Origin of the sequence: Reyranella sp., assembly GCF_965279625.1 — a bacterium.
In the GTDB taxonomy this organism is placed as follows: Bacteria; Pseudomonadota; Alphaproteobacteria; order Reyranellales; family Reyranellaceae; genus Reyranella.
Genome location: NZ_OZ257251.1, coordinates 2298851 through 2410300 on the forward strand (window position 1 = coordinate 2298851; position 111450 = coordinate 2410300).

107 protein-coding genes (2 of these 107 only partly in view) are annotated in these 111450 nt (G+C 66.8%); 48 read left to right on the top strand and 59 right to left on the bottom strand.

Going from position 1 to position 111450, the window contains the following annotated elements; all coding sequences use genetic code 11:
- Positions 1–148 carry the beginning of a LysR substrate-binding domain-containing protein gene (locus ACQY78_RS11225; RefSeq protein ID WP_428685605.1) on the bottom strand. 764 nt of this gene lie to the left of the window's left edge, so the window shows 148 of its 912 coding nt (coding positions 1–148); it begins with the start codon at positions 146–148; its stop codon lies beyond the left edge, outside the window.
- Between the two features lie 117 nt (positions 149–265).
- On the opposite strand from ACQY78_RS11225, the gene psrA reads away from it, so the two are divergent.
- The 6 genes from psrA to ACQY78_RS11255 all read left to right on the top strand — a co-directional run bounded on the left by psrA (position 266) and on the right by ACQY78_RS11255 (position 6795).
- On the top strand, positions 266–1378 hold the full coding sequence (gene psrA / locus ACQY78_RS11230) for an iron-containing alcohol dehydrogenase PsrA (protein WP_428685607.1): 1113 nt from the start codon (positions 266–268) through the stop codon (positions 1376–1378).
- Positions 1379–1414: 36 nt separating this feature from the next.
- A complete protein-coding gene (gene phnD, locus ACQY78_RS11235) occupies positions 1415–2305 on the top strand; it encodes a phosphonate ABC transporter substrate-binding protein (RefSeq protein ID WP_428685609.1) in 891 nt (296 codons plus the stop codon).
- Positions 2306–2333: 28 nt separating this feature from the next.
- Positions 2334–3161, top strand: coding sequence for a phosphonate ABC transporter ATP-binding protein (gene phnC, locus ACQY78_RS11240; protein WP_428685611.1), 828 nt, complete (start codon positions 2334–2336; stop codon positions 3159–3161).
- 2 nt (positions 3162–3163) lie between these two features.
- Positions 3164–3958 (top strand): phosphonate ABC transporter, permease protein PhnE, encoded by a 795-nt coding sequence (phnE, locus tag ACQY78_RS11245; protein WP_428685613.1) that lies wholly within the window; start codon positions 3164–3166, stop codon positions 3956–3958.
- Positions 3959–4046: 88 nt separating this feature from the next.
- Positions 4047–5639 (top strand): ABC transporter substrate-binding protein, encoded by a 1593-nt coding sequence (locus tag ACQY78_RS11250; protein WP_428685615.1) that lies wholly within the window; start codon positions 4047–4049, stop codon positions 5637–5639.
- 151 nt (positions 5640–5790) lie between these two features.
- The gene (locus ACQY78_RS11255) at positions 5791–6795 is read left to right on the top strand and encodes a Bug family tripartite tricarboxylate transporter substrate binding protein (protein WP_428685617.1); all 1005 of its coding nucleotides are present in this window, start codon (positions 5791–5793) and stop codon (positions 6793–6795) included.
- A gap of 128 nt (positions 6796–6923) precedes the next feature.
- Here ACQY78_RS11255 and ACQY78_RS11260 read toward each other — a convergent pair whose 3' ends face one another.
- A complete protein-coding gene (locus ACQY78_RS11260; protein ID WP_428685619.1) occupies positions 6924–7658 on the bottom strand; it encodes a DUF1194 domain-containing protein in 735 nt (244 codons plus the stop codon).
- Positions 7659–7908: 250 nt separating this feature from the next.
- Between ACQY78_RS11260 and ACQY78_RS11265 the strand changes: the two genes are divergently transcribed.
- The 5 genes from ACQY78_RS11265 (at position 7909) to ACQY78_RS11285 (ending at position 14983) form a co-directional block, all read left to right on the top strand.
- A complete protein-coding gene (locus tag ACQY78_RS11265; RefSeq protein WP_428685621.1) occupies positions 7909–8679 on the top strand; it encodes a ferredoxin--NADP reductase in 771 nt (256 codons plus the stop codon).
- A gap of 103 nt (positions 8680–8782) precedes the next feature.
- Positions 8783–9922, top strand: a complete 1140-nt coding sequence (locus ACQY78_RS11270) for a CaiB/BaiF CoA transferase family protein (RefSeq protein ID WP_428685623.1) — start codon at positions 8783–8785, stop codon at positions 9920–9922.
- A 35-nt stretch (positions 9923–9957) separates the two neighbouring features.
- Positions 9958–12030, top strand: coding sequence for a hydantoinase/oxoprolinase family protein (locus tag ACQY78_RS11275; protein WP_428685625.1), 2073 nt, complete (start codon positions 9958–9960; stop codon positions 12028–12030).
- A gap of 147 nt (positions 12031–12177) precedes the next feature.
- On the top strand, positions 12178–13905 hold the full coding sequence (locus ACQY78_RS11280; protein WP_428685627.1) for a hydantoinase B/oxoprolinase family protein: 1728 nt from the start codon (positions 12178–12180) through the stop codon (positions 13903–13905).
- 115 nt (positions 13906–14020) lie between these two features.
- A complete protein-coding gene (locus ACQY78_RS11285; protein ID WP_428685629.1) occupies positions 14021–14983 on the top strand; it encodes a Bug family tripartite tricarboxylate transporter substrate binding protein in 963 nt (320 codons plus the stop codon).
- Between the two features lie 23 nt (positions 14984–15006).
- On the opposite strand, the gene ACQY78_RS11290 is transcribed toward ACQY78_RS11285, so the two are convergent.
- Complete coding sequence (locus ACQY78_RS11290) at positions 15007–15717, bottom strand: retropepsin-like aspartic protease family protein (protein WP_428685631.1); 711 nt, start codon at positions 15715–15717, stop codon at positions 15007–15009.
- Positions 15718–15976: 259 nt separating this feature from the next.
- Here ACQY78_RS11290 and ACQY78_RS11295 point away from each other — a divergent pair, with 259 nt between their 5' ends.
- Positions 15977–16339, top strand: coding sequence for a hypothetical protein (locus ACQY78_RS11295; protein ID WP_428685633.1), 363 nt, complete (start codon positions 15977–15979; stop codon positions 16337–16339).
- Positions 16340–16376: 37 nt separating this feature from the next.
- Here ACQY78_RS11295 and panE read toward each other — a convergent pair whose 3' ends face one another.
- Complete coding sequence (gene panE, locus ACQY78_RS11300) at positions 16377–17309, bottom strand: 2-dehydropantoate 2-reductase (protein ID WP_428685635.1); 933 nt, start codon at positions 17307–17309, stop codon at positions 16377–16379.
- Positions 17310–17416: 107 nt separating this feature from the next.
- Positions 17417–17881: a carboxymuconolactone decarboxylase family protein gene (locus ACQY78_RS11305; RefSeq protein ID WP_428685637.1), complete on the bottom strand. Its 465-nt coding sequence runs from the start codon at positions 17879–17881 to the stop codon at positions 17417–17419.
- A gap of 136 nt (positions 17882–18017) precedes the next feature.
- Between ACQY78_RS11305 and alsS the strand changes: the two genes are divergently transcribed.
- Positions 18018–19676 (top strand): acetolactate synthase AlsS, encoded by a 1659-nt coding sequence (alsS, locus tag ACQY78_RS11310; protein ID WP_428685639.1) that lies wholly within the window; start codon positions 18018–18020, stop codon positions 19674–19676.
- A 25-nt stretch (positions 19677–19701) separates the two neighbouring features.
- Here the strand turns inward: alsS and ACQY78_RS11315 are convergent, their stop codons facing one another.
- Genes ACQY78_RS11315 through ACQY78_RS11330 form a run of 4 tightly spaced genes read right to left on the bottom strand, consistent with a single transcriptional unit; the run spans position 19702 to position 23791 of the window.
- Entirely contained in the window at positions 19702–20211 is a 510-nt protein-coding gene (locus tag ACQY78_RS11315) for a DUF1772 domain-containing protein (protein ID WP_428685641.1), read from the bottom strand.
- Between the two features lie 39 nt (positions 20212–20250).
- On the bottom strand, positions 20251–21429 hold the full coding sequence (locus ACQY78_RS11320; protein ID WP_428685643.1) for a 3-hydroxybenzoate 6-monooxygenase: 1179 nt from the start codon (positions 21427–21429) through the stop codon (positions 20251–20253).
- Positions 21416–22630 carry a CoA transferase gene (locus tag ACQY78_RS11325; protein ID WP_428685645.1) on the bottom strand — a complete coding sequence of 405 codons (1215 nt, stop codon included), beginning with the start codon at positions 22628–22630 and terminating at the stop codon, positions 21416–21418. The genes ACQY78_RS11320 and ACQY78_RS11325 overlap by 14 nt, the downstream gene beginning before the upstream one ends.
- A gap of 39 nt (positions 22631–22669) precedes the next feature.
- A complete protein-coding gene (locus ACQY78_RS11330) occupies positions 22670–23791 on the bottom strand; it encodes an NADH:flavin oxidoreductase/NADH oxidase (RefSeq protein ID WP_428685647.1) in 1122 nt (373 codons plus the stop codon).
- Between the two features lie 78 nt (positions 23792–23869).
- Here ACQY78_RS11330 and ACQY78_RS11335 point away from each other — a divergent pair, with 78 nt between their 5' ends.
- Positions 23870–25576, top strand: coding sequence for an N-acyl-D-amino-acid deacylase family protein (locus ACQY78_RS11335; protein ID WP_428685649.1), 1707 nt, complete (start codon positions 23870–23872; stop codon positions 25574–25576).
- A gap of 182 nt (positions 25577–25758) precedes the next feature.
- On the opposite strand, the gene urtE is transcribed toward ACQY78_RS11335, so the two are convergent.
- From urtE to ACQY78_RS11400, 13 genes are all read right to left on the bottom strand, one after another.
- A complete protein-coding gene (urtE, locus tag ACQY78_RS11340; protein ID WP_425069927.1) occupies positions 25759–26454 on the bottom strand; it encodes an urea ABC transporter ATP-binding subunit UrtE in 696 nt (231 codons plus the stop codon).
- A gap of 2 nt (positions 26455–26456) precedes the next feature.
- Positions 26457–27227: an urea ABC transporter ATP-binding protein UrtD gene (gene urtD, locus ACQY78_RS11345; RefSeq protein WP_428685651.1), complete on the bottom strand. Its 771-nt coding sequence runs from the start codon at positions 27225–27227 to the stop codon at positions 26457–26459.
- Positions 27224–28342: an urea ABC transporter permease subunit UrtC gene (urtC, locus tag ACQY78_RS11350; protein WP_428685653.1), complete on the bottom strand. Its 1119-nt coding sequence runs from the start codon at positions 28340–28342 to the stop codon at positions 27224–27226. Before urtC ends, urtD begins: the two co-directional genes overlap by 4 nt.
- Positions 28342–29955: an urea ABC transporter permease subunit UrtB gene (gene urtB, locus ACQY78_RS11355; RefSeq protein ID WP_428685655.1), complete on the bottom strand. Its 1614-nt coding sequence runs from the start codon at positions 29953–29955 to the stop codon at positions 28342–28344. The genes urtC and urtB overlap by 1 nt, the downstream gene beginning before the upstream one ends.
- Before the next feature lie 78 nt (positions 29956–30033).
- On the bottom strand, positions 30034–31320 hold the full coding sequence (gene urtA, locus ACQY78_RS11360; RefSeq protein ID WP_428686359.1) for an urea ABC transporter substrate-binding protein: 1287 nt from the start codon (positions 31318–31320) through the stop codon (positions 30034–30036).
- 111 nt (positions 31321–31431) lie between these two features.
- Positions 31432–32004, bottom strand: coding sequence for a HupE/UreJ family protein (locus ACQY78_RS11365; RefSeq protein WP_428685657.1), 573 nt, complete (start codon positions 32002–32004; stop codon positions 31432–31434).
- Positions 32005–32020: 16 nt separating this feature from the next.
- Entirely contained in the window at positions 32021–32644 is a 624-nt protein-coding gene (gene ureG / locus ACQY78_RS11370; RefSeq protein WP_425067633.1) for an urease accessory protein UreG, read from the bottom strand.
- On the bottom strand, positions 32641–33057 hold the full coding sequence (locus ACQY78_RS11375) for a DUF3995 domain-containing protein (protein WP_428685660.1): 417 nt from the start codon (positions 33055–33057) through the stop codon (positions 32641–32643). Before ACQY78_RS11375 ends, ureG begins: the two co-directional genes overlap by 4 nt.
- Positions 33058–33065: 8 nt before the next feature.
- Positions 33066–33749: an urease accessory protein UreF gene (locus ACQY78_RS11380; protein ID WP_428685662.1), complete on the bottom strand. Its 684-nt coding sequence runs from the start codon at positions 33747–33749 to the stop codon at positions 33066–33068.
- On the bottom strand, positions 33742–34230 hold the full coding sequence (locus ACQY78_RS11385) for an urease accessory protein UreE (protein WP_428685664.1): 489 nt from the start codon (positions 34228–34230) through the stop codon (positions 33742–33744). Before ACQY78_RS11385 ends, ACQY78_RS11380 begins: the two co-directional genes overlap by 8 nt.
- Before the next feature lie 122 nt (positions 34231–34352).
- On the bottom strand, positions 34353–36398 hold the full coding sequence (gene ureC / locus ACQY78_RS11390) for an urease subunit alpha (RefSeq protein ID WP_428685666.1): 2046 nt from the start codon (positions 36396–36398) through the stop codon (positions 34353–34355).
- A gap of 11 nt (positions 36399–36409) precedes the next feature.
- Positions 36410–36712, bottom strand: a complete 303-nt coding sequence (locus ACQY78_RS11395; protein WP_428685668.1) for an urease subunit gamma — start codon at positions 36710–36712, stop codon at positions 36410–36412.
- A 52-nt stretch (positions 36713–36764) separates the two neighbouring features.
- Entirely contained in the window at positions 36765–37583 is an 819-nt protein-coding gene (locus ACQY78_RS11400) for an urease accessory protein UreD (protein WP_428685670.1), read from the bottom strand.
- Between the two features lie 30 nt (positions 37584–37613).
- Here ACQY78_RS11400 and greB point away from each other — a divergent pair, with 30 nt between their 5' ends.
- Positions 37614–38165 (top strand): transcription elongation factor GreB, encoded by a 552-nt coding sequence (gene greB / locus ACQY78_RS11405; protein ID WP_425067640.1) that lies wholly within the window; start codon positions 37614–37616, stop codon positions 38163–38165.
- Positions 38166–38335: 170 nt separating this feature from the next.
- On the opposite strand, the gene ACQY78_RS11410 is transcribed toward greB, so the two are convergent.
- From ACQY78_RS11410 to pehA, 5 genes are all read right to left on the bottom strand, one after another.
- A complete protein-coding gene (locus ACQY78_RS11410) occupies positions 38336–39919 on the bottom strand; it encodes an ABC transporter substrate-binding protein (protein WP_428685672.1) in 1584 nt (527 codons plus the stop codon).
- Between the two features lie 76 nt (positions 39920–39995).
- Entirely contained in the window at positions 39996–41297 is a 1302-nt protein-coding gene (gene pcaB, locus ACQY78_RS11415; RefSeq protein ID WP_428685674.1) for a 3-carboxy-cis,cis-muconate cycloisomerase, read from the bottom strand.
- A gap of 4 nt (positions 41298–41301) precedes the next feature.
- On the bottom strand, positions 41302–41865 hold the full coding sequence (gene pcaG, locus ACQY78_RS11420; RefSeq protein ID WP_428685676.1) for a protocatechuate 3,4-dioxygenase subunit alpha: 564 nt from the start codon (positions 41863–41865) through the stop codon (positions 41302–41304).
- A complete protein-coding gene (gene pcaH / locus ACQY78_RS11425) occupies positions 41862–42563 on the bottom strand; it encodes a protocatechuate 3,4-dioxygenase subunit beta (protein ID WP_428685678.1) in 702 nt (233 codons plus the stop codon). Before pcaH ends, pcaG begins: the two co-directional genes overlap by 4 nt.
- Positions 42564–42584: 21 nt before the next feature.
- On the bottom strand, positions 42585–44117 hold the full coding sequence (gene pehA / locus ACQY78_RS11430) for a phosphoric/sulfuric ester hydrolase PehA (RefSeq protein ID WP_428685680.1): 1533 nt from the start codon (positions 44115–44117) through the stop codon (positions 42585–42587).
- A 71-nt stretch (positions 44118–44188) separates the two neighbouring features.
- On the opposite strand from pehA, the gene ACQY78_RS11435 reads away from it, so the two are divergent.
- Positions 44189–45220, top strand: a complete 1032-nt coding sequence (locus ACQY78_RS11435; protein WP_428685682.1) for a C-terminal binding protein — start codon at positions 44189–44191, stop codon at positions 45218–45220.
- Positions 45221–45243: 23 nt separating this feature from the next.
- On the opposite strand, the gene ACQY78_RS11440 is transcribed toward ACQY78_RS11435, so the two are convergent.
- From ACQY78_RS11440 to ACQY78_RS11460, 5 genes are all read right to left on the bottom strand, one after another.
- Entirely contained in the window at positions 45244–45426 is a 183-nt protein-coding gene (locus ACQY78_RS11440) for a hypothetical protein (RefSeq protein ID WP_428685684.1), read from the bottom strand.
- 31 nt (positions 45427–45457) lie between these two features.
- Positions 45458–46438: an NAD(P)-dependent oxidoreductase gene (locus ACQY78_RS11445; RefSeq protein ID WP_428685686.1), complete on the bottom strand. Its 981-nt coding sequence runs from the start codon at positions 46436–46438 to the stop codon at positions 45458–45460.
- Between the two features lie 201 nt (positions 46439–46639).
- Positions 46640–47038, bottom strand: coding sequence for an oxalurate catabolism protein HpxZ (hpxZ, locus tag ACQY78_RS11450; RefSeq protein ID WP_428685688.1), 399 nt, complete (start codon positions 47036–47038; stop codon positions 46640–46642).
- Between the two features lie 9 nt (positions 47039–47047).
- Positions 47048–48430, bottom strand: coding sequence for an AtzE family amidohydrolase (locus tag ACQY78_RS11455; protein ID WP_428685690.1), 1383 nt, complete (start codon positions 48428–48430; stop codon positions 47048–47050).
- Positions 48427–48615, bottom strand: a complete 189-nt coding sequence (locus ACQY78_RS11460) for an AtzG-like protein (protein ID WP_428685692.1) — start codon at positions 48613–48615, stop codon at positions 48427–48429. The genes ACQY78_RS11455 and ACQY78_RS11460 overlap by 4 nt, the downstream gene beginning before the upstream one ends.
- A gap of 45 nt (positions 48616–48660) precedes the next feature.
- Here ACQY78_RS11460 and ACQY78_RS11465 point away from each other — a divergent pair, with 45 nt between their 5' ends.
- The 3 genes from ACQY78_RS11465 to ACQY78_RS11475 all read left to right on the top strand — a co-directional run bounded on the left by ACQY78_RS11465 (position 48661) and on the right by ACQY78_RS11475 (position 51480).
- Positions 48661–48873 carry a hypothetical protein gene (locus ACQY78_RS11465; RefSeq protein WP_428685694.1) on the top strand — a complete coding sequence of 71 codons (213 nt, stop codon included), beginning with the start codon at positions 48661–48663 and terminating at the stop codon, positions 48871–48873.
- Positions 48874–48882: 9 nt separating this feature from the next.
- Positions 48883–50658 (top strand): allophanate hydrolase, encoded by a 1776-nt coding sequence (atzF, locus tag ACQY78_RS11470; protein ID WP_428685696.1) that lies wholly within the window; start codon positions 48883–48885, stop codon positions 50656–50658.
- A gap of 69 nt (positions 50659–50727) precedes the next feature.
- Complete coding sequence (locus ACQY78_RS11475) at positions 50728–51480, top strand: SDR family oxidoreductase (RefSeq protein WP_428685698.1); 753 nt, start codon at positions 50728–50730, stop codon at positions 51478–51480.
- Positions 51481–51573: 93 nt separating this feature from the next.
- Here the strand turns inward: ACQY78_RS11475 and ACQY78_RS11480 are convergent, their stop codons facing one another.
- Complete coding sequence (locus tag ACQY78_RS11480; RefSeq protein ID WP_428685700.1) at positions 51574–52668, bottom strand: alpha-hydroxy acid oxidase; 1095 nt, start codon at positions 52666–52668, stop codon at positions 51574–51576.
- A 185-nt stretch (positions 52669–52853) separates the two neighbouring features.
- Between ACQY78_RS11480 and ACQY78_RS11485 the strand changes: the two genes are divergently transcribed.
- On the top strand, positions 52854–54758 hold the full coding sequence (locus ACQY78_RS11485; protein WP_428685702.1) for an ABC transporter substrate-binding protein: 1905 nt from the start codon (positions 52854–52856) through the stop codon (positions 54756–54758).
- A gap of 230 nt (positions 54759–54988) precedes the next feature.
- Here the strand turns inward: ACQY78_RS11485 and ACQY78_RS11490 are convergent, their stop codons facing one another.
- Positions 54989–58357 (bottom strand): carboxyl transferase domain-containing protein, encoded by a 3369-nt coding sequence (locus ACQY78_RS11490; RefSeq protein ID WP_428685704.1) that lies wholly within the window; start codon positions 58355–58357, stop codon positions 54989–54991.
- Positions 58358–58382: 25 nt separating this feature from the next.
- Here ACQY78_RS11490 and ACQY78_RS11495 point away from each other — a divergent pair, with 25 nt between their 5' ends.
- The gene (locus tag ACQY78_RS11495) at positions 58383–58841 is read left to right on the top strand and encodes a flavodoxin family protein (RefSeq protein ID WP_428685706.1); all 459 of its coding nucleotides are present in this window, start codon (positions 58383–58385) and stop codon (positions 58839–58841) included.
- A 15-nt stretch (positions 58842–58856) separates the two neighbouring features.
- On the opposite strand, the gene ACQY78_RS11500 is transcribed toward ACQY78_RS11495, so the two are convergent.
- Entirely contained in the window at positions 58857–59660 is an 804-nt protein-coding gene (locus tag ACQY78_RS11500) for an SDR family NAD(P)-dependent oxidoreductase (protein WP_428685708.1), read from the bottom strand.
- Between the two features lie 101 nt (positions 59661–59761).
- Here ACQY78_RS11500 and ACQY78_RS11505 point away from each other — a divergent pair, with 101 nt between their 5' ends.
- Genes ACQY78_RS11505 through ACQY78_RS11515 form a run of 3 tightly spaced genes read left to right on the top strand, consistent with a single transcriptional unit; the run spans position 59762 to position 62711 of the window.
- Complete coding sequence (locus ACQY78_RS11505) at positions 59762–60232, top strand: tripartite tricarboxylate transporter TctB family protein (RefSeq protein WP_428685710.1); 471 nt, start codon at positions 59762–59764, stop codon at positions 60230–60232.
- Positions 60232–61731, top strand: a complete 1500-nt coding sequence (locus ACQY78_RS11510) for a tripartite tricarboxylate transporter permease (RefSeq protein ID WP_428685712.1) — start codon at positions 60232–60234, stop codon at positions 61729–61731. Before ACQY78_RS11505 ends, ACQY78_RS11510 begins: the two co-directional genes overlap by 1 nt.
- Before the next feature lie 14 nt (positions 61732–61745).
- Positions 61746–62711, top strand: coding sequence for a tripartite tricarboxylate transporter substrate binding protein (locus ACQY78_RS11515; RefSeq protein ID WP_428685714.1), 966 nt, complete (start codon positions 61746–61748; stop codon positions 62709–62711).
- A 163-nt stretch (positions 62712–62874) separates the two neighbouring features.
- Here the strand turns inward: ACQY78_RS11515 and ACQY78_RS11520 are convergent, their stop codons facing one another.
- Both ACQY78_RS11520 and ACQY78_RS11525 read right to left on the bottom strand, forming a co-directional pair.
- Complete coding sequence (locus ACQY78_RS11520) at positions 62875–64098, bottom strand: acyl-CoA dehydrogenase family protein (RefSeq protein ID WP_428685716.1); 1224 nt, start codon at positions 64096–64098, stop codon at positions 62875–62877.
- Between the two features lie 9 nt (positions 64099–64107).
- The gene (locus ACQY78_RS11525) at positions 64108–65232 is read right to left on the bottom strand and encodes an acyl-CoA dehydrogenase family protein (protein ID WP_422030934.1); all 1125 of its coding nucleotides are present in this window, start codon (positions 65230–65232) and stop codon (positions 64108–64110) included.
- 87 nt (positions 65233–65319) lie between these two features.
- Here ACQY78_RS11525 and ACQY78_RS11530 point away from each other — a divergent pair, with 87 nt between their 5' ends.
- Together ACQY78_RS11530 and ACQY78_RS11535 are read left to right on the top strand one after the other, a co-directional pair.
- Positions 65320–65664 (top strand): DOPA 4,5-dioxygenase family protein, encoded by a 345-nt coding sequence (locus tag ACQY78_RS11530; protein WP_422030936.1) that lies wholly within the window; start codon positions 65320–65322, stop codon positions 65662–65664.
- 4 nt (positions 65665–65668) lie between these two features.
- Positions 65669–66151: a CinA family protein gene (locus tag ACQY78_RS11535; protein ID WP_428685719.1), complete on the top strand. Its 483-nt coding sequence runs from the start codon at positions 65669–65671 to the stop codon at positions 66149–66151.
- A gap of 2 nt (positions 66152–66153) precedes the next feature.
- On the opposite strand, the gene ACQY78_RS11540 is transcribed toward ACQY78_RS11535, so the two are convergent.
- The 3 genes from ACQY78_RS11540 to ACQY78_RS11550 all read right to left on the bottom strand — a co-directional run bounded on the left by ACQY78_RS11540 (position 66154) and on the right by ACQY78_RS11550 (position 68267).
- Entirely contained in the window at positions 66154–66552 is a 399-nt protein-coding gene (locus ACQY78_RS11540) for a DUF423 domain-containing protein (protein WP_428685721.1), read from the bottom strand.
- 4 nt (positions 66553–66556) lie between these two features.
- Positions 66557–67363, bottom strand: a complete 807-nt coding sequence (locus ACQY78_RS11545) for an SDR family NAD(P)-dependent oxidoreductase (RefSeq protein ID WP_428685723.1) — start codon at positions 67361–67363, stop codon at positions 66557–66559.
- A gap of 130 nt (positions 67364–67493) precedes the next feature.
- Positions 67494–68267, bottom strand: coding sequence for an enoyl-CoA hydratase/isomerase family protein (locus tag ACQY78_RS11550; protein WP_428685725.1), 774 nt, complete (start codon positions 68265–68267; stop codon positions 67494–67496).
- 86 nt (positions 68268–68353) lie between these two features.
- Here ACQY78_RS11550 and ACQY78_RS11555 point away from each other — a divergent pair, with 86 nt between their 5' ends.
- A complete protein-coding gene (locus tag ACQY78_RS11555; protein WP_428685727.1) occupies positions 68354–69283 on the top strand; it encodes a 3-hydroxyacyl-CoA dehydrogenase family protein in 930 nt (309 codons plus the stop codon).
- Here the strand turns inward: ACQY78_RS11555 and ACQY78_RS11560 are convergent, their stop codons facing one another.
- The gene (locus tag ACQY78_RS11560; RefSeq protein ID WP_428685729.1) at positions 69284–71134 is read right to left on the bottom strand and encodes a DEAD/DEAH box helicase; all 1851 of its coding nucleotides are present in this window, start codon (positions 71132–71134) and stop codon (positions 69284–69286) included.
- Between the two features lie 293 nt (positions 71135–71427).
- Here ACQY78_RS11560 and ACQY78_RS11565 point away from each other — a divergent pair, with 293 nt between their 5' ends.
- Together ACQY78_RS11565 and ACQY78_RS11570 are read left to right on the top strand one after the other, a co-directional pair.
- A complete protein-coding gene (locus ACQY78_RS11565) occupies positions 71428–72405 on the top strand; it encodes a Bug family tripartite tricarboxylate transporter substrate binding protein (protein WP_428685731.1) in 978 nt (325 codons plus the stop codon).
- Between the two features lie 34 nt (positions 72406–72439).
- Complete coding sequence (locus tag ACQY78_RS11570) at positions 72440–73333, top strand: DMT family transporter (RefSeq protein WP_428685733.1); 894 nt, start codon at positions 72440–72442, stop codon at positions 73331–73333.
- Positions 73334–73479: 146 nt separating this feature from the next.
- Here the strand turns inward: ACQY78_RS11570 and ACQY78_RS11575 are convergent, their stop codons facing one another.
- A complete protein-coding gene (locus ACQY78_RS11575) occupies positions 73480–73863 on the bottom strand; it encodes a lysozyme inhibitor LprI family protein (protein WP_428685735.1) in 384 nt (127 codons plus the stop codon).
- Positions 73860–74648 (bottom strand): SDR family NAD(P)-dependent oxidoreductase, encoded by a 789-nt coding sequence (locus ACQY78_RS11580; protein WP_428685737.1) that lies wholly within the window; start codon positions 74646–74648, stop codon positions 73860–73862. The genes ACQY78_RS11575 and ACQY78_RS11580 overlap by 4 nt, the downstream gene beginning before the upstream one ends.
- 56 nt (positions 74649–74704) lie before the next feature.
- Between ACQY78_RS11580 and ACQY78_RS11585 the strand changes: the two genes are divergently transcribed.
- Both ACQY78_RS11585 and ACQY78_RS11590 read left to right on the top strand, forming a co-directional pair.
- On the top strand, positions 74705–75196 hold the full coding sequence (locus ACQY78_RS11585) for a GFA family protein (protein ID WP_428685739.1): 492 nt from the start codon (positions 74705–74707) through the stop codon (positions 75194–75196).
- A gap of 39 nt (positions 75197–75235) precedes the next feature.
- Complete coding sequence (locus tag ACQY78_RS11590; RefSeq protein ID WP_428685741.1) at positions 75236–76198, top strand: Bug family tripartite tricarboxylate transporter substrate binding protein; 963 nt, start codon at positions 75236–75238, stop codon at positions 76196–76198.
- A gap of 32 nt (positions 76199–76230) precedes the next feature.
- On the opposite strand, the gene ACQY78_RS11595 is transcribed toward ACQY78_RS11590, so the two are convergent.
- A complete protein-coding gene (locus ACQY78_RS11595; protein WP_428685743.1) occupies positions 76231–77223 on the bottom strand; it encodes a Bug family tripartite tricarboxylate transporter substrate binding protein in 993 nt (330 codons plus the stop codon).
- 105 nt (positions 77224–77328) lie between these two features.
- On the opposite strand from ACQY78_RS11595, the gene ACQY78_RS11600 reads away from it, so the two are divergent.
- The gene (locus tag ACQY78_RS11600; protein ID WP_428685745.1) at positions 77329–78192 is read left to right on the top strand and encodes an isocitrate lyase/PEP mutase family protein; all 864 of its coding nucleotides are present in this window, start codon (positions 77329–77331) and stop codon (positions 78190–78192) included.
- An 85-nt stretch (positions 78193–78277) separates the two neighbouring features.
- On the opposite strand, the gene ACQY78_RS11605 is transcribed toward ACQY78_RS11600, so the two are convergent.
- Both ACQY78_RS11605 and ACQY78_RS11610 read right to left on the bottom strand, forming a co-directional pair.
- The gene (locus tag ACQY78_RS11605) at positions 78278–78817 is read right to left on the bottom strand and encodes a hypothetical protein (protein ID WP_428685747.1); all 540 of its coding nucleotides are present in this window, start codon (positions 78815–78817) and stop codon (positions 78278–78280) included.
- A gap of 14 nt (positions 78818–78831) precedes the next feature.
- Positions 78832–79857: an alpha/beta hydrolase gene (locus ACQY78_RS11610; protein WP_428685749.1), complete on the bottom strand. Its 1026-nt coding sequence runs from the start codon at positions 79855–79857 to the stop codon at positions 78832–78834.
- Between the two features lie 17 nt (positions 79858–79874).
- Between ACQY78_RS11610 and ACQY78_RS11615 the strand changes: the two genes are divergently transcribed.
- Entirely contained in the window at positions 79875–80687 is an 813-nt protein-coding gene (locus tag ACQY78_RS11615) for an enoyl-CoA hydratase-related protein (protein ID WP_428685751.1), read from the top strand.
- Here ACQY78_RS11615 and ACQY78_RS11620 read toward each other — a convergent pair.
- The 4 genes from ACQY78_RS11620 to ACQY78_RS11635 are packed head-to-tail and all read right to left on the bottom strand — an operon-like array spanning position 80684 to position 83509.
- Positions 80684–81742 (bottom strand): aminoglycoside phosphotransferase, encoded by a 1059-nt coding sequence (locus ACQY78_RS11620; protein WP_428685753.1) that lies wholly within the window; start codon positions 81740–81742, stop codon positions 80684–80686. The two genes, ACQY78_RS11615 and ACQY78_RS11620, sit on opposite strands and share 4 nt — an antisense overlap.
- 14 nt (positions 81743–81756) lie before the next feature.
- Entirely contained in the window at positions 81757–82560 is an 804-nt protein-coding gene (locus ACQY78_RS11625; protein ID WP_428685754.1) for a crotonase/enoyl-CoA hydratase family protein, read from the bottom strand.
- Positions 82557–82757, bottom strand: a complete 201-nt coding sequence (locus ACQY78_RS11630; RefSeq protein ID WP_428685756.1) for a hypothetical protein — start codon at positions 82755–82757, stop codon at positions 82557–82559. Before ACQY78_RS11630 ends, ACQY78_RS11625 begins: the two co-directional genes overlap by 4 nt.
- The gene (locus tag ACQY78_RS11635) at positions 82754–83509 is read right to left on the bottom strand and encodes a TSUP family transporter (RefSeq protein WP_428685758.1); all 756 of its coding nucleotides are present in this window, start codon (positions 83507–83509) and stop codon (positions 82754–82756) included. The genes ACQY78_RS11630 and ACQY78_RS11635 overlap by 4 nt, the downstream gene beginning before the upstream one ends.
- Positions 83510–83567: 58 nt before the next feature.
- Here ACQY78_RS11635 and ACQY78_RS11640 point away from each other — a divergent pair, with 58 nt between their 5' ends.
- The 3 genes from ACQY78_RS11640 to ACQY78_RS11650 all read left to right on the top strand — a co-directional run bounded on the left by ACQY78_RS11640 (position 83568) and on the right by ACQY78_RS11650 (position 86422).
- Entirely contained in the window at positions 83568–85001 is a 1434-nt protein-coding gene (locus tag ACQY78_RS11640) for an amidase (RefSeq protein WP_428685760.1), read from the top strand.
- 90 nt (positions 85002–85091) lie between these two features.
- Positions 85092–86057: a Bug family tripartite tricarboxylate transporter substrate binding protein gene (locus tag ACQY78_RS11645; protein ID WP_428685762.1), complete on the top strand. Its 966-nt coding sequence runs from the start codon at positions 85092–85094 to the stop codon at positions 86055–86057.
- 2 nt (positions 86058–86059) lie between these two features.
- Complete coding sequence (locus ACQY78_RS11650) at positions 86060–86422, top strand: DMT family protein (RefSeq protein ID WP_428685764.1); 363 nt, start codon at positions 86060–86062, stop codon at positions 86420–86422.
- 11 nt (positions 86423–86433) lie between these two features.
- Here ACQY78_RS11650 and ACQY78_RS11655 read toward each other — a convergent pair whose 3' ends face one another.
- The 3 genes from ACQY78_RS11655 to ACQY78_RS11665 are packed head-to-tail and all read right to left on the bottom strand — an operon-like array spanning position 86434 to position 89923.
- The gene (locus ACQY78_RS11655; RefSeq protein WP_428685766.1) at positions 86434–87732 is read right to left on the bottom strand and encodes a PepSY-associated TM helix domain-containing protein; all 1299 of its coding nucleotides are present in this window, start codon (positions 87730–87732) and stop codon (positions 86434–86436) included.
- Positions 87733–87737: 5 nt separating this feature from the next.
- Complete coding sequence (gene feoB, locus ACQY78_RS11660; RefSeq protein ID WP_428686361.1) at positions 87738–89588, bottom strand: ferrous iron transport protein B; 1851 nt, start codon at positions 89586–89588, stop codon at positions 87738–87740.
- Between the two features lie 56 nt (positions 89589–89644).
- Positions 89645–89923 (bottom strand): FeoA family protein, encoded by a 279-nt coding sequence (locus ACQY78_RS11665; RefSeq protein WP_425067688.1) that lies wholly within the window; start codon positions 89921–89923, stop codon positions 89645–89647.
- A 56-nt stretch (positions 89924–89979) separates the two neighbouring features.
- Between ACQY78_RS11665 and ACQY78_RS11670 the strand changes: the two genes are divergently transcribed.
- From ACQY78_RS11670 to ACQY78_RS11690, 5 genes are read left to right on the top strand one after another with little or no spacing between them, the layout of a single operon-like run.
- The gene (locus ACQY78_RS11670; RefSeq protein WP_428685769.1) at positions 89980–90696 is read left to right on the top strand and encodes an alpha/beta hydrolase; all 717 of its coding nucleotides are present in this window, start codon (positions 89980–89982) and stop codon (positions 90694–90696) included.
- Entirely contained in the window at positions 90693–92069 is a 1377-nt protein-coding gene (locus tag ACQY78_RS11675; protein WP_428685771.1) for a CoA transferase, read from the top strand. Before ACQY78_RS11670 ends, ACQY78_RS11675 begins: the two co-directional genes overlap by 4 nt.
- A 12-nt stretch (positions 92070–92081) precedes the next feature.
- Complete coding sequence (locus ACQY78_RS11680) at positions 92082–92921, top strand: DUF3883 domain-containing protein (protein ID WP_428685773.1); 840 nt, start codon at positions 92082–92084, stop codon at positions 92919–92921.
- 10 nt (positions 92922–92931) lie between these two features.
- Positions 92932–93546, top strand: coding sequence for a pyridoxamine 5'-phosphate oxidase family protein (locus tag ACQY78_RS11685; RefSeq protein ID WP_428685775.1), 615 nt, complete (start codon positions 92932–92934; stop codon positions 93544–93546).
- Positions 93513–94043, top strand: coding sequence for a GNAT family N-acetyltransferase (locus ACQY78_RS11690; RefSeq protein WP_428685777.1), 531 nt, complete (start codon positions 93513–93515; stop codon positions 94041–94043). The genes ACQY78_RS11685 and ACQY78_RS11690 overlap by 34 nt, the downstream gene beginning before the upstream one ends.
- Before the next feature lie 4 nt (positions 94044–94047).
- On the opposite strand, the gene ACQY78_RS11695 is transcribed toward ACQY78_RS11690, so the two are convergent.
- From ACQY78_RS11695 to otsB, 3 genes are read right to left on the bottom strand one after another with little or no spacing between them, the layout of a single operon-like run.
- Positions 94048–95427: an alpha,alpha-trehalose-phosphate synthase (UDP-forming) gene (locus ACQY78_RS11695; RefSeq protein ID WP_428685779.1), complete on the bottom strand. Its 1380-nt coding sequence runs from the start codon at positions 95425–95427 to the stop codon at positions 94048–94050.
- Positions 95412–97211, bottom strand: coding sequence for a glycoside hydrolase family 15 protein (locus ACQY78_RS11700; protein ID WP_428685781.1), 1800 nt, complete (start codon positions 97209–97211; stop codon positions 95412–95414). Before ACQY78_RS11700 ends, ACQY78_RS11695 begins: the two co-directional genes overlap by 16 nt.
- Complete coding sequence (otsB, locus tag ACQY78_RS11705) at positions 97208–97966, bottom strand: trehalose-phosphatase (RefSeq protein ID WP_428685783.1); 759 nt, start codon at positions 97964–97966, stop codon at positions 97208–97210. The genes ACQY78_RS11700 and otsB overlap by 4 nt, the downstream gene beginning before the upstream one ends.
- A 306-nt stretch (positions 97967–98272) precedes the next feature.
- Here otsB and ACQY78_RS11710 point away from each other — a divergent pair, with 306 nt between their 5' ends.
- The 5 genes from ACQY78_RS11710 to ACQY78_RS11730 all read left to right on the top strand — a co-directional run bounded on the left by ACQY78_RS11710 (position 98273) and on the right by ACQY78_RS11730 (position 104557).
- On the top strand, positions 98273–98461 hold the full coding sequence (locus ACQY78_RS11710; RefSeq protein WP_428685785.1) for a CsbD family protein: 189 nt from the start codon (positions 98273–98275) through the stop codon (positions 98459–98461).
- Positions 98462–98580: 119 nt separating this feature from the next.
- Positions 98581–99729 carry an aminotransferase class V-fold PLP-dependent enzyme gene (locus ACQY78_RS11715; RefSeq protein WP_428685787.1) on the top strand — a complete coding sequence of 383 codons (1149 nt, stop codon included), beginning with the start codon at positions 98581–98583 and terminating at the stop codon, positions 99727–99729.
- A 102-nt stretch (positions 99730–99831) separates the two neighbouring features.
- Positions 99832–100809 (top strand): Bug family tripartite tricarboxylate transporter substrate binding protein, encoded by a 978-nt coding sequence (locus tag ACQY78_RS11720; protein WP_428685789.1) that lies wholly within the window; start codon positions 99832–99834, stop codon positions 100807–100809.
- Positions 100806–102875, top strand: a complete 2070-nt coding sequence (locus ACQY78_RS11725; protein WP_428685791.1) for a hydantoinase/oxoprolinase family protein — start codon at positions 100806–100808, stop codon at positions 102873–102875. The genes ACQY78_RS11720 and ACQY78_RS11725 overlap by 4 nt, the downstream gene beginning before the upstream one ends.
- Positions 102872–104557: a hydantoinase B/oxoprolinase family protein gene (locus ACQY78_RS11730; RefSeq protein WP_428685793.1), complete on the top strand. Its 1686-nt coding sequence runs from the start codon at positions 102872–102874 to the stop codon at positions 104555–104557. The genes ACQY78_RS11725 and ACQY78_RS11730 overlap by 4 nt, the downstream gene beginning before the upstream one ends.
- Positions 104558–104685: 128 nt before the next feature.
- Here ACQY78_RS11730 and ACQY78_RS11735 read toward each other — a convergent pair whose 3' ends face one another.
- Positions 104686–106551: a dihydroxy-acid dehydratase gene (locus tag ACQY78_RS11735; RefSeq protein WP_428685795.1), complete on the bottom strand. Its 1866-nt coding sequence runs from the start codon at positions 106549–106551 to the stop codon at positions 104686–104688.
- Between the two features lie 273 nt (positions 106552–106824).
- Positions 106825–107151, bottom strand: a complete 327-nt coding sequence (locus ACQY78_RS11740) for a hypothetical protein (RefSeq protein ID WP_428685797.1) — start codon at positions 107149–107151, stop codon at positions 106825–106827.
- A 428-nt stretch (positions 107152–107579) separates the two neighbouring features.
- Between ACQY78_RS11740 and ACQY78_RS11745 the strand changes: the two genes are divergently transcribed.
- Both ACQY78_RS11745 and ACQY78_RS11750 read left to right on the top strand, forming a co-directional pair.
- Positions 107580–108524: an SMP-30/gluconolactonase/LRE family protein gene (locus tag ACQY78_RS11745; RefSeq protein ID WP_428685799.1), complete on the top strand. Its 945-nt coding sequence runs from the start codon at positions 107580–107582 to the stop codon at positions 108522–108524.
- Positions 108525–108526: 2 nt separating this feature from the next.
- Positions 108527–109744 carry an MFS transporter gene (locus ACQY78_RS11750; protein ID WP_428685801.1) on the top strand — a complete coding sequence of 406 codons (1218 nt, stop codon included), beginning with the start codon at positions 108527–108529 and terminating at the stop codon, positions 109742–109744.
- Here ACQY78_RS11750 and ACQY78_RS11755 read toward each other — a convergent pair.
- Positions 109741–111450: the 3' portion of an HWE histidine kinase domain-containing protein gene (locus ACQY78_RS11755; protein WP_428685803.1), read on the bottom strand. 825 nt of this gene lie beyond the right edge of the window; only the last 1710 of its 2535 coding nucleotides appear in the window; its start codon lies beyond the right edge, outside the window — the gene reads right to left on this strand; it ends in the stop codon at positions 109741–109743. The two genes, ACQY78_RS11750 and ACQY78_RS11755, sit on opposite strands and share 4 nt — an antisense overlap.

Genomic DNA, 111450 nt, shown 5'->3' on the forward strand with positions numbered 1-111450 from the left:
GCACGAACAGTTCGACGCCGAATTCCTGCTCCAGCGACTTCACCTGCGTGGTGATGGTGGGCTGGCTCACGCCCAGCTCGCGCGCGGCAGCCGTGAAGCTCAACCGCTGCGCAACCGCGTGGAAGGAGCGGAGCTGCGTATGCCTCATATTGATTTTCTCAATGCCAATTCAAGAATGTTTGAATTGGTTAAATGTGAGAGCCGGCCGGAAGATTGTCAAAAGGACGACAAGTCCAAGCCAATGAGCCAGGGGAGTAACGCGCGGATGTGGCGCTACCGGAATCCGGTCGACGTGAAGTTCGGCGCCGGCGTCTTCGAGACGCTGGGCAAGGTGCTGGCGGGCCGGCCCTATTGCCTCGTGACCTACGACGACGCCAATGGCGGCGGTGTCTTCGCCGATCTCGCCCGTCGGGTCGTCGCCCAGGCCGGCGCGCCGGCGGTGACTGTGAGCAACATCGGCCCCAACCCCGATTTCGTGGGACTCACCCAGTCCTGCCGCACCTATGCGACGGCCCCACGGCCCGTCGAGGCCATCGTGGCGCTGGGCGGCGGCTCGGTGATGGATGCCGCCAAGGTCCTGGCGGCGGCATCGGGAGACTTCGAGACGGTGCGGCGCCACCTTGTGAGCGGCAATGACGGCGAGGCGCTGGGCTGCACGCCGATCATCGCCATTCCCACGACGGCGGGCACCGGCAGCGAGGTCACTTCCTGGGCCACCGTGTGGGACACCGGTGCGATGAAGAAGTACTCGCTGGCGCGCGAGACGCTCTATCCCGAGGTGGCGCTGGTGGACCCGCTGCTGACGCTCGGCCTGCCGCGCGCCATCACGATCAGCACCGGCCTCGATGCGCTCAGCCACGCGCTGGAGAGCATCTGGAACGTCAATGCCAACCCGGTGTCGGGTTCGCTCGCCGAGGTCGCCGCACGCGAGGTGATCGAGGCCTTGCCATTGCTGGCCGACGATCTGCGCAACGAGGCGCTGCGCACGCGGCTGGCGCGCGCCAGCCTGTTCGCCGGTCTCGCCTTCTCCAACACGCGCACCGCGCTCGCCCATTCGCTGTCCTATCACCTCACCCTACACCACGGCGTCCCGCACGGCATCGCCTGCTCGTTCAGCCTGCCCATGGTGATGCGCGCCGTCGCGGGCTGTGACGCCGCCTGCGATGCCTCGCTGCGGCGCATCTTCGGCAACGACCTGCTGGCGGGTGCCGCACGTCTCGAAACCTTCCTCAAGAACCTCGGCATCTCGCCCGACGCCACCGCACACGGGATCGCCGCCCGCGACTGGGCGCGCCTCGTCGACGACGCTCTGGCAGGCGACCGCGGACGCAACTTCATCGGACGCCGGGAGGCGCTGCTGGCCGAAATGGCCGCTTAGTCAGTCAAAGAAAAGAAAACCACGGAGGAAACAAAAATGACCAGGATGACGCGTCGCGATTTCGGGCTTTTGACCGCCGGCTCGCTGCTGGCCGGCGGGACACTCGGCACCTGGGGCGCGGCTCACGCCCAGGCCCAGCAGGTGCTCAAGGTCGGACTGATCCCCTCCGAGGATTCGCGGGCGATGCTGGCCCAAAGCAAGGATATCCTCGACGCGGTCGAGAAGAATTCCGGGATGAAGGTCCAGGGCTTCGTCGCCACCGACTATAACGGCGTCATCGAGGCGCTGCGCGCCAAGCACCTCGACATCGCCTATCTCGGGCCGTTTTCCTACGTGCTGGCCACCACCGTGACGCCGGTCGAGGCCTTCGCCATCGCCGAGACCGCCAAGGCCGGCCGCACCTACTATCACTCCAAGATCATCGCCCTGAAGTCGAGCGGCATCAAAACCCTCGACGATCTCAAGGGCAAGAACTTCGCCTTCGTCGATCCCGCCTCGACCTCGGGCTATGCCTTCCCACTGGCGGGCCTGCTCAAGGCCGGCATTGAGCCCAAGCGCGACTTCAAGACCGTGCTGTTCACCGGCGCGCATGACGCCAATGCGTTGGCCGTCGCCAACGGCAAGGTCGATGCCGCGACCATCGCCGACCGCATCCTCGATGCCGCCATTGCCAAGGGCCACATCAAGGCCGACCAGATCCAGGTCGTGTGGGAATCGCCGCCGATCCCGGAATCGCCGATGGTGTGGCGCAAGGACCTGTCGCCCGAGACGAAGGCCAAGGTGAAGGCCGCCTTCCTGTCGATCAAGGACCTCAACTGGTCCGACCAGGGCAAGCTGAACGGCTTCAAGGAAACCAACGACCAGGCCTACGACATCGTTCGCGAGACAGCCAAGCTCGCGAACATCGATCTCAAGAAGCAGAAGTAGCCCAGGCCCACACCAGGGAGATCGAGCGATGATCGAAATCCGCGGCCTCGCCAAGTCCTATGGCGACCACCAGGCGCTGCACGATGTCAGCCTCTCGATCCGGCCCGGCGAGTTCGTCGTCGTGCTGGGACCGTCGGGCGCCGGCAAATCGACCTTGCTGCGCTGTATCAACCGGCTGATCGAGCCGACCGCCGGCGACATCGTGGTCGACGGCACGCCGCTGTCGTCCAACCGCCGCGACCTGCGCCTGCTCCGGCGCAACGTCGCCATGATCTTCCAGCAGCACAATCTGGTGAAGCGCCTCAGCGTGCTGAAAAACGTGCTGGTCGGCCGCATGGCCGACCTCTCGCCGATCCTCAGCAGCCTGCAGCTTTTCCCCGAGGCCGATGTGAAGATTGCTCTGCATTGTCTCGAGCAGGTCGCGATGTCCCACAAGGCCCGCAATCGCGCCGATGCGCTGTCGGGTGGCGAGCAGCAGCGGGTCGGCATCGCCCGCGCGCTGGCGCAGCAGCCCAAGTTCATGCTGGCCGACGAACCGGTGGCGAGCCTCGATCCCAAGACCTCGCGCACCGTGCTGAATTACCTGAAGAAGAGCTGCAAGGAATCCAACATTGCGGTCCTCTGCAATCTCCACCAGATCGACTATGCGCTGGAGTTCGCCGAGAGGGTCGTCGGCCTCTCGGCCGGACGCGTTGTCTATGACGGTGCGCCGGCCGGTGTGAGCGGCGACGTCATCCGCAGCATCTATCCCGGCCTCGACGATCCCAACGTGCTCGATGCCGCCCAGCGTCTCACCGAGCGCCGCCGTGCCGCGGCGGAGGCGGAAACCGCTCTCGCTCTCGAAGGGAGGGCCTGAAAGTGTCCCTGCAATTCGTCGTCAACAAGCCGCGCGGTCCGCTCGGCTGGTGGATCATGGTCCCGATCCTGGGTGTCACCGTCGCTACCCTCTGGTGGTCGGCCGTCGGTACCCGTCTCAGCATAGGCGGCTTCATCGACGGGCTGCCGTGGATCGGCGACTTCATCGGCCGCATGCTGCCGCCCAACTTCGCCTTCATGCAGAAGCTGGTGCAGCCCGCCATCGAGACCGTGCAGATCGCGCTGTGGGGTACCCTGCTCGGCATCGTGCTGGCCCTGCCGGTCTGCTTCTTCGCCGCGCGAAATCTCTCGCCCTATGCCTGGGTGTTCCACGGGCTGCGTCAGGTGTTGAACGTGATGCGCGGCATCAACGAGATCATCCTGGCGCTGATCTTCGTTGCCGCCGTGGGCCTCGGCCCCTTCGCCGGCGTGCTCGCCATAGCGCTGCACGGCGCCGGCATGCTGGGCAAGTTCTTCGCCGAGGCGATCGAAGAGATCGACGAGGGTCCGCTCGATGCCTTGCGCGCGGCCGGCGCAGGCACCCTGCAGCGCATCGTGTTCGGCGTGTTGCCACAAGTCCTGCCGGCCTGGATCGGCGTTGTGCTCTATCGCTTCGAGACCAACATCCGCGTCTCGACGGTGCTGGGCATGGTGGGCGCGGGCGGCATCGGTTTCGAGCTGATCAGTTCGATGAAGCTGTTCGCCTACGAGGATACGGCGTCCTGCGTCATCGTCATCCTGATCCTCGTACTCGCCGCCGACCTGATGTCGTCGAAACTGCGTGCCATGATCCGATAGAACAAATCCGCCAGCCGGACGGGCGCCCTCGACGCCGGACCTCCATCACGCCATCCTCTCTGCAATTGGGTTTGGGAGGACTAAGTTCATGCGTTTATCGGTCGGATTTCTCGGTGTCGTGGCGGCGCTCGGCCTGTCGGCCGCGCCTGCGCTCGCGCAGAAGAGCGGCGGCACCCTCAAGATGTATATCGCGGACAATCCGCCCAGCACCTCGATCCACGAGGAAGCGACGACCTCCACCGTCGTGCCCTTCATGGGGCTCTACAACAACCTCGTCGTCTTTGATCAGCAGATCCCGCAGAACAGCCTGGAGTCGATCCGTCCGGATCTGGCCGAAAGCTGGGCGTGGAGCGAGGACGGCAAGAAGCTGACCTTCAAGCTGGTGGGCAATGCCAAGTGGCATGACGGCAAGCCCTTCACATCCGCCGACGTGAAGTGCACCTGGGACATGCTGACGGGCAAAAGCGAGACCCAGAAGCTGCGCAAGAATCCGCGCATTTCCTGGTACTGGAACCTCCAGGAAGTCACGACCAACGGCGACCGCGAGGTGACCTTCCATCTCGGCCAGCCGCAGCCTTCGCTGCTGATCCTGCTCGCCTCGGGCTACAGCCCCGTCTATTCCTGCCACGTGCCGACGGCGCAGATGCGCACCAAGCCGATCGGCACCGGTCCCTTCAAGCTCGGCGAATTCAAGCAGAAGGAAATCGTGAAGCTCGTCCGCAATCCGGACTACTTCAAGAAGGGCAAGCCCTATCTCGACGGCATCGAGATGCCGATCGTGCCGGCGCGGGGCACCGCCATGCTGGGCTTCGTCTCCGGCCGCTACGACCTGACGTCGCCCTACGCCGTCACCATCCCGCTGCTCAAGGACATCAAGGCGCAGGCCTCCAACGCCGTCTGCGAGGTCGCGCCGATGAACAACAGCACCAACCTGATCGTCAACAGCGAAGCGCCGCCGTTCAACAATGCCGACATCCGTCGCGCCATGCTGCTCACCATCGACCGCAAGGCGTTCATCGAGATCCTCGCCCAGGGCGCCGGAGAAGCTGGCGGCGTCATGGAGCCGGCGCCCGGCGGCGTCTGGGGAATGCCGAAGGAGATGTTCGACACGGTGAAGGGCTACGGGCCCGACGTCGCCAAGAACCGCGTCGAAGCGCAGGCCCTGATGAAGAAGGCGGGCTACGGCCCCGACAACAGGCTGAAGCTCAAGGTCTCGACCCGCAATCACCTGCTCTATCGCGACCCGGCGGTGATCCTGATCGACCAGCTCAAGGAGATCTACATCGACGGCGAACTCGACCTCGTCGACACCGCCCTGTGGTTCAACAAGGTCGCGCGCAAGGACTACTCGGTCGGCCTCAACACGACCGGCAACGGCGTCGACGATCCGGACCAGACCTACTTCGAGCACTATGCTTGCAAGTCGGAGCGCAACTATGTCGGCTACTGCAATCCCGAGATCGAGAAGCTGTTCCCGATCCAGTCGGCCGAGCGCGACATCGAAAAGCGCAAGAAGCTCGTCTGGGAAATCGACAAGCAGATCCTCGAGGAAGGCTTCCGCCCGATCATCATGTGGAACGCCTCGGGAACCTGCTGGCATCCCCACGTGAAGGGCTACCGTCCGATGGTGAACAGCCTCTACAACGGCTCGCGCTTCGAGGATGTCTGGCTCGACAAGTAGCCGACGGAGCGAAAGCTGCAACACTGCCGAAAGCCGCGCCCCGTTGCGCGGCTTTCGCGCGATGGGGCCTGACAGTGCCGCGGCCTTGAGAGTACTGTCGAGACTAACAGAGCGAGCAACGCCGCCCCATAGAATCCCGGGAGGGACATACATGAAATCATCATCACGCCAGGTTCTGACGCGTCGGCACGCCCTGACGGGCACGCTGCTCCTCGGCTCGACAATGCTCGCAACGGGCAAGGCGATGGCGGCAGAGTGGCCCGAGCGGCCGATCCGCATGATCATTCCGTTCGCGGCGGGCGCCGGCGCCGACATCGTCGGCCGCACCTTCGGTGAGGAACTGGCGAAGGCGCTGGGCCAACCGGTCGTCATCGACAACAAGGGCGGCGCCGGCGGACTTCTCGGCACCGCCGAGGGCGCGCGGGCGCCGGCCGACGGCTACACGCTGCTGCTCACCTCGCAGGGCGCGACGGTCTTCAACATGGGTCTCTACAAATCGCCGGGGTACGATCCGCTGAAGGATCTCATTCCGATCTCGACGACCGGCATCCTCACCAACGTCATGGTCGTCTCGACCGCCAACCCGGCCAACACCGTCGCCGACGTGATCGCGCAGGCGCGTGCCAAGCCGGGGGAACTCACCTACGGGTCGAGCGGCGTCGGGAGCAGCCTGCACATGTCGGGCGTAATCACCGAACAGCGCACCGGCGTGAAGCTTCAGCACGTGCCCTATCGCGGCGCGCCGGCCGCCGTCCTCGCGGTGGTGAACGGCGAAGTGACGATGGGCTTCTTCAACGCACCGACCGTGGTGGGCCAGATCAAGGCCGGCAAGCTGAAGGCGCTGGCCGTGACCACCAAGGACCGTTCAAAGATCCTGCCCGACGTGCCGACCATGATGGAGGCGGGCCTGCCCGACTTCGTGGTCGCGACCTGGCTGGGCTTCGCGGTGCCGACCGGCACGCCCGCGCCGATCGTTTCACGCCTCAATGCCGAGATCGGCCGCATCGCCCAGATGCCGCAGGTGAAGGAGAAGCTTCTGGTCCAGGGCTTCGAGGTGCTGCCGCCCGACACGCCGGCTCAAGCCCGCAAGCTGATCGAAGACGATCAGGCGCTGTGGCTTCCGATCATCAAGCAGTCGGGCGCGACGGCGGAGTAGAGAGGCCGACAACGGCCCACTACTTGTCATCCTGAGCGCAGCGAAGGATCTAACGTCGGCTGTGGAGTACTTTGTTTGCTCCGCTAGGTCCTTCGCTGCGCTCAGGACGACAGTGAGGCTGGCCTGAGCTAGTCAGTAGCCGCCAACTTCGTGCGCGGGGAGCCGGCGATCTCCTGGATAAGCTTCTTCGTCATCGACCGGCCGAAGTCTCCGTGGCTCTCGGCCACGATCGTGAAGGCGCCGGGGCCGCCGATGACATTGTCCTGAAAGTACTTCTCCAGACCGCCCGGCGGATTGGTGTGCTCGGGGCGGAACGCCTCCTCGATCGGCGTCAGGATCACCAGCGCGTTGATCGTGACGTTCTTCGCCACGGCATCGTCGCGCGCATCGGTGACCAGGCGACCGGCGATGTTGTTGCCGTCACCCGACACGTCGATCACCCGGCGATCCGAGACGAAGGGCGCCCGCTCGAACTGTCCCACCGCGAAGTCGATGGCGGCGCTGATCGAGGTGCTGCCGGCAAAGGAGCGCGGCGTCTCGATCAGCTTGTCGCCGAAAGTGCGCGCCGAGGCGCCGTCACCGATCACCATCCAGTCGATCACGACGTTCTGCATATTGGCGGATGCCCATTCGACGAAGCAGACCGCAATGCGCCGGTTGGGGCCCGACGTGATGGCCCGCACCACGTCGGGATGGGTGATGGCGGCGGCGGCGCCTTCGCGCTGAAGCCTGAACTTGGGATCGGTCACGCTGCGCGACACGTCGGCGGCCAGCACCAGCAGCATGTCGACGGGCTCCGCCGCCCGTACCGACGGGGCGAGGAGCAGCAGTACGGTACCCAGCAGCGCAACAATCCGCTTCATCGCACGCGACCCTCGCTCACCCGGTTCGTCCGAGTATAGGACGGCCCCGCCCATCCGCGAGCCGATCCGGCGGCTTTCGACAAGAGGCCCCCGATAGCGGCGGGGCCTGCAGAAAATCCTTCCGCCAATCGTCAAAGATACGCGACATTCTGCTATTGCGAATTATTTGCGACTCTGGCTATTCATGCTGCACCGCACTATATTCCGTCTCTGCCGGTGACAGGCCGGACCGTTGCGTAGGAGCGTTTGCGTGAGCGCGTTGAGAAACGAGACCGTTTTGTCGGTGCATCACTGGACCGACGAGTTGTTCAGCTTCCGGACCACCCGCGACAAGGGGTTCCGCTTCGCCAGCGGCCAGTTCACCATGATCGGCCTCAAGGTCGAGGGTAAGCCGGTGCTGCGGGCCTACTCCATCGCCAGCCCCCATTACGTGGACGAGCTGGAGTTCTTCTCGATCAAGGTGCCCGACGGCAAGCTGACCTCGCACCTCAAGAACCTGATGCCGGGCGATCCCGTGCTGGTCGGCGCCAAGGCCGTCGGCACCCTGTTGCTCGACAGCCTGACCCCTGGCCGCAATCTCTACCTGCTGGGCACCGGCACCGGCCTCGCCCCCTTCCTTTCGATCGTGCGCGATCCGGAAGTCTACGAGCGTTTCGAGAAGGTCATCCTGGTCCATGGCTGCCGCCATGTCCGCGACCTCGCCTACCGCTCGGCCCTGGCCGACGAACTGCCGGCCGACGAGATCCTGGGCGACCTGGTCCGCGACAAGCTGGTCTACTACCCGACCGTGACCCGCGAGCCCTTCAAGTATCGCGGCCGCATCTCGCACCTGATCGAGAACGGCACCCTGGCGAAGGACGTCGGCCTGCCGCCGATGTCGCGCGAGAACGACCGCTTCATGCTCTGTGGCAGCATGCAGATGCTGGCCGACATCCGCGACCTCCTCGAAGGCATGGGCCTTACCGAGGGCAGCACCACCACCCCGGGCGAGTTCGTCGTCGAAAAGGCCTTCGTCGAGTAGAAGGTTCCGCTTCGCGAGCCTCTTCAAGTAGCGTGCGACGGTCGCCGGCGGCTAGGATGTCGGCGACACACGCAGGCCATCAGGCTCGGGAAGAGGATTGCAAGTGACACTACCGCTCGAGGGAGTTCGCGTCATCGAGGTGGGCCAGGCGCTGGCCGGTCCGCTGGCCGGGGTGATCCTGGCCGACATGGGCGCCGACGTGATCAAGATCGAGAAGCCCGATGGGGGCGACGATGCCCGCATCTGGGGCCCTCCGTTCGGCCCCGACGGCAAGACCTCGCTCTACTTCTACTCGCAGAACCGCAACAAGCGCTCGGTCGTGCTCGACCTCAAGCTCGCCGAAGACGTCGACAAGCTGCACAAGCTTTGCGAGACGGCCGACATCCTGATCCAGAACCTGCGGCCCGGCGTGGTCGACGAGGTCGGCATCGGCCCCGAGACGATGCTCGCGCGCCATCCGCGCCTGATCTACTGCTCGATCTGGGCGTTCGGCTATCAGGGACCGCTGCGCATGAAGCCGGCCTTCGATCCGCTGCTGCAGGCCTATGGCGGCATGATGAGCGTGACCGGCCGGCCGGAGGATCCGCCGACCTTCTGCGGCGCCTCGATCAACGACAAGGCGACCGGCATGTTCTGCACCATTGGTGCGCTGGCGGCACTTCGGCTGCGCGACAAGACCGGCAAGGGCTGCCTGGTCGACACCTCGCTCTTCGACTCGGCGGTGCATTGGGTCGAGGGCCAGGTGAACGGCTACATCGCCAACGGCACCGTTTCCCAGCGGCACGGCACCGGCAGTCCGGTAATCGTGCCCTACCAGACCTTCGACACGGCCGACCATCCGATCTGCCTGGCGCCCGGCAACGACCGGCTGTGGGCGCGCTGCGCCAAGGTGCTGGGCCGTGACGAATGGGCGACCGACCCGAAGTTCGCCAAGAGCGCGCAACGGGTCGCCCACAAAGCCGAGCTGCTGCCCATGATCGCCGAGGCGTTGAAGGCCAGGCCGCGCGCCGAATGGCTGGAAGCCATGGAGAAGGCCGGCGTTCCCTGCGCCGCCGTTAACGATATCGGCGAGCTGGCGCGCACCGAGCAGATGGAAGCATCGAAGCTCATCCAGCAACTGCCCGGCGGACCAAAGGTGGTCGGCCTGCCGATCTCGTTCGATCATGTGCGGCCGCATTCGCCGCGCTCGGCGCCAACCTTGGGCGAGCATACCGACGAAGTGCTGGGAAGCCTGTCCAAGTGACCGGCGCCGCCCCGTCTTCCGCCCCAGCTTCCGGAATGGGCCTCGTCGCCCCCTGGCGCATCGGCGTCGACGTGGGCGGCACCTTCACCGACATGGTGCTGCGCGACGCCGCCGGCGCCGTGCGCATCTTCAAGTCGCCCTCGGTTCCGGCCGATCCCAGCGAAGGCGTGCTGGGCGTGCTGCGGCTTGCGGCCAAGCAACTCGATATCACGCTGACCGCACTCCTGCGCGACTGCGCGCTGTTCGTGCACGGCTCGACGGTGGCGACCAACACGATCCTGGAGAAGAAGGGCGCCAAGGTCGGCATGCTGACGACCGAGGGCTTCCGCGATTCGCTGGAGATCCGTCGCGGCATCCGCGAGAATCAGTGGGACCATCGTGCGCCCTTCCCGCAGGTTCTGGTGCCGCGCTACCTGCGGCTCCCGGTGCGCGGCCGCATCGCCGCCGACGGCACCGAGCTGGCGCCGCTGAAGCCTGAAGACGTCGACGCCGCGGCCAGGATCTTCGCGGAAGAAGGCGTCGAGTCGGTCGCGGTATGCCTGTTCAACTCCTTCCTCGATGGCGCGCACGAACGCGCCGTCGGTGGCCAGCTCGCCAAGAGCTGGAACGGCAAATGGGTCTCGCTGTCGAGCGAGGTCATGCCGACCATGGGTGAATACGAGCGCGGCTCGACCGCCGTCGTGAATGCCTATGTGGCGCCCAAGGTGACGAGCTACCTGCGCGCCCTCGACGAACAATTGCGCCAGTTCGGCCTTCCGCGATCGCTGCTGCTGCTGCAGAGCAATGGCGGCGCGGTCTCGGTCGACCAGGTGGCGGCGCGGCCGGTGATGCTGGTTCTCTCCGGCCCCGCGGCCGGTGTCGGCGCGCTCAAGGGATGCGCGGCGCCGGGCGAGAAAGCCAACCTGATCTCGATGGAGATCGGCGGCACGAGCTGCGATGTGATGGTGATGGCGAGCGGCGACGTGCCGGTCACCGACGAACTCACCATCGACGGCTACCATCTCACGACGCCGTCGGTTGAGATCCATACGGTCGGCGCCGGCGGCGGCACGATCGCCTGGGTCGACGATGCGGGCCTTCTTCACGCCGGGCCACAGGGCGCCGGCGCCCGACCCGGCCCCGCAGCCTATGGGCTGGGCGGCGAGAACCCGACCGTTACCGACGCGCAGCTTGTGCTGGGCCGGCTGCGTCCTGGCCCGCTGGCGGGCGGCGCCGTCACGCTCGACGCGGAGCTTGCCCGCAAGGCCATCGAGACCAAGCTCGCCAAACCGCTCGGCCTCTCGGTCGAAGAGGCGGCGGCCGGCGTCATCCGCCTGCTGGAGCAGAACCTGCTGCATGCGGTCGAACGGCTCAGCATCGAGCGTGGCCACAATCCCGCGACCTTCACCCTGGTCGCCGCGGGCGGTGCCGGGCCGATGCACGGCACCGCCGTCGCCCGCGCCCTGGGCAGCCGCCGCGCCCTGCTGCCGCGCGCCGCCGGGGCGTTCTGCGCCATGGGCATGCTGCAGTCCGACGTGCGGCAGGACTACCTGCAGGTCTTCTTGGCCGATCTCGACAAGGTCGAGACAGCCGCGCTGGAGGCAGGCTTTGCCCAGCTCGAAGCGCGCGCGCGCGAGGCGCTGGCGCGGGATGGTTTCGGCGAAGGCGAGGTCGCGATCGAGCGTCAGCTCGACCTGCGCTACGACGGCCAGCAATGGCCGGTGCGCGCGCCGCTTTCTGCATCCGGCTTCGATGCCGCCGCGGCGCGCCAGGCCTTCGAGACCGAGCACCAGCGCCTGTTCGGCCATATCCAGCCGGGCGGCCGCATCGACATCACCGCGCTGAGAGTCGTGGCCCGAGGCCGCCTCGACTGGACACCACCCGCGGCGCGCTCAGCCCAGACCGACACGCCCAAGCCGCGCGAGACCCGCAAGGTCTGGATCGATCCGGCGACCGGCTGGCTCGACGTACCGATCTACGACGGCGCCGACCTGCGCCCCGGCTGTCGCCTCGACGGCCCGCTGCTGGTCGAGGAGCGCACGACGACGGCGTTCGTCGGTCCCCGCGACGTGCTCGAAGTCGACGAGCGCGACGATTTCCTCGTGCATGTCGGCGCCAATGCCACGTAGCTCTCACCCACACCACCTCATCCTGAGGAGCACGCGGCAGGCGTGCGTCTCGAAGGATGGGCAACAGGCAAGGTGCTCGTGCCGACCCTTCGAGACGGCCGCTGCGCGGCCTCCTCAGGGTGAGGCAAGCGACTGGAGGATCAGCCGATGAACCTCGATCCCGTCACGCTCGCGCTGGTGCAGAACCGGCTCGACCATATCTCGCACCAGATGGGCTGGGTGATGACGCGCACCGCGCGCTCGCCGATCTTCAGCCAGAGCCACGATTTCTCCTGCTTCATCGCCGACGCGCGCGGCACCCTGATCAGCCAGGCCGACGGCATCCCGATCCATACCGGTGGTGGCGGTTTCGCCGTGCGCGCCATCCTGCGCGACTTCAGGGACGCCATCGCGCCCGAAGACGTCTTCCTGCTGAACGATCCCTATACGGCCGGCGGCAACCACCTGCCCGACTGGGTGATCACGCGGCCTGTGTTCGTCGGGGCCAAGCTGGTGGCCTTCGCCTGCAACCGCGCCCACCAGGCCGATATCGGCGGCGGGGCGGCCGGCACCTACAATTCGGCGGCGACCGAGATCTTCCACGAAGGCATCCGCCTGCCGGTGCTGAAGCTGATCGAAGCGGGCAAGGTGCGTGACGACCTGTGGCGCCTCTTGATGCTGAACACGCGCCTGCCCGACGCACTCGATGGCGACCTGCGCGCCATGATCGGCTCGACCCGCATCGGCGCGGAGCGGCTGGCGCTGCTGGTCGAGGAGCTCGGCGTCGATCGCGCCGACGAGTTCTTCGAAGGCGTGCTCGATCATGCCGACCGGCGCTTCCAGACCTGCATCGACCGTCTCGCGCAAGGCGTATGGAAGGGCGAGGAGCCGGTCGACAACGACTGCTTCGAGCCAATCGACGCGAGGATCGCCGTCGCGATCACGGTGAAGGACCGCAAGCTGGTCGTGGATTTCGCCGGCACCTCGCCGCAGGTGCGCGGCTTCAAGAACAGCTCGATCGCCAACTCGACCTCGGCGGTCTTCATGTCGCTGGCCTCGTTCTTCGAGCCTGACCTGCCGAAGAACGAAGGCGCCTTCCGCAGCGTCGAGATCCGGCTGCCCGAAGGCACGCTGGTGAACGCGCGCATGCCGGCCCCGATGACCATGAACACGGTGTTCGTGGCACACGAGATCATCCACGCGATGTGGAAGGCGTTGGCGCAGGCACTGCCCGAGCGCGCCTCAGCCGGCTGGTCCAAGGCCGTTCATGCCGTCACGGCAGGCCTCCGCGAGGATGGCGGGCGCTACGTCATGTACCAGTGGGCCGGCGCCCCGGCCGGCGGCGGAGTCGAGGGCCGCGACGGCTTCCACCTGATCGGCCACCTCATCACCCTGGGCGGGCTCACCCTGCCCAACCTCGAGACCTATGAGCAGCTCTATCCCGCCCGTTTCCGCCGACAGGAGCTGCGCTGCGACACCGCGGGTGCCGGCCGCTTCCGCGGCGGCGCCGGCTGCGACTACGAGGTCGAGATCTTCACCCCGGCCGACTATGCCTTTCGCGGCGAGGGCGCCGGTGCCCCCTCGAGCTTCGGCGTCGCGGGCGGCCGGGCCGGCGCCGGAGGCGAGGTCGTTCTCACCCTGGCCGACGGTGAACGAATCCAGGCACCGAAATACGGCGTCGAACGCCATGGACCCGGCGCCTATCGCGCGCTGTCGCCGGGCGGCGGCGGCTATGGCGATCCTCGGACGCGCGATCCGGAGCGTGTGCTGCGCGACGTGCGCGACGGGATCGTGAGCGTCGAAAGTGCCGAAAAGGACTATGCCGTCGCGATCGCCGCGAACGGCAGCAGCGTGGATGCCCTGCGCACGGCGGAGTTGCGCAAGCCCCTGCCCTGAAACCGCCATCTGCCGTTCGGCTGGCGGTCGGAGGGATTGCGCCCGCCTTGCCGCAGCGCGAACTCCCGACTTAGTTTCCACCCCGAAAATGAAAACAATCAGGGAAGGACTTCAGATGATCCAGCGCCGTACGTTCGTGGCCGGCACTGCCGCCGCCCTCACCCTGCCGTCGATCGCCTTCGGTCAAAGCGGGCAGCTCCGGCTCGTCGTGCCGTATGGGCCCGGTGGCTCGACGGACACGGCCGGCCGCGTCCTGGCCGAGCGCATGTCGGCTGACACCGGCAAGACGATCGTGGTCGAGAACCGGCCCGGCGGCGGCACGATGATCGGCATGGTGAACGTCGCCAAGAGCAAGCCGGACGGCACCAGCCTCATGATCCTGACGACCACAGCGGCGCTGCAGCCGGCCTTCGACATTCCCATGCCGATCGACCCGCAGAAGGACCTCGCGATGGTGGCGCAGCTCGCCGACATTCCCTGCGTGCTGGCGGTCAACGCGAACAACCCGGCCAAGACCTTCGCCGAGTTCATCGAATGGGTGAAGGCGCAGCCTGGCCCCGTCCACTATTCGACGTCGAGCTCGGGCGGCCTGCCGCATCTCTGGGGCGAGGTGATCGCCACGCGCACCAACGGCAAGCTCCAGCACATCCCGTACAAGGCCGCCGCCGAGGCGTTGCGCGACGCAGTCGCCGGCCACGTGCCGGCCTTCGTCGACGTGACCACGCCGGTCGACGCGCAGATCCGCGCCGGCACGATGCGCGGCCTGATCTGCGGCGCCAAGAGCCGCGTCGCCAACATCCCGGACGTGCCGGTGGCCAGCGAACTCGGTGCGCCGGAACTCGAGGCCGCCGTCTATTTCGGCGTGGCGACGACGGCAGGCACGCCGCCGGAGATCATCCAGCAGCTCAACGCGGCCGTGAATGCCGCGCTGAAGGTCGAGGCGGTGCGCGAGAGACTGATGTCCCTCGGCTTCATCCCGACCGGCGGCACGCCCGAAGCCTATGCCAAGCGCCTGGCCGACGAGACCGTGCGCTGGCGCAAGGTGATCAAGGACGCGAATATCCCGGCGCCGACCTGAGCGACGGGCTCGTCAGGACCATCCTAGAACGAGCCGGTGAACTCGAACTCGATCGAGTTCCTCACATTGTCGATCTTCCAGGAGCTGAGGCGGCGCAGGAAGCTCTGCCCCAGCAACGCCCGGCTGCGCGCCGGACTGACGGACGCCATGACGTTCTCCATCGTACGCTCGCCGATCCTGATCGTGCGGAGACGCACGATGCGCTGCTGAAGGCCGCTGCCGTCGGCCAGGGTGAAGCGCCGCTGGCCCAGCGAATCGGCCTCGGTGAGCGTGCCGTTGCGCTTCATCTCCTCGGCGAGCTCCTCCGGGATCTGGACGTTGGCCGCGCCGGAATCGACGATGAAATAGGCCGTCGAGGTACCGTTCACCGTCGCCGGCAGAACGAACACGCCCCCCATTCTCTGGAACCGCTCGGTCGCGCGCGCCAGCGCCGCATCCTTGAGGGCCTTGGCGCTGGGCTGGCCGGCCACCGGATCGCCGCCGCACGGCGTCCAGCCCGGAGGCGCCCCTTCGACAGGCCCGTAGCAATAGTTCGAGGCCGACAGCAGCTTCGAATAGGTATCGCGCTGCTCGCAGGCGGCGATCGCTTCGAGCGCGGGTGTGGCCGGCGCGCGGCAGGCCGCATTGCTCTTCTGCCATTGCGCGACGAACTGCGCCGCCTCCTGCGCCTGAGGTGCTCCAGCTTCGAAGAGGAGCGTCGCGGCGAGCGTCGCCAGGAAGAGCGTCTGTCTCATCGTTTCCGTCCGATCACTATTGCAGCCGGTTGGACACTCCCGCGCGCAACCTGTACGAAGTCTATACCATCGCCCACCAAACGGTTGGCCTGCGATGGCTGAGAGATGTGTGTGCTCCCGCCCCTACCGAGGCGACGCGCATCTGGGCCGGCCCGAGTTGCCGCCCCCGTTCATGAGTTTCCTCGTTCTGTCGATCGCCGGCTGCGCAATTCTGCGCGCGCCGGCTGGCGGGGGCTGCATGGCCCCGGAAGGATTTCCCATGGAAATGCCAAAGAACATCTCGACCCTGATCTGGAGCGCCGTCGGTGGCGCCGTCCTCTCAATGGCCGTGGGCTTCACCTGGGGCGGTTGGGTCACGGGTGGAACGGCGCGCAAGGATTCCGCAGCGGCGGCCCATGATGCCGTCGTCGTCGCCCTGGCGCCGATCTGCGTCGATCGCTTCAAGCGCCAGGACGACGCCGCGACGAAGATCACCGAACTGGGCAAGGCCAGCACCTGGGACCGCGGCAACGTGATCGCCAAGAGCGGCTTCGCCACGATGCCCGGCGCCAAAGATGCCGATTCCGACGTAGCCCGCGCCTGCGCCGAGATCCTGGCCAACCCGGCGACGCCCAAGACCTGAACGAAGTAGACGCCGGTCTCACCGGCCGGCGTCGCTCCTACGGCTTGCTCTGCGTGCGCGCCCGACGCGCCTCGTAGGCCTTGAGATGGGCGTAGGCGAGCCGCAGCACGGGGAAACCGTCCGCCGTACCGCTGCGCTTCAGCAGGTCGCCCAACATGTGATCCGCTTCGATCGGCCGGCCGCCTTCGACGTCGCGCAGCATCGATGCAGTGAACGGCGAACCCGCGGTCGTGAGCATGGTCCGGCCGCGCTGCACGGAAGCCGGCCTTGGCGCGAAGCCCTGTGACGCGGCGATCGACGAGATCTCGTCGAACAGGGCCAGCGTGCGATCGGCCGCTCCCGCCGCCACGATGTCCCCCACCGCGGCGCGCATCAGGCAGGTGATGCCCGCGGCCGTGGAGATGAACACCCACTTCTCCCACATCTCCTGAAGGATGGTCTCGCTCCCGCCGCCTTGGACCTGGGCGGCGGCGAAGGCTTCCGCGATCGCATCGATGCGCGCGGTCCGCGAACCGGAGCGCTCGCCGAAGGAGATCGTGCCGCCATCGTTCAGGTGCAGCACACGGCCCTCGGGATCGAGCACCAGCGAGATCGCGCACTGACCGCCCAGGACGGCATGCTCGCCGAAGCGCGTCACCAGCGAATCGAGATGGCTCATGCCGTTCAGCAACGGGAGGATCGCCGAGTCCGGCCCGACGGCCGGCGCAAACGAATCAATCGCATTGTCGAGATCGAAGGCCTTGCAGCTCAACAGGATGAGGTCGTAAGGCCCGGCCAACCTGTCGGCCGTAACCGTTGGCGGCGCCGGAAGGTCGAGATCGCCCAGCTTGCTCTTCACCACCAGGCCGGTCCTGGCGAGCTGCGCCGCCCGGCCCGGCCGCACCAGAAAAGTGACGTCGCGCCCCGCCGCCAGCAGCCGCGCGCCGAAATAGCCGCCGATCGCGCCGGCACCGACCACCAGAATACGCATGTCCAGATCCCTCAGGCTTCGATGCACCTGACCTTAGTGAAGGCGGGATCCGGCTTCGCGCGACAATTCCTTGGAACGCCCGAAGAATTCCTGCCGTGAGGCCTGATCTACTTGCGTCGCGCCTTCTTCAGGGTCTTGCGCGGCTTCTTGCTCGTTTCGGCGTCGAGTTCGTCGAACGCTTCCTTCATGGTCATCAACGCATTGGTGGCTGCCGGAAAGCCGCAATAGGCGATCATCTGGGTGATGATCTCGGTCACTTCGGCACGCGAGGCGCCGCAACGTAAGGCCGCCTTCACGTGCAGCTTCAGCTCGACCAGGGAGAAGCCCTGTACCGTAAGCGCCGCGACGGTGCAGAGTTCGCGCGTCTTGAGATCGATGACATCGCGCGTGTAGAGCTCGCCGAACGGGAAGGTGACATTCACCCAGGCGAATTCCGGCGCCAGCGCCTTGATGTTGCGGATATAGGAATCCGCCATTGGTCCGAGCTGCTTGCGGATCTCATGCATACCCCGTTGATATTCCGCCGAGCGCTCGTCGTGCGGATTCGCCACGCTCTTCTTCGTTCGTGCCATGGTGGACCTCGCTTTCCGCCGAGACCCTAGCCGCACTCTCCTGTGTGGAGAAGCTTCAATGCCGTCGCTACCGCAGCCACGACAGGCCCTCCGCGCTCGGGCATAGTCATCCCGACTTGAGTCTGGGAGATGTCGAATGAGCGACCCGAAGAACGGCGCACACCTGCTGGTACGCAACCTCGAAGCCCAGGGCGTGGAGTACATATTCGGCATTCCCGGCGCCAAGATCGACCCGGTCTTCGATGCGCTTGCCGATTCGAAGATCAAGCTGGTCGTCTGCCGGCACGAGCAGAACGCGACCTTCATTGCGGGTGGCCTGGGCCGGCTGACCGGCAAGGCCGGCGTGGTGCTCGTGACGTCTGGCCCCGGCGTCTCAAACCTGGCAACCGGCCTGGCCACCGCCAATACCGAGGGCGACCCGGTCGTGGCACTGGGCGGCGCCGTACCGATCGCCGACCGGCTGAAGCAGGCGCACCAGAGCATGGACACGGTGGCATTGCTGCGCCCCATCACCAAGTATGCCGCCGAGATCGATTCGCCGTCGGCGATCTCCGAAGCGACCGCCGCCGCCTTCCGCGCCGCCGAATCGGGCCGTCCGGGTACAGCCTTTCTCGGCCTGCCCAAGGACGTCATGAAGGCGCCCGCTCCCGGCGTTGTACTCACCCCCGCGACCATCCCGGCGCTCGGCGCGGCCAACACGGAAGCGATCGCCGCCGCCGCCGCCATGATCGACGCGGCGGAACGGCCGGTGATGCTGCTCGGCATGCTGGCGAGCCAGGGGCCCGTCTCCCTGGCGGTGCGTGCGCTGCTCTCACGCACGCGGCTGGCCGTCGCCGGCACCTACCAGGCCGCGGGCGTGGTCCCGCGCGACCGGCTCGACTGTTTCGGCGGAAGGGTCGGGCTGTTCCACAACCAGCCGGCCGACCGACTGCTCGACGAGGCGGACGTCGTCATCACCGTGGGTTTCGATCCGGTGGAATACGACCCGGCGCTCTGGAACGCCGGACGCAAGCGCAAGCTGATCCACATCGACTTCATCCCGGCGGACTACGACCAGTACTACCGCCCCGACATCGAACTGATGGGCGACAGTGCCGCCACCCTGCGTGCCCTGTCGGCGCTGTTGCAGCCGAAGGATCGCCCGACGCAGACGGCGCTGCTGGCGGAGATCCAGCGCGAGCGCGCCACCGTGGCTGCCGAGGCCGCCAAGCGCTCCGGCGCCCCGGTCCATCCGCTGCGGCTGGTGCATGAGCTGCAGAAGCTGATCGACGAGGACGTGACGCTCTGCTCCGACATGGGCTCCTTCCATATCTGGATGGCGCGGCACCTCATCAGCCACCGGCCGCGGCAGATCATGATCAGCAACGGCCAGCAGACCTTGGGCGTCGCCCTCCCATGGGGCATCGCCGCCTGCCTGGCGGAGCCCGGCCGCAAGGTGATCTCCATCTCCGGCGATGGCGGCTTCCTGTTCTCCGCGGTCGAACTCGAGACGGCGGTCCGCCTCAAGTGCAACTTCGTGCACGTCGTCTGGATCGACGGCAGCTACAACATGGTCGGCATCCAGCAGGTCGCGGCCTACGGCCGCGATTCAGGCGTGCATTTCGGCCCCGTGGACCTGGTGAAGTTCGCCGAGGCGATGGGCGCGCAGGGCCTGATGATCAAGGACGCCGACGATGTCGGCCCGACGCTCCGGAAGGCGATGGCGATGGATGGCCCGGTCCTGGTCGGCGTGCACGTCGACTATCGCGACAATCCGAGCCTGATGGCCGCGATGCACGAGGACGTCATCATCTGACGTCCTCTTCGCTCACGGTCCGCGATCAGCGCAGGCCGTAGGACCGGCGGCCGGCCGACGTCAGGTCGAGCGCCCAGGCACCGAGCAGGCAGAGGAACGCCAGGATCGCGCCAAGCGTGCGGACGTGGTTCCACAGCGCCCACGGCACGGAGAAGTCCTTCCAGTAGCTCGCGGCGTTGGCGTCGGCACCCGCCACGGTGGCCAGCGTCTCGTTCAGCGGCACATTGACCTGCAAGGTGACACCGATCACCGCGGCGGCATGGATCAGCGCGGCGAGGCCGGCAAGTCGCGCCGCGCTGCGATGGCCGGCCGAGCGAGCGCCCAGCGCCGCCAGCAGCGGCAGGATCAGAGCGCCGAAGAAGACGATGGCGAAGATCGGGCCGCGCACGGTGGTGTTCATGCCGTGCATGGCGTTGACGGCCGAGGCGGCGCCGCCGAGATCGAGGCCCGGCATGATGATGGTCGAGAAGGAATAGAAGATGCCCGCGCTCAGCGCGGTGCACAGCAAGGCGAGGACGAAGAAGACGTGGCGCATCCCTGAAACTCCGCTGACCCACCCTACGAAGCTGCAGCCCTAGCCGAGGCCGTTGCCGCCGTAAAGCCACTCGAGCGTATCGAGCCACTGGTCCTGGGTCCGCGCGCCCATGATGGCGTTGCGCAAGGCCGCATGCGGGCCGGCCGGATGATAGACGTGATCGCCCATCTCGCGGGACATGAGCTGTGTTCTTGCCGTGCGCAGGACACGACGGTCACGATAGGTGACGAGACCGGTCTCGATGGAATCGCCGCTGGACAGCGAATCGGCGAGGCACACGGCATCCTCCATCGCCATGCAGCCTCCCTGTGACATGTACTGCAGCATGGGGTGTGCAGCGTCGCCCAGCAGAGCCACCCGCCCGTCGACCCAGCGGTCGACCGGGTCACGGTCACAGAGAACCCACATGTGCCAGTTCTGGCCACGACGTATGATGTTCTGCGCCCGTTCGCAGACATGCAAGAAGCCCTCGCGCACCTCTTCCGTGTCTACCGGCTTGCCGGCGACCGGCTCGGGGGCATGGTTGTGATAGGTCACGACCAGATTGAACAGCTTCCAGCCCGACAGCGGATAGTGGACGATGTGGCACTTCGGGCCCGCCCACAGGGTGGCGGCGTTCCAGCGCAGGTCCTCGGGCATCTGATCGGTCGGAATCACCGAGCGGTAGGTCGTGTGTCCCGACACGCGCGGCGGACCGTCATTGGTCACCTGCGCACGCACGTTCGACCACAGCCCATCCGCACCGATCAGGGCAAGGCCCTCGACCGTCTCGCCGTTGCGGAGCCGGGCGACGACCGAGGTGCCATCCTGAACGTATCCGGCGACCTCGGCGCTGGTGCGAAGCTCGATCAGCGGATGATCCTGGCAGCCTTTCAGCAGCACGCCATGAAGATCACCGCGATGGACGACGGCATAGGGATTGCCAAAACGTGCGCGGAACCTGTCGCCGAGATCGATATGGCAGATCTCGCCGTCGGCCAGCGCATCCATCAGCCGCAGCTGGTCGATATAGACCGCCATGCTGCGTGCGGCTTCGCCGACCCCGAGCCGATCGAAACAGTGGAAGGCGTTGGGGCCGAGTTGGATGCCGGCGCCGATCTCCCCGAGGCGGCTCGCTTTCTCGAGCACCTGCGAGGCGATGCCCTTCTGGGCGAGCGCCAGCGCCGCCGCCAGTCCGCCGATGCCGCCGCCGGCGATGAGAATCCTATCGGGGGCCACCGATGACCTTGTCGTCATGCAAACGGGCGATCTCGTGCCCGGGCAGGCCGAGGATACCGGAAAGGATCTCGTCCGTATGCTGGCCGAGGACGGGCGCCGGCTGCGGCGGCTGCCGCGGCACGGCGCCGAACTGCATCGGCGAGGCGGCGACGGGATAGCGGCCGATGCCGGGCTGTTCGAGGATGGTGAACATCGGATTGTCGAGCACGTTCGCTCTGTCGGCGGCCAGCTCGCGGAACGTCTGGTAGGGCGCCCAGAGGGCGCCGGCCTTCTTCAAAGCCGCCGAGACGTCCGCCGCATCGTGGGCAGCGACCCACGGCTCGATCACGGCAATGAGCTGCTGGCGGGCGTCCCAGCGGCCGGCATCGCTCTTGAGATCGACGCCGGTCTCGACCTCGATCTTCCGGAAGGCGTCCGTGAATCCACCGGCCGCCGCCAATGCGTCGACGTGGCGGTCCGAGAAGATGCAGATCATCACGAAGCGGCCATCCTTCGTGCGGAAGTCGCGGCCGAAGGTGCCGAAGATCTCGTTGCCGAAGCGCGGCCGGTCGACGTCGTTCACGACCGCTTCGCCGAGATAGCCCAGCGCCGAAGTGGTCGCGAGCGCCATGTCCTGCAGCGGCAGCACGATCTTCTGCCCCTGCCCCGTCATGCGGCGATGGCGTTCGGCGGCCAGAAGCGAGAGGGCGCCGGCATAGGCGGCGGCCAGATCCCACGGCGGGCAGACCGCGTTCACCGGTCCTTCATGGCCGACCGGGCCGGTGACCATGGGGAAGCCGGTAATGGCGTTCACCGTGTAGTCGACATGGGCTGAACCGTCGCGCGCGCCGATGATGTTGAGCGCGATCAGGTCGGTGCGCTTCTTCGCCAGCTCCTCGTAGGCGAGCCAGCCGCGCGCCGGCATGTTGGTGGTGAAGATGCCCGCACCCTCGCCCGGCGCGGTGATCAGCGCCGTCAGCAGCTCGCGCCCTTTGGGATTGCGCAGATCGACGGCGATCGAACGTTTGCCCTTGTTGAGACCGGCCCAGTAGATCGAGCGGCCATCTTGCGTGACTGGCCAGCGCTCATTGTCGAGACCGCCCTTGATGTCGTCGAAGCGGATCACGTCGGCGCCCATCTGGGCGAGCGTCATGCCGCCCAGCGGCGCAGCGATGAATGCCGAGCCTTCGACGATGCGGAGGCCCGCGAGAATGCCTGTCATGTACGTTTCCCGTGTCTTGGTTCGTTGTCGCGCGCGTCGCTATTTGCGCCCGAGCGTGTGCTCGCGCTTCTCCAGCCACCAGCCGTATTCCGGCGTCCACAGCTCGAAGTCGGGATCGCAGCCCAGCGCCTGCGCGGCGTGCAACGCCCAGAACGGCTCGTAGAGCGCCTGGCGGCCGATCGCGATCAGGTCGGCGTCGCCCGACTGCAGGATCGCCTCGGCCTGCGGCCCGTCGAGGATCAGGCCGACAGCCATCGTGGCGATGCCCGCCTGCTTCTTCACGGCCGAAGCGAACGGCACCTGGAAACCAAGGCCGCGCTTCACACCGGCCGCGGTCGCGGCACCGGCGATACCGCCGGAGGAGCAGTCGATCACGTCGACGCCGATCGCCTTCAGCTCCTGGGCGAAGGCCACCGTGTCATCGACGTCCCAGCCGCCGCCGCCATCGACGGCAGAGACGCGCACGAACAGCGGCTTGTTCTCCGGCCACGCCTCACGCACGGCGCGCGCCACGTCGAGCGGGAAGCGCATGCGGCCGGCGCGGTCGCCACCATACTGATCGTTGCGTGTGTTGCTGATCGGCGAGAGGAACTGCGCCAGCAGGTAGCCATGCGCACCATGCACCTCGAGCACGTCGTAGCCCGCTGCATCGGCCCGCTTCGCCGCGGCCGCGAACTTCTGCACCAGCTCCTCGATCTCGGCAACCGACAGGGCTCGCGGCTTCAGCCACCCTTCGGCCGCCGCAAGATCGGTCGGGCCGACCACTTCCCATTTCTGCCAGCCGGCGCCTTCGGGTCCGAACTGGCCGCGCTTGTCGAAGGTACGCGGCGTCGAGCCCTTGCGACCCGAGTGGGTGATCTGGGTCGCCGACAGCACGCCCTCGCCGCGGATGAAATCGGTCAGTCGCTTGTGGCTCGCGATCTGGCCGTCGTCCCACAGGCCGAGATCGCCCTGCGTGACGCGGCCTCTCGGTTCAACGGCGCAATTCTCGGTAAAGACGGTGCCGAACTTGCCCAGCGCGAACTTGCCGAGATGGACGAGGTGGAAATCGTTCACCAGCCCGTCCGTCGCGCGGAACTGGACCATGGGGGAAACGACGCAGCGATTGGGTGCGGTGACGCCGCGCATCTTGAGCGGCGTGAAGAGAAGCGGTTTCTGCAAAGGTCGGTCCCCCGGACGGGATGGCTTACGGAAAGCCCAACATAGACCGGGGCGACCCTCAGGGCCTATCCTCCCCCCATGTTTGACCTCGTCATCCGAAACGGAACCGTGATCGACGGCTCGGGCGCCCCGCGCCGAATCGCCGATGTTGCAGTGCAAGGTGATCGCGTCGCCGCCGTCGGTCCCAAGCTGGGACAGGGCAAGCGCGAGATCGACGCCGACGGGCTGATCGTTGCCCCAGGCTTCGTCGACATCCACACCCACTACGATGGACAGGCGACCTGGGACCCGTTCGTCACGCCGTCCTCCTGGCATGGCGTCACGACGACGGTGTTCGGCAATTGCGGCGTCGGCTTCGCGCCGGTGCGGCCCGGCGCCTCGGGTTACCTCATCAACCTGATGGAAGGCGTCGAGGACATTCCCGGCACCGTCCTCAGCGAGGGCGTGAAGTTCAACTGGGAATCCTTTCCCGATTATCTCGATGCGCTGGCCTCGATGGATCGCGCGGTCGACGTGGCCGCACAGCTGCCGCATGGCGCGCTGCGCTTCTACGTGATGGGCGATCGCGGTGCCGAGCATGCCGAGGTGCCGACCGAACGCGAGATCGAGGAGATGGCCCGTCTCACCGAGGAAGCGCTGCACGCCGGCGCCATGGGCTTCACCACCTCGCGCACCACCAAGCACAAGGCCCGTGACGGCCGCTTCACGCCCACGCTCAGCGCCCGCGAGGCCGAGTTGCTGGGCATTGCCCAGGGCATGAAGCGCGCCGGCCGTGGCGTGCTGCAGGTCAATTCCGACTTCGGGCCGGGCGAGTTCGAAGCGCTGGACGCGGCCGCGAAGCTGGCCGGCCGTCCGCTCTCCTGCCTGCTGGTACAGGTCGACGCGCAGCCCAAGCTTTGGCGCGAGACACTCGACCAGATCAACGCCGTGCGCCGCAGCGGCCGCATGGCCAACGCGCAGGTGGGCTCAAGGCCGATCGGCGTCATCATGGGCCTCGAGACGACGGCGCATCCGTTCGCGGGTCATCGCGCCTGGCTCGACATGCGCAAACTGTCGCCCGAGGAGCGCTACCAGCGCCTCGCCACCGACGCCGACCTGCGCATGGCGCTCACCGAGACGCAGCAGGAGCCCAACCCGCGCGCCTTCATGGCCGAGGCCTTCGACCGGATGTTCCCGATCGGCGAGCGGCCCGACTACGAACCCGACACCAAGGATTCGATCGCGTCCATCGCGCAGCGCACGGGACGCACGCCGCAGGCGGTGGCACTCGAGGAGATGATGTCACGCGGCGGCAAGGGTCTCCTGATGCTGCCCTTCGAGAACTATGCCTATGGCAGCCTCGACGTGGTGCACGAGATGATCACCGACCCCGCATCGGTGCTGGGCATCGCCGACGGCGGTGCCCATGTCGGCGTGATCTGCGACGCCTCCTCGCCGACCTCGCTGCTGACCCTGTGGGGCCGCGACCGCACCCGAGGACCGAAGCTCGACCTCGAATTCCTGATCGCCAAGCAGACGCGTGGCACGGCCGAGGCCTATGGGCTGATGGACCGCGGGCTGCTGGCGCCGGGCCACAAGGCCGACATCAACGTGATCGACTTCGACGCCCTGACCCTGAAGCGCCCCGAGGTTGCCTACGACCTGCCGACTGGCGGCCGCCGCCTGATCCAGCGCGCCTCGGGCTACCGGCACACGTTCAATGCCGGCGTCGAAACGCTGCAGAACGACGATTTGACCGGCGAACGCCCCGGCCGGCTGGTGCGCGGTGCGCAGACGGCGCGATAGCGCGAAGTGATTTAAAAGCTGACCGGTAAACGGGATGACAATTAGCCCCTCATGTCATCCTGAACGAAGCGAAGGATCTCACGCCAGCACGGGAGTCCTTTGGTCGACGCGCAAGGTCCTTCGCTTCGCTCAGGACGACAATTAATGATATCTGCCTTTTAAGCGCCGCCTTGGCCGGCGACTTACACCGTCATGTGCTTGCGCACGGCCTCGACATCGAACGTCTCGCGGGTGCCCGAGAGAACGACTTCGCCGCGGTCCATGACCGCGAAGTCGTCGGCGAGTTCATGGGCGAAATCGAGATATTGCTCGACCAGCACGATCGCCATGTCGCCGCGCTGGCGCAGGTAGACGATGGCGCGGCCGATATCCTTGATGACCGAGGGCTGGATGCCTTCGGTCGGCTCGTCGAGCAGCAGCAGCTTGGGCCGCATGGTGAGCGCGCGGCCGATCGCCAGCTGCTGCTGCTGGCCGCCCGAGAGATCGCCGCCGCGGCGCTTCAGCATCGACTGCAGCACCGGGAAGAGCTCGAACACCTCGTCCGGCACCTTCTTGTGCTCGCGGCCGACCGGCGCGAATCCGGTCTCGAGATTCTCCTTCACCGTCAGCAGCGGGAAGATCTCGCGGCCCTGCGGCACCAGCGCCACGCCGCGGCGGGCGCGTTCGTAGGGCGGCAGTTTCGAGACTTCCTGGCCATCGACCTGGATGGTTCCCGAAGCAATCGACTGCATGCCGGAGATCGCACGCAGCAGGCTGGTCTTGCCGACGCCGTTGCGCCCGAGCAGGCAGGTGACGCGACCGATCGTGGCCGTCAGCGACACGCCGCGCAGCGCCTGGGCAGCGCCGTAGTAGAGATTGACGTTCTGGGCTGAAAGCATCGTCATCGTCCGAGATACACTTCGACAACACGCGGGTCGGCGCTCACCTGGTCGAGCGAACCCTCGGCCAGGGTCGAGCCCTCGTGCAGCACGGTCACCTTGACGCCGAGAGCGCGCACGAAGCTCATGTCGTGCTCGACCACGACGACCGAATGCGATTTGTTGACCTCGCGCAGCACCTGCGCGGTGGTCTCGGTCTCGACGTCGGTCATGCCGGCGACCGGCTCGTCGACCAGCATCAGCTTGGGATTCTGCGCCAGCAGCATGCCGATCTCGAGCCACTGCTTCTGGCCGTGGCTGAGCCGGGCGCCCAGCATGTGCTGCTGCGGTCCCATGCGGATGATCGACAGGATCTCCTCCAGCCGGTCGTTCTCGGCCTTGCTGGGCGCCGCCATGAGCAACTGGTACCAGCCCCGCATGCCGGCCAGCGCCAGCAGGAGATTGTCGCGCACCGTGTGGTTGTCGAACACGGTGGGCTTCTGGAATTTGCGGCCGATGCCGAGTGTGGCGATGCTGGCCTCGTCGAGCTTGGTGAGGTCGGCCCTGCCGTCGAACACCACCTCGCCCGAGTCGGGCCGGGTCTTGCCGGTGATCACGTCCATCATGGTGGTCTTGCCGGCGCCATTGGGCCCGATGATCGCCCGCATCTCACCGGGCTCGATCAGGAGGGAGAGATTGTTCAGCGCCTTGAAGCCGTCGAACGAGACGCTGACGCCGCTGAGATAGAGAAGCGCCGACGTGGAGCGCGCGTGAGTGATGCCGGGGGCCTTCATGCCGCAGCCCTCGCCTGTCGCTCGCGCGATCGATTCCTGAACTGGTTCCACAGGCCGACGACGCCCTTGGGCAGCAGCAGCGTCACGACGATGAACAGGGCGCCGAGCGCGAACAGCCAGACCTCCGGCAGCGCGCCGGTGAGCCAGGTCTTGCCGAAATTCACGATGAAGGCGCCGATCACCGGCCCGATCAGCGTGCCCCGCCCACCGACCGCGACCCACAGCACCGCCTCGATCGAATTGCCGGGCGAGAACTCACCGGGATTGATGATGCCGACCTGCGGCACGTAGAGCGCGCCCGCGATGCCGGCCATTGCCGCCGACAGCACGAAGACGAACAGCTTGTAGCGCTCGACCCGGTAGCCCAGGAACCGCATCCGACTCTCGGCGTCGCGTACCGCGGTCAGGGCCTTGCCGAAGCGCGAGCCGACAACGGCCGCCGAGATCACCAGGAAGATCGCCAGCGCGAGGGCCGAGACAAAGCACAGCACGGCGCGCGTCGTGTCGGACTGGACCGAATAGCCGAGGATGTCCTTGAAGTCGGTCAGGCCGTTGTTGCCGCCCAGCCCCATGTCGTTGCGGAAGAAGGCCAGCAGCAGGGCGAAGGTCATCGCCTGGGTGATGATGGACAGATAGACGCCGGTGACGCGGCTGCGGAAGGCGAACCAGCCGAGCCCCAGCGCGAGCAGGCTCGGCACCAGCACGATCATCGGTGCAGCAAACCAGAAGCTGTCGAAGCCGTGCCAGAACCAGGGCAGTTCCTTGTAGTTCAGGAACACCATGAAGTCCGGCAGGAGGGGATTGCCGTACACGCCGCGCGTGCCGATCTGGCGCATCAGGTACATGCCCATGCAGTAGCCGCCGAGCGCGAAGAAGGCGGCATGGCCGAGCGTGAGGATGCCGCAGAAGCCCCAGACGAGATCGACGGCCAGCGCCAGCGAGGCGTAGCAGAGATACTTGCCGACGAGCTGTACCGCCCAGGACGGCATGCGAAAGGCACTGTCGACCGGCAGCAGCAGGTTCGACAGCGGCACGAGGATGCCGACCGCCAGAACCAGCAGGACGAAGAGGCGCAGGTTACGGGTCATGCCCTGCCAGAGGAACCGTGTGACCATTATTCGACCGAACGTCCCTTCAGCGCGAACAACCCGCGCGGCCGGCGCTGGATGAAGAGGATGATGAACACCAGCACCAGGATCTTGCCCAGCACGGCGCCGGCGTAGGGTTCGAGGAACTTGTTCACGACGCCGAGCGTCAACGCTCCGATCAGGGTGCCGAACAGGTTTCCGACGCCACCGAACACCACCACCATGAAGGAGTCGATGATGTAGCCCTGACCGAGGTTGGGGCTGACATTGTCGATCTGGCTCAGCGCCACGCCCGCCAGGCCGGCGATGCCGGAGCCGAGGCCGAAGGTCAGCGCGTCGACCCGCGGCGTGCGGATGCCGACGGCCGACGCCATCGGCCGGTTCTGCGTGACGGCGCGCATGTAGAGGCCGAGCGGCGTCTTGCGCAGCAGCAGGATCAGCGAGGCGAACACGATCAACGCGAACACCACGATCCAGAGGCGTCCATAGGTGATGTTGAGCTGGCCAAGCTGGAAGGCCCCCGACATCCACGACGGCGCCCCGACCTCGCGGTTGGACGAGCCGAAGATCGAGCGCACCGCCTGCTGCAGCACGAGCGACAGTCCCCAGGTCGCAAGCAGCGTGTCGAGCGGGCGGCCATAAAGGAAGCGGATGATGGTGCGTTCGATCAGGATGCCGATGGCACCCGAGACGAGGAAGGCGAGCGGCAGCGCGATCACCAGCGAGACGTCGAACAGATGCGGCGCCGAGGTGCGGATGACTTCCTGGACGACGAAGGTCGTGTAGGCGCCAAGCATGACCATCTCGCCATGCGCCATGTTGATCACGCCCATGGTGCCGAAGGTGATGGCGAGGCCGATGGCGGCCAGCAGCAGCACGGAGCCGAGAGAGATGCCGTACCAGACGTTCTGCGCCATCTGCCAGGCGGCCAGCGTCTGCTCGATCGAATCGGCCGCCGCCGTGGCAGCCGTCTTGACCTCGCCGTCGGAGCTGGCAGCGACGGTCTTGAGAATGCCCAGCGAATCGCGGTCGGCACGGTCACGAACCACGCCGATCGCGGCGAGCTTCTGCGCCGACGGCGAATCAGGGGTCGCGAGCACGATGGCGGCACGCGCCTCGCTCATCGCGCGCTTGATGCCGGGATCCTTTTCGGTGGCCAGCGCCTGGTCGAGGGCCGCCAGAGCCGTGGCATCGCGGCGCTTGAAGAGCGCGTCGGCGGCGTTGAGCCGGACCTTGGCATTGGGGCTCATCAGGGTGAGCGAACCGACCGCGGCCTCGATCGTGCCGCGCAGGCGGTTGTTGACCCTCACGCGTTCCAGGTCGGCCTCGACGGCACTGCCCGCCGGCTTGCCGGAGATCGCTTCGCTCAGCGCCAGCCTGTTGCCGTCGACCTTGCCGATGACCACGAGCTTGTCGGAATTTCGGATATAGAGCTGCCCGGCCCCCAGGGCTTCGAGGATCGGCGCGGCGCGTTCGTCGCCCGACGTCGCCAGCGCAGTGATCGCCGCCTCGCGCTCGCCCAAACCGCCGGAGGTCAGATTCCCGACGAGGGCCGTGAGGTCGGCCGCGAGGGCCGCTCCGGCCAGTGCCAGCGACGCCAGCACGGAGAGCAGGACCGAGAACGGTCGATAAAGAAGCATGTGCTGTGACTTAACCCCGGGAGATGGAAACGGGGCGACCAACAAAGTCGCCCCGTCCTGTGAGTCCTGCGCGTCGACCTACTTGGCCGCCTTGCCGATGCACTTGTTGGCGACGGTGTCGAAGTTTCCGCAGTTCACGGGCTTCGTCCAATCAGCCTTCAGGTTCTTGGAGTCGTCGAGGATCGGCGACCACGCGGCGCCCGGGACGAGGCCGGGAGTCTTCCACACCACGTCGAACTGGCCATTGCCCTCGATCTCGCCGATCAGCACCGGCTTGGTGATGTGATGGTTCGGCAGCATCTCGGAGACACCACCCGTCAGGTTGGGGACCTTGATGCCGATGATCGCGTCGATCACCTTGTCGGGATCGGTCGTGCCGGCCTTCTTGACCGCCTCGACCCACATGTTGAAGCCGATCACCGAAGCTTCCATCGGATCGTTGGTCACGCGCTTCGCGTTCTTCGTGAAGGCCTGCCAGGTCTTGATGAACTCCGCGTTGGTCGGATCCTTGACCGACTGGAAGTAGTTCCAGGCCGCGAGATGGCCGACCAGCGGCTTGGTGTCGATGCCGGCGAGCTCTTCTTCGCCGACCGAGAAGGCCACGACCGGGATGTCCTTGGCCTTGATGCCCTGGTTGCCGAGTTCCTTGTAGAAGGGAACGTTGGCGTCGCCGTTGATGGTCGACACGACGGCGGTCTTCTTGCCGGCCGAGCCGAACTTCTTGATGTCGGCCACGATCGACTGCCAGTCGGAATGACCGAACGGCGTGTAGTTGATCATGATGTCTTCCTTCGCGACGCCCTTCTGGAGCAGGTACGCCTCGAGGATCTTGTTGGTCGTGCGCGGATAGACGTAGTCGGTACCGGCCAGGACCCAGCGCTTCACTTCGCCGCCGTCCTTGCTCATCAGGTAGTCGACGGCCGGGATCGCCTGCTGGTTCGGCGCGGCGCCGGTGTAGAACACGTTACGCTGGCTCTCCTGGCCCTCGTACTGGACCGGGTAGAAGAGGATGCCGTTCAGCTCCTCGAACACCGGCAGCACGGACTTGCGGCTGACCGAGGTCCAGCAGCCGAACACCACGGCGACCTTTTCCTTCTGCAGCAGCTCGCGCGCCTTCTCGGCGAACAGCGGCCAGTTCGACGCCGGGTCGACCACCACGGCCTCGAGCTTCTTGCCCAGAAGGCCGCCCTTCTTGTTCTGCTCCTCGATCATCATCAGCACGACGTCCTTCAGGGTCGTCTCGCTGATCGCCATCGTGCCCGACAGTGAATGGAGGATACCGACCTTGATCGTCTCCCCCGCCTGGGCGAACGCGCTGGTCGCCGCGCTGGCCACGAGGCCGGCGGCAACGAGGCCCGTCCGCATGAGTGTTCCCAATTTCATCCCGCTCTCCTTGTCTTTCGACGGACTCTCCCCGCCGGAATTCAAGGAATGCGAAAGTCGTGCCAAACCCGCCGGATGCCCTTGGGATAAGGATTAGTTGGCGATCAGGACGAGCGCGCCCCCGGCCATCACCGCGCCGCCCAAGGCGCGCAATCCCAGGTCGCCGACGGCGCGGCGTGCAACCCAGCCGAGTCCCAGGCCTGCAGCGTGCAGCAAGGCCGTGGCCGCAACGAAGCCCAGAATGTAGAGGGCAGTCCCGCTCGCGGGCGCTTCCGTGGCGTGCGCGTAGCCGTGGAACACCGCAAAAAGTCCAACGACAGCCATGGCCAACGCAGACGGCACACGCACTGCAGCTATGATGAGTGCGCCTAGCATCAGCACCGATGCGACGATCACCGCCTCCACCAGAGGCAGTTTGATGCCCGCGAATCCGGCAGCTGCTCCGACGAGCATCATCGCGATGAAGGAAGCCGGCACGAGATACGCGGCCGCCGGGCGCTTCACGGCCAGCAAGGAGGCCCATATGCCAACACCGATCATCGCCAGCAGGTGATCGACGCCGGTAAAGGGATGAGCGAATCCCGAGGTCTCATGCCCCGGATGGGCCAGCACCGGGCTTGCCACCATAACGAGCAAAACCGCCAAGCGGATCGTTCGAATGTTCATTGAGTGCTCCTATCTTCTAGTTCAGCCGTGCAGGCAGTCCGCCTTGCCGTACGATGAAGGCCGCGATGTCTTCCAGGCCCTTATTCTCCTTGAGATTGGAGAAAATGAAAGGCCGTTGGCCGCGCATCCTGCGGGCGTCGCGGTCCATGACGCCAAGGTCGGCCCCGACCAGCGGCGCCAGGTCGATCTTGTTGATGACCAGCAAGTCCGACCGCGTGATGCCGGGCCCGCCCTTGCGCGGGATCTTCTCGCCGGCGGAGACGTCGATCACGTAGATCGTGAGATCGGCCAGCTCCGGCGAGAAGGTCGCGGCGAGATTGTCGCCGCCGGATTCGACGAAGATGACCTCGAGATCCGGCCACTTGCGCACGATATCCGAAACGGCGGCGAGATTGATCGAGGCGTCCTCGCGGATGGCCGTGTGCGGGCAACCGCCCGTCTCGACCCCGACGATGCGCTCGGGCGCCAGCGCGCCGGCACGGGTCAGGAACTCGGCGTCTTCCTTGGTGTAGATGTCGTTGGTGACGACGGCGATGTCGTAGAGATCGCGCATGCGCTTGCACAGGCGTTCGACGAGCGCAGTCTTGCCCGATCCGACAGGGCCGCCGACCCCCACTCTGAGCGGACCACGAAGGCTCATTTGTCCAGTTCTCCAGCCACCAGGGCGATATATCCCACGCCGAGCAACAGGCAGTAAGGCGAATAGTATCGTCTGTTGCGCGTGGCAAACGGTTCGATGGTGAAATGCGCCCGCCAGCGATGGCTGAAGCCCGCGATCCCGCGCGCCGCGAAGATGCCGGCGATCATGTAGGTGCCCGCCAACACCGCAGGCTGGTCGATACGACCCAGCACGTACCAGGGCCATAGGGCCATCACGGCGAGGACGAGCGCCACCAGGAAGCACTGCCAGGCCGGCGGCATGCGGCGGCGTCCGTCACCGACGACGCTCCGGGCCAGGGCCTCCTCACTCGCCTCCGGCCAGTGGCTACCCAGCCCCCAAACCACATGGATGACGGCAATGGCGCCGACGCCGATCGTGAGAAGAAGAGCCATCAGGGCTGTCATGAACGAAAAAGCCGCGTGTACTGGGTTTCGTGACGGAGCGAGCACCAGTCGAGGAGCGGCGCCGCCGTCCCGACCTCGTCCAGGGAGTCGACCGCGATGGCGGCCCGGGTCGTTTCGTTGACCGAATCTTCGAGCGCAGCCAAGGCGACCTGGCCGTCGGTCTGACCGAGCGGCACGGCGCGCAGTGCGGCCGAGATCAGGTTGGCCGTGAAGGCATGGAGATAGGCCGCCAGCGCCTGTTCGAGCGCGATGCCATGGGCCGCGGCGGCGAGCGCCACGGCGACCGGCAGGGCCAGCTCGCCGTCGAGGCGCTGGTGGGCCTCGTCGAGGGCGGCATGCGGCCAGGCCGTCCGGGTGATGGAGAGGAACGAGCCGCCCTGCTGGCGCGATTCCAGCGCCATTTCCGAGGTGCCGCGCCAGGCAGCGGCGCGCTCGGCAATGGCGTCGAACCCAGGCCAGTCGGCCGCGCCGACCGCCCGCCAGCCCGCCGCGAACAGGGCGCCGTCGACGGCGCCGGTGCCGCGCCGCAGGACGCTGTCCAGCCACGCCACCAGCGTGGCGCGGTCCCGGATCAACCCCTCTTCCACCGCAGTCTCGACGCCGTGGCTGTAGCTGAAGGCGCCGATCGGATAGGAGGGCGAGAGCCAGGCAAGCAGCCTATACAGCGGGTCGCTAGCCATGACGCTCCGCGTGCAGCTCACCGTGGCGATGACCGGTGTCGTGATTGTGCTGGCCGTAGGCGCCGCCCTCCGGATCGAAGGGGGCGCGGACCTTGCGCACCTCGGCGCCGAGGCCCTTCAGCATGTCGACGATGACGTGATCGTCGCGGATCAGGATGCGATCGCTGTCGATCTGCGTCGGCAGGTGGCGATTGCCGAGATGCCAGGCGAGACGCGCGAACGCCGCGGCATCGCGCCCGCGCACCTCGACGAGATCCTCGTCGGCGGCCTTCACCTCGACGAAGCCGCCCTCCTCCAGCCGCAGCCCGTCGCCAGTGTGCAGCACCACGGGTTCGACCAGGTCGAGCAGAAAGTCGAGCCCGTCGTCGCCCAGCATCCGCAGGCGGCGCCGGTAACGGTCGTCGAACAGCAGGGTGACGGTGTCGGTGCGCTCGGAGGCCGGCCAACCGCCGGCACGCACGACCTCGATGGCGCGCTTCATTGGCATGCCCTCGCGCAACTCTCATCCATTGTCATCCCGAGCGCAGCGAGGGACCTTTGAAACAACAGGAAGGGTCCCTCGCTACGCTCGGGATGACAATCTTGGGGTCGCATGCGCTGTGCCTAGAACAGAAAATACCTTTGCGCCATCGGCAGCGACGTCGCCGGCTCGCAGGTCAACAGCTCGCCATCGGCCCGCACCTCGTAGGTCTCGGGATCGACGTCGATCTTCGGGCAGGTCGAATTGTGGATCATGTTCTTCTTGCCGATCTTGCGCGTGCCCTTCACCGGAAGCAGCGAGCGGGTGAGTCCCCACTTCTTGGCGACGCCCTGGGTAATGGCGGCCTGGCTGACGAACAGCACGGGACTCATCACCAGGCTGCGCCCGAAAGCGCCGAACATCGGCCGGTAGTGGACCGGCTGCGGCGTCGGGATCGAGGCATTGGGATCGCCCATGGGAGCCGCGACGATCGAGCCGCCGATCAGCACCATGTCGGGCTTGGCGCCGAAGAAGGCCGGCGACCACATCACGAGATCGGCGCGCTTGCCGACTTCGACCGAGCCGACATGCTTGGCGATGCCGTGGGTGATGGCGGGATTGATCGTGTACTTGGCGACGTAGCGCTTGACGCGGAAATTGTCGTTGTCGCCCTTCTCCTCCTTCAGGCGGCCGCGCTGCTTTTTCATCTTGTCGGCGGTCTGCCAGGTGCGGATCACGACCTCGCCGACCCGGCCCATCGCCTGGCTGTCGGACGACATCATCGAGAAGGCGCCCATATCGTGGAGGATATCCTCCGCCGCGATGGTCTCCTTGCGGATGCGGCTCTCGGCGAAGGCCACGTCTTCCGGGATGGCGGCATCGAGATGATGACAGACCATCAGCATGTCGAGATGCTCGTCCACGGTGTTCACCGTGTAGGGCATCGTCGGATTGGTCGAGCTGGGCAGGACGTTCTTCTCGCCGGCCAACCGGATGATGTCGGGCGCATGGCCGCCGCCCGCGCCTTCCGTGTGGAAGGTCGCGATGGTGCGGCCCTTGAAGGCGGCGCGCGTCGTCTCGACGAAGCCCGACTCGTTCAGCGTATCGGTGTGGATCGCGACCTGGACGTCGTAGCGGTCGGCGACGCTGAGGCAATTGTCGATGGCGGCGGGCGTGGTGCCCCAGTCCTCGTGCAGCTTGAGGCCGCAGGCGCCGCCCTCGATCTGCTCCTTGAGGCCGGCCGGCTTGCTCGTGTTGCCCTTGCCGAAGAAGCCGAGATTCATCGGCAAGCCTTCGGCGGCCTGCAGCATGCGGCCCATGTGCCAGGGGCCGGGCGTCACGGTCGTCGCCAGCGTGCCATGCGCCGGGCCGGTGCCGCCGCCCATCATCGTGGTCACGCCGCTGTAGAGCGCGTCGTCGATCTGCTGCGGGCAGATGAAATGGATGTGGCAGTCGATGCCGCCCGCGGTGATGATCTTGCCTTCGGCCGCGATCGCTTCGGTGCCGGGACCGATGATGATGTCGACACCCGGCTGGACGTCGGGGTTGCCGGCCTTGCCGATCGCGACGATCACCCCGCCCTTGAGGCCGATATCGGCCTTCACGATGCCCCAGTGATCGACGATCAGCGCATTGGTGATGACGGTGTCGACGGCGCCCTGCGCGCGCGTGCGCTGGCTCTGGCCCATGCCATCGCGAATCACCTTGCCGCCGCCGAACTTCACTTCCTCGCCGTAGATCGTGTGGTCCTTCTCGACCTCGATGAAGAGCTCGGTATCCGCGAGCCGCACCTTGTCGCCCACGGTGGGACCGAACATGTGGACATAGGCCGAGCGCGAGATGCGGGTCGCGCCTTCGTTCGAGGGTCCAACCTTGGCGATCGGTCCCAGCTTGCCGCCGACGCGCCCCTGGAAGCCATGGCTCTCGCGCCCACCCATGTAGGGCGTGAGCCGCACGGTGCGCGACTGGCCCGGCTCGAAGCGCACGGCGGTGCCGGCGGCGATGTCGAGCCGCATGCCCTTGGTCCGCTTGCGGTCGAACTTCAGCGCGTCGTTGGTCTCGAAGAAATGATAGTGGCTGCCGACCTGGATCGGCCGGTCGCCGGTATTGGCGACCTCGATGGTGATCGGGTTGCGGCCCTTGTTGAGCTCGAGTTCGCCGTCGGCCGGAAGGATCTCACCTGGAATCATGGCGTCTCTCCTCAACGAATCGGCGCATGGACGGTGACGAGCTTGGTGCCGTCGGGAAAGGTCGCCTCGACCTGGATTTCGGCCAGCATGTCGGCGATGCCGTCCATGACCTGGCCCCGCGAGATCACATGCGCTCCGTCGCGCATCAGGTCGGCGACCGAGCGGCCATCGCGCGCACCCTCGACGACAAAATCGGTGATCAAAGCCACGGCCTCGGGATAGTTGAGCTTCACGCCGCGCTCCAGGCGGCGGCGCGCCACAATGGCTGCCATGGCCACCAGCAGCTTGTCCTTCTCGCGCGGCGTCAGATTCATCGACCGTTTCCCCCTGCCGGTTGGACCCGACTATAGCGCGACCGGGTTTGCATCAAACATGCCAAACGCGAGGCAGACGACGGCCGCGAAACTCGGTCAGGAACCGGATCGTCGCATGGCGCACAGCGGTCGCTTCCCCGAGCAGACGCGCCACCAGGATGCCGTTCACGACGGTGACGCCCGCCCGCACCTGGTCTGCAGCTTCGAGCAAGGCGCGGGCCTTCTCGAAATGCGTTTGGGGCGCATCCCACACGCCGATCACGGTCGCCAGAGCATTGGCCGCCCCGAAACCGGCGCCGTCCGGTGTCTCGCCTTCGACGCGTAAGGTATCGGTCCAGACCAGACGACCGGGACGGCGCACCGACCAGGCGTCGAGCAGCAGGCCGGACGTGAAGCGTTCGCCCGAAGCGCCGCGGCCAAGGACCACCATCTCGCAGGCGAAAAGCGAGCCGCCTTCGACCACTTCGGCCACCGTCCGGCGCTTCAAACGCGCGCCCTCGAACACGATGGTCTCCTGCGGCAGCCAGTCGAGCGTCGCGCCCTCGGCCACCCGCACGTCGACGTCGATCGTGCAGGGAGCGCTCCCCCGCGAGGCCCGGTAGATCTTCTCGGCCGCCTGCGTAGTCGCTACCGCCTCCGCTCCGGGTCCGATCTCGACCGCCATCTTCAGGGCATCGCCGCCCGTCACGCCGCCCGAGGTGGTGATCATCACGGCCTGCGGCGGTTCGCCCGGCTCGGATTTTGGGAACAAAACCCGGCAGGGGTCGCGTTGATAGAGATCGCCCAGGCGTGTCTTGCCGTCCCGCAGGTCGAAGGTGACCCGGCTTTCGCCGGAAGCGCGCTGCATGCGGGGGGAGAGACTGGTGGTCATCGGCCCCGACTTGATAGATTAAGGATCGAAATGAGCAAGGCCTTCACCAAGGAAAGCGACGACGGCGACGAGGACGACCTGCCCGACGATGTCGGCGGATTGCCTCCCGGCGCCAAGAATTACATGACCCCGCAGGGCTTCGAGCGCATGCGTGAGGAACTGATGACGCTCATGCGCAAGGAGCGGCCCGAAGTCGTACAGGTCGTGTCCTGGGCTGCCGCCAACGGCGACCGCTCGGAGAACGGCGACTATCTCTATGGCAAGAAGCGCCTGCGCGAGATCGACCGCCGCATCCGCTTCCTCAGCAAGCGGCTGGAGCGCTCCGAGGTCGTCGATCCGGCCAAGCGCCCCAAGACCGACCGGGTGTTCTTCGGCGCCACCGTCACCTACGTGAATTCGAAGGACGAGGAACGCACGGTCAAGATCGTGGGAGTCGACGAGGTCGATCCCGCCCGCGGCCACGTCAGCTGGATCTCGCCCATCGCCCGCGCCGTCATGCGGGCGAACGAAGGCGACTCCGTGCGGATGAACACCCCCGGCGGCGAGGAAGAGATCGAGATCCTGAAGGTCGAGTACGTTTAACAAACACTCCGTCATCTCGACCGGAGCGCGCAGCGCGGAGCGGAGATCTCTCTCCACGACTTGCCGGCTTTTGGCAGAGCGAAGGTCTCTCCGCTCCGCACCTTCGGTGCTCCCGTTCGGGCGGTGTAACCCCCGCCCTGAGACGACGAATGTTTCTGGCTTCGGAGTTCTTACATCGCCACCAACGCCAGGTCCTGGAACCAGCTCTGGGCCTGGGTGTACGACTTGATCCGCGCCGACAGGGCGCGCGGTGTCCTGTCGTGATAGATCCAGATCATCACGGCATCGTCCACGGCCTTGGCGTGGATTTGCGCTGCCAGGGCATCCTGCTTGGCGGGGTCGAACGTGTTCTGCAGTTCGACCACCAGCCGGTCGACCTCGGGATTCTTGTAGCTGCTCCAGTTCACGCCGACCGGCGCCACCTGGTCCGAGGCGAAGAAGCGGTTCACCGCGTAGAAGGGATCGGATGTGACGTGGGTGACGTTGGTCGCGGTCACGTCCTTGTTCATCTCGGCCTTGGCGCCGCCCCGCCACCCCGTCATCAGCGCCTCGAGTTCGACGGGCTTGAAGTCGATGGCGATGAAACTCTCCTTCAGCATCTCCTGGATGGCTTCGTTGACCATCTGGTTGGTGCCGCCGGCCTGGATGGTGATCCTGGCCTTCATCGGATTGGCCTTGCCGTAGCCAGCCTCGGTCATCAGCTTGCGCGCCGCGTCCGGCGCGTACTTGATCTCGAAGGTGGGCTTGCCGAACCAGGGGCTCGTCCGGTCGACCTCGCCATAGGCAGGCTGCACCAGCCCGTTGAGCAGCTTGACGATCGCGTCGCGGTCGATCGCGAGATTGGCGGCCTTGCGCACCCTGATGTCGGTCCAGGGCGAGCCCTCGACCAGCGAAGGGTGATAGTTGAAGACATGCGGCGTGACGTTGGTGCTGATGCGCGCCCCGCTCTGCTTCAGGCGATCGATGATGTCGGGCCCCGGCGCATCGATCATGTCGAAGGCGCCTGAGATCAGTGCGGCACTGCGACCGGAATCCTCGGGCGCGCAGATCAGGACGATGCGATCGACCTTGGGCATGCGCTTGGGGTTCCAGTACTCCTCGTTCTTCACCAGTTCGGCCCGCTCGCGCGGCACCAGCCGGGCGAGCCTGAACGGACCGGTACCCGCGGGCGCGGAGGCAAACTTGTTCCAGTCCCGGCCGACCTTCTCCCACTGCGCCGGGCTCGAGACCAGGAACCACAGCAACTGATAGGGGAAGAGCGAGTCGACGGACTTGGTCTTGATCTCGACTTCCATTGGAGCGGTCTTGCGATAGCTGACCATGCTTGGCAGGCGCGGCCGCACCTGGGCGGCCTGGCGCTGGTCGAACTGCGCGGCATCCTTGTTGAAGATCTTCTCGAAGTTCCAGATCACCGCATCGGCGTCGAAGGCCGATCCGTCATGGAATTTCACGCCGTCGCGCAGCTTGAAGGTCCACAACGTCTTGTCCGCGTCGCCGACCTTCCACTCGGTCGCGAGTCCCGGGATCATCTTGCCCGGCCGGTCCGACACGTCGAGTTCCCAGGCAATCAACGGATCGTAGAGGGTGAGGCCGGTATATTGATAGGCATTGGCGCCGCGATCCGGCTGGCCCGTCGTCAGCGGAATGTCGGTCATCGGGATGCCGTAGCGAACGATCTTTTCCTGCGCCCAGGCGCCCCCAGGCAGGGAAAGCGCTGTCGTTCCAGCCAACAACGAACGGCGCGAGAGCTTCATGGTCGCCTCCAGACGGGGAAATGCCTGCCATGGGCATGCGACTCCCGTGCCAGAGTGGGCAGCACCGCCCCGCGGATCACCTCCGCTTCAGGTCCGCCAGCAGCCGATTGACGAACTTGGGCGAATAACCAACCAGGGCCGTAAGGTCGGCCAGCTCGGTTTCGAGCCGACCCAGCGCCTGGGCGAAGGATCCGCCCTTGGCCAGCGCCTGCTCGACCAGAGCATGCGCCTCCCGCTTCCCCATCTTCCGGGCCAGCAGAAACGTCGCGCGCTCGGCCAGCACGGCGGCCTCGGCGGCGTCCATATTGTCCTGCAGCGCCGCTGTATCGATGGTGAGACCCGACGCGACCTCTGCCATCACCTCGACGGCCGATCCCAATGTTTCAACGAGCGCCGCGAGCGTCGGCCATTCGGCCTGCCAGCCGCCGAGTGCACGCTCGTGTTCCTGAGGCATGGCCGACACGATGGTTGCCGCCAGCATCGGCGCCCGCGTCGCGGCCGACAGCACGAGGGCCGCGCCGACCGGATTGCGCTTGTGCGGCATGGTCGAAGAGCTGCCGCGCCCCGGCCCCGACGGCTCGGAGGCCTCACCGACTTCGAACTGCATCATCAGCGCAATGTCGCGCGAGGCCTTGGCGAGCGCCCCGACGACCAGCGCGCAATCCTGCGCGAAGGCCGCGACCCGGACCCGTTGCGTGAACCACGGTCCCGGCGGCAGTGCGAGCTTCAACTGCTTCGCCAGCACCTTCATCACCTGTTCGGCTTCCGGACCCAGCGCCGTCAGGCTTCCCGAGGCGCCGCCGAACTGCACGATTTGCGTTTCGCCGAAACTCTCCGTGAGCCGCCGCCTGGCGCGGTCGATGTCGGAAGCCCAGCCCGCGATCTTCTGCCCGAGCGCGAGCGGCGTGGCCGGCTGCAACAGGGTGCGGCCCAGCATGGGCGTTGCACGATGCTTCCTTGCCTGGCGCGCCAAGGCAGAGACGATGCCGTCGAGCGCCTTCAGGAGCGGCGGCACCGCCTCGCCGAGTTGCAGCACCATCGCGGTGTCGAGGACATCTTGGCTGGTCGCGCCCCAATGGACATAGTCCGCGGCGCTGGCGTCGCGCCGGGCGACTTCCTGGGTCAGCGCCTTCACCAGTGGCACCGTCAGCGTCGCCGTCCGGCGCGCCGCCTCGCCGAGCGGTGCCGGATCGTAGAGCGAGGCATCGCACGCCGTCACGATCACGGAGGCCGCGCGCTTGGGGATCAGACCGGCGGCCGCCGTTGCCACGGCAAGCGCGGCTTCGAAGCGAAGCATGTGGCGCAAGGTGGCTGTGTCGGAAAAGGCTTCGGCCGTCGCAAACGACGAACCCAAGGCAGTGACGAGACGGCCGGCCATGCGGTCAGCAGTCGAAGAAGACGGTTTCGTGGGCGCCGCCCAGATAAAGAGGCAGCCGCCAGACGCCTGCCTCATCACGTGTGGCAATCAGGGTGGCGCGCCGCGCGGGATCGACGAGCTTCAGCACAGGATCCTCGGCCAGCGCCGGATCGCCCTCGAAGTAGAGCCGGGTCGCGAGGCGATTGAGGACACCGCGCGCAAACACGGAGATGTTGATGTGCGCCGCCTGCAGTCCGCCCGCCGGCCACGGCACGCGACCGGGCTTCACCGTGCCGAAGCGCGCGCAGCCCGTCGTGTCGGTCGACGCCCGGCCGAAGCCTTCGAAGCCGACATCGAGCGGCAGATTGCGGCGATCCTCAGGGTGGTTGTAGCGGCCGTGGCTGTTGGCCTGCCAGATCTCGAGCAGGCCGTCCGGCACGATCGCGCCCTCAGCGTCGTGCAAGGTGAGCGCGATCTCGATCTTCTCGCCCGCGACGCCGGGCACCGCCAGGTCCTGGCGATAGGCGTTCGTGACGGTGCCGAAATAGAACGGGCCGATCGTCTGCGACGGCGTCAGCGCGCGGCTCATGGGTTCTCCATCGGCGTGGCGTCGCGGCCGCGCAGCACGATGTCGAAGCGATATCCCAGCGCCCAGCCCGGCTGCGTCGCGTCCATGTCGAAGGCGGCCTGCAGCCGTTCCCGCGCGCCTTCCGGCACCGAGTTGTAAATCGGGTCGAAGGCCAGAAGCGGATCGTCCTGGAAATACATCTGCGTGATCAGGCGCGTGGCGAAGGCGGGCCCGAACAGCGAGAAATGGATATGCGCCGGCCGCCAGGCATTGTGGTGGTTGCCCCACGGATAGGCGCCGGGCTTGATGGTGATGAACCTGTAGTTGCCGTCGGCATCGGCGCGGGCGCGGCCGCCACCGTAGAAATTCGGATCGAGCGGCGCATCGTGCTGGTCGCCGGGATGGTGGTAGCGACCGGCCGCGTTGCACTGCCAGATCTCGACCACCGCCTCAGGGACTGGCCGGCCGTCCTCGTCGAGGACGCGACCGTGCACGATGATGCGTTCGCCGAGCGGCGCGCCCATGCGCTTACGGGTGAGATCGTTCTCGCCGGCATCGAGCCGCTCCTCGCGCAGCAGCGGCCCTGTGATCTCCGACAGCGTGTGCGGCAGCACGATCGCCGGCTTCGAGGGCGATCGGCTGACCGTCGACTTGTAGGCCGGCGAGAGATTGGGCGGGTGATGCCCCGCGGCAGGACGACGGTAGGTTTCCTCTTTCATGCTGCCGAGCTTAGCCCCGGCTCAGGCCGCGCGCACCTCCAACCCCTGCGGCGTGGCGCGATAGCCCGTGAGGGTCCGCTCGGCATAGCCCAGCCGCCAGTCCAGCATCTTGCGGGCATAGTCGGCGACCGTGGCCGCATAGGCCGGATCGGTGGCGCAGTTGACGAACTGGCCGGGATCCTTTTCGAGGTCGAACAGGAGCGGCGGCAGGGCCGCGAAGTGCACGTACTTGAATTTTTCGTCCTGCACGACGGCCAGCGAGCATTTGTCCATCGGCACACCCAGCGCCGATTCAGGCTTGGTGTAATGGAGGTCGCGGAAGTCGAACTCGTAGTGGACCTCGGTGCGCCAGTCGGCCGGCACCGTGCCTTCGCAGAAGGGAAGCAGCGAGCGGCCGTCGCACTGGCGCGGCACCGGCAGCCCCATCCAGTCGAGGAGGGTCGGCATGGTGTCGATCGTCTCGGTGAAGCGATCGACGATCGTGCCCCGGGTACCGTTCGCCTCGGCCCGCGGATCGCGGATGACCATCGGGATGCGATAGGATTCGTCGAAGTAGCCGATCTTGCCCAGCAGGTGATGATCGCCGCCCTGCTCGCCATGGTCGCAGGTAAAGACGATCAGCGTGTCGTCCCACTGTCCCGTGTCCTTCAGATAGTCGAAGACGCGGCCCAGATGATCGTCGATCTCGCTCATCAGGCCGCAATAGGTGGCGCGCATCTGCGCCACTTCGGCCTCGGTCATGTCCGAACCGAGCGCCTGCCCGTCCTGGAAGAAGCTCGCCTGCTTGATGTTGCGCACATAGTAGTCGAGCAGCGCGTTCTGCTTGCCCTCTTCCGCCGCGGACGCCGCGCGCACCGGCTTCGGCATGTCCTCGGGGCGATACATGGAATTGTAGGGCTCGGGCGCGATGAACGGCGGATGCGGCCGGTAGTAGCCGAGATGCAGGAACCACGGCTTGCCGCCGCGCCCCCGCAGATAGTCAAGGCCACGCTCGGTGAACCAGGCGGTGTCGGACAGTTCCTTCGGAATGACAGCCGGCCGCCCCGTCGCGCCGGCGCCCGCCTCTCCTTGCGGCAGCCAGATCTCCTCGCGGGTCTTCGGCAGTTCGAAGCCCTGGCTGGCAATCCAGCCGAAATAGGCGTCACGGTTCTCGAAGGCGCCGACCGAATGGAAGCCCTCCATGATGTCGCCCAGCACGAAGAAGCGCGGATCGTTGGGCGCGGTCTGGCGCGGATCGGGCGTCGTCGTCGTATAGCCCACGAGCGCGGGATCGTAGCCGCCGCGCCGCAGCTCGTGCGCCAGGTTGGTGAAGCGCGAGGACAGCGGAATCGTGTTCTGCACCGCGCGATGGTTCATCATGTACTGGCCCGTGAGCAGGCTGGCGCGCGCCGGGCCGCAGGGCACGGCCTGGGTGAAATGGTTGCGGAACGTCACGCCCTCGGCGCACAGCCGGTCGAGATTGGGCAGCTTCAGGTAGTCCGCGCCCAGCTTGGGCAGCATCAGCCCGCGCCACTGGTCGACGACGATCAACAGGACATTCTTGGACGCAGGCATGTTCATTCACCGAGGTTGGACGGCGGCGGGATTGCGATAGAGTGCCGCCAAATCGATGGAGGAGACAACACGTGGCGCGTTTCAAGATCGTGACGACGGGACCGGGAAAAACCGATCATTCGCTGGAAATGGAGACCCTTGGCCCCATCGGCGCGGAAATCGTCGAGGTTTCGGGCGACGAGGCCGAGCTCATCAAGGCGGTAGCCGATGCCGACGCCATCTACGGCAAGGGCCGCCCCCGGATCACCGCCAAGGTGATCGAGGCAGGCAAGAAGCTGAAGGTCGTGTCGCTGGGCAGCGTCGGTGTCGATTCGGTCGACGTGGACACGGCCACCCAGCTCGGCATCCCGGTCACCAACGTTCCCGACACCTTCATCGAGGAAGTGGCCGACCATGCCATGACACTGATCCTGGCAAGCTGGCGGCGCCTGGTGGTGCAGGACCAGATGGTGCGCAAGGGCGAGTGGGCCAAGGGCCGGCCGCACCTCTACCAGTTCCCGCGCCTGATGGGCATGACCCTGGGCTTCATCTCGTTCGGCCACGTCGCCCGCGCCGTCGCCAAGCGCGCCGCGCCGTTCGGCTTCCAGATGCTGGCCTATGATCCCTATATCGAGGAACTGGTGATGTCCGACTACGGTGTCCAGCCGGTCGGCTATGACGAGCTGCTGCAGCGATCCGACATCGTCAGCATGCACGCGCCCGGCACCAAGGACGCCCATCACCTGATGAAGGAACAGCACTTCCGCCAGATGAAGAAGACGGCGCTGTTCGTGAACACCGGCCGCGGCTCGACGGTCGACGAGCCGGCCATGATCAAGGCGCTGCAGGAAGGCTGGATCGCCGGCGCCGGCCTCGACGTGCTGGAGACCGAGCCGGTCGGCCACAACAACCCCCTGCTCGGCATGGACAACGTCATCCTGACCGCCCACGTCGCCTCGGCCTCGAGCCGCTTCGATCCCGCACGCAAGCGTCGCGTCGGCGCCGAACTCGCCCTGGTGCTGGGCGGCAGGTGGCCGCGCGCCTGCGTCAATCCGATGGTGCTGGAGAAATCCAAGCTGCAGCGCTGGCAGCCCTTCTCGATGGAGCGCGGCCCCGGCAACTAGGCCGGCGCCCTATCCTCTGCGGCTCAGGACTTCTGTTGCTCAAGCCGGTCGCGCATCGCCCGGTCGCACTGCGCCAGGCTTTCGAACGGCCCGATGATGACATGGCCACCGTCATCCATCGCATACCATCCGGTCTGGGTGAGGTTGTAGTCGCCCAGATCCTCACTCGGGACATGGACGGCGATCAGATCCTTCGGCGTGCGCATTCACTGCACATGCGCCCGCCGAGGGGCCTTTTCAACCCCGGCGGGTCCAGCTCCCAAGATTGACCGCGTCGGGCGGCACCTCGCCCTTCACCAGCGCCTCGACCTGACGGACCGTGTCCATCGCCTGGCTCTCGCTGGCAGGCGGCGTCAGACCGCCGATATGCGGCGTCGCGATGACGTTGGGCAGGCGCGCCAGCTCGGGCGACGGCATCTGGTCAGGTGCGCGTCCGACATCCATCGCCGCGCCGGCTATGCCTCCCGCGCGCAGAACCTCCGCGAGGGCCGCCTCGTCGACCAGGTTGCCGCGCGACATGTTGATGAAGAAGGCGTCCGGCTTCATGCGGGCGAAGGCTGCGGCATCCAGCAGGTTCTCGGTCTCTTCGTTGGCGATGGCGAGACAGATCACGTAGTCGGCCTTCGCCAGCAGGTCCTCCATCGGCAGCTTCACGTACCGGGGATCGTCGACCTGGGCATAGGGATCGGACACCAGCACGGTCATGCCGAGCTGAGCCAGCACCGGTGCCAGCGCGCGCGAGATGCGGCCGTAGCCGATGATGCCGACGGTCGATCCGCCCAGCTGCCGGCCGACCTTGATCTCCGGCTTGCGGCCTTCGTGATAGACCGTTGCCGCCCGCGTGATGCCTCGCGACAGATCAACCAGGAACCCGAGCGCGAGTTCGACCACCGACGGGACGAAGCCCGCTTCCGCATGGGTCACGAGCACGCCCGCCTTCGTGGCCGCCGCGACGTCGATATTGCGGATGTCGATGGCGCTGCGCATCACCACCCGAAGCCCCGGCAGGCTTTCGAACACGATCGCCGGTATCGCCGTCGCGCGATCGGCAACGATGAAGTCGACGCCGCGCGCCATCGCGATCACGTCCTGAGGATCGAGCGGCACCTCGCCCTCATGCAGCACGACCTCGACCAGCTCCTGCAGTCGCGTGAGGGCGCGGGTTCCATAGTATTGCCGCCGGGCGAGCGGGGCGTGGGTCAGGAGAAGCTTGTTCATGCCGCCGAGCTTACGCCGGCAGCGCGCCGAAAGAACGTAGCAGGCGGTCGTAACAGGCTTTCAGGAGTGCCAACGAGCAACATTGTTGCGCCAACGGTCGCCGCGACCCGGGATTCAGGGGGTGCGACATTCGTTGCAGTTGTTTCGTTTATTTCGTTTGTTTCGTTTATTCGCCCTGACCCCGACGTTTTCAACGGCCTGCTAGCTCTTCATCGGCGTCGCTTCGCCCAGCAGGGACACGTGGGCGGCGACGATGCGCCAACCCTCCGGGGTCCGCATCCAGGTGTGGCTCTGCCGGCCGGGCTTGCTCGCGCCGTGCCGCTGGAACTCGCAGTTGGCCGTGCCGAAGTCGCGGCCGTAGGTGACGATCCAGAGCTTCAGCAGGTCGCGGTTCGGCACGAACTGCGGATTGCGGCCCGAGCGGAAGGCGGCGATCTGGTCGTGCCCGTAGAGCTGCTCGCCGACGCCGTAGCGCAGCGTGTGCGGGCTCTTCCAGAAGAGTTCGTCCAGTACCTCGACGTCGTTGCTGTTGAGCGCCGCCTCGTAGCGATTGAACGCGGCCGTCACCTCGGCGACGACTTCCGGGATGTTGATCTCCATGACTACTCCTTACGCAGGCGGCGCGGCGGCGACGCCGAGCTTCTGCAGATGGGCGGCCACGCGCAACGCGGCCTGTTCGTTGTAGGGCTTGGCGATGAGCTGCACGCCGATCGGGAGACCACCCGGCCGCTGCAAGGGCGCCACGGCGACCGGCAGGCCGATGAAGGAGATCGGCTGGGTGTAGATGCCGAGATTGGCGCGCACCGCCAGCTCGACGCCGTCCAGCTTCATCATGGTCTGGCCGAGCTTCGGCGCCGTGCACGGCGTGGCGGGGGCCAGGATCACGTCGACCTGTTCGAACAGCTTCAGCACGTGGGCACGATACTGGCGGCGGAAGCGCTGGGCTTTCACGTACCAGGCACCGGGCAAGAGCGCGCCCGCCATGAAGCGCTCACGCGTGTCCGGATCGAAATCCTGCGGCCGCGTGCGCAGCCGCGGCAGATGGAGCTGCGCGCCTTCGATCGCGGTGATGACATAGGCCGCCGCGCGCGCCGCCGCCGCCTGGGGCAGCACGACGGTCTTCGTGGCGCCCAACGCCTTGGCAACGGTCGCCACGGCCTCGAACGCCTCGGGCTCGCCGCCCTTGGCAAAATAGTCGCCGGCAATGGCGATGCGCAGCCCGTCGATGCCTTCGATCAGGCGCGGCAGGGTCGGATCGGTTGGCCGGTCGGTGCAGACCGGATCGTCCGAATCCCAGCCCTGCATGGCATCGAAGGACAGCGCCAGATCCTCGGGCGAGCGGGCGATCGGACCGAGATGGTCGAAGGAATCCACGAAGGGGAAGGACCCGGCGCGGCTCAGCCTTCCATAGGTCGGCTTCAGCCCGAACAGGCCGCAGAGCGAGGACGGAACCCGGATCGAGCCGTTGGTATCGGAGCCCAGCGCCAGGGGGACTTCCCCGGCCGCCACTGCCGCGCCCGAGCCGCCGGAAGATCCTCCCGACATGCGCGTAGGATCGTGTGGATTGCGCGAAGGCCCGTAGTGGGCGTTCTCGCCGGTGAAGTCATAGGCGTATTCGCCCATGTTGAGGCCGCCGACCAGGATCGCGCCAGCCGCTTCGAGCCGGCGCACCAGCGCCCCGTCGCGTTCGGCCTTCGGGCCATCGACGTTGATCTTCGAGCCCGCGCGCGTCGGCAGACCCGCGATGTCGAACAGGTTCTTTACCGCGAAGGGCACGCCCAGCAGCGGCCCGCGATGCAGGCCGGCGTCGATCTCCGCCGCACGCTGGCGGGCGCGCGTGGCAACCACGTCGGTGAAAGCGTTGATCGTGGGCTCCGCCGCCTCGATGCGCTTCAGGGTGGCGTCGATCACGGCAGCGGCCTTGACCTTGCCGCTCATAACGGCGCCCGCGATCTCCGTCGCGGTCGCGGCCTTCGACAGGGGATCGCTCATGGCCGGAAAACCGGAGCCGACATCAGATCGTCCTCGAGTTCCAGCTCGAGCAGCGGTCGCGCGATCATCAGCGAACGCTCGATGTTCAGGATCACGTTGGGGAGATACTCGGGCGCGATCGTGAGGCCTGCGGTCTTCGCGCCCTCCTCGACCATGCGCGTCACGTCACGCTTCTCTTCGGCCATGCGCTTCCTTCTTTCATTCAACCGGGATGACGGTCTTCAGAGGACATGGAGATCGCGGCGCATGAGCCGGTAGCTCGCGCCCAGTTCCTGTCCAAGTTGCCGAAGAACCCGCAGGATTGCCAGCCCGGCCGCCGTTTCAGCCAAGCGACGCTTCATGGCACCCCCTCGCCTCCGTGTTTCCCGCTTGGCCATGAAGGCAAGGAACGTGCCAATGCCTGCGCGCATCTGGAGGCTGCATTCAACGCATTGCTTGTCTAAAACCCTCGTATGACAGCTTTTCTCGACCTCGGGGTTCACGCGCTGCTCGGCGCCTATCGCGCCGGCTCGCTCGACGTGCGTCAGACCATCGACGAGGTGCTGAAGCGCATTGCAAACGCGGGCGACGACAAGGTCTGGATCTCGCGTGCCTGCGATGACGAGCTGCGCGCGCAGGCGGCCGCGCTCGACGCGCGACGCGACGAGTTGGACCGACTGCCGCTCTATGGCGTGCCGTTCGCGGTAAAGGACAATCTCGACGTCGCCGGCATGGTGACGACCGCGGCCTGTCCCGGCTTCGCCTACGAGGCCGAGGCTTCGGCCGAAGTCGTGCGGCGGCTGGTTGCCGCCGGCGCCATCGTGATCGGCAAGACCAACCTCGACCAGTTCGCCACCGGCCTGGTGGGCGTTCGGTCGCCCTATGGCGTGCCGCGCAATCCATTCGATGCCTCGTACGTACCCGGCGGATCGAGTTCGGGATCGGCCGTCGCCGTCTCGTCGGGCCTCGTCAGCTTCTCGCTGGGGACCGACACCGCGGGATCGGGCCGCGTACCGGCTGGCTTCAACAACATCGTGGGCCTCAAGCCGACGCCCGGCCTGCTCAGCAACGAAGGCATGGTGCCGGCCTGCCGCTCGCTCGACTGCACTTCGGTGTTCGCTTTGTCCTGCGCCGATGCCGATGCGGTGCTCGCCGTCGCCACCGAGCCGCACGCGACACCTTCCATCGGCCGAACCTTCCGCTTCGGCATCCTCGGCACCAAGGACGCCGAGTTCTTCGGCGACGCCGCCTATGCCGCGCTCTATGCCCAGTCGATCGAGCGGCTGAAGGGACTGGGCGGCACACCGGTGGAGATCGACTACACCGCGTTCCGCGACGCTGCCCAGCTTCTCTACAACGGTCCCTGGGTCGCCGAGCGCACCGCGGCGGTCGGCGCGTTCATGGAGGGCGCCGACGACACGGCCGGCGTCTGGCCTACGACGAGGCAGATCGTGCTGAGCGGTCTCGAGTACAGCGCCGTCGATGCATTCGAGGGTCAGTACCGGCTCGCCGAACTCAAGGCCCGCGCCTTTTCTGAGATGAAGGGGCTCGAATTTCTGGCCGTGCCGACGGCCGGCACGATCTACAAGCTGGCCGATCTTGAACGCGAGCCGGTGCTCTACAACTCGCATCTCGGCCACTACACCAACTTCGTGAACTTCTTCGGCCTCTCGGCGCTCGCCGTGCCGGCCGGCTTCCGGCCCGACGGCATGCCGTTCGGCATCACCCTGATCTCCAGCGCGAATGCCGAGCGCGCCTTGCTGGCCTTCGGCGCCCGCTGGCAACGCGCGGTGCCCCTGCCGCTCGGCAAGACGATGAGCCGCCTGCCGCAGCCGGAGAACGATCCCGTCGTTGTGGAAGATCGCGTGCCGATCGCCGTGGTCGGCGCACATATGAGCGGCCTCCCCCTGAACGGCCAGCTTCTGGAGTTGGGCGGCCGTCTGCAGAGCGCCGGCAAGACCGCACCGGCCTATCGCTTCTACGCCCTGCCCGGAGGTCCCCCGCACCGGCCGGGCCTGGTGCGCGTGACCGAAGGCGGCAGCGCCATCGAGCTGGAGGTCTGGAGCCTGCCGGCCGACCGGATCGGCGACCTGCTGCGCCGCATCCCCGCCCCGCTCGGTCTCGGCACGGTGAGCCTGGCCGACGGCAGCGAGGTTCCCGGCTTCCTCTGCGAGGCGCATGCAACACAGGGCGCCAAGGACATCACCTCGCTGGGCGGCTGGCGGGCCTACGTCGCGACGTTGCTGTAGCGCGCCACCCTTCAACTGCGGGGCGCCGGTCTGCTAGGGTCCGCTCCTTCGAGGAGAGGGAACGAACCAATGAGTGGAAAAATCGCAGTCGTCACCGGCGCGGGCAGCGGCATCGGCCGCGCCTCGGCGCTCGCCCTGCTGAACAACGGCTACAAGGTAGCCCTGGCGGGCCGTCGCAAGGATGCGCTGGACGAGACGGCTTCGATGGCCGGCAACAATGCGCCCAACGCGCTCGCCGTGCCGACCGACGTCACCAAGCGCGACGACATCGTGGCGCTGTTCGCCCGGGTGAAGGCGACCTGGGGCCGGCTCGATCTGGTGTTCAACAATGCCGGCGGCGGCGCTCCGCCCGTGCCGCTGGAGGATCTGCCCTACGAGACCTGGCTCAGCGTTCTGGCGGCGAACCTGACCGGTCCGTTCCTGTGCACGCAGGAAGCCATCAAGATCATGAAGGACCAGACGCCGCGCGGCGGCCGCATCATCAACAACGGCTCGATCTCGGCGCACGCGCCGCGGCCCTTCTCGGTGGCCTACACCTCGACCAAGCACGCCATCACGGGCCTCACCAAGTCGACGTCGCTCGACGGCCGCGCCTATGACATCGCCTGCGGCCAGATCGACATCGGCAACGCCGTGTCGCCGATGACCGACCGCATGACCAAGGGCGTCCTGCAGCCCAACGGTACGACCATGGCCGAGCCACGCATGGACGTCTCCGCCGTGGCCAACGCCATCGTCTACATGGACAGCCTGCCGCTCGACGCCAACGTGCAGTTCATGACCGTGATGGCCACGAAGATGCCGTTTGTGGGAAGAGGTTAAGTCGCGAGGATTTTTCAACGGAGCGCGCCACTCCAGTGGCGCTCATGCACTTGAGCGCAACTGGAGTTGCGCGCTCCACTGAGAGGCGAGGGACTAGTACCCCTCGTCCTGCAGGTTGAGCAGCGGGAACGCGCTGTGCACGCCGGTCAGGTTGGTCGGCATGCTCCGGGCGATGTAGCTCTTGTCGAGCTGCGACAGCGAGGTGACGCCCAAAAGGCCCATCACCTCCTTCATCTCCTCTTCGAGCAGCTCGATCACGCGCTCGATGCCGGCGGCGCCGGCAGCGGCGAGGCCGTAGCAGTAGAGACGGCCGAGGCCGACCCAGTCGGCGCCCATGCAGATCGCCTTCACGATGTCGCTGCCGCGGCTGAAGCTGCCGTCGACGGCCACCTTGGCGCGACCGGCGACCGCCTCGACGATCTCGGGCAGCACCTCGGCCGAGCCGCGCCCATGGTCGAGCTGGCGGCCGCCGTGGTTGGAACAGTAGACCGCCCAGACGCCGTTCTGGCAGGCGAGCTCGGCATCCTCGCCGGTACCGATTCCCTTGAGCATGAACTTCACGTCGGGGAACTTGTCGCGGACGGCGATGAAGTTCTTCCAGGAGAAGGCCGCCTGATGATCCTGGCCGGTCGCCACGGCGCGCCAGGACTTCACGAAGCGCTTGGCGATGTCACGCTCGCGCCGGCTGTAGACCTGCGTGTCGACGGTGATGCAGAAGGCATCGTAGCCGGCGTCCATCGCCTCCTTCACCCGGTCCGCGACCCAGGCATCGTCGCCGCGCACATAGAGCTGGTAGATCTTGGGGCCCGCGCCACCCCTCACGATGTCCTGGAGGCTGAGCGTGGTCACCGAGCTGATCAGCATCCCGACATTGCCGGCGCCGGCGCCCTTGGCGACGGTGATGCCACCGCCGGGCTCGAAGGATTCCAGCGATCCGACGGGCGCCAGCATCACGGGCAGGCGGATCTTCTTGCCGAGGATTTCGGAGGACGGATCGATCTTCGAAACGTCGCGCAGCACGCGCGGCTTGAAGGCGATCGTGTCGAGGGCCAGCCTGTTGCGGCGCAACGTGGTTTCGGTTTCGGTGCCGCCGATCAAATAATCCCAGATATTGGGATTAAGCCGGATTTTCGCCGCTTTTACGATCTCGTGTAGTGTTACGAATTCGCTCTCCAGGCCGCTCGCCATCGTTCCCTCGAATCTTTCTATCTGGACGGTTTTCTTGCGCGTCTCCAACGTCACGTCAACGTGGCGTCCCGGGCGGCAGGCATTGACGATGACGCCTGCGGACGATTTTATCGATGCGAGGCATTCGCTCGGCGGAACATGCAGGATAGGCCTGCTTTCCGGGGGCAACCGGTGAAGGACTTGAGATGAAGAGACGCGTTCTGACGACAGCACTGGTGTTCGGTTGGATGGCGGGGTCCGCCTTCGCCGCCGATCCCGTGCCCGCGCTCAAGGAGACGCCGATGTTCGCCGACCAGGTGAAATCGGGCGCCCTGCCTCCGGTCGACAAACGCGTTCCCGAGCAGCCCTGGGTCGTGAAGTATTTCGCCGGCGGCGAGGGCCCGGGACAGCAGGGCGGCCAGCTCAACATGCTGGTGGCCAGCGCGCGCGATACGCGCCTGATGACGATCTTCAGCTACACCCGCCTCATCGTCTACGACGACAAGTTCAAGCTGAAGCCCGACATTCTCGAGAGCTACGAGGAGAAGGACGGCCGCGAATTCACGTTCAAGCTGCGCGCCGGACACAAATGGTCCGACGGCCAGCCCTTCACCACCGAGGATTTCCGCTTCTTCTGGGAAGACGTCGCCAACAACAAGGACCTCTCTTCAGGAGGCCCCAATGTCGAGCTTCTGGTCGACGGCAAGCCGCCCAAGGTCGAGATCATCGACCCGCTCACCATCAAGTACACATGGGACAAGCCCAACCCGTACTTCATCGAGAGCCAGGCGCGTGCCGCGCCGCTCTTCCTCTACCGCCCGGCCCACTACCTGAAGAAGTTCCATGCCAAGTACACGCCGGAGGCCGAGATCCTGAAGTCCGCCAGAGGCGGCCAGCAGAGCTGGGTGGCGATCTACCGGCGAAACGACGTGATGTACGCCAACGACAATGTCGATCTGCCGTCGCTTAATCCTTGGGTCAGCACCACCCCGTCGCCGGCCCAACGCTTCGTCTATATGCGCAACCCCTACTATCACCGCATCGACGAGAAGGGGCAGCAACTCCCCTATGTCGACCGGGTGATCTTCACGGTGGCAGCCGCCAACCTGGTGCCGGCCAAGGCCGGCCTCGGCGAGGCCGATCTGCAGCCGCGCTACCTCAACATGCGCGACTACACCTTCCTGCAGAAGAGTGCCCAGACGTCGGGCGTGAACGTGCGCCTGTGGGAGGCGGGCTCGGGTTCGCAGCTCGCGCTCTATCCCAACCTCACCACCAACGACGAGGAGTGGCGCAAGCTGATGCGCGACGTGCGCTTCCGGCGGGCGCTCTCGCTGGCGATCGACCGCGAGGAGCTCAATCAGGTCGTCTATATCGGCCTGGCCAAGCCCTCCAACAACACGATCATGCCGCGCTCCGACCTGTTCAAGCCCGAGTATGCGACCAAGTGGGCGGACTACGATCCCAAGCTGGCCAACAAGCTGCTGGATGAGGTCGGTCTCACCAAGAAGGACAGCCAGGGCTTCCGCCTGCTGCCCGATGGCCGTCCGGCGACGATCGTCGTCGAGCATTCCAGCGAGGAGACCGAGGACAACGACGCGCTCGCGCTGATCGCCGACAACTGGAAGAAGATCGGCATCAAGATGCTGACCAAGCCTCAGACGCGCGACAATTTCCGGCTGCGCACCTTCTCGGGTGAAGCCGTCATGACGGCCTTCGCCGGCGCGGTGACGGCGGTGCCGACGGTCAACACCAGTCCCAAGGAGTTCGCGCCGACCATGCTGGGCGGCCTGCAATGGTCGCGCTGGGGCATGTTCGTGGAGTCCAAGGGCAAGCAGGGCGAGAAGTGCGATCTCGAATCGGCCTGCAAGCTCCTCGACTATGTGAAGGAATGGGAAACCGGCGCCACGCCGGAAGAACGGCGCAAGGCCTGGGACAAGATCCTCGCGTCCAATGCCGACGAGGTCTTCTCGATCGGCACGGTCAATGGCGTCCGCCAGCCGGTCGTGGTCGGTCCGAAGGTCCGCAACGTCCCGAAGGAAGGCTACTACGCCTGGGATCCGGGCGGTTACATCGGCCTCTACCAGCCGGACACGTTCTGGATCGCGCAGTAACGTCCTCAAGAAGACGAAAGGCCCCTCCTTCGAGGGGCCTTTTTCTTTGGTGTCTGTTATCTGAAGTTCACCAACAACCTCATGCTGAGGAGGCTGCGCAGCAGCCGTCTCGAAGCATGGGCGCGAGCACCATGTTTGTTGCCCATCCTTCGAGACGCCGCGCTATGCGCGGCTCCTCAGGATGAGGTCGGTCGGTACTTCTCGGTCGAAGAGCCTACAGCGAACAGCCGTCACCACGTGTCGATGTTCGGCCGCTTCTTGTGGCTGTGCGGCGGCCGCGGCTTTGCCTCGAGCAGCGCGGTCGCGATCCAGCGCCGCGAGTCGGCGGGATCGATCACCTCGTCGACCTCGAAATAGGTCGCGGTGCTCAGTGCCTTGCCGCGCGCGTAAGCGGCCGCGACCATCTTCTCGAACAGGGCGCGGCGCTCGGCCGGATCGCTCACCGCCTCGAGTTCCTTGCGAAAGCCGAGCTTCACGGCGCCTTCCAGCCCCATGCCGCCGAACTCGCCGGTCGGCCACGACAGGGCGAAGACCGGCGCATGGAAGGACCCGCCCGCCATCGCCTGCGCCCCCAGCCCGTAGGCCTTGCGCAGCACGATGGTGCCGAACGGCACGGTGAGGTTGGCGCCGGTCACGAACAGGCGTGAGCAGTGGCGGACCAGGGCGGTCCTCTCGATCTCGGGCCCGACCATCATGCCCGGCGTGTCGCACAGGAACAGGATCGGGATGTCGTAGGCATCGCAGAGCTGCAGGAAGCGCGCGGCCTTGTCCGAACCATCGCTGTCGATGGCGCCCGCCAGATGCACCGGGTTGTTGGCCACGATGCCGAGCGGCTTGCCCTCGATGCGTCCGAACGCCGTCACCATGCCGGGCCCGAAGGCGCGGCGTATTTCGAGCACCGAGTCCTCGTCGCACAGCGTGGCGATGACATCGCGCACGTCGTAGACGCGCAGCCTGTTCTCCGGGATGGCACGCCGCAGCAGGCGCTGGTCGGCCGCGCGCCATTCGGGCAGCGCGCCCTGGAAGTAGGAGAGATACTTTTTCGCGACGGCGATTGCTTCCGCCTCGTCCTCGACCGCGATGTCGACGACGCCGTTGGGCACCTGCACGTTCATCGGCCCGACTTCCTCGGGCGAGAAGACGCCGAGGTTGCCGCCCTCGATCATCGCGGGTCCGCCCATGCCTATCGTCGAGTTCTTCGTGGCGATCACGACGTCGCAGCAGCCCAGGATCGCGGCATTGCCGGCAAAGCAGCGACCCGAGTTGATGCCGACCAAAGGCGCCACGCCGCTCAGACGCCCAAAGATATGAAACGCCATGGTGTTGAGGCCGGCAACCGACTGCACGTCGATGTCGCCCGGCCGGCCGCCGCCGCCCTCGGTGAAGAAGACGAGCGGGATGCGCTGCTTCTCGACGATCTCGAACAGCCTGTCCTTCTTGTGGTGGTTGTTCTTGCCCTGCGTACCGGCGAGCACCGTGTAGTCGTAGTGGGCGACCGCGACCCGGCTGCGCTCCGGTCCGAACAGCGAACCGTTGACCCGGCCGATGCCGGTGATCAGCCCGTCGGCCGGCGTCTTCTCGATCAGGTCCTCGATCGTGCGGCGCGTGCGCTGGCTGGCGATCGCGAAGGCGCCGTATTCGACGAAGCTGTTGGGATCGACCAGATCGTCGAGATTCTCGCGCGCCGTCCGCTGGTTGGTCTTGCGCCGGCGCGCCACCGACTCCGGCCGCTTCTCGTCGAGCGTCAGGGCGCGACGTTCGAAATACTCCGCGAGGTCGGGACGGACATGATCGAGATCGATCCTCTCCTCGACCGCCGTGCCCTTCACCTCGACATCGGCCTCCTCGACGAACAGCAGCGAATGGCCTTCGTAGACCGTCTCGCCCGCCTCGACCGCGATGCGCCGCACATAGCCGCGCACCGGGCTGCGGATTTCGTGCTGCATCTTCATGGCATCCATGACCAGCAGCGCCTGGCCTGCCGCCACCGCATCGCCTTCCTTCACCGACAGGCTCACGATCGTGCCCTGCATCGGTGCGGGCACGGCGACCGTGCCGTCCGGCGCGTCGCTCTCGGGCGCACGCGACGCCGTCTCCGCCTTCGCCTTGCCAAAGGCCAGGACCGCCAGCGGATCGACGCTGTCGACCCGCGCGCCGGCCTGCCGTGGCGACGATGCGGGTGATGCCGGTGGCGTCGCGCCCTCGAAATAGAGGCCGCCGCTCAGCTTGCCGGCCGCTTCGATCAGAGCCGAGGCCTGCTCGTCGACGAAGCGCGTATGGACCTTGTCGGCGCGGAAATCGGGATGGGCGATCAGGGCGCGCAGGAAGGCGATGTTCGAAGGCGCGCCTTCGAGCCGGAACGCCGCCAGCGCCCGCTCGGCGCGCTGCAGCGCGCCATCGAAATCGGCCGCGTGCACGATCACCTTGGCGAGCAGCGAATCGAAGTTGGGATTGGTGCGATAGCCCGCATAGCCATAGGTGTCGACACGCACGCCCGGCCCCGAGGGCGGCTCGAACGCGGTGAGCGTCCCGCCCCCCGGCTTGGCCGAGCCGTCGGCCGTCATGGTCTCCATGTTCACCCGAAGCTGGATCGCATGGCCGCGCGGCATAGCCTGGCTGACGCCGGTCTCGTCGAGCGACGTGCCGCCCGCCAACCGCAACTGCGTCTTCACCAAGTCGACGCCCCACACTTCCTCGGTGACGGTGTGTTCGACCTGAAGGCGCGGATTGGCCTCGATGAAGCAGAAGAAGTCCGGGGCCGCATCGTCGACCAGGAATTCGAAGGTGCCGAGGCTGCGATAGTTCACCGCCTTCGCCATTGTGACCGCCGAGTCGACGATCTGCCGGCGCATCGCCTCGGCGAGGTTCGGACTGGGCGCAAGTTCGACGATCTTCTGGCTGCGGCGCTGGATCGTGCATTCGCGCTCGCCGAGCGAGGCGATGCCGCCCTTTCCATCACCCACGATCTGCACCTCGATGTGGCGCGCGCGGGCGATCAGACGCTCGGCATAGAGGGCGCCGTTGCCGAAGGCCGCCTGCGCTTCGGCCGAGGCGCGCGTGAAGGCCTCGTCGATCTCGCCTTCCTGCGTGACGATCCGCATACCGCGCCCGCCGCCGCCCGCGATCGCCTTGATGACGATACCGGCCTTGCGATGCTTGGCGAAGAAGGCCTTCACGCCGGCCGCGTCGACCGCACTGTCGGTGCCCGACAGGACCGGCGCGCCGTTCTTGCCGGCATGCGCCCGGGCGCGCGCCTTGTCGCCGAAAAGGTCGAGCTGCTCCGGCGTGGGACCGACAAAGACCAGCCCCGCCTCTGTGCAGGCCGTCGCGAAGGAAGCGTTCTCCGACAGGAACCCGTAGCCCGGATGCACCGCGTCGCAGCCCGCCTCCCTGGCGGCCGCAATGACACCGGCGATATCGAGATAGGCCGCTGCGCCACGCCCCTTGAGCGGCCGCACTTCGTCGACCCGCCGGACGTGCAGCGAGGTCGCGTCGTCCTCCGAATGGACACCTACGGTCGCGATGCCGAGTTCGGCGGCGGCCTGGGCGATGCGAATGGCGATCTCGCCGCGGTTGGCGATCAGGAGTTTCTTGAGCATGTCGGCGTGGGGTAGAACCCCCTCCATGTCGAAAAGGCTGCTCATTGTGGCGCACGCCCCGTCGGAGAACACCCTTTCCCTGCGTGACGCCGTGGAACGCGGCGCGCGCAGCGAAACGGGGATCGACGTCGTCGTGATCGCCCCGCTCGAGGCCGGCCCGGAAGACGTGCTGGCTGCCCAGGCGATGATCCTCGGCACGCCAGAGAACCTGGGCTACATGAGCGGCGCCCTGAAGGACTTCTTCGACCGCAGCTACAATGCCTGCCTGGAGAAGACGCAAGGCATGCCCTGCGCCCTCTACATTAGGGCCGGCAGCGACGGCACCGGCACGCGCCGCGGCGTCGAGACAATCCTGACCGGCCTGCGCTGGCGTTCCGTCCAGGAGCCGCTGCTGTGCAAGGGCCCCTGGCAACCCGCCTTCGTCGACCAGTGCGAGGAGCTGGGCGCCGCCATGGCGGCCGGCCTCGCCGCCGGCATCTTCTGAATTACCGGCCCCGAATCACTGCGCCGTGTAACCGCCGTCGACGACCAGGCCCGAGCCGGTCATGAAGCCCGCATCGTCCGATGCCAGGAACACGATACCCTTGGCGATATCCTCGGCGACACCCAGTCGGCCGATCGGATGCATCGTGAGCGAGGTCTTGCGCGTGGCTTCCGTGTCGTTGGTGCCGAGGGCGCGCGCCCGCATCGCGAAGGTCTGCTGGCCCATGTCGGTGTCGATGACGCCGGGATGGATCGAGTTCACGCGGATGCGATAGCCCTTGCGGCCGAACTCCAGCGCGGTCGACTTGGTGAATAGCGTGACGCCGCCCTTGGTCAGCGAATAGAGCGGATCGAGCTGCGAGCCGACCAGTCCCGCCACCGAGGCGAGATTGACGATCACCGATCCATGCACGCTCTTCGCTCCGCGTTCCTTGAGATGCGGAAGCGCGATCTTCGTACCCAGCACAACGCCTGTCAGGTTGACCGCGACGAGCTTGTGCCACTCGTCCATCGAGGCTTCCTCGACTCCCTTGCCGACGAAGATGCCGGCATTGTTCACGAGGATGTCGAGCCCGCCGAACTTCTTGAGCGTCGCATCGAGGGCGGCGGTCCAGCTCGCCTCCTCAGTCACGTCGAGCGGCACGAACAGTGCCTGGCCGCCCGCAGCCTCGATCTCCTTCACGGTCTGGCGGCCGCGCTCCTCGAGCACGTCGCCGATCGCGACCTTCGCGCCGACGCTCGCCATGAGTTTCGCCGCCTCGCCACCGATGCCGCGTGCGGCGCCGGACAGGAACGCTACTTTTCCATCGAGCCTGTTCATGTACGTCTTCCTCCTGATTGTTTTACCGACCATCTCAAAGCCGCTATGGTCGGCGCAAGGCGGAACGCCGAGTCAACGGACGTTCGGGAGGAAATTGATCCATGTCGCGAAACGCGCGACGCGGCTGGCTTGTCGCGACGTCGGTGATGATGGCGATCTGCGTCTTCGCCATCTGGCAATCGCTGCTGCTGTCGCTGACCGACCGGCTTGGGCCCGGCCCCGGCTTCTTCTCCTTCTGGCTCTCGTTGCTGGGCGTGCTGTTCGCCGGGCTGCTGATCCTCGACGTGTGGCGCAAGCCGGTGATCGAGAGTGACGAGACACTGTTCCCGCGTGGCGAAAGCACCTTCCGCGTGCTGATCATCATCGGGGCAGTGGCCGGCACGACATTGCTGATGGGATGGGTCGGCTTCGAGCTGGCCATGCTGGTTTTCATCGCCGTGCTCACCTTCGCCCTCGGCGAACGCCGCTGGTACGCGATCGGCCTGTTCGCCATCGCCGGCAGCTTCGGCGTCTACTACGTCTTCACGCGCTGGCTCGACGTGCTGCTGCCTCCCGGACCCTGGGCTGCCTGATGGAATCGCTCGGATATCTGATGGCCGGCCTCGGCGCGGCCCTTTCGTTCAACAATCTGCTGTTCGCCTTTGCAGGCTGCGTGCTCGGCACGCTGATCGGCGTCCTGCCGGGCCTCGGGCCGGCTGCCGGGACCGCGATCCTGATCCCGCTGACCTTCAATCTCGATGCGACCGGCGCCATCATCATGCTGTGCGCCATCTACTATGGCGCCATGTACGGCGGCACGATCACCTCGGTGCTGATCAACGTGCCGGGTGAAGCCGCCTCGGTCGTCACCTGCATCGACGGCTACCAGATGGCCAAGCAGGGACGCGCGGGATCTGCGCTCGCCATCGCCGCCATCGGCTCGTTCGTCGGCGGCATCGTCGCCACGATCCTGCTGGTGGCCGTTGCCGCGCCGCTGGCCAGCCTGGCGCTCAAGTTCGGACCGGCCGAGTTCTTCGCCCTGATGGTCGCGGGCCTCTGCCTCGTGGTCGGCCTGGCCGGCCGCAACATCCTGGCGGCGCTGCTGATGACGGCGCTCGGCCTGCTCCTGTCCCTCATCGGCATGGACCCCGTCCGCGGCGCGCCGCGTTTCACCTTCGGCATCGAGGAACTCTATGACGGCATCGGCTTCGTGCCGGTCGTGATGGGCCTGTTCGGCGTCGGCGAACTGCTGCTGGCGGCGGAAGCGCGCCAGACCCACCTGATCCAGGCCGACCTCAAGAAGTGGTATCCGACGCGCGACGAATGGCGCCGGTCGTCCGGTGCCATCGGGCGCGGTACCGTGATCGGCTTCGTGCTGGGCCTGATCCCCGGCGTGGGGGCGATCGTCCCGACCTTCATGGCCTACGTACTGGAGAAGCGCATCTCCAAGAATCCGGAACGCTTCGGCAAGGGCGCCATCGAAGGCGTCGCCTCGGCGGAGACAGCCAACAACGCCTATGCCAACGGCTCCATGGTGCCTCTGCTGGCGCTGGGCGTGCCGAGTTCGCCCACCATCGCGGTGCTGATGGGCGCCTTCATCGTCAATGGGCTGACGCCGGGACCCTTCCTGTTCCAGGAGAAGCCGGAACTCGTCTGGACGGTCATCGCCTCGTTCTTCGTCGGCAACGTACTGCTACTGATCCTGAACCTGCCGCTGGTCGGGCTGTGGGCGCGGCTGCTCAAGATCCCCTTCTCCTATCTCTGCACCGGGGTGCTCATCTTCTGCATCATCGGCGCCTACGGGCTGAAGCAGAGCCTGTTCGACGTCTGGGTCATGCTGGGCTTCGGCGTGCTGGGCTACATCCTGCGCAAACTCGACTTCCCGATCGCGCCGGCGATCCTGGCGCTGATCCTGGGGCCGATGATGGAGAAGTCGCTGCGGACGACGCTGGAGATTTCGGGCGGCAGCTTCGCCATCTTCCTCGACCGACCGCTCGCGCTCGCCCTGCTCGCCGTGCCGCTCATCGTGCTGGCGGCCATTGTCGTGCGACCGCGCGCCTTCGCCAACCTGAGACAAACAGACATCGAATGAAAAGGAGGACTCTCATGCTTCGCAGACGCACCCTGATCGCCGCAGCCGGCGCCACCGCTCTCGCGCCCCCCGCCTTCGCGCAGAACTTCCCGCGCAAGGCCGTGCAGATGATCGTCGCCTTCCCGGCCGGCGGGAACACCGACATCGGCGCCCGCATCCTCGCCTCGATCGCGGAGAAGGATCTCGGCCAGCCCATCACCGTCGTGAACAAGGGCGGCGCCGGCGGCCAGATCGGCTTCACCGAGGGCGCCCGCGCGCGGCCGGACGGCTACACCGTCACCTTCATCAACCTGCCGAGCGTCAGCACGATCGTTCTCGATCCGGAGCGCAAGGCGGCGTTCAAGATGGACAGCTTCGTGCCCGTGGTGAACCAGGTGCTCGACCCCGGCGTGGTGTGGGTGAAGGCGGACAGCCCCTACAAGACCTTCGCCGACCTGCTCGACGCCGCCAAAAAAGCGCCCGGCAAGATCAGCGCCTGCACCACCGGCATCCTGAGCGACGACCATCTGGCGATCCTGATGGTCGACGACGCGGCCAAGGTCGACTTCCGCATCGTCCACTTCGAGGGCTCCGCCCAGCAGCTCACCGGCGTCATGGGCGGCCATGTCGATTGCGCCTTCGACAATGTCGGCGGCATCGTGAAGCGCGTGAAGTCGGGCGAGCTGCGGGCCCTCGTCGTCACCGACGACGTGCGCTCCAAGTTCCTGCCGGACGTGCCGACCACCAAGGAGCTCGGCTTCCCGTCGGTGATCTCCTCCTCGACGCGCGGCATCGCCGTGCCGAAGGGCACGCCCGCCGACGCGATCAAGGTCCTCGAGACCGCCTTCCTGAAGGCGATCAACGATCCCGAGCACATCAAGAAGATGGACGAGCAGGGCCTCGCGCTGAAGCCGATGGTCGGTGCGGAGTACGCGAAGTACTACGCCGACTCGCATGCGGCGGCGACGAAATATACGGAGTGGGCTCTCAAACAACGTTAACGTTGTTTGAGAGCGGTGGGCGGCAGCGCTTGTAACCAAGCGCGAGAGCCCACACGGGACAGAATAGATAAGAATTCTTGCTGCGGCTTTGACCCCTCCGCCCTCGTAAGACGAGGGCACCTCCCCTTCGCGGCATCCGCGAAGGGGAGGTAAATGAGGAGCCCTACTTCTTCCCGAGCTGATTGAACGGCACGTCCTTGTCGACACGAATATCGGCGGGCAGTCCCAGCACGCGCTCGGCCACGATGTTGCGCAGGATCTCGTCGGTGCCGCCGGCGATGCGGAAGCCGGCGCCGCCGATCCATTGCGCCTGGAAGCCGGCCGCGAAGGGCACGTCCTCCTTCATGATGCCGGCATGGCCCATCAGCTCCATTGCGAAGGCGCCCATGTCCTGCATCTTGGGCGCGGCAACGATCTTGATGATCGAGGATTCCGGACCCGGCGTCTGGCCCTTGGAGAGCGCCGTCAGCGTGCGGTAGCGGGTGAGCTTGAGGCCCTGCTGCTGCACGTACCAGTCGGCGATCTTCGAGCGGACCTGCTGGTTGCGGATCGCCGCGCCGTCTTCCAGCTCGGTCTCGCGCGCCAGCTCCATCAGCTCGTCGATATCGAGGCCGCCCGACGGCAGGCCGACAGCGAGACGCTCGTTCATGAGTGTCGTGAGCGCGGCCTTCCAGCCCTCGCCCACCTTGCCCAGCCGCTGGCTGTCGGGGATGCGGACGTTGGTGAAGAACACCTCGTTGAAGTTGGCGCCGCCCGACATCTGCTTGATCGGACGGACCTCGACGCCCGGCGTCTTCATGTCGAGGAAGAACATGGTGAGACCGGCATGCTTGGGAACATTCGGATCCGTGCGCGTGATCACGATGCCGAAGTCGCAATAGTGGGCGCCCGACGTCCAGACCTTCTGGCCGTTGATGATCCAGTCGTCGCCGTCGCGCTCGGCCTTGGTGCGGATGCCCGCCACGTCGGATCCGGCCGCCGGCTCGGAGAAGAGCTGGCACCACACTTCCTGGCCATGCAGCGCGGGCTTCACGTAGCGCTTGAGCTGCTCGGGCGTGGCATAGGCCATCATGGTCGGGATGCACATGCCCAGCCCGATGTCGAAGAAGCCCAGCGGCACCAGATAGTTCGCCTCCTCCTGCTGGTAGATCACCTGCAGGATCGGCGAAGCACCACGACCTCCGAACTCCTTGGGCCAGGTCAGGCGCGCGTAGCCGGCCGTGGCCTTCTTGTCCTGCCACTCCTTGGCTTTCTTCAGCAGCTCGGGGTCGTCGTTGCGCGCGCGGTTGCTTTGCGTGTCGTCGCTCTTGCGCGTGGCATTGGCGTTGAGCCAGCTGCGCACTTCCTGACGGAAGGCGGCTTCTTCCTGGGTGTCGTTGAAATCCATCGTTCCCTCCTAGGCCGCGTTCTTCTGTTCGAGACGGGTCACCAGCTTGTCCTTCCACGCCATCGGACCGCCGATCGACAGGGCCAGCAGGCGCGAGCGGCGATAGTGGAACTGCGTGTCGGCCTCCCAGGTGAAGCCGATGCCGCCATGGGTCTGGATGTTCTCCTTGGCCGCGAAGTCGTAGGCGTCGGTCGCGGCAATGCGCGCCGCCGCCGCGGCGAGCGGCAGGTCGGCGCCGTCCTCGGTCAGCATCATCGCGCCGTAGTAGGCGTTGGAGCGTGCCAGCTCGAGCTTCACGTAGCAGTCCGCCAGCTTGTGCTTGATCGCCTGGTAGGAGCCGATCGCACGCCCGAAGGCCTGGCGCTGCAGCGCATAGTCGCGCGCCATCCACATCGCGGCCTCCGCGCCGCCCACCTGGGCGAATGCGAAGTAGACCGCCGCCGCATCGTAGAGCCGCTCGAGCAGGCGCCAGCCTTCGCCCTCGCCGCCCAGCAGCTCGGCCGTCGCGTCGTTGAACGTGAGTTCGGCATGCTTGCGCGCCGGATCAATCGTCTCGATGCGCTTCTTCGCAACGCCCGTTTGCGTGAGATCGACCAGCACGAGCGACACCGCGCGATCGCCGGAGCCGCCGCTGTTGGCGAGCACGATGGCGAAGGTCGCGGCTTCGCCATCGGTCACCGGCAGCTTCCTGCCGTTGAGACGGCCGCCACCGAACGTCGTGCGGATGTTGCGCGGCTTCGGCGGCTGCGCGCCTTCGGCGATGGCCAGCGTGCCGATCGCCTTGCCCGACGCGAGTTCGGGCAGCCATTTCTTCTTCTGCGCGTCGGAGCCCGCGAGCTTCAGCGCCTCCGTCGCCAGCACGACCGACGTGTCGAACGGCACCGGCGCCGCGGCGCGGCCGATCTCCTCGGCGACGACGCAGACCTCCAGCGGCGACAGTCCCATGCCGCCATATTCTTCGGGAATGCCGAGGGCCGGCACGCCGAGATCGACGAGTCCTTTCCAGACATCTTCCGCGTGTGTTTCGGGTCCGTCGAGCACGCGCCGCACCACTTTGGTGGGGCACTTGTCGGCGAGGAATTTGCGAACCTGCTCCTTGAGCAGCTTCTGGTCGTCGGAGAAATCGAAGTTCATGATGCCTGACCCTAGCAAGCCTGCTCCGCTCGGGGAACGGCTCTGGGTTCCGACAGGCGGGTTGTGCTGCGCATTATGGTGAACGTTATGAACACTGACGAAATCAAGGACTGGCACGCACACGTCTACTTCGACGAAGCGTCGCGAGACGCGGCGTGGGCGTTGCGCGAGCGTATCGAGAAGACCTTCCCCATCGAGATGGGCCGCTTCCATGAGAAGCCGGTCGGGCCGCATCCGCGCTTCAGCTATCAGGTCGCCCTGAAGAACGAACAGTTCGAGCCGGTCCTGTCATGGCTGACCCTGAACCGCGGCGAACTTACGGTGTTCATTCATCCCAACACCGGGCACGATCTGGAGGATCATCGCGACCGCGCGATCTGGATGGGCCAGCAGGTGCCGCTGGTCCTCGACATCTTCACGAAGAAGGACTGACCCGATGGACTCCCTGCTCCCGCTCGCCCAACGCGTCGGCGAAAAACTGAAAGCCCGCAAAGAGACCGTCGGCATTTCCGAATCGTCGGCTGGCGGTCTGATTTCCGCCGCGCTGCTCGCCATACCGGGCGCCTCGGCCTATTTCATGGGCGGCGCCGTCGTCTACACCCGGCCGGCCGGCGATGCCTTCCTCGCCGTGCCGCGCGAGAAGCGCGCCGGCGTCCGCTCCTCCTCCGAGCCGTGGGCGCTGCTGGCCGCCGAGCATGTCCGCGAACGTCTCAAGACGACCTGGGGCCTGGCCGAGACTGGCGCCTCGGGTCCGACCGGCAATTCCTATGGCGATCCCGCGGGACACACCTGCGTGGCCGTCGTCGGCCCCCACGGGAATGTGGCGCGCACCCTGCGCACCGGCTCCGACGATCGCGTCGCCAACATGCGCGCCTTCGCCGCCGAAGCGCTCAAGCTTTTGGACGAACAGCTTTCCTGAGATCAGCCGATGGGCCGCTTCAGCGCGGCGATCGCCAGGAACACCCAGCCCGCGATGAAGGCGAGACCGCCGATCGGCGCCACGGCGCCGAACCATCGCGGGCCGCCGAACGACAGGGAATAGAGCGCGCCGGGGAAGAGGACGCTGCCCGCGAGGAACAGCCACAAAGCGACGACGGCCAGGCGCACGCTCACGAGCTCTGCGCCGGCCAGGGCGCATACGCCCAGCATCGCCAGGGCATGGAACATCTGATAGTGGCTGCCGGTCTGCAGCCAGTCGCGCGCCTTCAGACCGGCTTCCGTGCGCAGGTCCAGACCATGCGCGGCGAACGCGCCGACGATGACGGAGATCGCGCCGCTCAGCGCGGCAACGACGATCCAGAGCCGCGCGGCGTCGCCCATCGGACTATTGCTGCTGCGGCCGCGACGGGCGGCCGCCGGCGGTCATGCCGCCGTCGATCACCAGCTCCTGGCCGGTGATGTAGTTCGACGCGTCGCTGCTCAGGAACAGAACGCCATTGGCGATGTCCTGCGCCTCGCCGACTCGCGGCAGCGGCACCGAAGCGGCGGCGCGCTCGCGCGGATCGATCGGGGCGTTGCGGCGATTGCCTTCGGCGCCGGTCGGGATCTTCTCCCAGATCGGCGTGGCGATGATGCCGGGATGCACCGAATTGCAGCGGATGTTGTCGGCCGCGTGCTCGAGCGCCACCGACTTGGCCAGCAGGCGAACGCCGCCCTTGGTCGCCGAATAGGCCGCGAGGCCCGGCGCGCCGCGCAGGCCGGCGACCGACGACATCAGCACGATCGAGCCGCCACCCACCCGCTTCATCGCGGGAATCGAATATTTGATGGAGAGGAACACGCCGTCGAGGTTGATCGCCTGCTGACGCTGCCAGTCGGCGAGCGTCATGGTCGCGATCGGCGACATGATGCCGATGCCGGCATTCGCCACCATGATGTCGAGGCGGCCGTAGCGCTTCTCGGCGTCGGCGACGATGCCCGGCCACGCGCCTTCGTCGCGCACGTCATGACGCACATAGTGCGCCTTGCCGCCGGCTTTGATGATGCGCTCGACGACACCCTTTCCCAGCGTGTCGTCGATATCGGTGATGAGAACCGACGCGCCTTCGCGTGCCAGCGTTTCGGCACAGGCCTCGCCGATGCCGGAAGCACCACCCGTGACGATGGCGACCTTGCCCGAGACCTGAGCCATCTCAATCTCCCTCGATGCTGACGGCGTCACTGTAGCTTTCCCCCACCCAGCCTCCCCCGTCTGACGGGGGAGGTGCCCTCAGGCGCCTGTGAAGGCGCCGCGGCGGAGGGGGAAAGCCAGGGACGTGGTGTTAGCGGTTCTTCCAGTTGCCGGGGCGCTTCTCGGCGTACGACTTGACGCCTTCCTTGAAGTCCTCGGTCTTGCGCGTCCAGTCCTGCTCGGTGAGCTCACGCTCGGTCGCCGCCTCGGCGCCGTCGGCGAAGCCACGGCGCATCGTCTCACGCGTCGACATCACCGCGAGCGGCGCGCTCTCGGCGATCTCCTGCGCGAGCTTGATCGCTTCCTTGCGGACGTCGGCGAGCGGCGCCAGCACGTCGGCCAGGCCCCACTCCACCGCCTGCTCGCCACCGATGCGGCGGCCGGTGAGAAACATCAGGTTCGCCTTCTGCTGTCCGATCAGGCGCGGCAGCGTGTAGGTGAGCGAGAAACCGGGATGGAAGCCGAGGCGCGTGAAGTTGGCGGCGAAGCGCGCTTCCGGCGCGGCGACGCGGAAGTCCGGCATCAGCGCGAGGCCGAGGCCGCCGCCGATCGCCGGGCCCTGCACGGCCGCAACGCTCGGCTTCTTGGCACGGAACAGGCGCGTGGCTTCCTTGTAGAGATGCTTGCCGCTCTCGGCCGCGCCGGTCTGCGGGCGGTTGGCGAAATCGGCGCCGGCGCAGAACGACTTGCCCTGGGCGCACAGCACGTAGGCGCGGATCTTGTCGTCGCGGTCGAACGCCTCGAAGGCATCGGCGATCTGGTTGATCAGCGAGTTGTCGAAGAAGTTGTGCGGCGGCCGTTGGATCTCGACGATTCCGACCGCGCCTTCGGTGCTGATTCCGATATCCGTGAAGGTGCTGCTCATGTGTTTTCTCCCGCGTTGAAAATCCGGTTAACTTGGGCCGGATACTGCCCCGGCAGGGGGCACGCGTCGATACGGGAGGAAAAGGAATGCCGCAAAGCGAACGACACGCCCTGGTGCTGGGCGGAGGCACGATGGGCGTCGGAATCATCGCCATGTTCCTGGGCGGCGGCTGGAAGGTGGACGTCGTGTCGCGCTCCGCTTCGACCCGCGACGGCCTGCCTGCGGCGACATCCCGCGCGCTTCAGGCGATGGGAAAACCGGGCGATGTCTCGGGCCTCGCGACCTATGCGACCCTCGAGGAGGCGCCCTGGGCCAAGATCGACATCGCGGTCGAGACGGTGACGGAGGATCTGGCGCTCAAGCAGAAGATCTTCGCCGACATGGAGAAGCTTTCCCGTCCCGGCGTGCCGCTCACCTCGAACTCGTCGAGCTTCCCGATCAGCGAAATCGGCAAGGGCCTGGCGAGTCAGGACCGCATGATGGGCCTGCACTTCTTCATGCCCGCGCACCTGATCCCGCTGGTCGAGGTTGTGCGCTCCGTTCACACCGATGTGGCGCTGGCCGAGAAGGTCGGCGCGATCATGAGCGACCTGGGCAAGCGGCCCGTCCAGGTGAAGAAGGACGTGATCGGCTTCCTGGGCAACCGCATCCAGGGCGCGCTGATGCGCGAGGCGCTGTGGCTGATCGAGGAAGGCGTCGCCTCGCCCGAGGACATCGACGCCACCGTGCGTCTCTCCTTCGGCTTCCGCTACGCCGCCGCCGGCCCGATCACGCAGAAAGAGCATTCGGGTTGGGATACGACCTGTGCCGTCGCCAAGATCATCTGGCCCGACCTCAGCAATGCCGACGGCCCGCCGCCGGTCCTGCAGCGCAATGTCGACCAGGGCCGCATCGGCTTCAAGACCAAGGGCGGCTTCTTCGACTGGGACGATGCCTCGATAGCGAAAGAGCGCGCCCGATATGAGCGCGCTCTCTCTAAATGTCTGGAAATCTTCCGCGAGGAAGGAATTCTCTAGCTAGGCAGCGCGGCCTCGACCGCGGCCACCGCCGCCGCCGCCTCCACCGCCGAAGCGCCGGCCCTTCCACTGGGGACGCGGACCCTGCGGACGATCGCCGGCCGGGCGATCGCCTTGCGGGCGGTCGCCGTGGGGACGGTCGCCGTGCGGACGCGGCGCATACTGGCCGCCGCCACCATTGTGGTTCGGACGATCGCCGAACGAGCGCGGGCGGTCACCCTGCGGGCGATCGCCATGGGGACGATCACCCTGCGGACGATCACCCTGCGCGCGATCGAAGCGGTCGCCCTGCGGACGATCACCATGGGGACGATCACCATGGGGACGATCGCCATGAGGACGGTCACCACGGGGGCGGTCGCCGAACGGGCGATCACCCTGCGGGCGCGGACCACGCGGACGATCACCCTGGGGGCGGTCGCCGTGAGGACGATCACCGTGGGGACGATCACCCTGCGGGGCATCGCGGAAGTCGCCACCGCGGAACTGGCTGTCGGCATGCGCCGGCGGACGGTCGCCGCGCGAACGATCATGGTTGGCACGGTCGCCGAACGAGCGATGACCGCCGGGACGACCGCCGCCGCCAGGACGACCACCGCCACCGGGACGGCCGGCGCCACGCGGACCACCACGGCCCTCGCGGGGACGCTCGTCGCGATCATCACGATCGTCGCCCTCAGCGCGCGCCTTGGGCGGCGGCAACTGCGGCATGTCTTCGTTGGCCGGCGTCGGGACGACCGGGATCCGCTGGTTGGTCAGCCGCTCGATACCCTTGAGCTGGCCGCGCTCGCTGCCGTCGCAGAACGAGATCGCGATGCCCGAGGCGCCGGCGCGCGCGGTGCGGCCGATACGATGGACATAGCTCTCGGCATCGGCCGGCAGCTCGAAGTTGATGACGTGGGTCACGCCCTGCACGTCGATGCCGCGCGAGGCGAGATCGGTCGCGACCAGGACGCGGGCCTTGCCGCGGCTGAAATTGTCGAGCGCCTTCTGGCGGGCGTTCTGCGACTTGTTGCCGTGGATCGCCTCGGAGCGCACGCCGCGATCTTCCAGCGCCTCGGCGACGCGGTTGGCGCCGCGCTTGGTGCGCGTGAAGATGATGACGCGCTCGAGGCTCTCATCGGTCAGGAGATGATTGAGCAGGGTGCGCTTGAGGCCGGCGTTCACGAAGTAGACGCGCTGGTCGATCTTCTCGACGGTGCGGCCCTGCGGCGCGATCTCGACCTTCTCCGGGTTCTTGAGAATTTCCGCAGAAAGCTTGGCGATGTCGTTCGGCATGGTGGCCGAGAACAGCAGCGTCTGGCGGTTCTTCGAGACCGAGGCCGCGATGCGACGGACGTCGCGGATGAAGCCCATGTCGAACATGCGATCGGCTTCGTCGAGCACGAAGAAGCTGACCTGTCCGAGCTTCACGTTGCCGCGCTCGACGAGATCGAGCAGACGGCCGGGCGTGGCGATCAGGATGTCGACGCCGCGCGACAGGGTCTCGATCTGGCGACCGTAACCCAGGCCGCCAACGACGGTGCAGAGGCGCAGGCCGAGGCCGCGACCATAGGTGTCGAAGCTGCGGGCGATCTGGACCGCGAGTTCGCGGGTCGGCGCCAGCACGAGGGCGCGCGGGCTCTTGGGCTGGGCGCGTTCCTTCGACTCGGACAGAAGCTGCAGCACGGGCAGCGCGAACGCCGCCGTCTTGCCGGTACCGGTCTGGGCGATGCCCAGCACATCACGGCCCTGCAGCAGGGCCGGAATCGTGCGCGCCTGGATGGGCGTCGGCACGGTGTAGTTCGCGGCGTTCAATGCACGCAGCAGCGGCTCGGCCAGACCGAGGCTCGCAAACGTAACTTCACTCACTGAAAATCCTTACTTGCCGCCGGCGTGCCTTCTGGGCACGCGCATCTGTGGCGGCGTTAGGCCCGTTCCCGCGCGCGGCTGGGACGGCTCTTGTCTTGGGGGATTGTCTCGGGATGAGGCGCCGTCACAAAGGAATGGGGCGCGTCGCGCGATCGCGAGAAATCTTTGAAGCCCGCTTACCTGCGAGCTGGCGCGTATATGATGCTGCAGCGCAGCGGAGTCAAGCGGATTGCTGGCCTTCCAGCAGGCCGCTCCCTAGAGTGTCTTCAAAACAAGCACTTAGGGAGTGAACGATGCGCCGCAGACAGCTTCTCACGGCCGCAGCCGCCGCGGTAGCCGCACCGTCGATCGGGACCAGCGCCCGGGCTCAGACCTTTCCCGCCAAGCCGGTCCGGATTCTCATCCCGTACGCACCGGGCGGCACCTCCGACATCCTCGCGCGCCTGATGCAGCCGCACCTGCAGGCCGCCCTCGGCCAGTCGGTCGTCGTCGAGAACCGCACCGGCGCCAACGGTAACATCGCCGTCGACATGGTCGCGAAGTCGGCCCCCGACGGCTACACGCTGGTGCTGACCGACCTCGGCAATCTCACGATCTCACCCTCGGTGATGAAATTGCCGTTCGACGTCGCCAAGGACTTCAACGCCGTCACCGTGCTGGCCTACACGCCGCACCTGCTCGCCGCCGCGCCGGATCGTCCCTACAAGACCGCGGCCGAATTGATTGCATTCGCCAAGGCCAATCCGGACAAGCTGAACTACGCGACGGCGGGGCTGGGCAGCGCGCCGCATCTCGCGGGCGCCCTGTTCGCCCACTCGCTCGGCCTCAAGATCACCTTCATCCCGATGAAGGGCGGCGCCGAGGCGATCCAGCAGGTCGCGGGCGGCCATGCCGACGCGCTGTTCAACGGCATGATCGCCACCCTGCCGCATGTGAAGAGCGGCAAGCTGCGCGGGCTGGCTGTGTCGAGCGCCACGCGCAACGAGTTGGCGCCCGATCTCCCGACCGTAATCGAGGCGGCCGGCATCAAGGACTTCGTGACCGGAAGCTGGCAGGGCTTCCTGGCCGCCCGGGGCACGCCGCCGGAAGTACTGGAGCGTCTCTATGTCGAGATCGACAAGACGACGAAGATCCCCGAGGTGGCGGCGCGGCTCAAGGAACTCGGCGCCGAGCCGGTTCTCTACAAGCCCGCGCAGAGCGATACCTGGCGCACCCGCGAGGTCGAAAACTGGGCGAAGGTGGTAAAGGATACCGGCATCAAGCTCGAATAGGGCTCCCGGAGACCGGCATGGAGTTCGCCGCCGTATGACACCACGAGCGGCCGCCTTCGGTCGTAACAACACGTCCCGTGGCGCGATCTTCACCATGCTCGCCATGCTGGGGTTCGCCGGTATGGACACGATCTCCAAGTGGATGGTGGCCGACTATCCGATCGGCCAGATGATGTGGGTCCGTTATGCCGTCTTCTGCCTGTTCGCCTGGCTGATCGTTCGCCGCCGCGGCCTGCGCGCCGCCGCGCGCTCGGCACGCCCGTGGCTGCAGTTCGGCCGTGCCTTGCTGGCGGCGATCGAAAGTGCGGTGTTCGTGCTGGCCTTCCGCTACCTGCCGCTGGCGGACACTCATGCGGTCGCCGCCACCTCGCCGCTGATCGTGATCGCGCTCGGCGTGCTGTTCCTCGGCGAGCGCGCAGGACCGGCCCGATGGGCGGCCGTGGCTGCCGGTTTCGTCGGCGTGCTGCTGATCGTGCGACCGGGCTTCCGCGAACTCGACTGGCCGCTCCTGCTGCCGGTGGCCGGCGCCGTCCTGTGGGGCGGCTACCAGATTCTGGTGCGCCTGTGCTCGCGCACCGACACACCCGACACGACGCTGGTCTGGTCGGCCTTCGTGGCGTTCGGCGCCACGACGCTGGTCGGGCCGTGGCAATGGGTCTGGCCGGACGCCAAGGGCTGGGCCCTGCTGTTCGCCATCGCCTCGCTGGGCGCGCTGGCGCACTACTCGCTGATCAAGGCGCTCGACTATGCCGAGGCGGGCGCCGTGCAGCCCTACAGCTACACGCTGCTGGTCTTCGTCACGATCCTGGGCGCCATCGTCTTCGGTGACATTCCCGACGCCTGGACCCTGGCCGGCGCCGCCGTGATCGTGGCCTCAGGCCTCTACACGTGGCACCGCGAGAGGCGCGCGGCTTCCCCGGCCGCATAGGCGTGTGCACTCCAGCTGGGCAGTCCTTGTCATCGCGAGCGGGGTAACCCCCGCTCTGGAGCGACGCGCAGGATCTCGCGTCCGCTACGGAGTCCTTTGGTCGGCCCGTCAGGTCCTTCGCTTCACTCAGGACGACAGATCCGCCTCTACTCCCTGACGCAGGACAGGTCGCCTTCCTGGCAATTGAGCTGGGCCTCGAGGTCCTTCACGCGCACGAGCGTGAGGCGCGCCTGGCATTGAGCGACGATCATGCCGTGGATCGAGCCACCGTCGGTAGGCGCGCCGATGAAGGCGCATTCCCGGTCGCGAAAGCGGATCCACGCCTCTTCAGCCGCCTGAAGGCGGGTGCGGCTCTCGGGTCCGAGGCGTGTCCGCAGCTTGGTGTAGGCGGCATTCAGTTGCCGGTCCGCGTCCTGCAGGGCCGCTCCCGCCTGCTGATTGAGGTCCATCTGGCTCTGCGCAAAGCCCGTCAGCGGCACGAAATGCATCGCCACCGCCGAGCCGAGAAGCGCGACCAGGCGCCGGATCATCGCGGCCACGCCCTCAGCGCGACGAGGCCGCCATCGATCGGCAGCATCACGCCGGTCACCCAGCGCGATTCGTCGGAGGCGAGATAGACGGCGCCATGGGCGATATCCCAGGCCGTGCCCTCGACCTGCATCGGCACCATCTTCTTGCGCCGGTCCCGCGCTTCGTCGCCGAGATGCGCCACCATCGGCGTGTGTACCGAGCCGACGATGATGCAGTTGGCACGGATGTTCTGGGTCGCATAGTCGGCCGCGACCGACAGGGTGAAACCATGGAGGCCGGCCTTGGCCGTCGCGTAGGCCACCGCGCCGGCGCTTCCCATCAAACCCAGGGCACCGGCGATCGACGACACCATGATGATCGAGCCGCCGCCGCCTTCCTTCATGCGCGGCAGGCAGGACTTGGTGCAGAGCATGGTCGTCGTGAGGTTGGTCTCCAGTACCTTGTTCCAGGTCTCGAGCGTGACGGTCTCCGGCGTGCCCGGCCCGCCGATGCCGACATTGTTGTGCAGGATGTCGAGGCGGCCGTAGGTCTTCATCGCGAAGTCGGCCATCGCCTCGGCCTCGTCGGCCTTCGCCACGTCGGCCGCGAACACCGACGCCTCGCCGCCCTCGCCCTTGATCTGCTCGGCGAGCTTCTCGGCGCGCTCGGCGCTGCGGTTCACCAGCACGACCTTGGCGCCTTCCTTGGCGAACAGCAGCGCCGTCGCCATGCCGTTGCCCACGCCCTCGCCGCGTGGCGCTGCGCCCGTCACCACCGCCACCTTGCCCTGCAGCCGTCCGGCCATGTCTACTCTCCGCCCAGATGATTTGAGGCGCGGACCTTAGCCGGGAGACGAACGCAATGACCAGCAAGACGGAGACCTTCGAGGGCGGCTGCACCTGCCGGCATGTCCGCTACAGGCTCACCTCCAGGCCGCTGTTTGTGCATTGCTGCCACTGCCGCTGGTGCCAGCGCGATTCGGGAACCGCCTTCGCGATGAACGCGATGATCGAGGCCGCCCGGGTCGAGAGGCTGGGCGGCGACGTCGAGGTGATCGACACGCCGACGCTCAGCGGCAAGGGCCAGAAGATCTCGCGCTGCCCGAAATGCCGCATCGCGGTGTGGAGCAACTATTCCGGCGCCGGACCGACCGTCCATTTCGTGCGCGTCGGCACGCTCGACGAGCCTGACCGATTGCCGCCCGACGTCCATATCTTCACCATGAGCAAACAGCCCTGGGTCGCGCTCCCCGCCGGCGTGCCGGCCGTCGAGGAGTATTACGACCGCACGCAGCTCTGGCCGGCGGATAGCCTCGAACGGTTTGCGACGTTGAGGGCGAAGAGCGCGTCCTGATATAGGTCCGGCGAAAATCACTGGGAGGAAAAAGAAAGTATGAAAGCGTTGAGTATATTGGCGTTCGTCCTGACCGCCTTTGCGAGCCTGTCCGCGCAGGCCGAGTATCCCGACCGGGCCATTACGGTCATCGTCCCCTTCCCGCCGGGCGGCGCGTCGGACATGACGGCCCGCCTGCTCACCAAGAAGCTGGCCGAACGCGTGAGCCAGTCGGTCGTGGTCGACAATCGCGGCGGCGCCAATGGCTCGATCGGCGCGGCGGCGCTGAAGCAGGCCAAGCCCGACGGCTACACGTTCCTCGTGGGTTCGATCGGCGTGTTCGGCATCAATCCGGCCCTCTTCAAGGACCTGCGCTACAATCCGCTCGAGGATTTCGACCTGCTCAGCGTCGCCGTGCGCACGCCCAACGTTCTGGTGGCCAATCCCGGTTTCCCCGCCAACACCGTCGCCGAGCTCGTCGAGTACCTGAAGAAGAACCCCGACAAGGTGACCTTCGCCTCGTCCGGCACCGGTTCGTCCGATCACCTGACGGCGGCGCTGTTCCTGCAGAAGACCGGTACCACCGGCATCCACGTTCCCTACAAAGGCGGCGGACCGGCCATCAGCGACCTGATCTCGGGCCACGCCAACGTCTCGTTCCAGAATCTGGGCGCGATCGCCCAGCACGTGAAGTCGGGCAAGCTGAAGGCGCTCGGCGTAACCAGTGCCGCGCGGGCGCCCGCGCTGCCGGACGTTCCGACCATGACCGAAGCCGGCGTGAAGGATCTCGAAGTCTACTCGTGGCAGGCCGCGGCCGCACCGAAGGGCCTGCCGGCCGACGTGCGCCAGAAGCTCGAAGCCGAGCTGATCGCCTCGGCCACGGCGCCCGACATCAAGGCGCAGTTCGAGGCGGTGGGCTTCGAAGTCGTCGCCAGCAATGGCGAGGAGTTCGCCAAGTTCCTCACGGGCGAGATCGCCCGCTGGAGGAACGTCATCGAAGTCGGGAAGATCTCGGCCGAGTAGCCGTCAGTCAATTCGATGAATGCATCCGCGCCCTATTCGGCGCGGATGCCCTGGGCGTCGATCACCGCTTTCCACTTAGCGCGATCGCGCACGATCGCCTGCTTCATGTCCGCGACGCTGCCGCCCAGCGGCTGGAAGCCCAGCGACTGCAGTCGCGCCCCGAATTCCTTGGTCGCCACGATCTTGCCGATCTCGGTATTGAGACGATCGATCACCTCCTTGGGCGTGCCGGCAGGCGCGCCGATGCCGAACCAGTTGTCGGCGCGATAATCCGGCAGGCCCGACTGGGCTATGGTGGGCACTCCCGGCAATTCGGGCGACGGCGGCGCGCTGGTGAAGGCGATGGCCCGCACCGCACCGGAGCGGACATACGGCAGGACCTCGGCCAGGTTGCCGAACATCATGTCGACCCGGCCGGCGATGATCTCGGCGATGGCCGGCGGACCGCCGCGGAAAGGCACGTGCAGCATCTTGATGTCGGCCATCGATGTGAAGAGCGCGGCCCACAGCTGGTAGGAACTGCCGACGCCCGACGAGCCGTAGGTCAGCTTGTCCGGATTGGCTTTCGCGTAATCGATGATCTCCTTGACCGTCTTGAAAGGCAGCTTCGGGTTCACGTAGAGCAGGTTCTCGACACCGGCGATCATGATCACCGGCATCAGATCCTTGTCGGGATCGAAGCTGAGCGTGACGCCCGGCATGACCGGCGCCGTCGATGCCATGCTCATCGTGTAGAGCAGGATCGTGTAGCCATCGCCCGGCGCGGAAGCGACGGCCTGGGCCGCGATCAGTCCGTTGGCGCCGGTACGATTCTCGACGATCACCTGCTGACCTAGCACGCCCGTCAGCTTCTCAGCGACGAGACGCGCCAGAATGTCGGTACCGCCGCCGGGCGGGAAACCATTGATCAGCTTGATCGGCTTGGTGGGCCAGGCCTGCGCCGAGGTGGTACCCGCGCCCAGCACCGTCGCCGCCAGCAGTGTGAGCAGCGCGACAGCCGTTTTCAGCCCGTTCCGCATCTTCATTCCTCCCGTTGTCCCGCACGATGAAACAGCGACCCGGCACCGACAAGAAATCGTTGGACGCCCATTCCGCAGGCCGCAAACATCACGGCATTGGAGGAACGTCGATTGAGTCTCACGAAGATGATGCAGGGCCCGACGCCGGTGCTGGCGCCGCTGGTGCTCGACCCGATGATGGCGCGCATGGCAGAGGAAGCGGGCTTTGAGGCGCTCTATCTCGGGGGCGGCGCGACCGGCTACCAGCGCATCTATCTAGAAGCCAACCTGACCCTGACCGAGCTCTGCCAGACGGCGCTCGAGATCCGCACCTCCTCGCGCCTGCCGCTGATCTTCGATGCCGCCGCGGGATTCGGCGACCCGATGCACATGCATCGCACCATGGGCATGACCGAGGCCGCGGGCTTCGCCGCCATCGAGGTTGAGGACCAGATCCTGCCGAAACGCGCCCATCATCACATCGGCATCGAGCACATGGTGCCGCTGGAAGACATGGTCGACAAGATCAGGGAGCTGGTGCGCGCCCGGCGCAATCCCGAGACGCACATCATCGCGCGCACCATCGCCGTGCGGTCGACTAACATCGACGACGCGATCCGTCGGTGCGAGGCCTACAAAAAGGCCGGCGCCGATTCGCTGCTGCTCATTCCTTACACGCAGGAAGCCGTGCGCTACATCGGCGAGCGGCTGAAGCCGCCACTGGTCAACATCCTGAAGCCGGGCGGCCTCGCCTCGCTCGACATGACGGCGTCCGACCTGCACGCCTGCGGCTTCCGCCTGCTGATCGATCCGGCAACGCCGCTGCTTGCCGCCTACGAGGCGATGAAGAAGGTCTATGCCGAACTGGCGACCAACGGCTTCGCAATCCGCTCCCGCCCGCAGGACGACTGGACGCGTCTGCAGAAGGAGCAGCACAGGACCGTCGACCTGCCGATGCTGATCGAGATCGAGAAGCGGACGACGGAGCAGCCTTAGCAGCCTGATTCAGGAGCCGATGCCTCCGAATCGTTTGTTTCGTTTATTCGTCGGAACTCCGACTTCTGCAACGGCCTGTTGGACGCTATTGAGGCGACGAGCAGGGCTGGCCCATCGTCGCGTAGGAAGCCATCGTCTTGCGGACCCAGTCTTCTTGGTCGAGCGGCCAAGTCCTCACGAACGAGCGCACGCCCGGCGCCAGGTGGGCGGCGTAGATGAAATCCTCCGCCTTGTAAGCCTGCACCAGGTCGGCCTCGGGAACGAGGCTGTCGTACGGACCGACGAAAGCCAGTCCTGCCTTCTCGTCGAAGCGGCCCACCGCCGGATAAGGCGATACGGATGCCAGGGCGTAGGCCCTGATGCTGTCGCCGGGCGCGAGGACCGGCGTGGGCCCACCGTTCAGTTCCTTCCGCCCGATCACGCGGCGGACATCGACGGTGAGGTCGACGCCGTTTGCATCCTGCGCATCCGGCCGGCGCCGCGCCGGCGCAGCCTCGACGGCACGCCCGACGAATATGGTGTTTGCGTCGCACAGAAGCTGTTCGGGCGAGATCGGTGTCAGGGCCGGCACTGCGGAGATGCCGGACATCACGGCCAGGGCGACCAGTGCCAGCAGGAACCGCAAGCGACCCACGCGTTTTACGCTTTCCAGTAATCCGACAGCTTCGCCGCCAGCCACTTGGCCAATGCCGCATTCACGGCGACAGGCTGTTCCTGCGCCATCCAGTGGCCGGATTGCACCACGACCTCGGTGAGATCGGCACAGTTCTGTCGCATGGGCTCGGCGAGCTTCGAGGTCATCGTCTCGCAGGTCGTGTCGTAGGCTCCATGCAGGAAAAGCACCGGCATCGCGAGCCTCCCGCCGTTCTTCGCCCGCTTCGCATAGGCGCCGTTGGCCTTGTGGTTCATGTACCAGGAGTCCGGTCCGAAGAAGCCGTTCCTCGCCAGCGCGGCGGCATAGGCCTCCATGTCCTGTTCGCTGAGCACGTCGGAATCGCGCGGCACGTCGGGACAGGCGCCGCCGCCGAACCAGCCGCCGGCGCGGCGCACCGTCGAGGTCGGCGCCGGCTTGCCGACGCGTGACGGATCGCCCTTGCGGAACAGCGCCTTCACCACGTTGAGCGGGTTTGCGTCGAAGCCCGCGCAGGCCTTGTCGAAGCTCTCCTCGTAGAAGAACTGGTAGTCCCACTGGCCGGCCGGGAACTGGGCCTCGGGATAGAGCGTGCGGTCGACCAGCGGCACGACGGTGTCGAGCGTGAAGCCGGTCGGCAGATAGGGCACGCACAGGCTCGCCACGCCCACCACCTTGTCGGGATGATGCGCCGCCATGTTCCAGACGACGGGGCTTCCCCAATCGTGGCCGATCCACACCGCCTTGTCGCGACCGAGTGCGGCCAGCAGCTCCACCATGTCGGCCACGATCTCTTCCTGCGCGAAATCCTCGTGCCGCATGTAGGTGCTGGAGCGGCCGTAGCCGCGCATGTCCGGCGCGATGCAGCGGAAGCCAAGGGCTGCAAAGGCCGGGAGCTGGTGCCGCCACGACAGCGACAGTTCGGGCCAGCCATGGACGAAGATCAGCAGCGGTGCCTCTTTCGCTCCGCAGGCGAGATAGCCCGTCGTGTGGCGGGCGGTCTTGACGGTGTGTTCGGTGACCGGGAATGTCATGGCAAGGAGAAGGTCACATGGAAATCGATACCGGCACAACCGAACTCTTGTGCAGCGTCCGCGACGGCGTCGCGCTGATCACGCTGAACCGCCCGGAGGCGCGCAACGCGATGTCGCCCGACCTCACCGAGGCGCTGCGCAACCAGATCAAGGCGCGTGGCGACGACGATGGCGTCGGTGCGCTGCTGATCACCGGCGCCGGCACCGCCTTCTGCAGCGGCGGCGATGTGAAGGGCATGGGTGGACGCGGGCCGCGCGGCCAGATGAGCCATGAGGAGCGGCTGGCCGACCTGCGCTGGCGCCAGACGCATCTCACCGGCGCGCTGGTCGCCGTGCGCAAGCCCACCATCGCAGCATTGCCCGGCGCCGCGGCGGGCGCGGGCCTCGCCATTGCGCTGGCCTGCGACATCCGCATCGCTGCGAAGTCCGCCTTCTGCACCACCGGCTACGCCAAGATCGGGCTCTCGGGCGACTACGGCATCTCCTGGCTGCTGACCCGTACCGTCGGCCCGATGCGGGCTCGCGAGCTGATGTTCACCTCCGAGAAGGTCGGCGCCGAGCGCTGCGAGCAGATCGGTCTCGTCAATCGCGTGGTCGACGACGCCAAGCTGCAGGACGAGGCCTTCGCCTTCGCCAAGTCGCTGGCCGAGGGCCCGAGGGTGGCGCTGCGCCACATGAAGGACAATCTCGACGAGGCGATGCACATCAATTACGCGGACGCGCACTATCGCGAGGCCGAGCGCCTGGTGCAGTCGTCGCGCACCGCCGATCACAAGGAGGCGGTGGCGTCCTTCGTCGAGAAGCGCAAGCCGGTGTTCAAGGGGCGCTAGAGCAGGTCGCGGCAGCCTAGATCTTCGATCGCGAGGTGAATGCGCTCCAGGTTGTTCCACCAGATGACCGGCGGAATCCGGGCGGCGTGATGCCAGATCGGCGTTGTGCTCTGCCACAATACCGACAGGCGATAGTCGTCCTGCAGGGAACGCCGGTCGTAGCCCGTCACGCCGTTCGCCACGAGTTCGGCGTGATGGAGATCAAGCAGGTGCGTCTCGGTCCGGCTGCGCAGGTCGGGATACCAGTGCAACGCCATCATATATGCGAGGTCGTCCGTTCCGGTATCGGGACGCCAGGCGTCCCAGTCGAAGAGGCGGGAATCGTCGGGTGCCTCGTTGCGCGACAGAAGGCAGTTCCAGACATGCGCATCCCCCTGCACGATCGTCATGTGGCGGCGCGAGAGGTAGCGCTCAGCCAGCCGCGGTGCGGCAGCGAACAGGCGGGCATAGAGGTCGCGCCGGTCCGCTGACAGACGCTCGCCCAGCACATCGGCGAAGCGTTCGTAGTTCGCCACGAGACCCGCCAGTGCGGTCTCGGTGCCAGCGGTCTCGTCCCACTTGCCGACCGTCGAGCCCAGTCGGGCATCGTCCCACCACGCGGCCTGGAAACGCGCCCTCACGCGCACGATCCGCTCGCATTGCGCCATCGACGGTGGCAGCGGCCATTGCGTCGCGACGAAGTGAGTGTCGGTCAAATCCTCGAGCAGCAAGTGCCAGCCGCTGCCTTCCTCCCACCGTGCGTCGAAGCAGCGGGGCAGCAAGCCCGTTGGACTCGAAGGCGCGACCTCATTGTAGAACGCCACTTCCCGCCGGCCGCTTTCCCAAGCACCACCCGGTCGGCCGGGGAGATCGGTCTTCAGCATCACCGAGCCGGGCGCCTCGGCCTGCGTACCTTCATAGGTGAGCCGTAGCCGTAGGAATTGCGACAGGAGCGTCTGGAACGACTTCTCGACGACCACGTCGGCGACGCGACCGCTCTCGTACATCACGCCACACCGGCGAAGCGCCCCGGTGACGAAAGCGGCATCGACGATCGTGGGCAGTGGTACGCTCATTGTGGAGCCCCGGCTCAATCCCTGTAGTTCGCGGCGCGCTTCTGCAGGTTGGACATGATGGCTTCGAGCTGGTTGGGCGAGCCGATCAGCTTCTGCTGCTCGACCGACTCCATCATCAGGCCCGAGGCGGCATCGGTCGCGACGGCGGCGTTGAGCAGCCGCTTGTTGGCGCGCATCGCGTCGGGGCTCTTGGAGGCGATCTCGCGCGCCGTCTCCAGCGCCGCGGCGCGCGGGTCGTCGACCACCTTCGTCACGAAACCCATGTCGCGTGCCTCGACGCCGTTGAAGATGCGGCCGGTATAGGTGAGTTCGCGCACGACATCCTCGCGCGCCAGATGGCGCATCAGCTGCGTGCCGGCGAGGTCGGGCACCAGGCCCCACTTGATCTCCATCACCGAGAAGCGCGCATCGGCAGTGGCGTAGCGGATGTCCGGGCCCAGCGCGATCTGGAAGCCGCCGCCGAACGCCACGCCATGGACGGCGGCGATCACCGGCACCGGCAGCTCGCGCCACAGCCAGGCGCATTGCTGCGGCCGGTTGGCGATGCCGTGGGTGCGCTTGGTGAGATCTCGAACGCCTGGCACCGCGTCGCCTTCGGCCTTCATCGCGGCAAAGCTGCCCATGTCGAGGCCGGCACAGAAGGCCTTGCCCTCGCCCGACAGAACGACGCAGCGCAGGCCCGGCATGGTGGCGAGCCTGGCGCCCGCCTCGATGATGCCTTCGAACATCGCCGGATCGAGCGCGTTCATCTTGTCGGCACGGATCAGGCGGACGTCGGCCACGCCGTCCTTGAAGTCGATCGAGACGCGGTCCTTCATTTCTCTCCCTCCGATTTCATCCATTCGCGCAGGCGGCGCTTCACTTCTTCCGGGTCGAGGCGCTTGGGCGGCTCGAGGCTGCCGTCGTCGCGCTTGGGCCACATCATGACCGCGATGCCGCGCTGCACGTCGGCGAAAGTGCAATCGTCCGGCAGCCGGTCGAGCAGCTCCCGAACCTGATCCTTCACAGTGCTCATCGCGTCACCATCAGCCAGAGGCCCTGCCCTATGTACACCGCACCGAGCGCCAGGATCACACGGCGCGTCCAGTGATAGAACTGCTTGTCCGACATACGGTCGAGGAAGCTGCGCGACAAGGTGGTGCCGATCACGGCAAAGACCGCGGCGTAGCCCATGACCAGCCACTGTTCGAGCTCGCGGCCGGCCGGACCTTCGATCACCATCGCGAAATAGAGGACCTTTGTCAGGTGCCCCAGCACCTGTGCCGCCGCCTTTGTGGCGACGTTGACCTGCCGCGTCATGCCGGTACGGACATAGAAGATGTCGAGCAGCGGACCGGTCACGCCCGAGACGAGCTGAATGGCGCCGCCGATCGCGCCCGCCAGGAAGGCCTGGCCGCCACGCTCGATGTTGGGCGCGATGCGCTGAGGCACGGCCAAGGCGACGAACGGCGTCAGCCCGACGGCCATCAGCACCAGCGCCTTGTCGGGCACGAAATCGAAGAAAGAGAAGACGACCAGCGACGAGCCGGCCCCGGCGCCGAACTGCAGCACGACGTTCCAGTTCACGTGATGGCGCCACAGCCAGGCGCGCCAGCCATTGGCCGCGATCTGGATGACGCCGTGGAACACCATCGCGACCGGCACCGGCAACAGGACCAGCAGGAAGCCGATCAGCAGCATCCCGCCCGCCATGCCGAAGATGCCGGAGACGAACGAGGTCACGACGGCCACGACCGCGAGTGCCGCCATTACGGGAAGGGAAAACATCGACAGCGGGCGTAGCGCAGCGTGCAGACCGTGTCGAGGATGGGCTAGTGTGCGCGCCATGACCGACACAGATCTTCTCTTCACTCCGGCCGTTCAGGCCGCCGCCCTCATCCGCACGAAGAAGCTTTCGCCCGTCGAATATCTCGACGCGGTGCTGAAGGCCGCCGAGCGAGCCAACCCGAAAATCAACTGCTTCCGCGAGGTCGCGGTCGATCAGGCAAGGCGCGACGCAAAGAAGGCCGAGGAAGCCGTCACACGGGGTGAAGTTCTGGGGCCCCTGCACGGTGTCCCGATCAGCGTGAAGGATCTGGTCGATGTCGAAGGTGTGCCGACGCGCCACGGCTCGGCGATCTTCGAAGGCAACGGCCCGGCGGCCGCCGACGATCTGTTGGTGCAGCGCCTGCGCAACGCGGGCGCCGTCATCTTCGCCAAGGCGACCACCCCCGAGTTCGGCGTCAAGGGCCTGACCGACGGTCCGTTTGGCGTGACGCGCAATCCGTGGAACCTCGAGCGGACGCCCGGCGGTTCGAGCGGCGGCGGCGCGGCGGCGGTGGCGGCGGGCCTCGGGCCCCTGTCGCTGGGCACCGACGGCGCGGGCTCGGTGCGCGGTCCCGCCTCCTGTTCGGGCCTGGTCGGCCTCAAGCCCACCCTGGGCGCCGTACCCTACGACACGACGCGCGACGCCTACGGCAACAACATCTATGCCGGGCCGCTGGCGCGCTCCGTCACCGATGCTGCGATCATGCATTCGGTGCTGGTCGGTCCCAGCGACAAGGATCCCTGGACCCTGAACGGTCCGTCGCAGAAGCCGCTGTCGCCGAAGCTGGCGGGTGCCGACCTCGCCGCCGTGCGCATCGGCTATATCGAGCTGACCGCCAATCCGCGCGTGGCCGCCGATGTGCGCACCAACACGCGCGCCGCGCTCGCGGCGTGGGAGGCGATGGGCGCCGAAGTCGAGGAGGTCACCGAGAAGATCGACTGGATCGAGTACGAAGGCCGGGTGCTCTACCAGGCGAATTTCGCCGTGTTCTGCGCGCAGTACCTGCCGAAGTGGCAGAACCAGATGGATCCGGTGACGCTGGCGTTCATGGAGCGCGGCGCCAAGTTCACCCTGGCCGATTTCCGCAACGCGCAGTTCGCGCGCACGACCCTGTTCCGCAAGATCCAGTCGCTGTTCGAGCGCTACGACTTCCTGGTGATGCCGACCAATGCACGCACGGCGCTCGACGTGACGCACGACGCGGCCAACGACGAGGTGGTGATCGACGGCGTGAAGTGCGGCATCACCCGCCAGGGCTGGACCTCCTACCAGTACCCGTTCAACCTCACCGGCCACCCCGCCTGCGCCTATCCGTCGGGCTTCGGCACCGACGGGCTGCCGACCTCGGTGCAGGTCGTGGGCAAGTGGGGCGCGGAGACCGACGTGCTGCGGATGGGCGCCCTGCTCGAAGCCGCACGGCCGTGGGCGCAGCACCGGCCGCCGGCCCTCTGAGAGCCGCCACGCGGGCAGCGCAGGGATCGAGCCTTTGCGCTGCCATAGTCGTTCTTCTAGGTTCCTCCCAAACATGAATGGGAGGATTCCATGCGTCTGATTGCGGTTTTCGCGGCCTTTCTTGGCCTCGCTGTCGGGCCGGCAACGGCCTCTGCGCAGGGCTTCGACAAGCCGATCAAGATCATGGCGCCCTATGCGCCGGGCGGGAACATCGACGTCACCGCGCGCATCATCGCCGACAAGCTGCGCGAGGTGTCGGGAGTCAGCGTCATCGTCGAGAACAAGGCCGGCGCCAGCGGCATGATCGGCAGCGACGTCGTCGCGCGCTCGGCGCCCGACGGGACGAGCCTGCTGGTCACGGCCAACTCGCTGGTCGCAGTCCCCGCCATCTATGGCAACGCGCCCTATGACTGGCGCACGGCCTTCACGCCGATCACCCACATCCAGCGCGTGCCGGCGGTCCTCGTCGTGCCGGCCGACTCGCCGATCAAGACGCTCGCCGACTTCATTGCCCAGGGCAAGGACGGCAAGTTCGCGGTCGCCGATTCCGGCCTCGGCACCACCAATCACCTCGCCGTCGAGCTGATCGCCGAGGCCACTGGCACCAAATACACGTCGGTTCACTACAAGGGGTCGGGCGCCGCCATGATCGACGTGATGGCGGGCCAGGTCCCGGCCCAGGTCGACCAGCTCAACGCCGCCATCGGCAACATCAAGTCGGGCAAGCTGCGCGCCATCGCCGTCTCGTCCGACAAGCGCATGCCGCAGATTCCCGACGTGCCGACCATGAAGGAAAGCGGCGTGAAGGGTCTCGAGGACTTCACCTTCGCGACCTTCACCGGCCTGTTCGGCCCCGCCAAGATGCCGCCCGACGTGGTGGCGAAGATCAACGAGGCGATGGTCAAGGTCCTGAGGGACCCGGCCGTCGTCGCGCGCTTCGCCGAGCTTGCGGCCGAGGCCTATCCGACCACCCCGCAGGAAACCGCGGCGATGTTCGAAGCGGAGGACAAGATGGTCGTCCCGCTTATCAAGAAGCTTCAGATCAAACCGGAGTAGCCATGTCCTTCTTGCCCGCTACCATCACGCCGATCGTCCTGCTGCTGGTCTCCAACGTCTTCATGACGTTCGCCTGGTACGGGCATCTGAAGTTCACCGACAAGCCGCTGTGGCTGGTCGTGGTGGCGAGCTGGGGCATCGCCTTCGTCGAATACTGTTTCGCCGTTCCGGCCAACCGGTACGGGCATGAGATCTACTCGGCGGCCGAACTCAAGACCATGCAGGAGGTGATCACGCTCACCGTGTTCGCCGCCTTCTCGGTCCTCTATCTCGGCGAACGCATCACCTCGAACCATCTGGTCGGCTTCGCGATGATCTGCGGCGGCGCCTTCTTCATCTTCAAGGGACCGCTCCCGTCGTGGTGAGGTGAGACGGTCTATTCGGCGGCCTGACCCGCACCGCTCAGGATGGCCTGCCTCGCCCTCTCCCCGGCGCGGCGATTGCGCCGCTTGATCCACCACATCAGGAATCCGGTGACGGCGAAGATCGGGATGATGACGCCCGAGACAAAGACCAGGAACTTGTAGGCGGCGCCCAGTCCGATGCCGTAGTGCAGCGCGCGCTGCCAGGTAATGACCTTCTCGCCGGCCGACATGGTCTGCGGATCGAACACGTCGACCACGGTCCGGCGATAGGGATCGACGATCACCGTGACGACCGGCGCGCCCTCCTCGTAGCCGGGCCGCACCAGACCGACGCGCAGTGCCTGGTCCGGGCGCGTCGGCAGGAACGCGTTCAGGAACCGCGTGCCGGGCACGCGCGCTCTCGCGAGTTCGATCGCCTCGTCGACATTCATCGCCGGCGTCCCGCGCATCGGCTCGACCCGGGCCTGGAACATCGCCGCGCGCATGTCGCGACCGGGCGACACGAGATTGACCGCGGCCGAGATCTGCTGCGGGAAGGCGAGATAGACGCCGGTGAAGTTCACCAGCATGAAGATCACCAGCGACCAGATGCCGACCGCGCCATGCAGCTCGCGGTTCAGGCGCAGCCCCTTGGCCTTGCGCCGAACCATGAAGGCCTGCTTCCACTGGCCGGATTTGGGCCACCAGAGATAGAGCCCGGAGCAGCCCAGCACGAGCATCGCCACGCCCAGCCAGCCCACGATCTCTCGGCCGAGACCGCCGGGGATGAAGATGTGTCCATGCAGGTCGTGGAAGAAGCGCACCCAGCCCGTCATGGCCTGCTGCGTCTGGAGGACCTGCAGCGACACCGGATCGATCAGGATCTGCAGGCTGCCGGCGAACGGGCTTTGCGTCGGCACACGTCCCTGCGCGGGCTGGCCCGGTTGCGGCGGCGCGCCGCCCGGCGGGCTCGCTTGCTGACCGCCGCGGAACTGCGGTCGCTCGCCGGCCATGCCTGGGCGCGACAGGCGTACGGCCGCCGGCTCGCCCGCCTCGATGGGCCAGCGGACTGCGATGGGAACCCGCCCGGTCTCGTTGTTGGCTGTCTTGGCGGCCTCGATCAGCCGCCCTGCAGACTGCCACTCGCCTTCCGTCTTCACGGCCGGCTCGCCCTGCCCCAGCAGATGCTCGATATCGTGCGCATAGACCAGCACCGCGCCGGTGATGCCCATCATCACCAGCGGCAGCAGCAGGATGAGGCCGATCCAGAGATGGATCTGCTGCAGCCAGTAGCGGAAGGTACGCCGCTGCGGCCTGGGACCCTTCGCCATCGTCATCATCCCCCGCCCAGCGCCACGGCGATGCGATACGTGAGGAAGGCCGCCACGTAAGCCAGCGCCAGCATGTAGAAGAACGTCACCCACAGCCAACGCCAGCCGCCGGTCTCGCGCCGGATGACGGCCAGGGTTGACGCGCATTGCGGTGCGAACACGTACCAGGCGAGGAAGGCCAGCGCCGTGGCGAGGCTCCATTGGGAGCTGAGGGCCTGGGCGATCTTGTCGGTGGCCTCCTCGCCGCCGCTGATCGCGTAGATCGTGCCGAGCGAGCCGACCGCGACCTCGCGCGCGGCCATGCCGGGGATCAGCGCCACGTTGATCTGCCAGTTGAAGCCCAGCGGCTCGGTCAGCGGCTGGATCGCCGTGCCGATCTTGGCAGCCAGGCTGTAGTTGATGGCGGGCTCGGTCGCGCCTTCCGGCGGCTGCGGGAACGTGGCCAGCACCCAGATCAGGATCATCATCGACAGGATGATCGTGCCGGCCCGCTTGAGGAAGATCGTGGCGCGCGTCCACAGGCCGATCGCGATGCTCTTGGCCTGGGGCAGCTTGTAGTCCGGGAGTTCGAGCATGAAGGGCTCGCCCGGCTTGCCGCGCCAGATCAGCCGCTTGACCACGAACGACACGCCGAGCGCGCTGGCGATGCCCACCGTGTAGAGGCCGAACATCACCAGCCCCTGCAGGCCGACGAAGCCCCAGACCTCTCGGTCGGGAATGAACGCCCCGATGATCAGCGTATAGACCGGGATGCGCGCCGAGCAGGTCATCAGCGGCGCCACCAGGATGGTGGTGAGGCGGTCGCGCCGGTCGTCGATCACGCGCGTCGCCATGACGCCCGGGATGGCACAGGCAAAGGACGACAGGAGCGGAATGAAGGCCCGCCCGTGCAGGCCGGCACCGCCCATGATGCGATCCATCAGGAAGGCCGCGCGCGCCATGTAGCCCAGGTCCTCCAGCAGGAGGATGAAGAAGAACAGGATGACGATCTGCGGCAGGAACACGATCACGCTGCCGACGCCACCGATCAGTCCGTCTTTCAGAAAGCTCTTCAGAAGGTCAGGGAGCGGCAGCCCCGCGACGAGGTCGCCAAGGAAATGAAAGCCGGCCTCGATCGCATCCATGCCGGGCTGCGCCCAGGCGAAGACCGCCTGGAACATCACGAACAGGATGGTGAGCAGCACGACCAGTCCCGCCACCGGATGCAGCAGCACCGCGTCGACGCGCGTCGTCAGACTGTCGGGCTTACCTTGTCCCTTCACCACGGAGGCGAGAATGCGGTCCGCCTCGCGCTGGGCGCTGCGCAGGGCGGCGGCGTCGGGCGTGGTCCAGAGCGTGCCGGTCGCGCGCTCTGCCATGGCAAGGCGGCGGTCGATCTCGGCCAGCAGCGCGTCGGTGCCGCCGCGGCGCACCGCGACGGAGGTCACGACGGGAACGCCGAGTTCCCGGCTGAGCCTCTCGGCGTCGATCTCGATGCCGCGCTTGCGCGCGATGTCCATCATGTTGAGCGACAGCATGATCGGCCGGCCGACCTGTTTCAGCTCGAGCACGAGGCGCAGCGCGAGCCGCAGGTTGGACGCGTCCGCCACACACACGATCAGGTCGGGGATCACGTCGCTCTGGGTCCGTCCCAGCACGATGTCGCGCGTCACCTCCTCGTCCGGCGAGCGCGCACGCAGCGAATAGGTGCCGGGCAGGTCGACGATCCGCACCGTGCGGCCGGCGGGCGTCGTCAGGGGCCCGACCTTCTTCTCGACGGTGACGCCCGGATAGTTGGCGACCTTCTGCCGGCTGCCGGTCAGCGCATTGAACAATGCCGTCTTGCCGCAATTGGGATTGCCGACGAGAGCGACCACGGGGGCGGCGGTGGACGCGCCGGAAGCGACGGATGGGGCGGCGGGGGCGGTGACGCTCACGGTTCGGCTCCGACGCTCACGAGGATGGCCATCGCCTCGCGACGGCGCAGGCCGATGGTGGTGTGGGCGACGCGCACGGCGATGGGATCGCCACCGAACAGGCCCTGGTGCAGGATTTCGACGTCGGCGCCTTCGACGAAGCCCAGCTCGATGAGGCGGCGCTCGAGCTCGGGCGCAGACATGCCTGCGGCGACGCGCCCCGCGGCGATGGCTTTTATGCGCCCACGGAAGCCCACGCGGGCGGTGCCAAGTGCTATTGTTGGTTCGCTGCTCATTGAGAGTAAGTCGTAGTAGCATCGAAAAGGCTGGCTCGCCAGCGGGAGGTAAGGAAATGGCAAATATCGTTCTGGCGCATGGCGCCTGGTCGGCGGCCTGGGCGTGGAAGAAGATGCGTCCCCTGCTGCAGGCGGCCGGCCACCAGTTCTACGCGCCGACCTATACCGGCCTCGGCGCGCGCGCCCATCTCGCCACGCCCGACGTCGACCTCTCGACCCACATCCAGGACATCGTCTCCGAGATCGAGTTCGAGGACCTGAACGACGTCGTCCTGCTGGGCCATTCCTATGGCGGCATGGTCGCCACGGGCGTTGCCGACAGGATCGCCCACCGTCTTGCACGCATCGTGTACATCGACGCCTTCGCGCCCAAGGACGGGCAGAGCCTGTTCGACCTGGTCGGGCCGAAGGCCGAGGGCAACATGCGCAAGGGCGCGGAGAGGGACGGCGACGGCTGGAAGATGCCCGTCAACCCGATGCCGCCGGATACCGCGCCCGAGGACGTGGCCTGGGCGAGCCCGCGCCGCCGGCCGCAGCCGATCAAGACCTTCGAGCAGAAGATCAAGCTCGAGTCGAAGGAGCCCCTGCCGCCGCGCGACTACATCTATGCGACCCGCAATGGCCCAGGCGACCCGTTCCGCCAGTTCGCCGACCGGGCGCGCAGCGAAGCCGGCTGGACCTGCCACGAACTCGACACCAGCCACAATCCGCACATCACATGCCCGAACGAGTTCATGGCCCTGCTGACCAAGATCATGGCGGGCGGCAAGTGAACAACGACCTGGCCTATTCGATCCTGGGCCAGCTGGGACGCAGCGCGCGCGCCGACGACCGGCTCACCCTCACCGGGGACGGCGATCCGGTGTTCCAGACGCCGTGGCGCGTCGGCACCGCCGGCGCCGCGGCGCTGGGTGCCGTCGGCCTCGCGGTTTCCGACCTGTGGCGACTGAAGACCGGCAGGGCCCAGTCGGTCTCGGTCGACCTCGCCGCCGCCACGGCCTCGCTGCGCTCCAACACCTACGTCCTGCGCAACGGCGAACGGCCGGTGTCGTGGGATCCGCTGTCCGGCCACTATCCGACGCGCGACGGCCGGCACATGTTCATCCACACCAACCATCCGCACCATCGCGCCGGCGCGCTGCGCATTGCCGGCGCCGAGGGCGACACGCGCGAGGCGCTGGCCGCCGCCGTCGCCAAATGGGACGGGCTCGCGATCGAGCAGGCGATTGCCGACGGCGGCTGCGTCGGCGGCCTGACGCGCAGCCGCGACGAATGGAACGCCTCGCCGCACGGGATTGCCGTGGCGAAGCTGCCGCTGATCGACATCGTGAAGATCGGCGACTCGCCGGCCGAGCCCCTGCCGGAGGGCGAACGCCCGCTGTCGGGCGTGCGCGCCTTCGACCTCACGCGCGTGCTGGCCGGTCCGACCAGCGGCCGCGTGCTGGCGGAGAACGGCGCCGACGTACTGCACGTCGCGGCCCCTCACCTGCCCTACCAGGCCGAACTGCTGATGGACACCGGGCACGGCAAGCGCTGCGCCTGGATCGACCTGCGCGAAGCCGCCGGCGTCGAGACGATGAAGGCGCTCCTGAAGGACGCCGACATCTTCACGCAGGGTTATCGCCCGGGCACGCTTGCGGCCCGCGGCTTCTCGCCCGAACAGGTGGCGGCGCTGCGGCCCGGCATCGTCTGCGTCAGCCTCTGCGCCTACGGCCATGAAGGCCCGTGGTCATCGCGTCGCGGCTTCGATTCGATCGTGCAGAACGTGACCGGCCTTGCCGCCACGCAAGGCTCGCTGGACAAGCCACGCAACCTGCCGGTCCAGGCCCTCGACTATATCGCGGGCTATCTCGGCGCGCTGGGCGCCCTGGTGGCGCTGGCCCGCCGGGTCGAGCAGGGCGGCTCCTGGCAGGTCCGCGTTTCGCTGGTCCAGGTGGCACACTGGCTCGCCAGCCTCGGCACCGTCGATGCCGCGCAGGGCGCCGCCGAACTGCCCGAGGCTGCACTGCTGCCGCTCCTTACCGAAAGCGTCGGCCCGCTCGGCCGGCTGCGTCACCTGAAGCCGGTGGTGCAGCTTGGTGAGACACCGGCCTATTACGCCCGTCCCGCCGAACCGCTCGGCACCTCTCCCGCGCAATGGATTTGAGTTCGACCAGGCATGGCTGACTCCGAAGTAGCTGGACGCGATTGGTCGAGTGCCGAACTCGACCTCATCGTTGCCGACTACTTCGCTATGCTGAAAGCAGAGCAGGCTGGTGAAACCGTTCGCAAGACAGAGCATCGTCGAGCGCTGAAGGAGCACCTCCACCGCACCGACGGTTCAATCGAATTCAAACACCAGAATATATCGGCCGTCCTGACAGAGCTTGGCCTCCCGAGAATCCGTGGCTACGTCCCTGCGTGGAACTTTCAGGGCGCAATCGCCTCCGCAATCGGCCGCTATCTCGAGATGAAGCCCGATCCGGTTCCATTGACAATCATGCCTTTGACCGGCTTCTCCGAGTTGCCTTCGCTCTTTGTCGGACCACCGCCGACAAGACCTCCCATCGGCGCCAAGGCGCGGACGGTGTTAGAACGCGTAGCGCGGAGATTCGACCCGGCCTTGCGCGATCAAATGAACCGCGCTTTGGGCCAGGCCGGCGAAGAGCTGATCTATGAGCGCGAGCGCGAATTGCTCATCTCGGCCGACCGCCGAGACCTCGCTAGAAAGGTACGGTGGGTCTCAAAGGAAGACGGCGATGGCGCCGGGTACGATATCCGCTCCTACGATCCATCGGGTCATGAACGATGGATCGAGGTCAAGACGACCCGCGGCGGCAGTACGACGCCGTTCTATCTCACCCGAAACGAAAATGAAGTTGCCAAAGAGCGCCCCGACGCATTCCGATTGTATCGGCTCCACGACTTTTCGCGCCAGCCCGGACTCTTCACTTTGACACCGCCACTCGACGCAGTATTGCAACTCGAAGCTCTGACGTTTCAAGCATCGCTGAAGTAGCGGAGACATCATGTCCGACATCCTGAGAACGGAAGCCGAGCTCGAGGCGATCTACGGGCGGCCGGTCGAAGCGTCGACGGTCAAGGAAGTGAACTGGATCACGCCGCACTACCGTGCCTACATCGACGCGTCGCCCTATGCGGCGCTGGCGACGTCCGGTCCCGAAGGTCTCGACTGCTCGCCGCGCGGCGACAGGCCGGGCTTCGTGCGGGTGCACGACGAGAAGACGCTGATGCTGCCCGACCGGCGCGGCAACAACCGCATCGATTCGCTGCGCAACATCGTGCGCGATCCCAGGGTGGCGCTCCTGTTCATGATCCCGGGTGTCGGCAACACGCTGCGCGTTAACGGCCGCGCCCATCTCAGCATCGCGCCCGACCTTCTGGAGTCCTTCGCCGTTGACGAGAAGGCGCCGCGTTCGGTGGCCGTGATCGAGGTCGACGCTGTTTATTTCCAGTGCGCCCGCGCGCTCGTCCGCTCGGAGCTGTGGAACCCCGAACGGCATGTCGATCCCAAGTCGCTGCCGAGCGCCGGCCAGATCCTGGCAGCGTTGAGCAACGAGAGAGTCGGTGGCGAAACCTACGATCGCGAATGGCCGGGCCGGGCAGCGGCCACCATGTGGTGATCCGCGAGCGCGAACCGGAAGACGACGCGGCGATCCGCCACCTGAACGATCTGGCTTTCGGCGGCCCGTTCGAAGGCAAGCTGATCGACGAGCTGCGTGAGGCGTTCATCGACGCGGTCGAGCTGGTGGCGGTCGAGGACGGCGTCCTCGTCGGCCATATCCTGTTCAGCGCACTGACCACGATGGTCGACGACGATGCCGTGCCGACCTTGTCGCTGGCGCCGATGTGCGTTCATCCGGACCACCAGCAGGCCGGCATCGGCACCGCCTTGGTCGAAGCCGGGCTCGAGCTGGCGCGGCGCCGGGAGTGGCAGGCCGTCGTGGTGCTCGGCGATCCCGATTACTATCCGCGCTTCGGCTTCTCGGCCGAGCTGGCGAGTGGCCTCGACAGCCCCTTCGACGGCGATTCCTTCATGGCCCTGGAGCTGGTACCCGGCGCCCTCGACGGCGAGGACGGACTCGTCGTCTATCCGGCGGCGTTCGGCCTGGTTTCGTAGAAGCCTAAGCCGCGCGCGCGATCACCGGGGCTTCGAGGGCTTCGATGAAGCGCCGGCAGTAGGCGTCGGCGGTCGTGCGCATGACCTTTTCCCGCAGCACGCTCTGCCGCTCCTGTCGCTCCGACAGCGGCATCGACAGGGCGACATGCATCGCATCGGCGATGGCATCGGGATCGAACGGATTGACGATCAGCGCCTCGGTGAGATCCTGGGCGGCACCGGCGAACTGCGACAGGACCAGCACGCCGGGATCCTCATCCGATTGCGCGGCCACGAACTCCTTGGCGACCAGATTCATGCCGTCGCGCAACGGCGTCACCACGCCGATCCGCCCCAGGCGATAGAGGCCTGCCAGAGTGGAGCGCGGCGCACCGCGCGTCGAATAGCGCAACGGCGTCCAGTCGAACTCCGAGAAACGGCCGTTGATGCGTCCCGCCAGCCGGTCGAGCTCGGTGCGCAGCTTGCGATACTCGTCGACCTCCTCGCGCGAACGGGGACAGATCTGCAGGAAGTGTATCTTGCGCTTGTGCTCGGGGTGCTTCTCGATCAGACGGCCGAAGGCCTCGAAGCGGTGCGGCAGACCCTTGGAATAATCCAGCCGGTCGACGCCGATGGCCAGGGCGCGGTTCGACAGGCTTTCGGCAACCCGCAGCACCTCCTTGTCACCCTCGGCGCGTACGGCGTCCTGTGCGAAGCCCTGGGCATCGATGCCGATCGGATCGGCGAAGACGCGCACACGACGCCCAGCCAGCCGGATCCACTCGCCGTCGACCGTGGCGCCCAGCAGACGCTGCGCGCAGTCGCGAAAGTCGCGCGCATGTTCCTCGGTCTGGAAGCCCACGACGTCGTAGGCGCAGAGATCGGCCACCAGCTCGCGCGCCACCGGCATGGCCTCGAGCATCGACGGCGGCACGAACGGAACGTGCAGGAAGAAACCGATGCGGCCTTCGAAGCCTTCCTTGCGCAGCAGGCGGGCGAAGGGAATGAGATGATAGTCGTGCGCCCACACCGTGTCGTCGCCCTGCAGCAGCGGCGCCAGCGACGAGGCGAAGGAGCGGTTGACCGACAGATACCCTTCGTAATCCTCGCGACGGAAATGCATCAGCCCGAGGCGGAAGTGCAGCAGGGGCCACAGCGCGCCGTTGGAGAAGCCGACATAGAAGCCGCGATAGGCGTCGGGCGTCAGGTCGACCGTTGCATAGGTGACGCCGCGCGCCTCGACGATGGCAGGCGTCGAGGGCTCCGCGGTGAGACGGCCGCTCCACCCGAACCACATCGCGCCGGGCGTCAGGAGGTCGCGCAGCGCGACGGCCAGACCGCCCGCGGCCGTGCCCCGCGCCTTGGGAACGGGCACGCGGTTGGAGACGATTACGAGGCGTGCCACAGCCCCTCCTCCCAGCTCCGCGAGAGCCGCATGGCCGACAGGATCAGGCCGACCTGGCTGTAGGTCTGCGGGAAGTTGCCCCACAGCTCGCCGGTCCGCGGATCGAGGTCTTCCGACAGCAGGCCCACGTGGTTGCGGCGGGCCAGCACGTTGTTGAACAGTTCGAGCGCCTCCTCGCGGCGGCCGACGCTGGCCAGCGCATCGATGTACCAGAAGGTGCAGAGCAGGAAGGCGTTGGACGGCGCGCCGAAATCGTCGGCCTCGATGTAGCGCATGATGAAGCCGTTCTTCATCAGCTTGCGCGACACCATGTCGAGCGTGGCGTGGAAGCGCGGATCGTCAGAGCGCAACAGGCCGATCTCCGGCAGCACGAGGCTGGACGCGTCGGCCATCTCGCGGTCGAGCACGCCCGACAGCCAACCGTCGGACATGGTGGCGCGCTGCATGATCTCCTGCCGCAGCACGCCCGCCTTGGCGAGCCATTCGCGCGATTCGCCGCCCAGGCCGACCCTGCGGGCGATCATCCCGAGCCGGTGCTGGGCCGCCCAGCACATGGCGGCGGAGAAAGTGTGGACCTCCTCGCGCTCGCGATATTCCCACAGGCCGGCGTCGGGCGTGAGGGCGGCGCGGTGCGCCTCGTTGCCGACGGCGCAAAGCTGGCGATAGAGCTCGACATCGCCCTGACGCGGCAGGCGCTCGTCCCAGAACATCTGGGCGGCCGTCAGCACCATCGAGCCGTACACGTCGTTCTGGCGCTGACCGACCGCGGCATTGCCGATGCGCACCGGCCCGTAGCCGCGATAGCCCGGCAAGGTGTCGATCAGGCGCTCCACCGTGTCGGTCCCCGGCGCGATGGGAAAGAGCGGGGCCACGTCCTGGACCTCGCCGCGCTTGCTGCCCGCCTCGACCACGTCGATGATGAAGCGCACGTAGCTTTCCATCGTGCGGGTCACCGACAGCCGGTTCAGCGCCGTCACGGTGAAGAAGGCGTCCCGCAACCAGGTGAAGCGATAGTCCCAGTTGCGCACGGTGCCGGCGGCCTCCGGCACCGAGGTCGTGAGCGCGGCCAGCACCGCGCCGGTATCCTCGTAACTGCAGAGCTTCAAGGTGATGGCGGCGCGGATCACCGCCACCTGCCAGTCGAACGGGATGTTGAGGTCGCGTACCCATCCCTGCCAGTAGATCTCGGTCTCGCTGAGGAACGAGCGCGACAGCTGATCGACATTGTCGGTGATGCTCTCGTCGGCGCCCACGATCATCGTGAGCGGCCGGTCGAGCGAGAACTCGGTCTCGTGGAGCACGTAGTTGAGCGAGGCGTCCGTCGTGAGGCGCAGCACCGACGCATCGCCATAGTAGCGTATGTGATTGCTGCCCACCGTGACCTGAGACTTGCGCGCGCCGTAATCGAAAGTAGGGCGCAGGCGCAGCGTCACCCGCGGCCGGCCGGCGACGGGCTCGAACCGGCGCATGAGCATTGGGGGACGGAACATGCGACCGAAGCGACGGAAGCGCGGCGCGAAATCAAGGATGCGCGCCGTTCCGCCGGCGCACTCGATGATCGTCTCCAGGATCGCCGTGTTGGGAATGTAGCGCTGACGGCTCTCCTTCATGCCGTCGAAGACGGCGTCCATGTAGCCGCCCTGCGGGTCGTTGCCGCCGAGCAGGGCATTGAACACCGGATCGCCGTCGAGACGACCCAGCCCGTGCCAGACATGGCGGCCGTTGCGGTCGATCAGGCTCGCAATCGAGCAGTTGCCGATGACGCCGAGGTCGAGCGTGCTCATGGGCGGACGCCGGCTGCCTGGGACGGGGCTGACGCCGTCTCCAACATCCGTTTGGCATTGTGCGCCAGCCACGCGCGTACTTTCGCCGGGTCGCCATCGAAGACGTCCTGGACGCGGAATCCTTCGCCGCCATGGCGCCGCGCCGCGCTCATGCCGGCCTCGTCGGTGAAGTCGTCGCCGACGAAGATCGGGCGGCGGCCTTTGAAGGCATTGTCTTTCATCAGGCGCTCGACTGCGTGCCCCTTCGACGTTCCGCGAGAGCCGATCTCGACGGCTTCACGCGCGGGAATGAGTCGGAACCACGGGTGATCCTCGGGCACGAGAGCCCGCACGACGCGCCACACATCGTCGTGGCGCTCCGGGGCCAGTCGATAGTGAATCGCGCATCCATGAGGCTTTGGCTCGACGAGCACGCCGGGCCAGCGTTCCGTCGCCGCCACCAGCGAATCGCGCCAGGCCTGTGTCACGGCCAGGCCGGCCGGCATCTCCTCCACCGTTCCGTCGCTGAACCGCAGCGTTACCCCATGTTCGCCCGCTGCCGCAGACTTGAATGGCTGCAGGTATCGATCGATGGTCTTGAGAGACCGCCCGCTGACGATGGCGAGAGCGCCGCCCAGAAGCGTATGCAGCTGAAGGAGGATGCCGGGAAGATTCGGCGGCACGACCACGAGTTCGGGCGTGGCGGCGATCTCGAGCAGTGTGCCGTCGAGATCCAGGAAAAGCGCGGTGCCGTAGTCGAAATCCGTTGATGCCATCTCGTCCCCTCTGCGCCTTGGATGCCCTGGGGCGCGAAGGGGCTCTCGACCGCAACACGCCGCGGTTCGGGGACCGCCGTTTCGGGCGGCCACTCCTAGCGCGTGGTCGTTCAACGATATGAACCCACGGCGGTTCCCCAAACCCGTTCCGGGAGGGCAAAAATTGAGGCGAATATGTCGACAACCGCCCGAGTCCGTGACGAACGGATGACACGACCGTGCATCGCGCCGAGTCGAATTTGGATGGCAACGCCAACGGGGGACCGGCGTTGTAGAGGCACAACCATTCGACAGAGGAGAAAGCTCATGAGCAGCACGACCGACAAGATCAAGGGCGTCACCAACGAGGCCGTCGGCAACGTCAAGCAGGGCGTCGGCAAGGCCATCGACAGCGACAAGATGCAGGTCGAGGGCGTGGTCCAGGAACGCAAGGGTGAAGCGCAGCAGGCCGTCGGCAAGACCAAGGACGCGCTGAAGAAGGCGATCGACGGCTAACGCCGCGCCCTTCTTCGCACTTCCAAAGAACAAAGAGGGCGTTCGTCGCGAGACGGGCGTCCTTTTTCTTTGTCGGCGATTGGCCTAGGCTCGCCGCCTCCTTCACCGATGGCGGTCCGATGCTCCCTTGCCAACGCGATCTGTTCGACATTCCGCGCGATGTCTGCTTTCTCAATGCCGCCGCGTGGAGCCCGCTGCCGCTTGCCGTGCAGGAGGCTGGTCGCATCGGCGTGGCGCGCAAGGGCCAGCCGTGGAAACTCGACGCGGATTTCATGGCGAAGCAGTACGAGCGCGCGCGCCGGGCGGCGGCGGCACTGATCGGCGCCGATGCCGTCGATATCGCGCTGATCCCCTCCGTCGGCTACGGCGTCTCGACCGCGGGCAAGGTGATGAGCCTGCCGCTCGGCAGCCGCGTGCTGGTGCTGCAGGACGACCATACCTCTCCTGTGCTCGAATGGATGAGCCGCGCCGAACAGGGTGGTTACACCGTCGAGCAGGTGAAGCAGCCCGGCGAAGGCGACTGGACCTCGGCGGTGCTGGAGGCGATGACGCGCAAGGATGCAGCGCCTCTCTCCCTCGTCTCGATCTCGTCCGTGCACTGGTCGGATGGCGGCGCCATCGACCTGCCGCGCATTGCCGAAGCGGCGCGCCAGGCGGGAGCGGCGTTGCTGGTCGATGCCACGCACGATGCCGGTGTCCGCCGCATCGACGTGAAGACGCTCGATCCCGATTTCCTGATCTTCCCGACCTACAAATGGGTGCTGGGCCCCTACGGCCGCGCCTTCCTGTATGTCGCCAAGCGACACCAGAACGGCGTACCGCTCGAGCAGACCGCGCCAGCGCGCAAGGGCGTGGCAGCGGAGCAGAAAGTCTATTTCCGCGACCTTTCCTATGCCGATGGCGCGCGCCGCTACGACATGGGCGAGCGCGACCATTTCATCACGCTCGAAATGGCGGCGGTCGGCATGGAGATAATGGCGGGCTGGGGCAACGATCCCATCGTCGCGCGCCTCACCATGCTGACGGACCGCCTGGCCGACGGACTTGCCAACTGCGGCGTGCGCGTGATCGACCGCAAGCTGCGCGCGCCGCACCTGCTCTGCCTGCAGTTCCCCAAGGGCATGGCGGACGACCTGCCGCAGAAGCTCACGGCAGAGAATGTCTATGCCGCGCCGCGCCTCGGCCGCCTGCGCATCAGCCCGCATGTCTACAACGACGAGCAGGACGTCGATCGCTTCGTCGATGTCTTCAAGAAAGTCGCGCTCTAGCCGCAACAAGACGAGCCGTCGGTGGCATCGCGATTGCATTCGATGAGCGGTGCCGGCGCACCGAACTGTCGAGGCCGGCGCGCGTAACAGGGGGACTGGTTCTTGCGTAACACTCGTCGACACATTCTGCGGCAGCTTCTCGTCACGGCGGTCGCCTCACCGTTCATCGCTCGCGCCGCCTCCGCGCAGGGCAAGTATCCCGAGCGGCCGATCAAGATCATCGTTCCCTTTCCGCCGGGCGGTGGCGTCGACCTGACGGCGCGGCTGATGATGGAGCCGCTGTCGAAGGAGCTCGGTCAGACCATCGTCATCGAGAACAAGGGCGGCGCCGGAGGAATCATCGGCGTCGAGGCGATGTCGCATGCGGCACCCGATGGCTACACGCTGTCGCTCACCGGCGCCGGCACGCTGACCGCCGGCCCGCATCTGCGCGCCAAGATGCCCTACGATCCGACTGCGCTGACGCAGATCACTCGGCTCGTGCGCATGCCCTTCATCCTGGCGGTGCGAAACGATCTGCCCGCGAAGACCCTGCCGGAATTCATGGAGCTGGCGAAGAAGCAGGAGCTGCGCTGGGCCTCGGGCGGCATCGGCACCAGCCAGCATCTCGCGGGCGAGCTCTTCACCCAGATGTCTGGCCTGAAGATGATCCACGTGCCCTATCGCGGCACCGGCCCGGCGCTGAACGACCTGGCGGCCGGCATCGTCGATGCCTATTTCGGCGATCCCGCGACACTCGGCCTGATCCGCAGCGGCAAGGCGCGCGCCATGGCCGTGACCTCGCCCGAGCGCTGGCCCGTCCTGCCCGATACGCCGACGCTTGCCGAGGCCGTAAAGGGCTACGAGGCGGAAAACTGGTACGGGCTCGCCGCCCCTCCCGGCACGCCGACGCCGATCGTCGACCGGCTGTACGCCGCCATCGCCAAGGTCCTGGCCGAGCCAGAGGTGAAGAAGAAATACGACGAGAATGGCCTCACCCCAGCCCTTCTCTCCCCGGCCGAATACGTGCCCTTCCTCAAGCGCGATTCCGTCACCTGGGGCGACGTGGTGCGTAAGGGCAACATCAAGGTCGACGAATGATGTCCTCCCGCCTGGCCGTCGACATCGGCGGCACGTTCACCGACGTCGTGCTCGAAACCGGCATGACCTCGCACGCGATCAAGGTCCTGACGACGCCCGACGCACCCGAGCGCGCCGTGCTGGAAGGCGTGCGCACCATCCTGGCCCAGGCGAAGTGCCGGCCGCAGGACGTGACGCTCGTCGTCCACGGCACGACGCTTGCCACCAACGCGCTGATCGAGCGCAAGGGCGCGAGCACGGCGCTGGTCACGACGGAGGGCTTCCGCGATTCCGTCGAGATGGCGTGGGAGCACCGCTTCGAGCAGTACGACATCCACATGGAGCGGCCGCAGCCGCTGGTGCCGCGCGACCTGCGCTTCGGCGTGCCGGAGCGCGTGGCATCCGACGGCGCCGTGTTGCTGGCCCTCGACGAGGCAGCGGTGCGCCGCGTCGCCGCCGAACTCAAGGCACAGAAGATCGAGGCGGTGGCCGTGTGCTTCCTGCACAGCTTCACCAACGAGACGCACGAGCGCCGCGTCGGTGCGATCCTGGCCGAGGAACTGCCGGGCGTCGCCATCTCGCTCTCCTGCGAGGTCTGTCCTGAGATCCGCGAATACGAGCGCACCTCGACCACCATCGCCAATGCCTACGTCCTGCCGCGCATGGCGGGATATCTCGGCCAGCTCGAGGCCGACCTGCGGAAGGAAGGAATCGCGGGACCCTTGCTGCTGATGATGTCGTCGGGTGGCATCACGACGGTCGATACGGCGCGGCGCTATCCGGTGCGGCTGGTCGAATCGGGACCGGCCGGCGGCGCGATCCTGGCGCGCACGGTCGCGGCCGAGAACGACGCCCGCCGGGCCGTCGCCTTCGACATGGGCGGCACCACGGCCAAGCTCACGTTGCTGGACGATCTCGAGCTGCAACGCTCGCGACAGTTCGAAGTCGCGCGCGCCTATCGCTTCGTGCAGGGCTCCGGCCTGCCCGTACGCATCCCGGTCATCGAGCTGGTCGAGATCGGTGCCGGCGGCGGCTCGATCGCCCGCCTCGACGAGCTGGGCCGCATCCAGGTCGGTCCCGATTCCGCGGGCAGCGTGCCCGGTCCCGCGTGCTACGGACGCGGCGGCACCGAGCCCACCGTGACCGACGCCGATACCGCGCTGGGGCGGCTCGATCCCACGCGCTTCGCAGGCGGCGCCATTCCGCTTCACCGCGACAAGGCCGAGGCCGCGCTGCAGGCGCTGGCCGGCCCGCTCGGCACCGATGCCCAGGGCGCGGCCGCCGGCGTGGCCGAGATCGTCGACGAGACCATGGCGAGCGCGGCCCGCGTGCACGCCGTCGAGAACGGCAAGGACACGGCCGACCGCGCGCTGATCGCTTTCGGCGGCGCCGCGCCGCTGCATGCCGCGCGTCTCGCCCGCAAGCTCGGGATGAAGCAGGTGATCGTCCCGGTGGGTGCCGGCGTCGGTTCCGCCTTCGGCTTCCTGCGCGCCTCCATCGCCTACGAGGTGGTGAGGACGCGGCACCTGCGGCTCGACATGTTCGACGCCAAGATGCTGAACGAGCTGTTCGCTGCCATGCGGGCCGAGGCCGAGGCCGTCGTGCAGCCGGCGGCGCCCGGCGAGACGCTGATCGAATCGCGCTTGGCCTTCATGCGCTATCGCGGCCAGGGCCACGAGATCGCCGTCCCCCTGCCGAACGAGCCGTTCGCAGCGGATGCCGCGGGCGAACTGCGCCGCCGCTTCGAGGCGACCTACGAGCAGGTGTTCGGCCGCGCCATTCCCAAGCTCGAAGTCGAAGCCCTGACCTGGACCCTGTCGATCAGCACCGACCGGCCGCTGCCGCCGCCGGCCAAACCCGTCCCCAGGGTCACTGCGCCGGCCCCGTCGGGCCATCGCGAAGTGTTCGATCCCGCGAGCGGCCTCCTCGAACGGGCAGCCCTCCACGAACGCAAGGCGCTGACGCCCGGCATGTCATTCGACGGACCGGCGCTGATCGTCGAGGACGGCACCACCACCGTCGTTCCCACCGGCTTCATCGCCCACATCAATGAAGTGGGCCAGATCGTCCTGGAGGACCGCGCATGAGCACGTCTGCCAATTCGCCGGCCAAATCTCCGTTGGCCGACATCCGGCTGCAGGTCATGTGGAACCGCCTTCTCTCCGTCGTGGAGGAGCAGGCGCGGGCGCTGGTGCGCACCGCCTTCTCGACCAGCGCGCGCGAGGCCGGAGACATCTCGGCCGGCGTGTTCGACCTCGAGGGCCGCATGCTGGCGCAGGCCGTGACCGGCACGCCGGGCCATGTGAACTCGATGGCGCGCAGCGTCATCCACTTCATCCGCGAATTCCCGGTCGAGACGATGAAGCCGGGCGATGCCTACGTCACCAACGATCCGTGGAAGGGCACCGGCCATCTCTACGACATCGTCGTGACCTCGCCCGCCTTCCACAACGGCAAGCTGGTGGCGCTGTTCTCCTGCACCACGCACGTGGTCGACATCGGCGGCCTCGGCCAGTCGCCCGACGGGCGGCAGGTCTTCCACGAGGGCCTCTTCCTGCCGCTGCTGCCGCTGATGCGCCAGGGCGTGATCGACGAGAGCGTGATGCGCATCGTGCGCGCCAACGTGCGCGAGCCGGTGCAGGTCGAGGGCGACATCCACGCGCTGATCGGCTGCAACGGCATCGGCGAGAAGCGGCTGTCCGACATGATGGCCGAGCACGGCATCGACACTCTCGACGAGCTGGGGGAACACATCATCGAGAAGAGCCGCGCCGGCATGATCGCGGCCATCTCGAAGCTGCCGCGCGGCACCTGGAAGGGCCATATGCGGATCGACGGCTACGACGCGCCAATCGACCTGCACGCCGCCGTCACCATCCATGCCGATCATATCTCGGTCGACTATGCCGGCACCTCCGGCTCGTCGATCTACGGCATCAATTCGCCGATGTGCTACACCGAGGCCTACACCGCCTTCGGCATCAAGTGCATCGTGGCGCCGACCATTCCCAACAATGCCGGCACGCTCGACTCGATCCTGGTGACGGCGCCCGACAACACCATCGTCAATGCGCTCCATCCCGCCGCGGTGAACGCGCGCAGCACGATCGGCCACATGCTGCCCGACGTCTGTTTCGACGCGCTGCATCAGGTCATCCCGGGGCAGGTGCCGGCCGAAGGCACGTCCAACCTCTGGAACCTGAAGCTCGGCGCCGGCCACGGCATGACGGGAACGATCGGCAACAGCCGTCCCTTCATGGTGACGACCTTCCATTCCGGCGGCGCGGGTGCCCGCCCGACGCTCGACGGGCTCTCGGCGACGCCCTTCCCGTCGGGGGTGCGCAACGTGCCGGTCGAGATCACCGAGACCATCGCGCCCGTCGTCGTGTGGAAGAAGGAATACCGCCAGGATTCCGGCGGCCCCGGCGCCCAGCGCGGCGGCCTCGGCCAGGTGATGGAGGTCGAGCACCGCGAAGGCGCACCCTTCGGCATCTTCGCCACCTTCGAACGCGTGAAGTATCCCGCGCGCGGCCGCGACGGCGGCAGGCCCGGCGCCAACGGCCGTCTGTCGCTCGCGTCAGGGCAGGAGCTGAAGGCCAAGGGCTTCCAGACCATCCCGGCCGGCGAGCGTCTTGTGGTGGAAATGCCCGGCGGCGGCGGCTACGGCGATCCGGCGAAGCGCGATCCCGAATCGGTCAAACGCGACGTGCGGCTGGGCCTGGTCAGCGAGGAAGCCGCCAAGGCGGCCTACGGCATCGAGGGCGATTGACTCATTGGAGCGCGCAACTCCAGTTGCGCCTCGGACTCCGAAGAGCGCCACTGAAGTGGCGCGCTCCAATGAAAACGCCAGAGGTATGACCCTCTGGCGTTGATGTATTCGGCGAAGTCCGCGTCCCGTCAGAAGCTCTTGTCGAACGCCGGGCGGTGCTTGTTGCGCAGCTTGAAGTCCTGGCGCTCGGCCTTGCGCGGCGCGCGCACCCAGACCTCGCGATTGGGATGCAGGCCGCCGCCGCGCGTCGCCGGCACCGCGCTGGTGCGGGCGCGATGGAGCAGGCGCGTGTCGGCGATGCCGCAATTGGGATGGATGCCGCCATTGCCGGCGACCGCCTTCTCCCACGCCGCCTTGCGCTTGGCGAACACGGCAGGATCCTTCAACGCCGTGCAGTTCAGCTCGTTGACGTTGAGGTCGGCCACGATCTCGTCGCCGTCCTCGACCAGCGCGATCGGCCCGCCCAGCGCCGCCTCGGGCCCGACATGGCCGATGACGAGGCCGACCGAACCGCCCGAGAAGCGCGCATCGGTCATCAACGCCACGACGATGTTGCGCTCGCGGCAGAGCGTCGTGATGCGCGAGGTCGGATCGAGCATCTCCGGCATGCCGGGCGCGCCGCTCGGCCCCTCGTAGCGCACGATGATCATGTCGTGGTTCTGGAAAGTGTCCGGCGTCTCGTCGAGTGCCTTGAGCAGACCCTGCTCGCCCTCGAACACGCGGGCGCGGCCGCGGAACAGGTTGTCCTCGAGGCCACCCTCGACGCCCGCAAGCTTCAGGATCGCGGAGAAGTCCGGCGACAGGTTGCCGCCCAGCATGCGCAGGCCGCCGGTCGGCTTGTAGGGCTTCTCGACCGGATAGATCACGCGGCCGTCGGCCTTCTTGGCCCCCAGCCGCTCGACCTGCTGCGCCAGCGTCTCGCCGGTGCAGGTCAGCACGTTGCCGTTCAGCAGGCCGGCTTCGAGCAGCTCGCGCACGATCACCTGCACGCCGCCGACTTCGTCGATGTCGACCATCGAATACTTGCCGTAGGGCCGCGCATCGGTGAGCACCGGCACGACATGCTGCGAGAGGTAGTTGAACTCCTCCGGCGTCATGACATCCTTCCAGAAGTCGCCGAAGCCGGCGGCGCGGGCGATTTCCGGCGCGTGCAGCACCACGTTGGTCGAGCCGCCGATGGCCATCGCCACGATCACCGCGTTGCGGATCGAATCGCGCACGACGATGTCGCGCGGCTTCAGGTCCTTCGCGATCAGGTTGGCCAGCAGGTCGACCAGCTCGGCGGCGAACTCGTTGGTGCGGCGCGGATCGTCGGACGGCGGCGCCACCATGTGCAGCGGCTGCATGCCGACCACGCCGATGAAGGTCTGCATGGTGTTGTAGGTGAACATGCCGCCGCAGCTGCCGTAGCCCGGGCAGGCGTGGCAGGCGATGTGATGCCGGTATTCCGGATCGGGATGGCCGGCGACCTGGTAGGCGCTCACGATGTCGAGCGCCTCGCCGGTGTTCGGATCCTTGCCCGGATGGATCGGGCCGTCCGACATGATGATCGAGGGCAGATTGTGCTCAAGCAGGGCCGACAGCGTGCCGACCGGCGGCTTGTCACAGGCCACGACCGCGATCGTGCCGGCGAGTCCGGTGGCGCTCAGATGCTCGCACAGCGCGTCCTGGGTGACCTCGCGGCCGATCAGCGAGTAGCGCATCTCGCGCGTACCGTTGCGGATGCCGTCCGAGGTGGCGATCGTGTACTCGGGCTGGACCAGGCGCATCTTGAGCTGGTTGGGGCCCGTGCCGATTCGGGCCTTGAGCTGGGCGTGGATCGCCTCGACCTTCGACAGGACGCCCAGATAGCACTGGCTGTCGCCCTTGGTGCCGACGACGCCGACCGACGGCTCGTGAATGAGATCGGGATCGGTCCCGAGCGCACGGGCCACACCGATGGTCTGGGTGGAGCGGCCAGGATGTCGGTCAATGGTCACAAAGCTCGGCTTCATCACAACCATCCCATAGGACTTGGATATCAGAATTGCTGGCGTTGGCCCGCCTGCGCGGCGGACGGGTCCGGCGGTATATCACAGGCCCGCCATGCCATTCCCACGATTTATTTGCGGGCTTGGCAGGCACCAAACCGCTCCCCGGAACCGGCTGGATGGAGGGTCAGGCCCCCTTCAAGGCCGACAACACCTTTGCCACCAGCGTCCCCGAATGTCCCGAAATGTAGCGGGTCACGGTACCGTCCACGAACGCGTGTTGCCGCGCATTGGATGTCAGCGCCCAAGCCGCCGTGGCGGCATAGACCATTTCGACCAGGAGATTTCGGTCGTACCTGTCCTTGAGCTTTGCCAGTTCGCCCATAATCCTGACGGCTGATCCCCGGCGATCTTGAGGATGTCGAGATGGGTCGGCGTGGCGATCCGCAGGTCGGTCAGCCGGTTTGGCAGGCCGGCGAACTGGGCCGCGAGCGTGGAATCCGTCCCGGCCTGCGCCAGGCGGGCCTGCAAGTCCCTCGATACGGGCTGTCCGGAGAGGCGCAGGGCCGCAGAAATCGTATCGGCCTGAGGAGGATTGAGCCGAGCGGGAACCAGCTTCTCCATCCATCCCGGCTGGCTGCGAACACGAAGGAGAAGAAGCCCGCCACCGGCGGATAGGCGACCCAATCCTGCTGCTTCCGCCGAAAGTCTCGAACCAGCCAACCAGACGCTCGGGCCGGGGGTCGCGATAGTAATAGGTGAATGCATCGTCAGCCTTGCTCGACGGCGGCGAGGCAGGCTGTGCGACCGCCGTCGCGATCGTTGCCAGGTCGATCGCCACGAGCAGCGCCAGCAAGTTGACCAAGCCGAACAGTTTCGTTCCGAGGCCCCGACGGAAGGACAGCAGGTTGCAGATGCGGCAAGCCAATTGCAACCACACGATGAGACCGTCAGGCCCTCCATGCCCGCACGGTGGCCTTGCCAATTCCAAGGAGGCGCAAGCAGCGACTTGGCGCTAGTCTCCCCGTCACGAATGAAACGAGGAAACCAAGATGTGGCAGCCCAGCGAGCGCTATCCGGATCCGGCCGTGCGCGTGCTCGACCCGTCGTTCAACCAGTACCGGCTGGCGCTGGCCTCGGTCGAGCGGCTCTACACGGGCTGCCGCTGGTCCGAGGGGCCCGTCTGGTTCGGTGACGGCCGCTACCTCCTGTGGAGCGACATTCCCAACAACCGCGTGCTGCGCTGGGACGAGGAGACGGCCAACGTCTCGATCTTCCGCAAGCCCTCGAACAACGCCAACGGCCATACCCGGGACCGCCGCGGCCGGCTGATTGCCTGCGAGCATGATGCCCGTCGCGTCGTGCGTTTCGAATATGACGGTGCAATCACCGTGCTGGCCGATTCCTACAACGGCAAGCCGCTCAACTCGCCCAACGACGTGGTGGTGAAGTCGGACGGTTCGATCTGGTTCACCGATCCCACGTTCGGCATCCTGGGCTACTACGAAGGCCACAAGGAAGAGAGCGAGAACAGCCCCGCCGTCTATCGCCTCGATCCGACGACCGGCAAGCTCGCCATGATGGTCGATGACATTCCCGGCCCCAACGGCCTCGCCTTCTCGCCCGACGAGAAGAAACTCTATGTCGTGGCCTCGCGAGCCGAACCGCACCGCACGATCCTGTCCTACGACGTGTCGACCGACGGCACCACGCTGGGCAAGGGCTCGGTGCTGATCGATGCCGGTCCCGGCGGCTCACCCGACGGCTTCCGCGTCGACGTAGACGGCAATCTGTGGTGCGGCTGGGGCATGGGCTCGGCCGAACTCGACGGCGTGCGCATCTTCAATCCGGCGGGCAAGCCCATCGGACATATCGACCTGCCCGAGCGCTGCGCCAACGTCTGCTTCGGCGGCCGTTACCGCAACCGCCTGTTCATGGCGGCGAGCCACTCGCTCTACGCGCTCTACGTCAACACGCAGGGCGCGATCGGCGGCTGATCATGTCCGGAGTCGAGTCGAGCTATGCCTGGTGGCGTCTTGCCGCCAGCGTGACGCTGAGCACGGTCGGCGGCATCGGCATGTGGTGCCTCGTCGTGGCGCTGCCGTCGATCCAGCAGGATTTCGGCGTCACCCGCGCCGACATCTCCCTTGCCTATACGATGAACACGCTGGGCTTCTTCGCCGGCGGCGTCACCTGGGGCAAGCTGGTCGACAAGCGCGGCATCGTCCTCACCGCGGTGCTGAGCGCGACGGGCCTCGCCCTGGGCTTCGCGCTGGCGCCACTGGCGACCGCGCTGCCCTTGTTCGCCGCGGTCCAGGTGCTGATCGGCTTCAGCTCGGCCGCGACCTTCGCGCCGCTGGTCGCCGACATCTCGCACTGGTTCGACAAGCGCCGCGGCATCGCCGTGGCCATCGCCGCCTCCGGCAACTATCTCGCCGGCGCGATCTGGCCGACGATCATCCAGATGCTGATCCACGATCATGGCTGGCGGGTCACCTATTGGGCAGCCGGCACGCTGTGCTTCTTGGCGATGATCCCGCTGGCCCTGACGCTCCGCCGCAAGCCGCCGCAGGAGCAGATGACGGGCGCCGCGGGAACGGCCGGCGCCGCCGCCCATTCGCCGCGCTCACTCGGCCTGTCGCCGAACGCCCTGCAGGCGGTGCTGGTCGTCGCCGGCATCGGCTGCTGCGTGGCCATGTCGATGCCGCAGGTCCATATCGTCGCCTACTGCGCCGACCTGGGCTACGGCGTGGCGCGCGGCGCGGAGATGCTGTCGCTGATGCTGGGCTTCGGCATCGTGAGTCGCATCGCCTCGGGCTGGATCGCCGACCGGGTCGGCGGCATCAAGACCCTGCTGCTGGGCTCGACCCTTCAGTGCGTGGCGCTGGTCTTCTATCTCGTCGACGATTCGGTCAACTCGCTCTATCTCGCCTCGGCGATGTTCGGTCTGTTCCAGGGCGGCATCGTCCCGTCCTACGCCATCATCGTGCGCGAATACTTCCCGCCCAAGGAAGCCGGCTTCCGGGTCGGCCTCGCCATCTCCTCGACCCTGGTCGGCATGGCACTGGGCGGATGGATGGGCGGCGTTCTGTTCGACATGACCGGCTCCTATCGCGCGGCCTTCATCAACGGCATTGCCTGGAACCTGCTGAACGGCGCTGTCGCGTGGTGGCTCCTGTTCCGCCAGAACCGCCGCAACGTCTTCGCGGCAGGCTAGCGGCGCATCGCCATCAGCAGCGCGTCGCCGCTATAGGGTTTGCGGATGCGCGGTACGCCAAGCAGCTTCGGCGGGAAGGCGATGTCCTCGCCGTAGCCGGTGGTGAACACGAAGGGGATGCCAAGCGAATCGAGATGCTCGGCGACCACGAAGCTGGTTTCGCGGCCGAGATTGATGTCGAGCAGGGCGAAGTTCGGCGGACGGGTGGCGATCGCACGCATAGCCTGCGCCACGCTGGCGGCCACCCGCACCGTATCGATGCCGGCGCGAACCAGCGAACTCTCGGCGTCGAGCGCGATGATCATGTTGTCCTCGACGATCAGCACGTCCTTCGGCAGGTCCGCCGCGCTCACCTCCGCTGCCGCCTCTGCGGGCGGTTCGGCCAGCGCGCCCGCCGCCGGACGAACGTAGCTCGCGGGGATCACGAACCTGGCACACACACCCGTCACCTCGTAGGCGACGGTCGCCTCGCCCTTCAGGTCGTAGGGGATCGATCGCTCGATCACGGTCGAGCCGAAACCACGCCGTGTCGGCGGCGTCACCGGCGGACCGCCCTGTTCGGTCCAGGTGATGTGCAGGTCGCGCTGCGCATCGAGCCGGGTCTCGATATCGATCGCGCCGGTACTGTCGCTCAGCGCGCCGTACTTGGCGGAGTTCGTCATCAGCTCGTGCACGACCAGCGCCAGGGTGGTGAAGCCCTGCGGCTCGAGCAGCATCTCAGGCCCCGAGAGGCGCACGCGCGTGGCCTTTCCACCCAGATAAGCTCCGGCCTCGGCGACGACGAGGCCGCGGAACGAGGCCGGTCCCCAGTTGTCGGCGGTGATCTGATCGTGGGCGCGCGCCAGGGCCTGGATGCGCCCCCCCACGACATCGGTGAAGGCATCGACCGTCAGGGAGGGATCGCGGCTCTGGGAGATGACGCCGCGGATCAGGCCGAGAATATTGCGGACCCGGTGATTGAGCTCGGCGATCAGCAGGTCCTGCCGCTCCTGCGCCCGCCGGCGCTCGACCTCGGTGATGTCGGAGAGGTGCAGGATGACCTCGAGCAGGCTGACCCGCAGGCTCTCGGCGATGCGCACGTCGACCGGTTGCCAGGGGATCGACTGGCCGCTCACCGTTTCGCGCCATAGTTCGAAACTCTTGCGCGGCGTCAGGCGCGCGCCGAGCGGGCCCACGACGACCGGCTTGCTGGGATCTCCTGCCCAGTTCACCGAACGCGCCACTTCCTTGCGGAAGAAGATCAGGAAGTCCCGTGCCGGGCGCGAGAGCGGCACGACCAGCATGCCGGCCGCGCGGTCGGCGAAGTCGCGGCCGGGCGCGTACTCTTCCGCAATCTCGTGGCAGGCCAGCACATCGCCGAGGTCGCGACGCGTCAGATGGTCGATCAGGCCGATGAACTGGTCCTGCGTCGGCGCAATGCCCTGCAGGGTGGCGTTTCCGCCCGTCCACACGCCGATGCCGTCGCAGGACAGGAGATCGGCAATCTCGTCGAGGTGGGAGACGATGCTGTCGAAGCGGGTCGCTTCCGCCGCCATCACGGTGACGAGCTGGTTATGGAGCTTGCGCGCCCGCGCCTCGTAGGCCGCTTCACCGTCGCGCTCCCGACTCTCCATCAGCAGCGAGAACATCTGGCCGAACAGTTCCGCCGCGGTGCGCCGTTCGAACGGCACCGTGTGGGGCCCGTAATGATGGCAGGCGAACAGGCC

What these genes read in the sequence shown, in the direction of transcription:
- ureG (WP_425067633.1), bottom strand. Translation starts at nt 32,644, where the DNA reads ATGAGCCTTCGTGGTCCGCTCAGAGTGGGGGTCGGCGGCCCTGTCGGA.
- greB (WP_425067640.1), top strand. Translation starts at nt 37,614, where the DNA reads ATGAGCAAGGCCTTCACCAAGGAAAGCGACGACGGCGACGAGGACGAC.
- ACQY78_RS11685 (WP_428685775.1), top strand. Translation starts at nt 92,932, where the DNA reads ATGTCCGACATCCTGAGAACGGAAGCCGAGCTCGAGGCGATCTACGGG.
- otsB (WP_428685783.1), bottom strand. Translation starts at nt 97,966, where the DNA reads ATGGCATCAACGGATTTCGACTACGGCACCGCGCTTTTCCTGGATCTC.
- ACQY78_RS11575 (WP_428685735.1), bottom strand. Translation starts at nt 73,863, where the DNA reads ATGATCCGGCGCCTGGTCGCGCTTCTCGGCTCGGCGGTGGCGATGCAT.
- ACQY78_RS11625 (WP_428685754.1), bottom strand. Translation starts at nt 82,560, where the DNA reads ATGAAGGACCGCGTCTCGATCGACTTCAAGGACGGCGTGGCCGACGTC.
- urtC (WP_428685653.1), bottom strand. Translation starts at nt 28,342, where the DNA reads ATGGTCACACGGTTCCTCTGGCAGGGCATGACCCGTAACCTGCGCCTC.
- ACQY78_RS11520 (WP_428685716.1), bottom strand. Translation starts at nt 64,098, where the DNA reads ATGGATTTCAACGACACCCAGGAAGAAGCCGCCTTCCGTCAGGAAGTG.
- ACQY78_RS11735 (WP_428685795.1), bottom strand. Translation starts at nt 106,551, where the DNA reads ATGAAGCCGAGCTTTGTGACCATTGACCGACATCCTGGCCGCTCCACC.
- ACQY78_RS11710 (WP_428685785.1), top strand. Translation starts at nt 98,273, where the DNA reads ATGAGCAGCACGACCGACAAGATCAAGGGCGTCACCAACGAGGCCGTC.
- ACQY78_RS11585 (WP_428685739.1), top strand. Translation starts at nt 74,705, where the DNA reads ATGACCAGCAAGACGGAGACCTTCGAGGGCGGCTGCACCTGCCGGCAT.
- ACQY78_RS11630 (WP_428685756.1), bottom strand. Translation starts at nt 82,757, where the DNA reads ATGAGCACTGTGAAGGATCAGGTTCGGGAGCTGCTCGACCGGCTGCCG.
- ACQY78_RS11375 (WP_428685660.1), bottom strand. Translation starts at nt 33,057, where the DNA reads ATGGCTCTTCTTCTCACGATCGGCGTCGGCGCCATTGCCGTCATCCAT.
- ACQY78_RS11690 (WP_428685777.1), top strand. Translation starts at nt 93,513, where the DNA reads ATGGCCGGGCCGGGCAGCGGCCACCATGTGGTGATCCGCGAGCGCGAA.
- ACQY78_RS11515 (WP_428685714.1), top strand. Translation starts at nt 61,746, where the DNA reads ATGCTTCGCAGACGCACCCTGATCGCCGCAGCCGGCGCCACCGCTCTC.
- ACQY78_RS11655 (WP_428685766.1), bottom strand. Translation starts at nt 87,732, where the DNA reads ATGGCGAAGGGTCCCAGGCCGCAGCGGCGTACCTTCCGCTACTGGCTG.
- phnC (WP_428685611.1), top strand. Translation starts at nt 2,334, where the DNA reads ATGATCGAAATCCGCGGCCTCGCCAAGTCCTATGGCGACCACCAGGCG.
- ACQY78_RS11615 (WP_428685751.1), top strand. Translation starts at nt 79,875, where the DNA reads ATGGAAATCGATACCGGCACAACCGAACTCTTGTGCAGCGTCCGCGAC.
- hpxZ (WP_428685688.1), bottom strand. Translation starts at nt 47,038, where the DNA reads ATGGAGATCAACATCCCGGAAGTCGTCGCCGAGGTGACGGCCGCGTTC.
- ACQY78_RS11280 (WP_428685627.1), top strand. Translation starts at nt 12,178, where the DNA reads ATGAACCTCGATCCCGTCACGCTCGCGCTGGTGCAGAACCGGCTCGAC.
- ACQY78_RS11410 (WP_428685672.1), bottom strand. Translation starts at nt 39,919, where the DNA reads ATGAAGCTCTCGCGCCGTTCGTTGTTGGCTGGAACGACAGCGCTTTCC.
- ACQY78_RS11365 (WP_428685657.1), bottom strand. Translation starts at nt 32,004, where the DNA reads ATGAACATTCGAACGATCCGCTTGGCGGTTTTGCTCGTTATGGTGGCA.
- ACQY78_RS11595 (WP_428685743.1), bottom strand. Translation starts at nt 77,223, where the DNA reads ATGAAGATGCGGAACGGGCTGAAAACGGCTGTCGCGCTGCTCACACTG.
- ACQY78_RS11650 (WP_428685764.1), top strand. Translation starts at nt 86,060, where the DNA reads ATGTCCTTCTTGCCCGCTACCATCACGCCGATCGTCCTGCTGCTGGTC.
- ACQY78_RS11590 (WP_428685741.1), top strand. Translation starts at nt 75,236, where the DNA reads ATGAAAGCGTTGAGTATATTGGCGTTCGTCCTGACCGCCTTTGCGAGC.
- ACQY78_RS11475 (WP_428685698.1), top strand. Translation starts at nt 50,728, where the DNA reads ATGAGTGGAAAAATCGCAGTCGTCACCGGCGCGGGCAGCGGCATCGGC.
- ACQY78_RS11495 (WP_428685706.1), top strand. Translation starts at nt 58,383, where the DNA reads ATGTCGAAAAGGCTGCTCATTGTGGCGCACGCCCCGTCGGAGAACACC.
- ACQY78_RS11315 (WP_428685641.1), bottom strand. Translation starts at nt 20,211, where the DNA reads ATGCGCCACGTCTTCTTCGTCCTCGCCTTGCTGTGCACCGCGCTGAGC.
- ACQY78_RS11455 (WP_428685690.1), bottom strand. Translation starts at nt 48,430, where the DNA reads ATGAGCGATCCCCTGTCGAAGGCCGCGACCGCGACGGAGATCGCGGGC.
- ACQY78_RS11500 (WP_428685708.1), bottom strand. Translation starts at nt 59,660, where the DNA reads ATGAACAGGCTCGATGGAAAAGTAGCGTTCCTGTCCGGCGCCGCACGC.
- ACQY78_RS11640 (WP_428685760.1), top strand. Translation starts at nt 83,568, where the DNA reads ATGACCGACACAGATCTTCTCTTCACTCCGGCCGTTCAGGCCGCCGCC.
- pehA (WP_428685680.1), bottom strand. Translation starts at nt 44,117, where the DNA reads ATGCCTGCGTCCAAGAATGTCCTGTTGATCGTCGTCGACCAGTGGCGC.
- ACQY78_RS11670 (WP_428685769.1), top strand. Translation starts at nt 89,980, where the DNA reads ATGGCAAATATCGTTCTGGCGCATGGCGCCTGGTCGGCGGCCTGGGCG.
- ACQY78_RS11645 (WP_428685762.1), top strand. Translation starts at nt 85,092, where the DNA reads ATGCGTCTGATTGCGGTTTTCGCGGCCTTTCTTGGCCTCGCTGTCGGG.
- ACQY78_RS11465 (WP_428685694.1), top strand. Translation starts at nt 48,661, where the DNA reads ATGGAGATCGCGGCGCATGAGCCGGTAGCTCGCGCCCAGTTCCTGTCC.
- ACQY78_RS11530 (WP_422030936.1), top strand. Translation starts at nt 65,320, where the DNA reads ATGAACACTGACGAAATCAAGGACTGGCACGCACACGTCTACTTCGAC.
- ACQY78_RS11545 (WP_428685723.1), bottom strand. Translation starts at nt 67,363, where the DNA reads ATGGCTCAGGTCTCGGGCAAGGTCGCCATCGTCACGGGTGGTGCTTCC.
- ACQY78_RS11325 (WP_428685645.1), bottom strand. Translation starts at nt 22,630, where the DNA reads ATGACAGGCATTCTCGCGGGCCTCCGCATCGTCGAAGGCTCGGCATTC.
- pcaH (WP_428685678.1), bottom strand. Translation starts at nt 42,563, where the DNA reads ATGAAAGAGGAAACCTACCGTCGTCCTGCCGCGGGGCATCACCCGCCC.
- ACQY78_RS11610 (WP_428685749.1), bottom strand. Translation starts at nt 79,857, where the DNA reads ATGACATTCCCGGTCACCGAACACACCGTCAAGACCGCCCGCCACACG.
- ACQY78_RS11620 (WP_428685753.1), bottom strand. Translation starts at nt 81,742, where the DNA reads ATGAGCGTACCACTGCCCACGATCGTCGATGCCGCTTTCGTCACCGGG.
- ACQY78_RS11535 (WP_428685719.1), top strand. Translation starts at nt 65,669, where the DNA reads ATGGACTCCCTGCTCCCGCTCGCCCAACGCGTCGGCGAAAAACTGAAA.
- alsS (WP_428685639.1), top strand. Translation starts at nt 18,018, where the DNA reads ATGAGCGACCCGAAGAACGGCGCACACCTGCTGGTACGCAACCTCGAA.
- ACQY78_RS11440 (WP_428685684.1), bottom strand. Translation starts at nt 45,426, where the DNA reads ATGCGCACGCCGAAGGATCTGATCGCCGTCCATGTCCCGAGTGAGGAT.
- ACQY78_RS11250 (WP_428685615.1), top strand. Translation starts at nt 4,047, where the DNA reads ATGCGTTTATCGGTCGGATTTCTCGGTGTCGTGGCGGCGCTCGGCCTG.
- ACQY78_RS11635 (WP_428685758.1), bottom strand. Translation starts at nt 83,509, where the DNA reads ATGTTTTCCCTTCCCGTAATGGCGGCACTCGCGGTCGTGGCCGTCGTG.
- ACQY78_RS11745 (WP_428685799.1), top strand. Translation starts at nt 107,580, where the DNA reads ATGTGGCAGCCCAGCGAGCGCTATCCGGATCCGGCCGTGCGCGTGCTC.
- ACQY78_RS11740 (WP_428685797.1), bottom strand. Translation starts at nt 107,151, where the DNA reads ATGGAGAAGCTGGTTCCCGCTCGGCTCAATCCTCCTCAGGCCGATACG.
- ACQY78_RS11255 (WP_428685617.1), top strand. Translation starts at nt 5,791, where the DNA reads ATGAAATCATCATCACGCCAGGTTCTGACGCGTCGGCACGCCCTGACG.
- atzF (WP_428685696.1), top strand. Translation starts at nt 48,883, where the DNA reads ATGACAGCTTTTCTCGACCTCGGGGTTCACGCGCTGCTCGGCGCCTAT.
- ACQY78_RS11275 (WP_428685625.1), top strand. Translation starts at nt 9,958, where the DNA reads ATGGGCCTCGTCGCCCCCTGGCGCATCGGCGTCGACGTGGGCGGCACC.
- ACQY78_RS11550 (WP_428685725.1), bottom strand. Translation starts at nt 68,267, where the DNA reads ATGAGCAGCACCTTCACGGATATCGGAATCAGCACCGAAGGCGCGGTC.
- urtE (WP_425069927.1), bottom strand. Translation starts at nt 26,454, where the DNA reads ATGCTTTCAGCCCAGAACGTCAATCTCTACTACGGCGCTGCCCAGGCG.
- ACQY78_RS11305 (WP_428685637.1), bottom strand. Translation starts at nt 17,881, where the DNA reads ATGGCACGAACGAAGAAGAGCGTGGCGAATCCGCACGACGAGCGCTCG.
- ACQY78_RS11505 (WP_428685710.1), top strand. Translation starts at nt 59,762, where the DNA reads ATGTCGCGAAACGCGCGACGCGGCTGGCTTGTCGCGACGTCGGTGATG.
- ACQY78_RS11485 (WP_428685702.1), top strand. Translation starts at nt 52,854, where the DNA reads ATGAAGAGACGCGTTCTGACGACAGCACTGGTGTTCGGTTGGATGGCG.
- ACQY78_RS11715 (WP_428685787.1), top strand. Translation starts at nt 98,581, where the DNA reads ATGCTCCCTTGCCAACGCGATCTGTTCGACATTCCGCGCGATGTCTGC.
- ACQY78_RS11400 (WP_428685670.1), bottom strand. Translation starts at nt 37,583, where the DNA reads ATGACCACCAGTCTCTCCCCCCGCATGCAGCGCGCTTCCGGCGAAAGC.
- phnD (WP_428685609.1), top strand. Translation starts at nt 1,415, where the DNA reads ATGACCAGGATGACGCGTCGCGATTTCGGGCTTTTGACCGCCGGCTCG.
- panE (WP_428685635.1), bottom strand. Translation starts at nt 17,309, where the DNA reads ATGCGTATTCTGGTGGTCGGTGCCGGCGCGATCGGCGGCTATTTCGGC.
- urtD (WP_428685651.1), bottom strand. Translation starts at nt 27,227, where the DNA reads ATGAAGGCCCCCGGCATCACTCACGCGCGCTCCACGTCGGCGCTTCTC.
- ACQY78_RS11285 (WP_428685629.1), top strand. Translation starts at nt 14,021, where the DNA reads ATGATCCAGCGCCGTACGTTCGTGGCCGGCACTGCCGCCGCCCTCACC.
- ACQY78_RS11480 (WP_428685700.1), bottom strand. Translation starts at nt 52,668, where the DNA reads ATGGCGAGCGGCCTGGAGAGCGAATTCGTAACACTACACGAGATCGTA.
- pcaG (WP_428685676.1), bottom strand. Translation starts at nt 41,865, where the DNA reads ATGAGCCGCGCGCTGACGCCGTCGCAGACGATCGGCCCGTTCTATTTC.
- ACQY78_RS11445 (WP_428685686.1), bottom strand. Translation starts at nt 46,438, where the DNA reads ATGAACAAGCTTCTCCTGACCCACGCCCCGCTCGCCCGGCGGCAATAC.
- ACQY78_RS11290 (WP_428685631.1), bottom strand. Translation starts at nt 15,717, where the DNA reads ATGAGACAGACGCTCTTCCTGGCGACGCTCGCCGCGACGCTCCTCTTC.
- ACQY78_RS11510 (WP_428685712.1), top strand. Translation starts at nt 60,232, where the DNA reads ATGGAATCGCTCGGATATCTGATGGCCGGCCTCGGCGCGGCCCTTTCG.
- ACQY78_RS11680 (WP_428685773.1), top strand. Translation starts at nt 92,082, where the DNA reads ATGGCTGACTCCGAAGTAGCTGGACGCGATTGGTCGAGTGCCGAACTC.
- ACQY78_RS11565 (WP_428685731.1), top strand. Translation starts at nt 71,428, where the DNA reads ATGCGCCGCAGACAGCTTCTCACGGCCGCAGCCGCCGCGGTAGCCGCA.
- ACQY78_RS11555 (WP_428685727.1), top strand. Translation starts at nt 68,354, where the DNA reads ATGCCGCAAAGCGAACGACACGCCCTGGTGCTGGGCGGAGGCACGATG.
- pcaB (WP_428685674.1), bottom strand. Translation starts at nt 41,297, where the DNA reads ATGGCCGGCCGTCTCGTCACTGCCTTGGGTTCGTCGTTTGCGACGGCC.
- ACQY78_RS11380 (WP_428685662.1), bottom strand. Translation starts at nt 33,749, where the DNA reads ATGGCTAGCGACCCGCTGTATAGGCTGCTTGCCTGGCTCTCGCCCTCC.
- ACQY78_RS11525 (WP_422030934.1), bottom strand. Translation starts at nt 65,232, where the DNA reads ATGAACTTCGATTTCTCCGACGACCAGAAGCTGCTCAAGGAGCAGGTT.
- ACQY78_RS11490 (WP_428685704.1), bottom strand. Translation starts at nt 58,357, where the DNA reads ATGCTCAAGAAACTCCTGATCGCCAACCGCGGCGAGATCGCCATTCGC.
- ACQY78_RS11540 (WP_428685721.1), bottom strand. Translation starts at nt 66,552, where the DNA reads ATGGGCGACGCCGCGCGGCTCTGGATCGTCGTTGCCGCGCTGAGCGGC.
- ACQY78_RS11700 (WP_428685781.1), bottom strand. Translation starts at nt 97,211, where the DNA reads ATGAGCACGCTCGACCTCGGCGTCATCGGCAACTGCTCGATTGCGAGC.
- ACQY78_RS11335 (WP_428685649.1), top strand. Translation starts at nt 23,870, where the DNA reads ATGTTTGACCTCGTCATCCGAAACGGAACCGTGATCGACGGCTCGGGC.
- ureC (WP_428685666.1), bottom strand. Translation starts at nt 36,398, where the DNA reads ATGATTCCAGGTGAGATCCTTCCGGCCGACGGCGAACTCGAGCTCAAC.
- urtB (WP_428685655.1), bottom strand. Translation starts at nt 29,955, where the DNA reads ATGCTTCTTTATCGACCGTTCTCGGTCCTGCTCTCCGTGCTGGCGTCG.
- ACQY78_RS11295 (WP_428685633.1), top strand. Translation starts at nt 15,977, where the DNA reads ATGGAAATGCCAAAGAACATCTCGACCCTGATCTGGAGCGCCGTCGGT.
- ACQY78_RS11665 (WP_425067688.1), bottom strand. Translation starts at nt 89,923, where the DNA reads ATGAGCAGCGAACCAACAATAGCACTTGGCACCGCCCGCGTGGGCTTC.
- ACQY78_RS11260 (WP_428685619.1), bottom strand. Translation starts at nt 7,658, where the DNA reads ATGAAGCGGATTGTTGCGCTGCTGGGTACCGTACTGCTGCTCCTCGCC.
- ACQY78_RS11580 (WP_428685737.1), bottom strand. Translation starts at nt 74,648, where the DNA reads ATGGCCGGACGGCTGCAGGGCAAGGTGGCGGTGGTGACGGGCGCAGCG.
- ACQY78_RS11750 (WP_428685801.1), top strand. Translation starts at nt 108,527, where the DNA reads ATGTCCGGAGTCGAGTCGAGCTATGCCTGGTGGCGTCTTGCCGCCAGC.
- psrA (WP_428685607.1), top strand. Translation starts at nt 266, where the DNA reads ATGTGGCGCTACCGGAATCCGGTCGACGTGAAGTTCGGCGCCGGCGTC.
- ACQY78_RS11385 (WP_428685664.1), bottom strand. Translation starts at nt 34,230, where the DNA reads ATGAAGCGCGCCATCGAGGTCGTGCGTGCCGGCGGTTGGCCGGCCTCC.
- ACQY78_RS11725 (WP_428685791.1), top strand. Translation starts at nt 100,806, where the DNA reads ATGATGTCCTCCCGCCTGGCCGTCGACATCGGCGGCACGTTCACCGAC.
- ACQY78_RS11460 (WP_428685692.1), bottom strand. Translation starts at nt 48,615, where the DNA reads ATGGCCGAAGAGAAGCGTGACGTGACGCGCATGGTCGAGGAGGGCGCG.
- ACQY78_RS11730 (WP_428685793.1), top strand. Translation starts at nt 102,872, where the DNA reads ATGAGCACGTCTGCCAATTCGCCGGCCAAATCTCCGTTGGCCGACATC.
- ACQY78_RS11395 (WP_428685668.1), bottom strand. Translation starts at nt 36,712, where the DNA reads ATGAATCTGACGCCGCGCGAGAAGGACAAGCTGCTGGTGGCCATGGCA.
- ACQY78_RS11570 (WP_428685733.1), top strand. Translation starts at nt 72,440, where the DNA reads ATGACACCACGAGCGGCCGCCTTCGGTCGTAACAACACGTCCCGTGGC.
- urtA (WP_428686359.1), bottom strand. Translation starts at nt 31,320, where the DNA reads ATGCGGACGGGCCTCGTTGCCGCCGGCCTCGTGGCCAGCGCGGCGACC.